99 protein-coding genes and 2 pseudogenes (1 of these 101 cut by a window edge) are annotated in these 112,392 nt (G+C 40.0%); 57 read left to right on the top strand and 44 right to left on the bottom strand.

Annotated features, from left to right (window positions below; translation table 11 throughout):
- Positions 1-38: 38 nt before the first annotated feature.
- Positions 39-1,139: a redox-regulated ATPase YchF gene (ychF, locus tag B4A24_RS07820; RefSeq protein WP_293944164.1), complete on the bottom strand. Its 1,101-nt coding sequence runs from the start codon at positions 1,137-1,139 to the stop codon at positions 39-41.
- 68 nt (positions 1,140-1,207) lie between these two features.
- Between ychF and B4A24_RS07815 the strand changes: the two genes are divergently transcribed.
- From B4A24_RS07815 to B4A24_RS07765, 11 genes are all read left to right on the top strand, one after another.
- Positions 1,208-1,552 (top strand): Rieske (2Fe-2S) protein, encoded by a 345-nt coding sequence (locus B4A24_RS07815; protein ID WP_293944162.1) that lies wholly within the window; start codon positions 1,208-1,210, stop codon positions 1,550-1,552.
- 80 nt (positions 1,553-1,632) lie between these two features.
- Positions 1,633-2,637: an NAD(P)H-dependent glycerol-3-phosphate dehydrogenase gene (locus B4A24_RS07810; protein WP_293944160.1), complete on the top strand. Its 1,005-nt coding sequence runs from the start codon at positions 1,633-1,635 to the stop codon at positions 2,635-2,637.
- 17 nt (positions 2,638-2,654) lie between these two features.
- The gene (gene hemF, locus B4A24_RS07805; RefSeq protein ID WP_293944158.1) at positions 2,655-3,551 is read left to right on the top strand and encodes an oxygen-dependent coproporphyrinogen oxidase; all 897 of its coding nucleotides are present in this window, start codon (positions 2,655-2,657) and stop codon (positions 3,549-3,551) included.
- A 19-nt stretch (positions 3,552-3,570) separates the two neighbouring features.
- Positions 3,571-4,830: a M16 family metallopeptidase gene (locus B4A24_RS07800; RefSeq protein ID WP_293944156.1), complete on the top strand. Its 1,260-nt coding sequence runs from the start codon at positions 3,571-3,573 to the stop codon at positions 4,828-4,830.
- Entirely contained in the window at positions 4,820-6,142 is a 1,323-nt protein-coding gene (locus B4A24_RS07795) for a M16 family metallopeptidase (RefSeq protein WP_293944154.1), read from the top strand. Before B4A24_RS07800 ends, B4A24_RS07795 begins: the two co-directional genes overlap by 11 nt.
- 71 nt (positions 6,143-6,213) lie before the next feature.
- Entirely contained in the window at positions 6,214-7,167 is a 954-nt protein-coding gene (locus B4A24_RS07790) for a 3'-5' exonuclease (protein ID WP_293944152.1), read from the top strand.
- A gap of 27 nt (positions 7,168-7,194) precedes the next feature.
- Positions 7,195-8,151 carry a thioredoxin-disulfide reductase gene (trxB, locus tag B4A24_RS07785; protein ID WP_293944150.1) on the top strand — a complete coding sequence of 319 codons (957 nt, stop codon included), beginning with the start codon at positions 7,195-7,197 and terminating at the stop codon, positions 8,149-8,151.
- A 490-nt stretch (positions 8,152-8,641) separates the two neighbouring features.
- A complete protein-coding gene (locus B4A24_RS07780; RefSeq protein ID WP_293944148.1) occupies positions 8,642-11,695 on the top strand; it encodes a SusC/RagA family TonB-linked outer membrane protein in 3,054 nt (1,017 codons plus the stop codon).
- Positions 11,696-11,710: 15 nt separating this feature from the next.
- Positions 11,711-13,180 carry a RagB/SusD family nutrient uptake outer membrane protein gene (locus B4A24_RS07775; protein WP_293944146.1) on the top strand — a complete coding sequence of 490 codons (1,470 nt, stop codon included), beginning with the start codon at positions 11,711-11,713 and terminating at the stop codon, positions 13,178-13,180.
- 61 nt (positions 13,181-13,241) lie between these two features.
- Positions 13,242-14,834 carry an arylsulfatase gene (locus tag B4A24_RS07770; protein ID WP_293944145.1) on the top strand — a complete coding sequence of 531 codons (1,593 nt, stop codon included), beginning with the start codon at positions 13,242-13,244 and terminating at the stop codon, positions 14,832-14,834.
- A 101-nt stretch (positions 14,835-14,935) separates the two neighbouring features.
- Positions 14,936-16,558 carry an arylsulfatase gene (locus tag B4A24_RS07765; protein WP_293944143.1) on the top strand — a complete coding sequence of 541 codons (1,623 nt, stop codon included), beginning with the start codon at positions 14,936-14,938 and terminating at the stop codon, positions 16,556-16,558.
- Between the two features lie 190 nt (positions 16,559-16,748).
- On the opposite strand, the gene rnhA is transcribed toward B4A24_RS07765, so the two are convergent.
- Positions 16,749-17,243, bottom strand: a complete 495-nt coding sequence (rnhA, locus tag B4A24_RS07760; RefSeq protein WP_293944141.1) for a ribonuclease HI — start codon at positions 17,241-17,243, stop codon at positions 16,749-16,751.
- A 210-nt stretch (positions 17,244-17,453) separates the two neighbouring features.
- Here rnhA and B4A24_RS07755 point away from each other — a divergent pair, with 210 nt between their 5' ends.
- From B4A24_RS07755 to B4A24_RS07740, 4 genes are all read left to right on the top strand, one after another.
- A complete protein-coding gene (locus B4A24_RS07755) occupies positions 17,454-19,289 on the top strand; it encodes an alpha-L-fucosidase (RefSeq protein ID WP_293944139.1) in 1,836 nt (611 codons plus the stop codon).
- A gap of 120 nt (positions 19,290-19,409) precedes the next feature.
- Positions 19,410-19,868, top strand: a complete 459-nt coding sequence (locus tag B4A24_RS07750; RefSeq protein ID WP_293944137.1) for a hypothetical protein — start codon at positions 19,410-19,412, stop codon at positions 19,866-19,868.
- A gap of 87 nt (positions 19,869-19,955) precedes the next feature.
- Positions 19,956-20,663 (top strand): Sir2 family NAD-dependent protein deacetylase, encoded by a 708-nt coding sequence (locus B4A24_RS07745; protein ID WP_293944135.1) that lies wholly within the window; start codon positions 19,956-19,958, stop codon positions 20,661-20,663.
- 88 nt (positions 20,664-20,751) lie between these two features.
- The gene (locus B4A24_RS07740; RefSeq protein WP_293944133.1) at positions 20,752-21,849 is read left to right on the top strand and encodes a DUF2891 domain-containing protein; all 1,098 of its coding nucleotides are present in this window, start codon (positions 20,752-20,754) and stop codon (positions 21,847-21,849) included.
- Positions 21,850-21,939: 90 nt separating this feature from the next.
- Here B4A24_RS07740 and B4A24_RS07735 read toward each other — a convergent pair whose 3' ends face one another.
- Complete coding sequence (locus tag B4A24_RS07735) at positions 21,940-22,290, bottom strand: winged helix-turn-helix transcriptional regulator (RefSeq protein ID WP_293944130.1); 351 nt, start codon at positions 22,288-22,290, stop codon at positions 21,940-21,942.
- A gap of 93 nt (positions 22,291-22,383) precedes the next feature.
- On the opposite strand from B4A24_RS07735, the gene B4A24_RS07730 reads away from it, so the two are divergent.
- Positions 22,384-22,755 (top strand): DoxX family protein, encoded by a 372-nt coding sequence (locus tag B4A24_RS07730; protein ID WP_293944128.1) that lies wholly within the window; start codon positions 22,384-22,386, stop codon positions 22,753-22,755.
- 343 nt (positions 22,756-23,098) lie between these two features.
- On the opposite strand, the gene B4A24_RS07725 is transcribed toward B4A24_RS07730, so the two are convergent.
- Positions 23,099-23,251, bottom strand: a complete 153-nt coding sequence (locus B4A24_RS07725) for a lmo0937 family membrane protein (protein ID WP_172393200.1) — start codon at positions 23,249-23,251, stop codon at positions 23,099-23,101.
- 196 nt (positions 23,252-23,447) lie between these two features.
- On the opposite strand from B4A24_RS07725, the gene B4A24_RS07720 reads away from it, so the two are divergent.
- Together B4A24_RS07720 and B4A24_RS07715 are read left to right on the top strand one after the other, a co-directional pair.
- Entirely contained in the window at positions 23,448-23,735 is a 288-nt protein-coding gene (locus B4A24_RS07720; RefSeq protein WP_293944124.1) for a hypothetical protein, read from the top strand.
- Positions 23,736-23,767: 32 nt separating this feature from the next.
- A complete protein-coding gene (locus B4A24_RS07715) occupies positions 23,768-24,262 on the top strand; it encodes a CinA family protein (RefSeq protein ID WP_293944122.1) in 495 nt (164 codons plus the stop codon).
- Positions 24,263-24,379: 117 nt separating this feature from the next.
- Here the strand turns inward: B4A24_RS07715 and B4A24_RS07710 are convergent, their stop codons facing one another.
- From B4A24_RS07710 to B4A24_RS07695, 4 genes are all read right to left on the bottom strand, one after another.
- Positions 24,380-25,561 carry a glycosyltransferase gene (locus B4A24_RS07710; RefSeq protein WP_293944120.1) on the bottom strand — a complete coding sequence of 394 codons (1,182 nt, stop codon included), beginning with the start codon at positions 25,559-25,561 and terminating at the stop codon, positions 24,380-24,382.
- 483 nt (positions 25,562-26,044) lie between these two features.
- Positions 26,045-26,410 carry a hypothetical protein gene (locus tag B4A24_RS07705; protein ID WP_293944118.1) on the bottom strand — a complete coding sequence of 122 codons (366 nt, stop codon included), beginning with the start codon at positions 26,408-26,410 and terminating at the stop codon, positions 26,045-26,047.
- A gap of 80 nt (positions 26,411-26,490) precedes the next feature.
- Complete coding sequence (locus B4A24_RS07700) at positions 26,491-28,068, bottom strand: Na+/H+ antiporter (protein WP_293944116.1); 1,578 nt, start codon at positions 28,066-28,068, stop codon at positions 26,491-26,493.
- Between the two features lie 437 nt (positions 28,069-28,505).
- Positions 28,506-29,327, bottom strand: coding sequence for an alpha/beta fold hydrolase (locus B4A24_RS07695; protein WP_293944114.1), 822 nt, complete (start codon positions 29,325-29,327; stop codon positions 28,506-28,508).
- Positions 29,328-30,000: 673 nt separating this feature from the next.
- On the opposite strand from B4A24_RS07695, the gene B4A24_RS07690 reads away from it, so the two are divergent.
- Positions 30,001-30,267: a hypothetical protein gene (locus B4A24_RS07690; RefSeq protein ID WP_293944112.1), complete on the top strand. Its 267-nt coding sequence runs from the start codon at positions 30,001-30,003 to the stop codon at positions 30,265-30,267.
- Positions 30,268-30,357: 90 nt separating this feature from the next.
- Complete coding sequence (locus B4A24_RS07685) at positions 30,358-30,843, top strand: NUDIX hydrolase (RefSeq protein WP_293944110.1); 486 nt, start codon at positions 30,358-30,360, stop codon at positions 30,841-30,843.
- A 301-nt stretch (positions 30,844-31,144) separates the two neighbouring features.
- Here B4A24_RS07685 and B4A24_RS07680 read toward each other — a convergent pair.
- The 4 genes and pseudogenes from B4A24_RS07680 to B4A24_RS07665 all read right to left on the bottom strand — a co-directional run.
- Positions 31,145-31,267 (bottom strand): annotated as a pseudogene (locus B4A24_RS07680) (DUF417 family protein); the annotation flags it as partial.
- A gap of 1,208 nt (positions 31,268-32,475) precedes the next feature.
- A complete protein-coding gene (locus B4A24_RS07675) occupies positions 32,476-33,159 on the bottom strand; it encodes an ATP-dependent Clp protease proteolytic subunit (protein ID WP_293944108.1) in 684 nt (227 codons plus the stop codon).
- Between the two features lie 11 nt (positions 33,160-33,170).
- Positions 33,171-33,443, bottom strand: a complete 273-nt coding sequence (locus B4A24_RS07670; protein ID WP_293944106.1) for a hypothetical protein — start codon at positions 33,441-33,443, stop codon at positions 33,171-33,173.
- Positions 33,424-33,957 (bottom strand): RNA polymerase sigma factor, encoded by a 534-nt coding sequence (locus B4A24_RS07665; protein WP_293944104.1) that lies wholly within the window; start codon positions 33,955-33,957, stop codon positions 33,424-33,426. Before B4A24_RS07665 ends, B4A24_RS07670 begins: the two co-directional genes overlap by 20 nt.
- A gap of 266 nt (positions 33,958-34,223) precedes the next feature.
- On the opposite strand from B4A24_RS07665, the gene B4A24_RS07660 reads away from it, so the two are divergent.
- Positions 34,224-34,853, top strand: coding sequence for a Pr6Pr family membrane protein (locus B4A24_RS07660; protein ID WP_349681728.1), 630 nt, complete (start codon positions 34,224-34,226; stop codon positions 34,851-34,853).
- Between the two features lie 263 nt (positions 34,854-35,116).
- On the opposite strand, the gene B4A24_RS07655 is transcribed toward B4A24_RS07660, so the two are convergent.
- Positions 35,117-35,479, bottom strand: a complete 363-nt coding sequence (locus B4A24_RS07655) for a response regulator (RefSeq protein ID WP_293944102.1) — start codon at positions 35,477-35,479, stop codon at positions 35,117-35,119.
- Between the two features lie 146 nt (positions 35,480-35,625).
- Here B4A24_RS07655 and B4A24_RS07650 point away from each other — a divergent pair, with 146 nt between their 5' ends.
- Positions 35,626-35,799 carry a hypothetical protein gene (locus tag B4A24_RS07650; protein WP_293944101.1) on the top strand — a complete coding sequence of 58 codons (174 nt, stop codon included), beginning with the start codon at positions 35,626-35,628 and terminating at the stop codon, positions 35,797-35,799.
- A gap of 29 nt (positions 35,800-35,828) precedes the next feature.
- Here B4A24_RS07650 and B4A24_RS07645 read toward each other — a convergent pair whose 3' ends face one another.
- Positions 35,829-36,563: a DNA-formamidopyrimidine glycosylase family protein gene (locus tag B4A24_RS07645; protein WP_293944099.1), complete on the bottom strand. Its 735-nt coding sequence runs from the start codon at positions 36,561-36,563 to the stop codon at positions 35,829-35,831.
- A 261-nt stretch (positions 36,564-36,824) separates the two neighbouring features.
- Between B4A24_RS07645 and B4A24_RS07640 the strand changes: the two genes are divergently transcribed.
- Positions 36,825-37,964, top strand: a complete 1,140-nt coding sequence (locus tag B4A24_RS07640; protein WP_293944097.1) for a cysteine desulfurase family protein — start codon at positions 36,825-36,827, stop codon at positions 37,962-37,964.
- Here B4A24_RS07640 and moaCB read toward each other — a convergent pair.
- Genes moaCB through B4A24_RS07600 form a run of 8 tightly spaced genes read right to left on the bottom strand, consistent with a single transcriptional unit; the run spans position 37,961 to position 45,774 of the window.
- Positions 37,961-39,307 carry a bifunctional molybdenum cofactor biosynthesis protein MoaC/MoaB gene (moaCB, locus tag B4A24_RS07635; RefSeq protein WP_293944096.1) on the bottom strand — a complete coding sequence of 449 codons (1,347 nt, stop codon included), beginning with the start codon at positions 39,305-39,307 and terminating at the stop codon, positions 37,961-37,963. The genes B4A24_RS07640 and moaCB overlap by 4 nt on opposite strands.
- A complete protein-coding gene (locus B4A24_RS07630) occupies positions 39,300-40,406 on the bottom strand; it encodes a HesA/MoeB/ThiF family protein (RefSeq protein WP_293944094.1) in 1,107 nt (368 codons plus the stop codon). The genes moaCB and B4A24_RS07630 overlap by 8 nt, the downstream gene beginning before the upstream one ends.
- 3 nt (positions 40,407-40,409) lie before the next feature.
- Positions 40,410-40,637: a MoaD/ThiS family protein gene (locus B4A24_RS07625; RefSeq protein ID WP_293944092.1), complete on the bottom strand. Its 228-nt coding sequence runs from the start codon at positions 40,635-40,637 to the stop codon at positions 40,410-40,412.
- Positions 40,634-41,140 carry a molybdopterin-binding protein gene (locus B4A24_RS07620; RefSeq protein ID WP_293944090.1) on the bottom strand — a complete coding sequence of 169 codons (507 nt, stop codon included), beginning with the start codon at positions 41,138-41,140 and terminating at the stop codon, positions 40,634-40,636. Before B4A24_RS07620 ends, B4A24_RS07625 begins: the two co-directional genes overlap by 4 nt.
- A gap of 9 nt (positions 41,141-41,149) precedes the next feature.
- Positions 41,150-41,884: a sulfite exporter TauE/SafE family protein gene (locus B4A24_RS07615; RefSeq protein ID WP_293944088.1), complete on the bottom strand. Its 735-nt coding sequence runs from the start codon at positions 41,882-41,884 to the stop codon at positions 41,150-41,152.
- Positions 41,885-41,890: 6 nt separating this feature from the next.
- On the bottom strand, positions 41,891-43,660 hold the full coding sequence (gene glp / locus B4A24_RS07610; RefSeq protein WP_293944086.1) for a gephyrin-like molybdotransferase Glp: 1,770 nt from the start codon (positions 43,658-43,660) through the stop codon (positions 41,891-41,893).
- Positions 43,657-44,637: a GTP 3',8-cyclase MoaA gene (gene moaA / locus B4A24_RS07605; RefSeq protein WP_293944084.1), complete on the bottom strand. Its 981-nt coding sequence runs from the start codon at positions 44,635-44,637 to the stop codon at positions 43,657-43,659. The genes glp and moaA overlap by 4 nt, the downstream gene beginning before the upstream one ends.
- Positions 44,638-44,643: 6 nt before the next feature.
- On the bottom strand, positions 44,644-45,774 hold the full coding sequence (locus B4A24_RS07600) for an XdhC family protein (protein ID WP_293944082.1): 1,131 nt from the start codon (positions 45,772-45,774) through the stop codon (positions 44,644-44,646).
- 281 nt (positions 45,775-46,055) lie between these two features.
- Here B4A24_RS07600 and B4A24_RS07595 point away from each other — a divergent pair, with 281 nt between their 5' ends.
- Together B4A24_RS07595 and B4A24_RS07590 are read left to right on the top strand one after the other, a co-directional pair.
- Positions 46,056-46,526 (top strand): (2Fe-2S)-binding protein, encoded by a 471-nt coding sequence (locus tag B4A24_RS07595; protein ID WP_293944080.1) that lies wholly within the window; start codon positions 46,056-46,058, stop codon positions 46,524-46,526.
- Between the two features lie 24 nt (positions 46,527-46,550).
- On the top strand, positions 46,551-48,842 hold the full coding sequence (locus B4A24_RS07590; RefSeq protein ID WP_293944079.1) for a xanthine dehydrogenase family protein molybdopterin-binding subunit: 2,292 nt from the start codon (positions 46,551-46,553) through the stop codon (positions 48,840-48,842).
- A 110-nt stretch (positions 48,843-48,952) separates the two neighbouring features.
- Here B4A24_RS07590 and B4A24_RS07585 read toward each other — a convergent pair whose 3' ends face one another.
- A complete protein-coding gene (locus B4A24_RS07585) occupies positions 48,953-49,603 on the bottom strand; it encodes an NTP transferase domain-containing protein (protein WP_293944077.1) in 651 nt (216 codons plus the stop codon).
- A 217-nt stretch (positions 49,604-49,820) separates the two neighbouring features.
- Between B4A24_RS07585 and B4A24_RS07580 the strand changes: the two genes are divergently transcribed.
- From B4A24_RS07580 to B4A24_RS07570, 3 genes are all read left to right on the top strand, one after another.
- Positions 49,821-50,675: a helix-turn-helix domain-containing protein gene (locus B4A24_RS07580; protein ID WP_293944075.1), complete on the top strand. Its 855-nt coding sequence runs from the start codon at positions 49,821-49,823 to the stop codon at positions 50,673-50,675.
- Positions 50,676-50,752: 77 nt separating this feature from the next.
- The gene (locus B4A24_RS07575) at positions 50,753-51,469 is read left to right on the top strand and encodes an FAD-binding oxidoreductase (RefSeq protein WP_293944073.1); all 717 of its coding nucleotides are present in this window, start codon (positions 50,753-50,755) and stop codon (positions 51,467-51,469) included.
- Positions 51,470-51,482: 13 nt separating this feature from the next.
- Positions 51,483-51,824 carry a hypothetical protein gene (locus tag B4A24_RS07570; RefSeq protein ID WP_293944071.1) on the top strand — a complete coding sequence of 114 codons (342 nt, stop codon included), beginning with the start codon at positions 51,483-51,485 and terminating at the stop codon, positions 51,822-51,824.
- A 52-nt stretch (positions 51,825-51,876) separates the two neighbouring features.
- On the opposite strand, the gene B4A24_RS07565 is transcribed toward B4A24_RS07570, so the two are convergent.
- Positions 51,877-52,173, bottom strand: a complete 297-nt coding sequence (locus tag B4A24_RS07565) for a hypothetical protein (RefSeq protein WP_293944069.1) — start codon at positions 52,171-52,173, stop codon at positions 51,877-51,879.
- A 388-nt stretch (positions 52,174-52,561) separates the two neighbouring features.
- Here B4A24_RS07565 and B4A24_RS07560 point away from each other — a divergent pair, with 388 nt between their 5' ends.
- The 7 genes from B4A24_RS07560 to B4A24_RS07530 are packed head-to-tail and all read left to right on the top strand — an operon-like array spanning position 52,562 to position 57,947.
- Positions 52,562-53,695, top strand: a complete 1,134-nt coding sequence (locus B4A24_RS07560; protein ID WP_293944067.1) for an NAD(P)/FAD-dependent oxidoreductase — start codon at positions 52,562-52,564, stop codon at positions 53,693-53,695.
- A complete protein-coding gene (locus tag B4A24_RS07555; protein WP_293944065.1) occupies positions 53,686-54,399 on the top strand; it encodes a methyltransferase domain-containing protein in 714 nt (237 codons plus the stop codon). Before B4A24_RS07560 ends, B4A24_RS07555 begins: the two co-directional genes overlap by 10 nt.
- Positions 54,396-55,448: a type III polyketide synthase gene (locus tag B4A24_RS07550; protein ID WP_293944063.1), complete on the top strand. Its 1,053-nt coding sequence runs from the start codon at positions 54,396-54,398 to the stop codon at positions 55,446-55,448. The genes B4A24_RS07555 and B4A24_RS07550 overlap by 4 nt, the downstream gene beginning before the upstream one ends.
- 17 nt (positions 55,449-55,465) lie before the next feature.
- On the top strand, positions 55,466-55,903 hold the full coding sequence (locus B4A24_RS07545) for a 3-hydroxyacyl-ACP dehydratase FabZ family protein (RefSeq protein ID WP_293944061.1): 438 nt from the start codon (positions 55,466-55,468) through the stop codon (positions 55,901-55,903).
- A complete protein-coding gene (locus B4A24_RS07540; RefSeq protein ID WP_293944059.1) occupies positions 55,900-57,171 on the top strand; it encodes a beta-ketoacyl-[acyl-carrier-protein] synthase family protein in 1,272 nt (423 codons plus the stop codon). Before B4A24_RS07545 ends, B4A24_RS07540 begins: the two co-directional genes overlap by 4 nt.
- A 3-nt stretch (positions 57,172-57,174) precedes the next feature.
- On the top strand, positions 57,175-57,429 hold the full coding sequence (locus B4A24_RS07535; protein WP_172393165.1) for an acyl carrier protein: 255 nt from the start codon (positions 57,175-57,177) through the stop codon (positions 57,427-57,429).
- Positions 57,426-57,947 (top strand): 4'-phosphopantetheinyl transferase family protein, encoded by a 522-nt coding sequence (locus B4A24_RS07530; protein ID WP_293944056.1) that lies wholly within the window; start codon positions 57,426-57,428, stop codon positions 57,945-57,947. Before B4A24_RS07535 ends, B4A24_RS07530 begins: the two co-directional genes overlap by 4 nt.
- A 243-nt stretch (positions 57,948-58,190) precedes the next feature.
- Here the strand turns inward: B4A24_RS07530 and B4A24_RS07525 are convergent, their stop codons facing one another.
- Positions 58,191-59,075: an alpha/beta fold hydrolase gene (locus B4A24_RS07525; protein ID WP_293944054.1), complete on the bottom strand. Its 885-nt coding sequence runs from the start codon at positions 59,073-59,075 to the stop codon at positions 58,191-58,193.
- 124 nt (positions 59,076-59,199) lie between these two features.
- On the opposite strand from B4A24_RS07525, the gene B4A24_RS07520 reads away from it, so the two are divergent.
- Positions 59,200-59,568: a MerR family transcriptional regulator gene (locus B4A24_RS07520; protein ID WP_293944052.1), complete on the top strand. Its 369-nt coding sequence runs from the start codon at positions 59,200-59,202 to the stop codon at positions 59,566-59,568.
- Positions 59,569-60,607: 1,039 nt separating this feature from the next.
- On the top strand, positions 60,608-62,836 hold the full coding sequence (locus B4A24_RS07515; RefSeq protein WP_293944050.1) for a glycosyltransferase: 2,229 nt from the start codon (positions 60,608-60,610) through the stop codon (positions 62,834-62,836).
- Between the two features lie 567 nt (positions 62,837-63,403).
- Here the strand turns inward: B4A24_RS07515 and B4A24_RS07510 are convergent.
- The 10 genes from B4A24_RS07510 to B4A24_RS07465 all read right to left on the bottom strand — a co-directional run bounded on the left by B4A24_RS07510 (position 63,404) and on the right by B4A24_RS07465 (position 82,231).
- On the bottom strand, positions 63,404-65,170 hold the full coding sequence (locus B4A24_RS07510) for a glycoside hydrolase family 2 protein (RefSeq protein ID WP_293944048.1): 1,767 nt from the start codon (positions 65,168-65,170) through the stop codon (positions 63,404-63,406).
- A gap of 85 nt (positions 65,171-65,255) precedes the next feature.
- Positions 65,256-66,890, bottom strand: coding sequence for an alpha-L-fucosidase (locus B4A24_RS07505; RefSeq protein ID WP_293944046.1), 1,635 nt, complete (start codon positions 66,888-66,890; stop codon positions 65,256-65,258).
- Positions 66,891-66,936: 46 nt separating this feature from the next.
- A complete protein-coding gene (locus tag B4A24_RS07500) occupies positions 66,937-68,886 on the bottom strand; it encodes a glycoside hydrolase family 97 protein (RefSeq protein ID WP_293944044.1) in 1,950 nt (649 codons plus the stop codon).
- Positions 68,887-68,920: 34 nt separating this feature from the next.
- Entirely contained in the window at positions 68,921-70,981 is a 2,061-nt protein-coding gene (locus tag B4A24_RS07495) for a beta-galactosidase (protein ID WP_293944042.1), read from the bottom strand.
- A gap of 114 nt (positions 70,982-71,095) precedes the next feature.
- Positions 71,096-72,307 (bottom strand): glycoside hydrolase family 5 protein, encoded by a 1,212-nt coding sequence (locus B4A24_RS07490; RefSeq protein WP_293944040.1) that lies wholly within the window; start codon positions 72,305-72,307, stop codon positions 71,096-71,098.
- A gap of 61 nt (positions 72,308-72,368) precedes the next feature.
- On the bottom strand, positions 72,369-74,282 hold the full coding sequence (locus B4A24_RS07485; RefSeq protein ID WP_293944038.1) for a sialate O-acetylesterase: 1,914 nt from the start codon (positions 74,280-74,282) through the stop codon (positions 72,369-72,371).
- Positions 74,283-74,285: 3 nt separating this feature from the next.
- A complete protein-coding gene (locus tag B4A24_RS07480) occupies positions 74,286-75,878 on the bottom strand; it encodes a glycoside hydrolase family 43 protein (protein WP_293944036.1) in 1,593 nt (530 codons plus the stop codon).
- A gap of 99 nt (positions 75,879-75,977) precedes the next feature.
- Entirely contained in the window at positions 75,978-77,432 is a 1,455-nt protein-coding gene (locus B4A24_RS07475) for a glycan-binding surface protein (protein ID WP_293944034.1), read from the bottom strand.
- Between the two features lie 6 nt (positions 77,433-77,438).
- Complete coding sequence (locus B4A24_RS07470; protein WP_293944032.1) at positions 77,439-79,031, bottom strand: RagB/SusD family nutrient uptake outer membrane protein; 1,593 nt, start codon at positions 79,029-79,031, stop codon at positions 77,439-77,441.
- A 17-nt stretch (positions 79,032-79,048) separates the two neighbouring features.
- Positions 79,049-82,231, bottom strand: coding sequence for a SusC/RagA family TonB-linked outer membrane protein (locus B4A24_RS07465; protein ID WP_293944030.1), 3,183 nt, complete (start codon positions 82,229-82,231; stop codon positions 79,049-79,051).
- A gap of 405 nt (positions 82,232-82,636) precedes the next feature.
- Here B4A24_RS07465 and B4A24_RS07460 point away from each other — a divergent pair, with 405 nt between their 5' ends.
- Positions 82,637-86,773: a hybrid sensor histidine kinase/response regulator transcription factor gene (locus tag B4A24_RS07460; RefSeq protein WP_293944029.1), complete on the top strand. Its 4,137-nt coding sequence runs from the start codon at positions 82,637-82,639 to the stop codon at positions 86,771-86,773.
- Between the two features lie 184 nt (positions 86,774-86,957).
- On the opposite strand, the gene B4A24_RS23875 is transcribed toward B4A24_RS07460, so the two are convergent.
- Entirely contained in the window at positions 86,958-87,194 is a 237-nt protein-coding gene (locus tag B4A24_RS23875) for a DUF2798 domain-containing protein (protein WP_414713231.1), read from the bottom strand.
- Positions 87,181-87,948 (bottom strand): nuclear transport factor 2 family protein, encoded by a 768-nt coding sequence (locus B4A24_RS07455; protein ID WP_293944028.1) that lies wholly within the window; start codon positions 87,946-87,948, stop codon positions 87,181-87,183. The genes B4A24_RS23875 and B4A24_RS07455 overlap by 14 nt, the downstream gene beginning before the upstream one ends.
- A 150-nt stretch (positions 87,949-88,098) precedes the next feature.
- On the opposite strand from B4A24_RS07455, the gene B4A24_RS07450 reads away from it, so the two are divergent.
- The 12 genes from B4A24_RS07450 to B4A24_RS07395 all read left to right on the top strand — a co-directional run bounded on the left by B4A24_RS07450 (position 88,099) and on the right by B4A24_RS07395 (position 98,207).
- On the top strand, positions 88,099-88,470 hold the full coding sequence (locus B4A24_RS07450) for a winged helix-turn-helix transcriptional regulator (RefSeq protein ID WP_293944026.1): 372 nt from the start codon (positions 88,099-88,101) through the stop codon (positions 88,468-88,470).
- A gap of 344 nt (positions 88,471-88,814) precedes the next feature.
- Complete coding sequence (locus B4A24_RS07445) at positions 88,815-89,492, top strand: CPBP family intramembrane glutamic endopeptidase (protein ID WP_293944025.1); 678 nt, start codon at positions 88,815-88,817, stop codon at positions 89,490-89,492.
- Between the two features lie 252 nt (positions 89,493-89,744).
- Entirely contained in the window at positions 89,745-90,332 is a 588-nt protein-coding gene (locus tag B4A24_RS07440; RefSeq protein WP_293944023.1) for a Crp/Fnr family transcriptional regulator, read from the top strand.
- A gap of 53 nt (positions 90,333-90,385) precedes the next feature.
- On the top strand, positions 90,386-91,069 hold the full coding sequence (locus B4A24_RS07435) for an MBL fold metallo-hydrolase (RefSeq protein WP_293944021.1): 684 nt from the start codon (positions 90,386-90,388) through the stop codon (positions 91,067-91,069).
- Between the two features lie 159 nt (positions 91,070-91,228).
- On the top strand, positions 91,229-91,909 hold the full coding sequence (locus B4A24_RS07430; protein WP_293944019.1) for a mutarotase: 681 nt from the start codon (positions 91,229-91,231) through the stop codon (positions 91,907-91,909).
- Between the two features lie 138 nt (positions 91,910-92,047).
- Complete coding sequence (locus B4A24_RS07425) at positions 92,048-93,040, top strand: hypothetical protein (RefSeq protein ID WP_293944017.1); 993 nt, start codon at positions 92,048-92,050, stop codon at positions 93,038-93,040.
- Positions 93,041-93,109: 69 nt separating this feature from the next.
- Complete coding sequence (locus B4A24_RS07420) at positions 93,110-93,700, top strand: TetR/AcrR family transcriptional regulator (RefSeq protein WP_293944015.1); 591 nt, start codon at positions 93,110-93,112, stop codon at positions 93,698-93,700.
- A 242-nt stretch (positions 93,701-93,942) separates the two neighbouring features.
- A complete protein-coding gene (locus B4A24_RS07415; RefSeq protein ID WP_293944013.1) occupies positions 93,943-94,407 on the top strand; it encodes a hypothetical protein in 465 nt (154 codons plus the stop codon).
- 123 nt (positions 94,408-94,530) lie between these two features.
- Positions 94,531-94,725 carry a DUF3817 domain-containing protein gene (locus tag B4A24_RS07410; RefSeq protein WP_349681727.1) on the top strand — a complete coding sequence of 65 codons (195 nt, stop codon included), beginning with the start codon at positions 94,531-94,533 and terminating at the stop codon, positions 94,723-94,725.
- A 401-nt stretch (positions 94,726-95,126) separates the two neighbouring features.
- Positions 95,127-96,065 carry an SPFH domain-containing protein gene (locus tag B4A24_RS07405; protein WP_293944011.1) on the top strand — a complete coding sequence of 313 codons (939 nt, stop codon included), beginning with the start codon at positions 95,127-95,129 and terminating at the stop codon, positions 96,063-96,065.
- A 296-nt stretch (positions 96,066-96,361) separates the two neighbouring features.
- Complete coding sequence (locus tag B4A24_RS07400) at positions 96,362-97,495, top strand: sensor histidine kinase (protein ID WP_293944009.1); 1,134 nt, start codon at positions 96,362-96,364, stop codon at positions 97,493-97,495.
- Positions 97,496-97,505: 10 nt separating this feature from the next.
- Positions 97,506-98,207 carry a LytR/AlgR family response regulator transcription factor gene (locus B4A24_RS07395; protein ID WP_293944007.1) on the top strand — a complete coding sequence of 234 codons (702 nt, stop codon included), beginning with the start codon at positions 97,506-97,508 and terminating at the stop codon, positions 98,205-98,207.
- On the opposite strand, the gene B4A24_RS07390 is transcribed toward B4A24_RS07395, so the two are convergent.
- The 3 genes from B4A24_RS07390 to B4A24_RS07380 form a co-directional block, all read right to left on the bottom strand.
- On the bottom strand, positions 98,204-101,287 hold the full coding sequence (locus B4A24_RS07390; RefSeq protein ID WP_293944006.1) for a lantibiotic dehydratase: 3,084 nt from the start codon (positions 101,285-101,287) through the stop codon (positions 98,204-98,206). The genes B4A24_RS07395 and B4A24_RS07390 overlap by 4 nt on opposite strands.
- A 7-nt stretch (positions 101,288-101,294) precedes the next feature.
- Positions 101,295-101,681 (bottom strand): hypothetical protein, encoded by a 387-nt coding sequence (locus tag B4A24_RS07385; RefSeq protein ID WP_293944004.1) that lies wholly within the window; start codon positions 101,679-101,681, stop codon positions 101,295-101,297.
- 65 nt (positions 101,682-101,746) lie between these two features.
- The gene (locus B4A24_RS07380) at positions 101,747-101,893 is read right to left on the bottom strand and encodes a hypothetical protein (protein ID WP_293944002.1); all 147 of its coding nucleotides are present in this window, start codon (positions 101,891-101,893) and stop codon (positions 101,747-101,749) included.
- 245 nt (positions 101,894-102,138) lie between these two features.
- On the opposite strand from B4A24_RS07380, the pseudogene B4A24_RS23870 reads away from it, so the two are divergent.
- Positions 102,139-102,283, top strand: a pseudogene (locus tag B4A24_RS23870) (penicillin binding protein transpeptidase domain-containing protein); the annotation flags it as partial.
- A gap of 299 nt (positions 102,284-102,582) precedes the next feature.
- Positions 102,583-103,986: a PLP-dependent aminotransferase family protein gene (locus B4A24_RS07375; RefSeq protein WP_293944000.1), complete on the top strand. Its 1,404-nt coding sequence runs from the start codon at positions 102,583-102,585 to the stop codon at positions 103,984-103,986.
- 163 nt (positions 103,987-104,149) lie between these two features.
- On the opposite strand, the gene B4A24_RS07370 is transcribed toward B4A24_RS07375, so the two are convergent.
- Positions 104,150-104,437: an Ada metal-binding domain-containing protein gene (locus B4A24_RS07370; RefSeq protein ID WP_293943998.1), complete on the bottom strand. Its 288-nt coding sequence runs from the start codon at positions 104,435-104,437 to the stop codon at positions 104,150-104,152.
- Between the two features lie 56 nt (positions 104,438-104,493).
- Positions 104,494-105,207: a 2OG-Fe(II) oxygenase gene (locus B4A24_RS07365; RefSeq protein ID WP_293943996.1), complete on the bottom strand. Its 714-nt coding sequence runs from the start codon at positions 105,205-105,207 to the stop codon at positions 104,494-104,496.
- Between the two features lie 472 nt (positions 105,208-105,679).
- On the opposite strand from B4A24_RS07365, the gene B4A24_RS07360 reads away from it, so the two are divergent.
- The 3 genes from B4A24_RS07360 (at position 105,680) to B4A24_RS07350 (ending at position 108,495) form a co-directional block, all read left to right on the top strand.
- The gene (locus tag B4A24_RS07360) at positions 105,680-106,669 is read left to right on the top strand and encodes a hypothetical protein (RefSeq protein WP_293943995.1); all 990 of its coding nucleotides are present in this window, start codon (positions 105,680-105,682) and stop codon (positions 106,667-106,669) included.
- A gap of 415 nt (positions 106,670-107,084) precedes the next feature.
- Positions 107,085-107,642, top strand: coding sequence for a dihydrofolate reductase family protein (locus B4A24_RS07355; RefSeq protein WP_293943994.1), 558 nt, complete (start codon positions 107,085-107,087; stop codon positions 107,640-107,642).
- A gap of 217 nt (positions 107,643-107,859) precedes the next feature.
- Positions 107,860-108,495: a hypothetical protein gene (locus B4A24_RS07350; protein WP_293943993.1), complete on the top strand. Its 636-nt coding sequence runs from the start codon at positions 107,860-107,862 to the stop codon at positions 108,493-108,495.
- A 486-nt stretch (positions 108,496-108,981) separates the two neighbouring features.
- Here B4A24_RS07350 and B4A24_RS07345 read toward each other — a convergent pair whose 3' ends face one another.
- Positions 108,982-109,329 carry a winged helix-turn-helix transcriptional regulator gene (locus tag B4A24_RS07345; protein ID WP_293943992.1) on the bottom strand — a complete coding sequence of 116 codons (348 nt, stop codon included), beginning with the start codon at positions 109,327-109,329 and terminating at the stop codon, positions 108,982-108,984.
- A 17-nt stretch (positions 109,330-109,346) separates the two neighbouring features.
- A complete protein-coding gene (locus tag B4A24_RS07340; RefSeq protein ID WP_293943991.1) occupies positions 109,347-110,369 on the bottom strand; it encodes an LLM class flavin-dependent oxidoreductase in 1,023 nt (340 codons plus the stop codon).
- Positions 110,370-110,583: 214 nt separating this feature from the next.
- Here B4A24_RS07340 and B4A24_RS07335 point away from each other — a divergent pair, with 214 nt between their 5' ends.
- Together B4A24_RS07335 and B4A24_RS07330 are read left to right on the top strand one after the other, a co-directional pair.
- Positions 110,584-111,564 (top strand): NAD(P)H-dependent flavin oxidoreductase, encoded by a 981-nt coding sequence (locus tag B4A24_RS07335; RefSeq protein ID WP_293943990.1) that lies wholly within the window; start codon positions 110,584-110,586, stop codon positions 111,562-111,564.
- Positions 111,565-111,653: 89 nt separating this feature from the next.
- Positions 111,654-112,392, top strand: the 5' portion of a protein-coding gene (locus tag B4A24_RS07330) for an LLM class flavin-dependent oxidoreductase (RefSeq protein ID WP_293943989.1). 392 nt of this gene lie beyond the right edge of the window; only the first 739 of its 1,131 coding nucleotides appear in the window; its start codon is at positions 111,654-111,656; the stop codon falls past the right edge of the window.

Raw genomic sequence — 112,392 nt, 5'->3', positions numbered from 1 at the left:
GCATCCTGCGTTTAGAATATTAACAATGTAATTAGTTATTATACATTAAAACGGAAATGCATAATGTCTCCATCCTGTACAATATAAGTTTTCCCTTCTACGGATAATTTCCCTGCCTCCTTTACCGCATTTTCTGATCCTAGATTAACAAAGTCATCGTACTTGATCACTTCAGCTCGGATAAATCCTTTTTCAAAATCGGTATGGATAACACCGGCAGCTTGTGGTGCAGTGAAGCCATTTTCGATCGTCCAGGCACGTACTTCTTGGACACCAGCTGTGAAATAGGTCGCTAAATTTAATAAAGAATATGCTGCCCTAATCAATTTATGGACGCCAGATTCTTCCAAACCTAGATCATCCAAAAACATTTTGCGCTCTTCGTAGCTCTCTAATTGCGCAATTTCAGATTCAATTTGGGCTGATATAATCAATACTTCAGCTTTTTCATCTTTTACTGCTTCCTTGACGCGTTCTACATAAGCATTACCTGTGTTAACGGATCCTTCGTCTACATTACATACGTAAAGTACTGGTTTTGCTGTTAATAAAGCTAGGTCTTGAATAAATTCAAAATCTTCAGCTTCGATAGGAGCTGTCCGTGCTGATTTGCCTGCTTCCAAATGTTCTTTGACTACAGATAGGATATCGAAAGTCCTTTTAGCATCTTTATCGCCGCCTGTTTTTGCCATTTTTTCGACTTTCTGAATACGTTTTACAACAGTGTCCAAATCCTTAAGTTGTAATTCTGTATCGATGATCTCTTTATCTCGGATTGGGTCTACTGAACCATCCACGTGGATGACATTACCATCATCAAAACATCTTAAGACGTGGATGATCGCATTTGTAGTACGAATATTTCCTAGAAACTGGTTGCCCAATCCTTCTCCTTTTGATGCTCCTTTCACCAATCCGGCAATATCTACGATTTCAATGGTATTCGGAACGATACGTTGCGGATTGACTAACTCAGCTAATTTATTAAGACGGGCATCCGGTACGGTAATTACCCCAACATTTGGTTCAATTGTACAAAATGGAAAGTTTGCTGCCTGCGCTTTCGCATTCGACAGACAGTTAAATAATGTTGATTTACCAACGTTTGGTAAACCTACGATACCGCATTGTAAAGCCATATATAGTGCAAATTTTTGAAATTGCACAAAGATAGAAAATTCACTGTAAATTTTAACTATCTTGTGCTATGCTTGAGTGGTACAAAATTGATGACGCACAATTTCTAAAGGATAAGGGGATAACAGAGCATAAGCTTGGTGGAAAGATCATTTGTCTCACTTGGTTTGAGGATCAATTGCACGCCTTTTCGAGTAAATGCCCTCATGCAGGTGCTCCATTAAAAAATGGTTGGTGTGAGCGTAACAAAGTGATCTGTGCATTCCATCGGCATGAATTTGATCTCGTGACAGGTAAAGGAAATCCTGGTCAACATAACTTTATCAATATTTATCCCGTTAAGCAAGAGGGATCTGCATATTATGTAGGTATTGAGAGGGGATTTTGGCGAAAATTTTTCGCTTCTAAAAAGTAACTAAAATATCATAACTCTTGATGCAATCGCATATCTAAGCAGTAAATAAGTATATTTGCTTTCGAAAACAAATTAAAAACATGCAGGGGAAAAAGATTGGTATAATAGGTAGCGGGAGCTGGGCGACGGCGATGATCAAGATGCTATGCGAAAATGACCAAGACAAACATATTTTTTGGTGGATTAGAAAAGAGGAAGATGCCGAATATATTCAAAAATTTAAACACAATCCAACTTATTTGAGTGGAGTTTCTGTGGATTTGAATATTACTTCCATTGATACAAATGCCAAAAATGTTGTTACTAATTCAGACATTGTTATTTTAAATACGCCAGCAGCCTACTTAAAAGACGCATTGAGGGGTGTCACCAAAGAAGATTTTAAAGATAAAATAGTGGTATCTGCCATTAAAGGGATTATTCCTAAAGATAATCTAATAATTGGCGAGTTTTTGGAACAGCATTATGATATTGACATCGAGCAGATTTGTGTGGTTGGAGGTCCCTGCCACGCCGAGGAAGTTGCATTGGGCAAGCTATCTTACCTGACATTTGGTTGCAAAAATTTGGAAAGTGCAGCTTTGGTAGCGTCTCTTTTATCTTCAAGGGTCATTAAAACGATCTTATCTGCAGATATTTTAGGTATTGAGTTTGGAGCTGTATTAAAAAATATTTATGCCTTGGCGGGTGGTATCTGTCATGGGCTGGGTTATGGCGATAACTTTCAGGCGGTGTTGGTTTCTAATGCTATTCGTGAAATGCGCCAGTTTGTAGCTAAAGTAGATGGTGATACATCCAGGGATGTTAATACCTCGGCTTATCTAGGGGACTTGTTGGTAACAGCATATTCGCAATTCAGCCGTAACCGAACATTTGGTAATATGATCGGTAAAGGATATAGTGTGCAGTCTGCACAACTCGAAATGAATATGGTGGCTGAGGGCTATTATGCATCGGCTTGTATTCAGGAATATGCAGAAAAGTATGCAGTCGAATTATCAATTTGTGATGCAGTATATCAAATTTTATATCAACATCAACCTGCATCCAAAATTATTCAGGCTTTGAGCGAAAAATTAACATAAACGTAGCGATAGAGTAGATGATAACAAGAGAAGCAATTGCTTTAGCTTATAAAGAAATTCAAGATGAAATATGCCAGGCCTTGGAGCGTTTGGATGGTTCGGCCCGATTTGAGGAAGAGCTATGGGAAAGGGATGGTGGTGGAGGTGGCCGAACCCGGATTATTCAAAACGGCAGTATATTGGAAAAGGGTGGTGTTAACTTTTCTGCCGTCCATGGCAAACTGCCTGAATCGATCAAAAAGGCATTCGGTGTGGATGAAGATGATTTTTTTGCCACTGGTGTTTCCATCGTTATTCATCCGAATAATCCTTGGGTACCGATCATCCATATGAATATCCGATATTTCGAATTAAATGAACAGATCCGTTGGTTTGGAGGGGGGATTGACCTCACGCCGCATTATGTTGATGCAGATGACGCTAATTTTTTTCATCGGCAATTAAAATCGGTATGCGATAAACATAATCCTACTTTTTACGATGAATTTAAAAAATGGGCCGATGATTATTTCTTTATTCGTCACCGCCAAGAAACGCGTGGAATAGGTGGAGTATTCTATGATAAGTTAAATACCGAGAAAACAGGAATGTCTATGGAAGAAATTTTTGCATTTTCCTGCGATTTAGGACGTAGTTTCGCACCAACTTATACGGTATTGGTTGATAAAAATAGAAATAAAACTTTCGATGATAAGCAGAAAAATTGGCAATTGATCCGCCGTGGACGCTACGTCGAATTTAATTTGGTATGGGATTCTGGTACCAAATTTGGATTGGAGACGAACGGACGCATAGAGTCTATATTAATGAGTTTACCATCCCAAGCCAATTGGGTATATGATCATCAACCTGAAGAAGGCTCCGAAGAAGCCAAAACCTTATCCTTATTGCGAAAAGGTATTAACTGGATTTAATAATCGAAAAAAGAATTAGATGGTTTCATACCAAAAATTTACGTTAGAAAATGGCTTGCGTGTCTTGGTACACGAGGATCATAACACAGCAATGGCCTGTGTAAATATATTGTATGATGTAGGTGCGCGAGATGAATCTCCAGAACAAACGGGTTTTGCCCATTTGTTCGAGCATTTGATGTTTGGTGGTAGCGTCAATATTCCAAACTTTGATACTGAATTGCAAAAAGTAGGCGGTGAAAACAATGCCTTTACCAGCAATGATATCACTAATTACTACATTACTTTGCCCTCTTCTAATTTAGAAACTGCACTTTGGTTAGAATCCGATCGAATGTTGAGCTTGGCTTTCTCGCCTCAGAGCCTTGAAGTACAGCGGAATGTGGTGAGTGAAGAATTTAAGCAGCGCTATCTCAATCAGCCCTATGGTGATGCTTGGCTTAAATTGCGACCTCTGGCTTATAAGGTACATCCGTATCGTTGGGCAACCATTGGAAAAGAGTTGAAACATATTGAGGATGCCACCATGGAGGACGTTAAAGCATTCTTTAAATTACATTATAATCCACGGAGTGCAATCATGGTGATTGCAGGAGATGTACATTATGAAGACGTTAAATCTATGGTCCAAAAATGGTTCGGTGATATTGATCCCGGTCAAAAATACATCCGCCAACTTCCACAGGAGCCCATACAGAAAGAATTGAGAAGGGAGACGATTTTTGCCCCTGTACCACTGGACGCCCTTTATATGACTTTCCATGGGCCTGCCCGATTGGAAGAAGGTTATTTTGCCATGGATCTGTTGTCGGATATTCTTTCTAGAGGATCTTCATCAAGGCTCTACCGCAGACTGGTGAAAGAAGAGCAACTGTTTAGTGAACTAAATGCCTATGTAATGGGCAGTATTGACAATAACTTGTTTGTAATTGAAGGTAAACCATCCGAGGGAATATCCTTGGAAGAAGCTGAAAATGCCGTATGGGCTGAACTTGATCTCCTAAAAAAAGAATTGGTGTCTAATGTCGAATTGGAAAAAGTTAAAAATAAAATGGAGTCAACAAATGTATTTGCAGAATTATCGATCTTGGATAAGGCAATGAATTTGGCTTTTCATGAGTTGCTTGGCGACGCCGATGGTATCAATACTGAAGTTTCGAAATATTTGGCTGTGACTGCTGAACAAGTGCAGCAGCAAGCACAGGCTATTTTTAGTCGTGAGAACGCATCAATATTAATGTATAAAGCACAAGAGGAGGAGATACGACATGTTGGATAGAACAAAGGCACCTGAATTTCGTGAAATTGGCAATATAACTTTAAAAGAGCCTGTTAGAAAACGATTCGCAAACGGCTTGCCAGTATATATATTTCACTCTCCTGAACAGGAACTTGTTCGTATCGAATGGATTTTTGAGAATAAATACCTGGATGCGCAAAGTGAAAATCCATTGCTAAATAGTGCATTAAGCGCTTTGCTCAAAGAGGGGACGATGACGATGTCAAGTGCAGAGATTGCCGACAAGGTAGATTTTTATGGCGCTTTTCTCGTACCTGAATACTCTTTTGATATTACTTCGCTCTCTTTATATACATTGAATAGACACAGTCAAGTACTTCTGCCTCTTGTTAAAGAGATTCTGACAGAAGCATCAATTCCGCAACAGGAGCTTGATACTTATCTTCGCAACAATAAACAAAAGTTTCAGGTGTCCGTTCAGAAAAACGACTACCTAGCGCGGCGGAAGTTCTACAATTTGGTCTTTGGAGAAAGCAATCGTTATGGGCGTACACCAAAATTGGAGGATTATGATGCGATCGATCGGGATCAATTAGTTGCGTTATATCAAAAAGAGATCGTGCCGAATAATTGTACCTTGATCGTTTCGGGGAATGTTTCTGACGATCTAATCAACGAGTTGGAGCAGATCTTTGGACTTGAATGGAGGAGTGAAACGACATGCGCTAATGTAGATCATCCTGTATTATTCCAAGATGCAGCTGGTCTGGCTTACGAAGAGAAAGAAAATGCATTGCAGTCGGCCATTCGCCTGGGCACTCAGACCATTTCGAGGACACATGCGGATTATCCTGCTCTACAATTTGTAAATACGCTACTAGGAGGATTTTTTGGTTCACGTTTGATGCGTAATATCCGCGAAGAAAAAGGGTATACCTACAGTATCGGTTCTGCAGTGGCTACCTTGAAACATACTGGCTTTTTAACGATTGCGACAGAAGTGGGGGTGGACGTAACTAATGCGACTTTGGTGGAGATAGAAAAGGAAATCAATCTCTTAAAGACTGCATTAGCTACGCATGAAGAAGTAGAGCTGGTGAAAACGTATATGGAAGGATCTATGTTAGGATCACTCGAGAGTATTTTTTCTCACGCTGATAAATTCAAAAGTGTGTTGTTGAATGATATGGGCTTGACGTATTATTCTTATTACATGGAGCAGATTAAAACGATGACGCCCGAAAAAGCTCGTGATATAGCAAATAAATATCTCGATTTCGACCAAATGGTAAAGGTTATTGTGGGCAAGTTCAATCAATTGAAACCAATTCATCAAACGGTTGTAAATTAAATTTTGTGAACTACAAAAATCAAATCCAACTTTGTATTTTTGGTTTTTGTTAAAAAAGCATACGATCCAACATGGAATTAAAATTAAAAAGACCATTGGTATTTTTCGATTTAGAGACGACAGGAGTTAATGTTGCGACCGATCGAATTGTAGAAGTATCATTTTTGAAAGTGATGCCCAGTGGTGAAGAAACAGTATATACGAAGAAAATTAATCCAGAAAGACCGATTCCTGCAGAATCAACGTTTTTCCATGGCATTCGTGACGAGGACATTAAAGATGCGCCAACATTTAAAGCAATTGCAGTAGAACTGGCCGCTTTTATTGGCGAGTCGGACTTGGCAGGATATAATTCAAATAAGTTTGACGTGCCCATGCTCATGGAAGAGTTTTTACGTGCAGGCGTAGATTTTTCTTTGGAAGGGCGTGCCTTTGTTGATGTACAGAACATCTTCCATCAAATGGAGCAGCGCACATTAAAGGCCGCGTATAAATTTTATTGCGACGAGAATCTTGAGAATGCACATACTGCTGAAGCGGACGTACGTGCTACTTATGAAGTTTTGAAAGCGCAATTGACAAAATATGAGGGATCTGCATTTGAGGATCGCCATGGTGTTATATCTTATCCTGTCGTCAACGACGTAGCTGCATTACATGAATTTACAAACTTAAGTAAGCCTGTGGATTTTGCGGGCCGCATTGTATATAACGAAGATGGCTTGGAAACTATTAATTTCGGCAAACACAAGGGAAAACCTATTGTGGAAGTATTTGAACAAGAGCCGAGTTATTACGCCTGGATGCAGAATGGAGATTTTCCACTATATACCAAAAAAGTACTGGAAAATATCTGGATAAGATATAAGAAAGAAAAAAGTGAGCAAAAAGCGAAAGCGGCACCCATCCATTCGGTAGAGGATAAAAAAACCGCTAAGAAGGAGTTCAATCAGCAAAAAGAAGAGGCACCTCAAAGTATCTCTCTGGATATGCTGAAAGGATTGCAAGATAAATTTAAAAAATAACTTTATTAATAGCTTAGAAAAAGGATTATGGAATTCAAACAAGAAGTGGAGCATGTACAATGTTTGATTATTGGTTCAGGCCCAGCGGGATATACTGCAGCAATTTATGCAGCTCGTGCGGATATGAAGCCAGTGGTTTATACAGGTATTGTACCGGGGGGGCAGTTAACACAAACAACAGAAGTGGACAATTTTCCGGGGTATCCAAAAGGGATTACAGGACCAGTTATGATGGAAGATCTACGGGAGCAAGCTGAACGCTTTGGTACTTCCGTACGCTTTGGGTATGTGACAAAAGTAGACTTTACAGGCGATGTACATCGCGTAGAAATAGACGGAACAGTACAAGTTACAGCAGACACGGTGATTATTGCTACAGGGGCAACAGCGAAGTGGTTGGGCTTGGAATCTGAACAAAAATATAACGGTTTTGGGGTATCAGCTTGTGCTGTATGTGATGGTTTTTTCTTTAAAAATCAAGAAGTTGCAATCGTAGGTGCCGGTGACACTGCCGCAGAGGAGGCAACTTATCTCGCAAAATTATGTTCGAAAGTACATATGTTGGTGCGTCGTGATGAATTCCGCGCTTCCAAAGCAATGGTGCACCGCGTAATGAACACGCCAAATATTGAAGTACATTATAACTCCGAAGCAAAAGAGGTATTAGGTGATGGTCAGGTCGTGACTGGAATCCGAGTGACCAACAACAAAGACCAGTCTGAAAAAGATCTGGAAGTAACGGGGTTCTTCGTGGCAATCGGTCATAAACCAAATACTGAATTATTTACAGGAGTATTGGATATGGATGAAACAGGGTATTTGATTACTAAGCCAGATAGTACGGCGACCAATATACCAGGGGTATTTGCCTGTGGAGATGTACAGGACAATATATTCCGTCAAGCAATTACTGCGGCCGGTACCGGTTGTATGGCAGCGCTTGAAGCAGAAAGATATCTTGCTGCCAAAGAAAGCGGAGAATAAAACGGCGAAAAATAGGGGATTCCGTATGGAGTGTTATCCCCGTCAGAATAAACGGATTAATGTATTTGTAGGAATAAGCTCGATTTAATATCGGGCTTATTTTTTTGCATAGGACTATCGTGTTGGATTGAATCATCTTGTAAAAATAAATAACCTTAAGAAGAGTATAAAAATAGTTTTCAAAAANNTTTTTGAAAACTATTTTTATATTTGTACTGTCGTTAACAATTGGCGTTGGCAACGAACATAAAATATAGACTACAAATTTTGAACAAGTATGAAAAACGACTATCTAATCGCTCCTGTAAGCAACCGAGAAACTACCCCAATTTTTAAATCCTTCCTTTTCATTTGTCGAATGCGAATGTGCCGTTGAGCACTTCCTTTTTTCTTGTTTATTCTTCATTAAGCAAGTAATTCGAGTTTTAAAAAACAAGCGTACCAATGGCGTTGGCACTTGTTTGCGTATTCACATTAAATAGAACTGACAATGAAAAATTTCAGCGTACTTTCGTATGCTATTTTAGTCGTGCTGTTGTTGCATGCCTTTGCGTCGGTACAGGCACAGCAGCCTCAACCGATCATCAACGCATCCCTAATAGGAACGGTAATAGATGCGACAACCAAAGAGCCCATTGAAGGAGTGACCATACAATTGGAAGCTGTGACACATAGTGTAAAAACAGATCGTAATGGTAAATTCCAATTTGTCACAGGGCAGAAACTTCCTTTTACCCTTATCTTAACCTTTGTTGGTTATCATAAGAAAAAGATCATCGTAAATACCTCACCAGCCGTTATTGAGCTATCTCCTTCGTCCGAAGATCTTGAAGAAGTCGTGGTGGTGGGGTACGGAACCCAAAAACGCCGTGATTTGACAGGAGCGGTGGCATCCTTGCCGGAAAATCTGCTCAAGCAGCCTGTGTCTTCTCTCGATCAGACCTTGAAAGGTGGGATTTCTGGTGTTCAGGTTACGCAAACTTCGGGGCAGCCCGGAGGGGGAGTGAGTGTCCGTATTCGGGGCGGTGCCTCCATACAAGGCGGAAATGAACCACTGTATGTCATTGATGGTTTCCCGGTCTATAATCAGACCGAAAGCACAGGCGTTGGGAGTGGAACTCCAGTGAATTCCCTAGCCAGTATTAGCCCCGCGGATATTGAAAGCATTGAGGTGCTGAAAGATGCGGCAGCGACAGCAATATATGGGTCGCGTGGGGCAAATGGTGTTATTCTTGTGACCACCAAAAAGGGAAAAGCTGGGCATGTACAGTTAAACTACGATGGTAGTATTGGAGCACAAAGTGTGCTCAAGAAAATTGACGTCCTGAATGCCCATGATTTTGCCATTCTTCGTAACGATGCATTGTATGATGCTAACCCCAGCTTGGGCCCCAATCAATATCGGAAACAAACAGAATTGAATCAATTAGGTGAGGGGACAAATTGGCAAAAAGAAGCCTTTCGAACTGGGAAAATACAAAACCACCAATTATCGCTGTCTGGAGGAGCTGAGAAGGTGCAGTATTTTCTGGGTGCAAATTATTTCGATCAGGAAGGCGTTATTATAAATACAGATTTCAGACGTTTGGGATTCCGTTCCAACATCAATGCAAATCCCTTCGATCGTTTGCAGGTAGGAGCCAATTTGTCCATTAATAAAACAAATGCCCAGATCGCTCCATCAGGTATCGTGAATGCACTGCTCATTATGCCGCCAACAGCAACAATATACGAACCGAATGGCGGCTATACGCTGCGCAACCCTTTTGAGAACATCTTCGCCAATCCCATTGCAACATTGAAAGAAACCACAAATACATCCAATGGTTTACGTGTTCTTGGTACCTCCTTTGCACAATATCGTATTTTAAAAGGGCTACAGGCGAAAGTGCTTCTTGGGGTTGATCTCAATAACCGCGATGACAAATTCTATCTTCCGTCCTATATCTATGAAGGTGCGGGATCTAAGGGGGAGGCAAGTTTGGGAAATTTAAATGGTACCTCCTGGTTGAATGAGAATACTTTAACCTATACCGGGGTTATCGGACAACATAATTTCAATGCGCTACTTGGTTTTACACAGCAGGAAAATAAAAATGAGGTGTTCAGTGCCGGTGCACAGCATTTCGTTACAGACGATTTGCTTTTCAATAATCTGCAGAGTGGATCTATCCTCACAAGACCTTCCTCGGATACCTATAATTGGGTGTTGCATTCCTATTTGGCGCGGGTCAATTATAATTATGCGAATAAATATTATGTTTCAGCGAGTGTACGTCGTGACGGCAGCTCCAGATTTGGCGCTGCCAATAAATGGGGAAATTTCCCTTCATTGGCATTCTCATGGCGTATAATAAACGAACCCTTTTTTAAACAGGTTTTCCCCGGTATTGATGATTTTAAAATACGCACTAGCTTCGGCACAACCGGGAATCAGGAGATAGGGCAATATCAATCACTTTCCACCTTGTATAGTTTAAATTACCTCTTTGGAAATAATGTAGTCACGGGCTTTGCCTCGCAACGGGTGCCGAATAAGAACTTGGGATGGGAGACCACCTTTCAATATGATGCCGGTTTTGACCTTTCACTTTTGAGAAATCGATTACAGTTTACCGTGGACTATTACTATAAAAAGACGAAAGACCTGTTGTTGAATGTGGAGATTCCCTGGACCTCAGGTTATGCCACTTCATTGCAAAATTTTGGCTCTGTTTCAAATAAAGGTTTAGAGTTAGGTCTGAAATCAAAAAATCTACAGGGAAATTTAAATTGGAATACAGATCTAAATATCTCTTTTAACCGAAATAAGGTATTAACCATCGGTGAAGGCGCTACATCTTATATCACAGGAAACTATATTATTAAAGTTGGAGAACCATTAGGGACCTTTTATGGAACTGTTATCGATGGTATTCTACAATCGAGCGAGGAGAATAGTAAGGGGGCGTTGACTGGCAATGCAAATCCTAAAGCCGGCGATCGCTTGTATAAGGACATCAATGGCGATGGCCAGTTTACCACTGCCAACGACCGGACCATCATCGGCAACGCGCAGCCTGATTTTATATTTGGTATCAGTAATACGCTTTCCTACAAAGGATTTGACCTATCTTTCCTTATTCAGGGAACAGTTGGCAACGACCTGCTGAATATCAACCGCCAAAACCTCGAGATGTTTACCGGTCAACAGAACGCATCAATTGAGGCGCTTAACCGCTGGACACCAGACAATCCAAGTCAGCTATATCCGAGAGCCAAGCTTGACCCTGCTCCGGTATTCTCGAATCAATTTGTTGAAAGCGGATCATTTGCGCGACTGAAGTCTCTGCAACTTGGTTATAGCTTTCCGAAAGAATGGTTGAAAAATGCACATATCACGAATTTGAACCTATACCTGGCTGCACAAAATTTATTGACATGGACTAGCTATCGAGGATTTGATCCTGAGGTAACCTCAGGTAGCAATGTCCAGATTGGTACGGATGCTGGGATTTATCCAGCTGCTAAGTCTGTTTCTGTCGGTATATCCTTAACCTTCTAATTTTTACAGATTCCAATGAAAAAAATATATTATTCTATTCCTCTATTGTCCGTTTTGTTAACAGGAATCTCCTGTTCAAAATTGACTGAGAAGCCCGAAAGTGCATTGGTTTCGGAGCAGTTTTACCTGAACCAGGGACAAGCAGTGGCTGCAGTAACAGGTACTTACCGTAAACTGTATGAGACGGGGCAATCGTTGTACAACAGCTTATTCCAGATCGGCGTGGAGATGGCAACAGATGACTATGAAGCCGGACCTCGGGCACGAAATGCCCATGTGCGCGCTATAAGCAATTTAACCCACGACGCCTCAAACGATCGGATGGAACAACTCTGGAAACAGAGCTATGATGCCATTAACGCGTCAAATCTAAATATCGTTAATATCGAAGCGATGACCCCAAATCAGATCGATGTCGCAGTGCAACAACGTCTGATCAACGAAGCCAAATTTCTGCGTGCACTACATTACTTCAATCTGGTGCGCTGGTTTGGTCCGGTTCCGCTCGTCTTAGGTCCTATACAAGGCTTATCAGCACAAGAATTGTACGTAGCAAAGGCTTCAGAAGATGAGGTATATGCACAAATTATAAACGATCTAAAAGCTGCCTCCAGCCTCCCGAATTATAAGAATTATGGCGACGCGGATAAAGGGCGTGCTACATCCGGCGCTGCTAAAAGCCTCCTGGCCAAGGTATACCTGACTCGGGCAGATTGGAACAATGCAAAACTGTTGGCTAAGGCTGTGATTGACAAAGAGGGATATGCACTTTTTCCGGATTTTTCAGACGTCTTCGATGTAGATAAAAAAAATGGTACTGAACATATTTTTTCAGCGCAGTTTAAAGGAAATAGTGGCTACCAAGGGAATTCATTGGCCAGTCGTTCCGCTCCAGCGGATATACCAGGTATCAATGGAGACTACGCCGATGCCCTTCATAGTGAAGGTGGTCTTTACAAGAGCTTTGCAGTGAATGATAAACGTCTTTCCGTAACGTTTACAACTGGTATGATATCGCCCACAGACGGGAAATACTATGCACTGGCCAAACCACAATTCAATAAGTATTATGACCAGACTGTAATCGGAAATCAGTCACAGTCTTCAAAGAATACACCCATCATACGATATGCTGAGGTGTTGCTGATTTTGGCTGAAGCCGAAAATGAGTTAAATGGTCCAACGCAGGAAGCACGTGACGCGATCAATACAGTGCGCATACGTGCTGGTGTTGAAAAGGTGTCCGATATGGAAAATAAAGATAGCTTTCGGGAGCTGGTATTTGAAGAACGAAGAAAGGAATTGGTCTACGAATACCAGCGGTGGTTTGACTTGGTACGTCGGGGGGCAAGCTATTACATCACAAAACTAAAAGCTGCAGGAAAAACAAATGCTGCAGCGCGACATGTTCATTTTCCGACTCCTCAACGAGAACTGAATTTGAATCCAAAATTGATTCAACATCCTGACTGGTTGGCTAAATAACTAATGGTATCACTATGAAGGAGCAATCTATTTTTATTTGTACTACAAAACATCACAAATTATGAAAACAACATGCATTCTTATCTCACTTTGTCTAAGTTGGATACTGAATAGGAGTATTGCACAGGACAAACGGCCAAATATTGTATTAATTCTGGTTGATGACTTGGGTTTTTCAGACATAGCGCCTTATGGCGGAACAGATTTTCATACCCCAAATCTTGTGGAGTTGGCAAAACAGGGTACACGTTTCCAGGAGTTTTATAACAATTCGATTTGTGCACCAACACGAGCAACATTATTGACAGGACAATATGCACATCGCGCCGGTATGGGGTATTTTAACGTTAATCTTGGGTTGCCCGCATATCAGGGCTTTTTAAACCATGAGTCGTTGACATTGGCCGAGGTACTGAAGGGAGCAGGCTATTCCACCATCATTTCTGGAAAATGGCATGTTGGCGACGATTACGATCAATGGCCTGCGCAACGAGGTTTTGAACGTTCCTTTAATTTTGTGGGTGGAGCTTCCAATTTTTATGAAATCAATGGACCTGAAAATCCTACCGTGCCTTTATACCGAAATAATAAACCTTTCTATTTACCACAAGGACGTTACCTCACGGACGAGATTACTGATCAGGCAATTGGCTTTCTGCGTGAACAAGAGCAGGATAAAAAACCGTTTTTTCTGTATCTCGCCTTTAACGCACCACATTGGCCTTTGCAGGCTCCGGAAGAAGAAACCCACAAATATCAGGGCGTATACCGGCAGGGCTGGGATAGCCTGCGTGTGAAACGTTATGAAAATGCCGTTCAAAGTGGAGTTTTTCCGAAAGGGCAGCCTATTTCGACAAAGGATTCAAGTGTACAGGAATGGAATAAGCTCACCTATGACGAACAGCAATATTGGCAACGTCGACAGCAGGTATTTGCTGCCATGGTCGATCGCGTCGACCAGAGTATCGGAAAAGTGCGGCAAACCTTGAAGGAACTGAAAAAAGACAAGAATACCATTATCATCTTTTTGTCCGATAATGGTGCACAAGGCGGTGATCGCAACCGCATATATACCTCGCGTAATACGGAGACTGTAGGGTTGCCGGGTTCCTATGATATGCAAAATAGCAATTGGTCGCAAACGGGAAATTCGCCCTTGCGGAGCTATAAAGATAATCCTTATGAAGGCGGTATCGCTGCGCCGTTTATTGTTTGGTTTCCAAAGGAAGTTAAAGGCAATGTCGTCAAGAAGGGGACTGGGCATTTGATTGATATCGCCCCGACATTATATGATTTCGCGCAAGCGAAATACCCGTCGGCACAAGGCGATTTAGCCATTAATCCTTTACCAGGTGTGAGTCTACGAGAGTTGTTGCAGACAGATAAAAGCGAGGTGAAGCGTCAAAATCCACTGTTTTGGGAACGAGCTGGCAATAAGGCTGTACGATACGGTAAATGGAAACTTGTGTCTTTACTTAAAGAGGGGAATAAACCACAGCTGTACAATATTGATGAGGACAGGGGAGAAAACAATAATATCGCAGATCAATACCCAGAAATTGTTGAAGATCTTGAAGCACGTTATAAGCTCTGGGCAAAAGAGAATGGAGTAGTGGACTATAAACTGCTGAAAATAAGTAATCAATTTCGTTAAGCATAAAAAGTAAGTTTATCAAGACCTTGATGGTGTATTCAAACCGAATGAAAAAGTTCATTTGTACCAGGAGACCAAATACTTATAAAAAATTTAAATAGATGAAAAAAATAACACTATGTATTGCCCTTATTTTTGGCTGTGCAAGTGCCCTCGTGGCGCAAAGCAACAAACCAAATATTATTTTGATTCTTGCCGATGATCTCGGATACTCCGATTTGGGCGCTTATGGATCGGAGATAGCAACACCTAATCTGGATCGTCTAGCCAGCGAAGGGATACGTTTAAAACAATTTTATAATAACTCCATCTGCGCACCAACACGCGCATCCCTAATTACAGGACAGTACCAACACAAAGCTGGAGTGGGCTATTTTTCCAATGATTTGGGCCTACCGGCTTACCAAGGTTATCTCAATGCTGAATCATTGACGATTGCCGAAGTTCTTCGCTCCAATGGCTACCTCACCGCGATATCAGGCAAGTGGCATGTGTCCGGTAAAGGCAAGAGCCTGCCTTGGGACCGTGGTTTTGATTTCGTTTTTCCAAAAGAAGAAAAGAATTCAGATTCAGGAGCCCCAATTTTTAAAGGAGCAACAGACGCTACAGGTTACCCCTTGGAAAGCTCTTTTTCTACAGAAGTGATCAATCGGGAGGCCGAAGGTTTTCTGGATCAAATCAAAGGTCAGGACAAACCGTTCTTTCTATATTTAGCACATACTGCACCGCATTGGCCTTTGGTTGCCCTGCCACAGGATATTGCAAAGTATAAGGGACATTATGATAAAGGTTGGGAGAGCATCCGCAGGGCGCGGTTTAAGCGCCAAAAAGAACTGGGGATAGTTGACAACACGACCACACTTTCCATTACCGACGAAGATATCTACGATTGGGAACGCCTGTCCTTTGATCAACGACAACAGTGGGCCAGAAAAATGGAAGTATTCGCTGCGATGGTCGATCGCCTGGATCAGACGATTGGTAAATTGCTGCAAAAACTCAAAGAAAATGGACAGTTAGACAACACATTAATTGTGTTTCTGTCAGATAATGGAGCACCAGCTGAGGACCTCGTTCGCTGGTTCCATGGCGCCCGATTAAACAGTGGGCCAGTGGGTACCGTGGGGTCGTTTGAATCACAAAGTAAAAATTGGTCCTACGCATCAAATACTCCGTTCAAGGCGTTTAAAGATTACACCTATGAGGGCGGGATCAATGCCCCATTTATCGCCTGGTTTCCCGGCAAGATCACCAAGGGTATCAAAAAGGGGACTGGGCATATCATCGACTTGGCGCCAACCTTTTATGAACTTGCTGGAGCCATTTACCCTAAGGAATATCAAGGACATCAGGCGAATAAACTTCCAGGCAAAAGCTTACTTCCGGTGCTGTTCAATCAACAGGATACCGTAACGCGCGACGAAGGTCTTTTTTGGGAGCGGGCCGGAAACCGTGCCGCACGGATAGGAAAGTGGAAGTTGGTGTCCACCTGGCCATCCTACAAGTGGGAACTATATGATCTGGAACAAGATCCTACCGAACGGAAAGATATTGCGGTACAGCATCACAATGTCGTATCGCGCCTATCCACCGCTTACTTTCGTTGGGCTAAGGATAATGGAGTGGTGGACTTTGGTGAATTAGAAAGCAAGGAGCCTAGCAATATGAAGGAGTTTCGGGAAAGTAAGGTACAGGAGATCGCCTCACCAGCATTTCTTTTTTAAGAAGCAAATCTTTATATCAATGAAATGGATTTGCTATAGATCGGATTGATTGGAGATAGACTGTTTCACTTTACATTATTTTATGAAAAAGGCACCAAGTTCCAATAATCTGGTGCCTTTTCGCTAATTTAAGTAATATTCAAAATTGTTTACGTCATTTCTAAACATCGACCGTTGAATTTGTATCTTCCTACTTGTTTTCTTCGACTTCAAATACCGTGTCGATTTTCCAATTGGCTTTATCTTTGGATGCGGCTACAGCCAAACGGTCGCAACGTTCGTTTAAGGGATGCCCAGCATGGCCTTTTACCCAAACCAATTTGACCTTATGTAGTTTATAAACATTCATCAAACGCATCCACAGATCTTTATTTTTTTTACCAGCAAAGCCCTTTTGGATCCACCCATGTACCCATTTTTTGTCAATTGCATCGATGATATATTTGGAGTCAGAGTATACTGTAACCGGTTGGTTTAAGTTTTTCAAAGCTTCGAGACCTACAATAACGGCCATCAGCTCCATACGGTTATTGGTCGTTTTTCTGTACCCCCCTGAAAATTCTTTTTCTATCAATTTACCTTTAAACGCCTCATTGTCGCCTGTATAAATAGTCCTTAAGATGGTTCCATAACCCCCTGGACCTGGATTTCCACTTGACGCCCCGTCTGTATATAATTCGATCATACCCTCCAAACTTAGATAAATTTGTGTTGAAATACAATTATAATTGCTCCTTGCTAGATCTATATCCTGACAATGTGATCGTAATGTTTAGAAGTTATTCGGTTTAGCAAGAGCGTCTTCGCTGTAATTTATCGCTTACACGATAAAATTCTGGTGATTTATATGTATTTTGCTGGCTTAAACTCGTTATGTAATCGATAATTTAGCTCTATGAAGTTTCAAAAGGTTTCTCTTTTTGTTCTTTTAGCGTCGGCGTGTTTCAACGTCAGCGCTCAGAACACTATTTCAGCACAAAAAATGGATTGGTTTGAAGACGCCAAGTTGGGGATTTTTATTCATTGGGGGATCTACTCTGTTAACGGGATCTCAGAATCATGGTCATTCTTCAATAATTATATTAACCATGATAATTATATCAAACAGCTTGATGGTTTTACGGCCAAAAATTATAAGCCAAAGGAGTGGGCTAAACTGATCAAACAAGCAGGAGCAAAGTATACTGTGATTACAACGAAACATCATGATGGGATTTCCTTGTGGAATACTCGGGCCGATAAAGCTATTACAAGCCTAAGAGATGCCGCTGCCAAACAGGATGTTATTACACCTTTTGTTCAGGCTATTCAGCAGGAGGGACTGCATACAGGTTTCTATTATTCCTTGCCGGATTGGAGCCATCCTTATTACGATGTATTTACACGTGCAAGAAAACGGTATGAACTTGTCAAAGAGCCTAATCGTTGGGACCACTATGTCGAATATTATCAAAAACAACTCAGCGAATTATCGCAGCAATATAAACCCGAATTGATCTGGTTTGATGGAGACTGGGAACATAGTGCAGAGGAGTGGAAATCCAAGGAAACGTTGTCGCTTTTGCGAAAATACAACCCGAACATTATTATTAATTCGCGCTTGAATCATCATGGCGATTATGAGACTCCTGAGCAGGGGATTCCAGTAACCCGGCCAGATACTAAATTCTGGGAGCTTTGTTATACCATGAATGACTCTTGGGGATATCAGCCATTTGACAAGAAATACAAATCGCCCAATATGATTATCCGTACTCTGGTGGATTGTATTTCCATGGGCGGAAATCTCCTCTTGGATATCGGCCCGAAAGCTGATGGCAGCATTCCAGAAGAGCAGATGAATATTTTGAAGCAGTTGGGAAGATGGACGAATAAAAACGCTTCTGCAATATATGGCACGAGAGCGGGTATTCCATTCGAAAATTACAACGGGAAGTCTGCTTTGTCAAAAGATGGAAAAACCCTCTATCTCTATGTATATGAACAAAAACCGCAATTGCAGTTAAAGGGTTTGCTGAATGGCGCTATTCAGGCGGTTTCTGTTGTTGGAGATGCCGGGTCTAAGGTAACTGCGGTATCGTTGGATGAAAAAGTCCAATTGGACCTGACAAAAGTTAACTTTGATCAGGACGTCACAGTACTGGCCTTGACATTCAAAGACAAGGTACAGTGGCAAGAACCCCAGGAGGAAGCTATTACATTACAAGCTGTACTCGACAACAAGCAAACTAATACCGCATTAAATCAGATTGCATTGACCCTTCATACTGGGAAAAATATTTTTGATCATTCTGGTTTGACGCTCGATGGTATGGAAGCAAAATTGCCTATTGGAAATTTGACGAATCCAACCGTTTTAGATTGGGTTAAAAATCATGCTGAGGCACTTTATGAAACAGGGAAGGGACTTCCGGAAGGACATTATGAAGGTTTAAGCGCGCTTTCAAAGGATCGTCAGACCCTTTATCTTTTTGTTGAAGGGACACCAACAGGACCTATTGCGCTTAAAGGAATAAAAAACGGTATCGCTCGTATTCGACTGGTGGGTGAAGGATCCATGATCAATCATGAAATTTTCAATAAACTTTACTGGAGCAGTATTCCGGGCATTGTTTATATTCAGGCTCCAAAGGAGCGTTTGGATAAAAATATGACTGTTATTGCGGTGTTATTGGATTCGCCTTTGGCATTGCACCGTGAGAAAGTTGGCGCGATTGAAAATAACCTCTAATTACTGCTGAACAAATTATTTGGGCCCGAGATGTTAGTATCTCGGGCTTTTTTATCCGATAAACAATAATTTTTGATGTCGCCGTTATGGCGTGAAATATTTTTATACTAAATTAGACAGATGAGCCTATTGCATACTTTTCTTGCATCCCTGTCTGCGGTCGCACTATGCGTTTGCTGTACTGCCGGAGATGGAAATAACATGGAACGACAACGTGCGGATTCGCTAGCGAATAAAGTGGTTGAGGGAAAAATAAATCTGGAATGGCTGGCCAAATCAGACGAATTTATGTATTTCAATGAGAAATACTTTCATGAACCGGCTGATTTGAAAACGATACCGAAGTTTGACAAGGTACAGATTCAAATTGTAACCTATCGTATTTATAAGCATGTCAAGTTGTCGGATAACCGTTATCATTTTGCTGTAAAACAGGCAAAAGATTTGCATATACCCAATAAGGCCTTTGTTTATTATCAGCGTTCCTTCGATGAGATGAATCGAAAGGCCGCCGCTAGCAAAGATTCTATTCGGCTGGAGCTTCCTGATAACTACGCTACCAAATTGATAAACGAGTAGTGAACTCGTCTCTTGTTTAAAAAGTTATCCTTTCGAAGCCAATAGATTCATCAGATTTATTTATTTTTAAGAGACTAAGCAAGCCACATGGAAAAGAAAAATATCGTTGTATTAACAGGAGCAGGGATTTCTGCCGAAAGTGGGATACCTACTTTTAGGGATGCAAATGGACTATGGGAGGGACATGATGTGATGGCTGTAGCCTCTATTGAAGGCTGGAAGAAAAATCCAACTCTTGTTCAGGAATTTTACAACCTTAGACGCAAGGTGGCGCTGGCTGCAAGGCCAAATGCAGCGCATCTCGCTTTATGTCAGTTGGAATTGGCCTATCAGGTTACGATCATCACACAAAATGTCGATTTGTTGCACGAGCAGGCTGGCTCTACAAAGATTATACATTTACATGGTCGGTTGGATCAATCGAAGTCATCCATTGACGATCGTTTGGTTTACCCGATAGAAGGCGATGAAATAAAGATGGGAGATCTCTGTGAAAAAGGAAGTCAACTGCGCCCGAATATCGTATGGTTTGGCGAAGCGGTTCCGGAGATTGAACGGGCAATGTCCTATGTTTCAAAAGCAGATATCCTTATTATTATAGGAACTTCCTTGCAGGTTTATCCGGCGGCCGGGCTGCGACAATTTGCGCCTAATTATTGCCGGTCTTTCTTAATCGATAAACAGATTCCGAATAGTACAACTTTAGGCCGAATACAATGTTTTGAAGAGGCAGCTACGACGGCTGTTCCAATTTTGGTAGCACAGTTACTTAAAGAAACTTCGGTTAACGAGTAATATAACAGTAGATTATGAACCTGATGCGTTAACAACTTGGGAATATAACAAAACTCTATCTTGAAAGATGGAATAAAAACTTAAAAATATGAAAAGAATAATAGGACTGATTTGTTGTTCAGCATTGGCTATTTCTTGCCACAATAACTCAGAGATCAAGGTGAATAATAGTACAAATAATGCACCCATACAATTGGATAGTACGCAGGCAAAGCACTTGCTTACACTACCATTGCATTGTATTGAAGTTGAATATCCGAACAAATTGGGACAAGTACTCGGAAGTGACAAGGATTTGAAGGGGCCGCGTACATTACATCCAATTTTTTACGGTTGTTTTGACTGGCATTCCTCAGTGCATGGTTATTGGTCAATCGTACGAATTTTAAAGCAATTTCCTGAGTTAGACAAGTCCGGCGTAATCCGGAAACAGCTGGACAGGAATATCACTGAAGAAAATGCAGCAACTGAATTAGCTTTCTTTCAGGATAAGAATAATAAAAACTTTGAACGCACCTATGGTTGGGCCTGGTTGTTACAATTGCAAAAAGAACTCTTAACTTGGAGAGATCCAGATGCGGAGCGTTGGGCAAAAATTCTCGATCCGATGGCAAAACATATCATGAAAGCCTATCAGGAATATTTACCAAAATTGGTTTATCCGATTCGAAGCGGTTATCATGATAATTCTGCTTTTGGCCTATCGCTGGCATTGGATTATGCGCGGGGGACAAATCACGTTGCTTTCGAAAAATCATTAATGACAAATGCTGTCAGGCTATACGATCACGACAAAAATTGTAATATCTCCTTTGAGCCTAGCGGAAGCGACTTCCTTTCACCTTGTCTTGAGGAAGCACTTTGCATGAGCACGGTTTTAAGACAGGATGAGTATCGAAAATGGCTGAAGGATTTTCTGCCTGATCTTTTCAATCCAGATTTTAACTTGGAACCCGGCATTGTGAAAGACCGCACAGACGGGCATCTGGTTCATTTGGATGGATTAAATTTTAGCCGGGCGACCTGTCTAAATGGTATTGCAAAGGCACTTCCTGAGCTAAATCATCTGCATGGTTTAGCCAATAAACATCTGAAATATTCATTGCCCAATATTACTTCTAAAGACGACTATATGGGGTCACATTGGTTGGGTACCTTTGCGCTGTATGCTCTTTCCAAAAATTAATGCCCACAGTCAAATGAAAGCTGTGAACCGAGATCTGGGGTAACAACAACAAAATAGAATCCCTGTGTAATCAAATGCAGGGACTCTATTTTACATATTTGTCTCACCCCATTCATCCATAAGGATTAAAATCTTTTCCAACGAACGCCCCAATGCTGTAAGTTCATATTCAACCTTAGGGGGTACCTGTTGATAAACAATCCGGTCGACAAGTCTATCCTGCTCAAGTTCTTTTAATTTAGCGATGAGCATACGCTCTGAAATACCGACGAGCCTTTTTCGTAGTTCACCATAACGTAGCCTACCTTCATGGAGGAGATACGTGAGAATATTTATTTTCCATCTCCCACCAATAGCAGATAATGTGAAAGCAATTCCACAATGATCTTTCCAATAGGTTTCGTTAATATGGTTGGTGGAGTTTTCTTTTCTCTTATTCATACTTACTTTTCTGTTCGTATCATACAATTTTGTGCGTACTGTTATTCATGCAATTTAATAAAGAAATTTGTAGCTCATCTCATAAAGTATAAAATGGAAACTATAAAATTTATCGTTCATTGGTTGAGTTATGCCTATTACCTGTATGTATTTGGATATGCCTCATTATTCAAAGTTTTTCAGAAACAGTCCATGATGCAAAGCATGGATTCTTTAGGTTTTAATAAAACCTGGACATTAGGCATCGGAGTATGCGAGTTGCTGGGTGTTTTACTTCTTCTGATTGGTTTGTACAAACCAGAATTCAAAACTGTAGGGATTTTACTTTTGTTTCCATTTGCAGTTGGTGCTTTTACGGCACATATGGCTCATGGAGAATATCATCATTTTTACAGTTCATTAATGATGTGTATTCTTAGCATTGTTTTGTTGGCAACAGACAAAAATTTTAAAATTATTATTTAATTGATATTTGGTTGCAAAAACCAGATATCAACTAAATAATTTACGTTACTTTTAAAGGTAATGCTTCACCGCTTCGTTTTACTTTGGTAAGCTAAATTGATTTAAAGGCAGCTCTCAGTTATAGCAATTAATAGCGTTCCTATGAAGCAAGTCCATAGAACAGTTTGGTGGATTGCTTAGATATCTATATTTAAGTCCTGTGATTTATGGCAAAAATTTTTATTGGAGACTGTAAATGAGTTTGATAAATCAGATGTGTGTACTAAAATAAGTATATCTAAAGGCCAGTCTTAGTCGTGACTAAGTCTGGCCTTTAGATTAAATAGTTAAGCTAGATCAATATTTAAGCTGATCCACGAATGACACGTAGCAACACAACGATAATTGCTATAACCAACAATGTGTGGATTATGTTGCCCGTCGCATACCCGCCGAAAAAACTGATTGCCCAAATAATCACTAAAATAACGGCAATAATGTATAATAAATTTCCCATAATATTGATATGTTTTTATAAGAACAACATCTGTTTAATGAATGTTTTATAAATAAATAAAACAAACGAACTGTAGCTGACTGCTGTTAAAGTGTTAAGGTTTCCGGTTAAGCTATAGTTTGCGGATGTATAATTGATAATAGTCTATTCTATGGCGAGGAAACCATTATAATAGTTAACCATAAAAATTGAGGTCATGGCAAAAGCTTATTTACAAATTACCTTAAAAATCAATAGCGCCAATAGGGGAGTAGCATCGGGTGTGTATGACAAATTTCAAGAACCATTTCTTGACCAGATAAAAGGCGCTACTTCAATTGAATTACTTGTGGGAGATGAATATATCCAATTGTTACATGGTTTTGATACCACTGATGATGCACACGCTTTTTTATCTACTGAGTTATACAATAATGATATGCTTGCTACGCTAAAATCATTAGTTGTGGATACACCCGATGTTAGGATATATACGGTTGTATAGATTAATTTACTCGATTAATAAATTTAAAAGCTATGATTAAAATGGAGTTTCCTAAGTCACTGCTAGAACAAATAAAAAGTTCGCTAGCCAATTCGCATGGCCGTGTTGCAGTCGCAGAAAGTGTGACTTCAGGTGTTATGCAGTTTGCTTGCTCGCAAATCAAAAATGCTACAAATGTATTTGCTGGAGGCATAACAGTATATACCCCTGACGAAAAAATTCGGTTATTAGGAGTTGATCCATTGGAGGCAAAGAGATGTGACTGTGTATCTCCATTAATAACTCAACAAATGGCGATCAGTGTATCTACTTTATTTCATACTGATTGGGGGATAGCAACAACGGGATATGCGACCGTAGTAAAAGAATCTAAGGGGAAGCTATTTGCTTTTTTTTCAATTGCGTATCAAAGCGATATACTACTTACAGAAAAAGTGGAATTAGAACCAACAACTATGCCTGAGGAAGCCCAATTTATTTACACGTCTAAAGCTCTTCAGGCATTTAATTCAATACTGAGTAAATGAAGGATAACGGTTGAATAATGGAGTTAGTTTATATGATGTTTTTGATCCGCTTAGCTGCTTTTTTCAAAGTGATAAAAAACGAAGAAAGTCTCTCTATTTTGAGCGACTTTCTTCGTTTTATGCTTCTTGTTTAAGATCAAACGTGCGGTAATTTTTGTATTGTACCAATGATCGTATTGGGGTCGATAGTGTTAATAAAAGGTCCAGATAGATTTTCGCAACCATTTTCCATGTGGTCTGTTCACCGTAGCTGCGTGCTTTGAAACGATGCCAAGCCAGCAGTCGTTGAGAGGTATATAATATTCTGATATTCTTACCCATGGTATCGACATCATTAAAAGGTGTCAGAATTCCGCGTTCATCCGCCAATAAATCCTTCGCATGCCAGTATGGTGTTGAAATAACAGCAGCACCGGCACCTACGGCAAAAGATAGCGTTCCACTACTGATTTGCTGTTCATGTTGGTAAGGTGATAAATAGATGTCGCATGCGGATAAGTATTCTTTTAATTGATCGTCATTTAAGAATTCATCAATAAAAACTATTTTATCCTGCAATTTTAACTGCTCTACTAAATTTTGTAATTCGAAACGATAAGATTCACCTTCATGTGCTAGAACATTTGGATGTGTTTTGCCTACGATCAGATATTTAAAATGTGGTAGATCGAGCCCCGCTAAGGAACGGATAGCGTATTCTAATCCTTTACTTCTACCAATTAAGCCAAAAGTCATCATCACAAAATTATCTTGAAGTCCGAGTCGATACTTTGCCAATCCCTGGTTATAGTCAAATTGCGGTACACCGTGTGGGATGACTTTAATTTTCTGAACGTCAATTGTAGGGAATAATTCTGTGAGCAATTCACTACCTTTTGGCGATAAGGATACAACTGCATGCGATTTCATAATAAGCAATTCCATGATTTCTTTTTGTCGTAATGAGGGAGATTGCAATATGGTATGAAATATCGTTAATAAAGGTATCGTTAAATGGTGGGTAAGCTGGTTGATAAATATTCCATCAGCACCGCCAAAAATACCATACTCATGCTGTACGATACAATAATCGTATTCTTCATTGATAATTTGAGCAGCTTGGATATAACTGTCCAATCTTTCTTTGTCGATAACAAAGCGTACCGTTGGATCGAATTGTTCGCTACTGAATTTAGATACAGCAATCACATCAATTACCGTATTTTGATCTGCGCTCATGCCTTGTCTAAGATCTTTAGTGAAAGTTGCTAATCCACACTCCTGAGGTGGATAAGTGCTTAAAATAACTATCCTTTTCATATTCTTAGCTCTTTTTAGCGTCGTCATTATCAGTATGGACCGGGATGTCCAAAATTGCCATTAACAATAGATAATATCCTTTTTCTAACCCCATTTTTTTTGCTTGTTGATCTATATTTTCCATATTAAGTATTATGATAAAGGTGGTACATTTGTTTCGTTTTATAAATCAAAAGCTATACCCAAAAGAGTACTTTTATTCTATATGCGTAGTTTTCAAATGCGTAATCCGTAGAGCGCACAGGGTAAACCGAAAAAAAACTCTTCGAATAGGTATTTTTCGCGGTATGAAGAATTTATCTCCTTTCCTAATGATAGTATATGTCAAAGCTATTTGTTTCTGATGGAAAAAACAATTCAAAAAAGGTAACGATCATTTGGCCAATAAACGCACATTTTTAGCTTAGATAACCACAAGTTTGGGTGTTATGGGTTTGGCATGTTACTCAATTGGCACTTCTTAAAACATTATTTTGAGGGCTTCTAGGGAGAATTTAAATTTTCTATAATTTTCGTGAGAACACCGGTCCAATATTTTTTTGCCATGTCTCTGTGTAACTCATTCCTGATTTGGTCAATATGTAAGGCAATAGTTGTTTTTTTTGTCCTTGAATTTGATAATACTCGCAGTTGAAGACTGGCAGCATCATCCCAGTCTCTCATTTTCCATTTGGTCCGGATGTGAGAATATTTTTTAAATGTGCTGAAGTCTGTCTGAACCTGATCTGCCCATATTTTAAATCCATTTTTGGAGAATAAGTAATCCCATACCTCTTCTAAAGGTAAATCTACCGTTCTCCTGATTCCATATTGCCAGCCAGCATCTTTTGTTAGACCAATCTTATCCATGATATTATACTTAAATAATTTACTAAAATGGTTATGTCTTTTTATAGTTTAAAATATTAAATTGAAGTTACAAAATAAGATTAACTTCTCATATTCATTCTTTCTTCCTGAAGATCGAGTAAACGTAGGTGTTTTCTAATAATTTCCTCGTCCAACAAAAGTTCTTCACGATTTTTATTGATAAGCCAGGTTCTTTGAGTCTCCAAAATGTCGATATAGATTTTTCGGTATTCAGCGTAATTAATGATGATTTCAGAACTAGTCAATTGATTTTCATATTTCTGTAACTGGTCCTTCAATGTAGGGAAACTGTCTACCTTATCCGCATAATCCTGGTGAATTTTGTCCACTGCCACTTGAGCAAGTTTGTTTTGAATTTCGTAATCGATTTCTTTTTCTGTTCGCACGAAATCTCTGTCTATCAATGGGAATTTTTTTAATAAAAAAGGAAGGGTAAGCCCCTGAACAAGCAATGTCAGAAGAATGGCGACAAATGTGATGAAAAGGATTAGATTTCTCTGTGGAAATGGAGTTCCATCAGCCAATGTTAAAGGGATTGAAAGCGCCGCAGCTAAAGAAACTACACCTCTCATTCCAGTCCATCCAATGATCATAGGAGTTCGCCAACCGGGGGACTGTGCATCAGCAACGGTGATGAAATTTCTCATAATTAATGTGGTGATTACTGCAGCATAGCCTGCGAAAATTCTTACAATAATTAGAACTGTTGTAACCGCAACACCATAACCGATCGCCGTATAAATATCAGTATCACCCAAACCATTGACAATTTCAGGTAAATCTAAACCGATAAGCATGAAAACCACCCCGTTGAGCAGAAAACAAAAACTTTCCCACACTGTTACGGTACGTATTCTAGATGCGCTACTTAAGAAATCGTGACTGCGATAGGAGAGAAACAATCCACCACTTACGACTGCTAAGACGCCAGAAGCATGAAGCTCTTCCGTGACCAAATACATGGAGAAGGGCGCAATGAAAGTCAATAATATATCTGTATTTGGATCGGTAGGTAAAATCTTGTGCATTTTAAGGAAAATATAGGCCATTGTAATTCCTATGCCTACGCCGCCTACACACATCCACACAAAGTTTCCTGCCGCTTCATACCATACAAATTGTCCGGTTGCTGCTGCAATCATTGCAAAACGAAAAATTATTAGGGAAGATGCGTCGTTCAACAAGCTCTCGCCTTCAAGAATGGAAGCCAATCTTTTCGGCACTTTTACAAATTTCAAAATTGCACCTGCACTTACTGCATCGGGAGGAGAAACAATTCCGCCCAATAAAAAACCTAAAGCCAAAGAAAATCCGGGGATGAAATAATTAGCGAAAATCGCAACTGATAATGCAGTAAAAAATACCACAACGAAAGCAAAACTAAAAATAATTCTGCGCCATCGCCAAAGTTCTTTCCATGAGGTAGACCAGGCCGCTTCATACAATAGAGGTGGCAGAAATATAATAAATATTAATTCAGGTTCTATTTTTATGGGTGGTACACCCGGAATAAAACTTATCAAAAGCCCGGCTAAGACAAGCAATACAGGGTATGCAACCTGAATTTTTTTGGCCAGCATGATGAGCATCGTGATCAATAGTACCAAAAATAGATAGAATGCGAAATTTTCTAACATGTACAAGTTTTAGATACATAAATATATATTAAATTTTTAAAAAGATTAATTGTCCACTTAAAAACTTAAACAAGAATCGAACGTTGTGAAATGATTAGGCCCACTTAGACCAACTTAATAAACAGCATAGGCTTCAGCGAATAGAACGTTCATGAAATTGCGTAAGAATTTAGCCTCGCCAACGAGAGCCATCAGTAAATTTCCCAAGAGGTATAATGCACTATGGTCAAATGAGACTTTGGCGAATGAGGTTTCGGAAATGCTATCTTATGTAGTTGAATACGATTTTTTTAGAGTTTAGGAGCAGACAAGTGAACCCAAATACATTGACTTGGGATCAATTTCTGCGTAGTACTAAGTGGAAAGCTGAAAAAATCTATTTTATCACAGCATTTGATAAAATAGATATAGATGCTGCGTTCATATACTTTTTCCTTTTAAAATGTTGGAGCGGTAGTTTTTAAATCAGAATTCAAAAAATCATCGATCATCGGTAGCAACCAATTCATTCGATACATCATACCAATATGGGTTGTGCCTGGGATAATAGCCAGACGAGATTTGGGCAGTCCATGTATATCTCCCATTTTTCCACCTCCCATTGCTCTAAATAATGCTAGAGCATGTTCGTATTGTATTCCATCAGAATCACCAATAGCCATAAAAATGGGTGCTTTTATTTTTTTCACCTCCTTAGACCAGTCGTACGGTTCAAGGTCAATGCTGATTACCTTTTTTACAAATTCTGGAAAATGTTTTGGATCATTGCCAAGACTGTCGTACTGTTTCTCTATTGGTGAACCTTTAAACATTTCGGCATCTATTGAAGAGTAGGACGCTTCAACATCTGGCCACCAACCGTCATGCGCATAACTACCTGACAGTACAATAAGTCTACGTACTTGTTTAGGATGGCGTATTGCTAGCTGAAAAGCTATGCCTCCTCCCATGCTATAGCCTAGTATGTCTGCACTATCTATTTTAAGATGTTTCAAAAGACCTGACACATCATCAGCCATTCCTTCATAGCTGAGTTTTCGCGCTGTATCTCTGGTACGGCCATGGCCTTGCATTTCCGCAACAATTACTTTTCGACCGCTAAACATAGGGATAATGTCTGACCAGTTCAATGGAATCGTCATATATGACCCATGAAGTAGTACGATTGGCTTACCTTTACCATATACTTCATAGTACATTTTCAATCCATTGAGATTCGCATACCCAGTTTCTGATGGTTTAATTGTTTTAGTAGTCACGATATCCTTTGGAGAGTCTGATTGATTTTTAATCTCTTGCTGGCAAGATAGGAATAAAGCAATGACTATTGCTATTATTAATCCTAATGAGTTCTTTGTTTTCATATTTATATCACTGTTAGATTGTTATGATCAAATGTATTTTTTTTCGACAGTGGGTCTAGGTTGGCTTTGCGACAATTTTAAGGGGTAAAAGCGACAAAAGAGTATCCTTAATGATCTGCATTAGTTTATGCAGCGATTGAAAGCCTTGATGTGTCTTCGGTGACTCAGAATAATGGGGTCTCAAGAAATTAAAATTTAAGTTTGTCAATAAGCGCCCAGATGGGTGTTCAGTTCTGAACATTCGCTGTCCGATCGCGACCAGTTTATGATTTCGGATATCTTTAGTATTCTGTTTACCAGGTGTATACTGTTTTGGCTAAAAAGTTGGCAGTTGACTTAACAGTGTTACGCGCATTTAAACATCGAAATTGCATGAAGATTATACCCGACGAGCGAAAATGTATATGATATTTTAGCTAAAGCTTAGCTGAAAGCAGGCCAAAAAGACAAGGCGAATCAGAATTATAAAAAGGGGCTCAAAATCAATCCTAGGAATGAAAAAGTAATTAAGACATTGGAGACACTATAAAAGGAACTGTAATAAGCCAATTTTTTCCTAATTTGCACCATGTCAATGCAAGCAAATACTTATCAATTATTTTCTGGCGGGATTCTGTCTATCTGGAAAAATCAAGGAGTATCCTATATTAAGGTTGAGGAACTATCTACTATAGAAGGGATCACTTTTTTTGAGCTCATACCAGATGCTGAACTTTTGGATGGCGGTGAGGTAGATACGCTTTATGCCATAGATTCTGAGGATGTGGATGATAAGTTATTATTCAGTAAAAATGTTAGGTTTGTCGTTCACAAGGTCTATTTAGAAGAAGATTAAGACAAATATTTGTGTAATATAAGAAATGGCATTCTGAAAATTGAAAATTAGTAATTATTGTAAAGCTTTGCTTATAATGCGCTTATTTAGATGACAAAAACGAGATTCAGTGCCGGAATATTATTGTATAAATTTCAGGGAACAGAAATTTCTTTTTTTCTGGTTCATCCTGGCGGTCCCTTCTTTGCAAAAAAAGACGAAGGATGGTGGACCGTACCCAAGGGGGAGGTGGAGGACAATGAAAGTGAACTGGAGGCAGCTAAGAGAGAGTTTCAGGAGGAAACTGGGTATTTGCCCAACGGAAGTTTTATACGATTAAATCCTGTTAAGCAAAAAGGCGGAAAAATTGTACAGTGCTGGGCTGTTGAGGGCGACATTGATCCAGACGGTCTTATCAGTAATAATTTTCAGATGGAATGGCCACCAAAATCGGGTAGGATACAGACATATCCGGAAATAGACAGTGGTGCCTGGTTTACGATGGAAGAGGCCAAGAGGAAAATCAATGTGCAGCAAATTTCTTTCCTTGCGCAAATAGCGGCTATTTTTGATGCAAGCACTGTAAATAAATCTTAGTATGATTGTAGATAAGCTTTATTTTTTTAAATCAATTTTTTTGACAGAGAGACCTCATTGTGTAGGTAGCGCTTCCGATTTTTTTCGAAGTTGATTTGGCGCTATGCCACATTGCTCCTTGAAGGTCGTGTAACCGGCTTGTTATGTCTATGTTTTGTATGATGAAACATTTCAGGAACAAGCGGATTGCTCTTGGATGGCGTGTAGTCAACCCGCAAGGCTTTCGATTAAACTTGACCTATAAATTTTAACTAAGCCATTATATAGTAAAAATTGTTTGTCACGTGTTTTACTGGCCCAGCTATCCTTTAACTGAGCTTTTTTCTTTCCGACAGTAGAGCATCACGCTATTGGAAGCAATAAGCAAGCCTGTTGCCAACATTATTATATCTTTTAACACTAAACGACCTGCTGCTGATAGGTAAGGAAATCCTAGGTGATTTTAATGGGCATTTCAACATGTCGAATAAATATTCTTTTAAAACGAATTGTAAGCAAAGGGCTTTCGAATATAAAATGGAGTTTAGTTTATATGAGGAAAAAACATAGATTTAAGTTGAATTTGTACTTTGGATATAAAGATTAAGAAATACGCATGAGTTGATAGATGATTTTATAAACTTCTCAATAGAAGAAAGAATGAAAAATATGCTCCTATGGCTATTTCTAGCTATTATACAGCATTACGGGGCGTTTTTTAAATTTATTAACGCTAAATCCTTGAAATAAGGGGTGAATATCCAAATCAGAAATCGGTATCGAATATATTTGGGGAAAGGAAAGATTTTGTTGAAAAAATAAAATACAGATTTAATGATAAAAACAGGAGAATTCGGCTAATAGGCTATGATCTGAGTTACCGTAAAAACACAGTCTTCATTACAAAATCGATCAATTTCATTACTGGAAAATACATTGTTAGCCGCAAAGAAAAAGGGAAGAAAAATGTTATTACAGATGGTTGGTCAGGGGAACTTGAAAATAATATCTATACCGAAGATTGGAATTTATCATTCTTGCGAGATAAGATTTTTTGGGTAGGAAACGAAATGGAACCGAGCTAAAATTAATGTGTTAAATAACAAAAGGTTGCGCATTTATACGTTATGAAAAAAACTATCTTTCAATTTTGGCGGCTCAATATGCTGATAAGTATAACCCTATCTGTTCTGTACAGAATTGTTATTAATAACCTGAACTCCGCTGATAATACCCTTTTTGAAAGGTTTATCAGTATATTGAGTATATTGATAAATTTGGGTCTATCAACGGTATACCTTGTTGTAATCGTTTTTAGTTCCTTATCATTTTTTCTCAATCAAATTGAAAAAATCAGGTATAATTATTTTTTGTCATTTTTGACATTTTCAGGGATACCCTTCTTCTGCGTTCTTGTTCTGGGAAGTGAGGTTTTGATCGACTATTATCGATATGATATCGTACTTCCGCCGCTAAGGCTGCTGCTGTTTTTTTCAATAGTTTATTTATTATGCACAGTTGTCGAATTTTTGGTATTCAGGAAAAAAGTAGAAAAGATATATAGTTGATGTTTTTTTAGCAAAACAAACCAACAATCGCTATTGATATCCTATTATCAATAGCGATTGTTTACTATCAGTAGCATATTGGCGCTTACGTCAATACTTCATCTATTATACCAAATTCTTTTGCCTCAGAAGCAACCATCCAGTGATCTCTGTCGCTGACATCATGCACTTTTTGATAAGGTTGTCCACTATGTTTGGCAATAATGTCATAAAGTTCTTTTTTTATTTTCAAAACTTGATTTGCAGTAATCTCTATATCCGAGGCTTGTCCTTGTACTCCACCCAAAGGTTGATGCAGCATAACTCGTGCATGTGCTAAGGCACTCCGTTTACCAGCAGCGCCGCCGCACAACAATATTGCGCCAAAGGAAAGGGCCATTCCAGTACAGATCGTTGCGACATCTGGACTAATTAGTTGCATGGTATCGTAAATGCCAAGTCCAGCATAAACTTCCCCGCCGGGAGAGTTAATATACATATGTATATCCTTTTTGGGATCAACGGATTGAAGGAATAATAACTGGGCCTGTACGATATTGGCGATATTGGGTTCTACAGGCGCTCCCATAAATATAATACGGTCAATCATTAATCGAGAAAATACATCCATCTGCGATACTCGAAGCTCGCGTTCCTCAGTAATGTATGGCGTCATTGCTAGGGGAGTGCTGTTGCGTTCAACGCAAGTAATGTAAGTCTCTACTCGATCTTTTGGGACATAGCAATGCCCGACCGCAAATTTGCGGAACTCATTTTTGTCAATATTCATGATATTTGGGATTATGGTTTTCTAAATAGCCGCCTTACTTTTTGGCTAAATCGTATATGTTTAGGTTGTGAAAATAATATTTGGTGTATTACTTCAATTTCCTTTTTCAATTGCTTTCGACCAAATTGTTTTATGACACAGTAAGCCTTTTGTTGCGCAATAACTTTACTGGCCAGGTCCTCGTCCAACAATAATTGAGCATCAAACAACAATGAGTCACCTGGATCAGTCTCCCCCATAAGATAGGTCTCTATCTGTTTGGTTTCATTCCATGAAGTCGTCATAAACCAAAGATTTTTCTCGAATGTTATCTCTTACTTTCTCCAAGCATTTATATTTCTGAACAGTGGCACTTCGTGTTCCCGAATAACCGAATTCATCTGCTATTTCTTGGAGCGACATTTGGTCATAGTAAAAGCCCTTTAATACCTCCATGCATTTACGTCCTGCAGTTTCCAAGAATCTCAGCAAGCGTCTACTGGAAGGCAATTCGTCAATCGTTAGGGCGATGTCCAAATCATCTAACGGTTGGATCTGACTGGTTTGACAGAAACGTTTTAACCATAGGTTCTTGGCCGTCCCAATCAGATAGCCAATATCATTTTTCAATACCATTGGATTTAAAATGGCTTTCTCATAATATACAACCAAAGCATCTTGAAATACATCCTTGGCTTCATCAAAGCTGCCACCCATGCGGCTTATATACTTTGCGACCGCGGGAAACGCACTTTTATATAAATTAATAAAAAGTGCCTGTCGCCCCGCTACTCGTTTTGATTTGCTAACACCGTGCATATAGTTACCTTTTATAACAATGTACCAATTATGGTTAAAGTATCACCTTATATTTGAAAAAATAATTTTTATATCATTAAAGAATCGCTTTTTATCACGCTCAAATGTGTAACTATCATGCATTTTTTTGCGATATAGTAATTTTCGTGACACGTTATAGTGTGCATCTTAACATTTTGAGATTTTGTACTATGGATAAGTTATGATATCAGTACTTAGATTTTGTTTAATAAATTCTCTATTTTTAAAGGGTATAAAAATAGATCATGATGTTGTCTCAGAAAAGCCTAGCAGCTTTCATAGCGCTATTAAGTTGGGGTGCAATTATTGCGCAATTTTTAATCAGTATTAATAATTCAACGATTTCGAATTTAGAGCTGATTATTCGTTTTTTTAGCTATTTTACCATTTTGACGAATTTAATGGTTGCAATTAGCTGTACCTCGATAGTACTGTTACCCAATAGTGCTATTGGACATTTTGCTGTTAAGCCAGTGACAGTCACAGCTGTGACACTATATATTCTTATTGTCGGACTGATCTACAATTTTGTTTTACGCTTCTTGTGGCAGCCTGCAGGGATAGTCAGGATTATTGATGAAATCCTGCATTTGATTATTCCCATATTGGTATTAATTTATTGGTGGCGCTCAATAAATAAACCTCTTATACAATGGTGTTCGATATTTAGTTGGTTGCTTTATCCCATCTTCTATTTCCTGTATACCTTGTGGCATGGAGCGTCTTCTGGATTTTATCCATACCCTTTTGTTGATGTCTCCGTATTGGGAATAAATCGTGTATTAACCAATAGCCTGAGCCTATCCTTAGTCTTTTTGCTTTTAGGATTACTTTTAATACTAGTAACTAGACTAATCGCTAAAAACCGGGGGTAATAATATAGTTAAAATAAGCTATGGCTGATAAATTTTTCTTAACCTGTCTTAACGCCGCTCTAAGCTATTCTTTTGTACCAATAAAAAATTTAAAGAAGTCTTAGGGTTATTATTTATACCCAGTGCATATACCTACTCCAATTATCTGGAAAGGAGTATAAACGACATATAAGATCGGCGGGATTAATATTATATAAAAAAGGTAACATAAACAGTTGTATGCTTTTATCCCCAGTTTATCCATAACTTATCAGATTTATATGTCAGGAGTTTTTCTTTACGACATCTACCATATGATCGAGATCAAAAGGCTTTTCGATAAAATCGTCTGCTTTGCATGCGTTCGCTTTTGTCGGCAAGTCAAAGGATGTGGAAGTTAATACCGCAGATATATCTTCGGTATCAGGATCCGATTTAAGTTCTTCGATAACCTTTGATCCTTTTTTTGTTCCTTTAATGTGCTCATCAACAATGACTAGATTAGGGTCAATTTCATCAATTTTTTCGATTGGTTCAGTGGTCAAAGATGAAGTCACATCATACCCTTCGTCTTCTAGAACTTCGTCCATTATATTTAGAATATCTTCGTTATCCTGAATAAGCACAATCTTTTTTTTCTTTCTCATTTTAAAAATTTATTCAAATATATGGAATTCGAAGGCTTGTTTAATGCTGTTTTTCTTATGTTTTCATTTGGCCGACCAACGATTTTGCCTGTTCGATTGTTATATATAAAAAGATCACTGAATTTATAAAATATTTAATGTACTGAATGATGAATATTAATTATGATGAACCTAAGGATATTACAAATGATGCTAAGGAAAAAGAGAAAGAATTGAAAAAGGAAGGAGGTGCTTTCGGAAACACACTCGAGACCCGGCCTTTATCGAAGGCCATAGTGAAAGAAGAGGAGAAGAAAAAATCTGATCAAGGTGATCGATAGCGGGGATACATAGATCGAAAATATTTTAGCTAGTAAAGTTTTTGATCTTTTAGGCAGTAAAAACATCTTCGTTTGGTTTTACCCAAATGGTTTCGAATTAGCCTTTCTCCGCATTTCGGACAGATCGATTTATTATGTACTAACCAATGTTTTTTTAATACAAACTCTCTTTTCCAGTGTAAAAAATCAAAACTGTAATTACGGGCTTCGACAATTAGTTTGTCTATCATTTTTGCAGGTAAATTTCTGATTAAACTTTCGGGCTGCACACGGATTCTGAAAAGCACCTCATTTTTAATAATATTGCCGACACCCGAAAAGATATTCTGATCCAGAAGTGCATCACAAATCATAAGATCTGGTAATGATTTCAATTTTTTCTTTGCTTTTTTTGGATTCCAGATAGGACTCATCACATCTGCTTCCCAATCGATTTCGGACAAGAAGGTTTTATCAACGATTTTAGCCGAGCAGGTGTAGAAAAAAATACGACCGGTTTCAAATTGTATCATGAGGCGTAGGCTTCTTTCTGTTTTGGTTTGTTGATCAATACTGTAAGAACCGAACATAAGTAAATGAATACGTACGGCCACTGTATCAAACAGCAAAAACAATTGTTTACCAAAGGTTTTGATATCGGATAATACTTCATTATTTAACCAATATTTATCGAATTTGGCATTTCCCGAAGCACCTATTACCTTTTCACCTACAAACTTTTGGAGATCTTCCTTTATCAATACTATTGAAGGGCCTTCGGGCATATCTTTAGATTAACTAAATTGTTATTAATATTTATCCTGACTATACGAAAAAAAGATCTGCATTTATTTGAGCCTTTACTGGTTATTTTCCCTTGGAGAAATAAAGTCTTATCGATTTTTGGTTAAGAACAATGCTCATAGTTCAAAAGTTTTAATATAATAACGTTGCTATTGACTTATGGGCGTGAGGTAGCCTTTTGTTAAGAATCAATGGGTATCCGCGAAATTATTGTGTAAATTAGATGATAATTATCTAAACGAATGGATTCAAATTTTATCTATCTTGATTATAATGCAACGACACCAGTAGATGAGCGGGTATTAGCTGAAATGCTTCCCTTTTTTTCAACTTATTATGCCAACCCAGCTGGGCTGCACCTGCTTAGCTTAACGATGCAGGATACTATCGAGCAAGCAACAGAAGAGATCGCAAGCGCATTTCGTGTCCCATCAAAAAATATTATTTACACTTCTGGCGCTACCGAAGGAATCAATTTAGCGATCAAGGGATTTCAGTTTTCTGTCAAGAAACATATTGTTAGTATTGTCACCGAGCATAAAGCCGTACTGGAGGCTTGCGTTTTTATGGAGCGGCTGGGATTTGAAGTCTCTTACCTTGAGGTGGATGAGGAGGGAATGCTGGATCTGAATGCATTGAAGGACATTATTCGCCAAGATACGGTGTTGGTTTGTGCCATGTTGGCGAATAATGAAACAGGTGTTATTTTGCCCATAAAAGAGATAAGCGAAATTGCCCATCAGCACAACGTGTTCGTCTTGTGTGATGCCACCCAGGCAGTCGGTAAAATGCGAATTGATCTCTGTGATCTTGCTGTTGATTTTCTTGTGTTTTCGGCACATAAATTTTATGGTCCGAAGGGCGTCGGAGGACTCTATATTTCCGATCGTGCAAAACAAGATATTTTCCCGCTGATGCATGGGGGTGGACAGCAGCGGGGATGGCGTGGCGGTACACTCAATACAGCAGGAATCATCGGTATGGCTGCAGCCCTTCGAATTGCCCTTGATGAACTCGAGTGGGATCAACAGCGGGTAACTCATCTTAGGGATACGCTTGAAACTGAACTACTTGATATTACTGGAGCATACCGAAATGGCCATAGTCCCCAACGGCTCTACAATACAACAAATATCTGTTTTCCCGGAGCGATTTCCGAACAGCTAATCATTCGGCTCAAGACGATTTCTGTATCTAGTGGTTCGGCCTGCTCGGCAGTAACTTCCCGCCCTTCACACGTACTTAAAGCCATGAGGCTTTCGGATCTGCATGCACTTTCTTCCATTCGATTTAGTCTAGGTAGATTTACCACCGAAGCGGAAATTGGCCAAACGCTGGAGCAGGTCAAACAGCAGGTCCGAAAGCTGAGAAATTTAGCCTAATGCCCCGTGTTTTCCCGAACTTGAAAAACATGAAGCACCTGTGGAAAAAGTGCCGCAATACTCTCTCGCACGCCATTTGGTGATCCTGGCAACGTGAGAATAAGCATATGGTCCGCAAACCCCGCAATGCCCCTGGATAGCATTGCCGTCTTGACACGTTGCTGGCCATATTGACGTGCTGTTTCCATAATACCGGGGATGTTCGTCGTAAGATAAGGAGCTACAGTATCGGGGGTAATATCTCGCTTCGAAAGCCCAGTTCCACCGGTAAAAATTAAAAGATCAATTCCTGTTCGCTGATAATATTCTAACCTTTCCGCTATGGCCTCGCGTTCATCTGCAACCACTGAATAGGCAATATCGCGCAATCCTTGCTGCTCGAGAAGTTCGAAAAGGAGCTTTCCCGAAATATCTTCCTTGTTGCTCTTGGCGACCGAATCACTACAAACTACGACGGCGGCTTTGAGCTGTTCGATCCAGGGAAGGGATTCATTACTCTTGCCACCTCGTTTTTCGAGCAGACGGATGCCTCGGATTTCTACTTGTTTGTCCACAGGCTTCAGCATATCGTAGATGACCAGTGCTGCGACCGAAGCTCCATGCATGGCTTCTACTTCGACCCCCGTTTTGTATATCGTATGTACCTCGACTTCAATATTGATCTCCAACCCGGAATGGGTATAACGAATTGCAGCATATTCTACCGGTAGAGGATGGCAATCGGGGATCATATCGCCTGTCTTTTTTATCGCTAACAGTGCCGAAGCACGTGCAAATTCAAATATATCGCCTTTAGGAATCTGCCGTTGCTCGATAAGCTTGATGGTATGTTCGGATGATACCTTTATCGTTGCTAGCGCAATAGCTTTCCTTAAGGTGGTACTTTTGTATGTAATATCGACCATGTTATCTATTAGTTTTCCATTGATGAGTATTGTCTTCAAATAGTTCTTTACCCCAGATTGGCATTTCTTTTTNNGTTCAACAAGCTCATCACAGGCACCAATAGCTGCCCGACGATGCGCTGAAGAGGTAAATACAAAGAAGCAGATTTCACCTACCTGTACCAGGCCCTCGCTGTGGCACACGTGCATACAGGTGACGGGATAGTTATCAAAGATTGCTTTGCGGATCTCAGCCATTTTTAGCACCGCAAGTTCGCTGTTGATACTATACTCAATAGCTTGAACTGATTTACCTCTGACTTGGTCAGCACGGATCTGTCCAAGAAAGACACTGTGGGCACCGATATCGGATTTACTACCGTGCTCTGCAATTACATCTGCAATCAATGACGGAGGAATGGGGCCTTGTATAAATATATCGTTTTTTTGTTTAGTCATCTAAATAGTTTTTTAAAGCGATCATGCCGCCCTCCAGATGAAATACCTGTTGGCTGCTGCCTCGCTGGTCGTAGAAATATTGTGCGGCCATTAGGCTGCGTTTGCCGCTCTGACAGATAAAAACAATGCGCCTGCGGTCGATTTTTTCCAATTGCGTCGGCAATGTCCCTAGGGGAATGGAGAGATGGGGTACCTGGAGCCGGGGCGTTTCATTGAACTCTCTTACATCTACAAGCAAGACGTCGGTGGCCTCCCAGGTGGTTATCAGTTCAGCTATCGTTATACCCTGTATCTGACTACGCACTGAAGCACAATACTGAATATAATCGAAATCTTTCAATGCATTTAAGCTCCGTGGATAGGAGCTTTCATCGAAACTTGTTTGTGGTATATTAAAAGTAAATATGCCGTTATCAAGTAGGTTGATTGTCATTAGCTTATTGCTTAAAATGGTTCCTATACCTGTCAATAATTTAATAGCTTCTGTGGCTTGATGAATTCCGATCATCCCAGGTAGCACCCCCAAAACTCCTGCAGCATTACAATCGGGCGATTCCATAGGATCGGGGGGGATCGGGAATAAATGTCTGTAGGTGGTCTTGATACCTTGTGTATCGGCTACATTGAAAACTGCTAGCTGACCTTCATATTGGTAAATGGCGCCAAAAACTAAAGGTTTGTCCAAGAGGTAGCAAGCATCGCACAGCAGGTAGCGTGTAGCGAAATTATCAGTACAGTCCAAAATTACATCATAGGGTTGGAGCCGTTCAGCTGCATTAGCAGGGCATAATTGCTCTACCCAAAAAGCAATGTCAATATCGGGGTTTTGCAGTATCAATTTACGGGCTGCGACCTCAGCTTTGGCATGGCCAATGTCTGTTGTATCGTAGAGTACCTGCCGGTGTAGATTGTTCAGCTCCACAAGATCATCATCAATAATACCGATGTGCCCAATGCCGGCTGCAGCTAGGTACTGGAGTACCGGACAACCTAGGCCGCCGGCCCCTACAACAAGGAGGCGTGCTGCCTGCAGCTTCTGTTGACCTGCCTCGCCAAAACCTAGTAAGGAAAGCTGTCTCTCGTAACGTTCATTCTGCATTACTTATCCTCCTGAATAGGGCGGCATCAAAGCCACAACATCATTTTCCCGTAAGTCTACCGGTGTGTTGATTATTGTGTTGTTAACAGCAACTAACAGTTTGCGATGGGCAAGGTCTGGATGTTGGCGGGATAGGGTAGTGAGCAGCTCAGCGGTGTCACCCGCTGTGACATAAAACTCCCTTTCGAGGATTTCTGTTAATGCACCAAATGTCTTCACTTGTATTCTCATTTTTCGATACGTTTAATGTGGATATAATGCAAGCCTTTTACATAACGTCTGCCTGTGGCGACATCCGCGGTGGAAAGCAGTGCATAGGGGCCCTTTTCTTTGCCTAGGCTGGCGCGTTCAATATTGGTTACCAGCAGGGCATGATCACCGACATTGGTGTTGAATAGCTCGTTCCACGAAAATACAACTCTATAACCGTCAGTAGCCTCGCAAACTACATAGTATTCGCTGAGTGCTTTTGGGGACTCAGCAGGAAAGGTGATGTTTTTCAACAGGTCCTTTAGCAGACCACCCTGGATATTTTTGAGGGTGGACCGATAAGCACCCGTATGGTTATAAATCCGCGCGCTATCGAGCGAGTGTGTTGGAAGTTGTCTGATCTGTTCCAAAGTTATGTTGGTTTCCTGCTTTCCAAAGACAGTAACGCCAATATTAGCTGGTTGCTGCCCGTAGAGAGGAAAATACAAAATAGATAGTATCAAGAAGACAAACGTTATACGCATACCTTTATTTTAAGCTGTTGTAAATAATAATTTATATGCCGCTACCAAAAGCACGGTGGCAAGCACATATTTTAAAACATCTTGTTTTAATATTTTTGATCCTAGATAAGCCCCCAATAGGCCACCTGAGAACGCGACGGCAATGTAGCCCCACATGTGCACATTAAATGAAATACCCTTTGTAAGCATCCCCCCCAGTCCCGACAATGAATTTACGAAAATAAATGAAGCGCTGATGGCTGCAGTTTGTTTTTGATCAGTCCATTTGAGTAAGATCAAAAAGGGCGACAGGATAATTCCGCCACCGATTCCAATCATGCCGGACAACAGACCAACAACAGCACCAATCACAAGTGCCCCTAATGTATTAAATGATTTGAGCTCATCCGCTGATGGACTCCTAAAAAAGAAAAAGCGAAAGATCGGGAAGAGCAGCAATAGACCCAGTAATCGTTTGTAAAGATGATCCTCAAGGGTGATCATGCCACCAATAAATGCCATTGGCACAGATGCAGCAGCCACCATCAAAAACAAATTGCGTTTAAAATAATTACCTCTGTAATATTGGATAAATGAGGTTAACGAAACAAAAAGATTAAGCACGAGTGCTGTAGGTTTCATCTCCTGGGGTGCAATACCATAAAGCGCCATCAAAGCTAGATAACCACTGGCGCCACCATGTCCCACAGCGGCGTACAGGAATGCGAGAATAAACAGAAAGAAATAGAAGAGTTCAAACTGCATGGCTCGCTAAGTTAAAAGATGTATAAAAACTTCGTCGCCCACTGCACAGCCTTCGGCATCCTCTTCTAGGATCAATAGGCAATTAGCCTGTGCATAGGAGTGGAGTCTATAAGACTCCTGTGCATGGAGAGGTTCGACCGCATGCCCATCATAGTGCGCTTTCAGAAAGTGGGTTAGACCAGCTTTTTTGCTGTATGCATGGGTAGTATGTGTTTTGATGCGGCGGTTGCGGTCGGGAAGCTGCATGATCTGTTCCAAGGCCGGCTTAACATATAGATAAAAGCAGGTCAGTGCTGAGGAAGGATTGCCTGGCAGTCCAAAAACTATTTTTTGTTCCCGCGTACCAAAAAATAGGGGTTTGCCCGGTTTCTGTCGGATGCGATGGAAACGTTGCTTTACACCACAGCCCTTTGCAACGTCCACTACATAATCGTAGTCGCCTACACTTACACCACCAACTAAAAGTACAATATCGGCTGTTTTCAATGCCTCTTGCAATGCGTGTTTGAGTTGCTGTTTGTCGTCCAACACATGCTGGCATTCGGCACTAGATATTCCCATTTGTTGCAAGGCAGCCTTCAGCTGATAAGAATTGGATTCATAAACTTCGCCATATCCAATCCTGCCCCCCGTCGCTCTCAGTTCGTCACCGGTGAGGATAATATGGATTTTGGGTGGAGCGTATACCGTCACCTCAGTACAGCCGATGTTGGCTAGATAACCGATAGCAGCAGGTGTGAGGCTGGTTCCAGGGAGCATTGCGACAGCCCCAGCGCCGATTTCAGCCCCCTCTGGGCGGACATTATCCCCCAGTTTTAGTGCCTCGTCTTTTATGCGGATCGTGTTTATTTTACTTACATCTACTTTTTCCTGCATCACGACGGTGTCGGCACCCAACGGTAGTGGTGCGCCTGTATAGATGCGCATGGCCTGTCCGCTGTGTAATGACCTAGGAGTTGTAGTGCCGGCGGGTATCTTGTCTACAACAGGAAGGTCCTGTCCGCTATCGGCATAACGGATGGCATAACCGTCCATGGAAGACTGCGCAAAGCCCGGAATGGCTTGTGAAGCGATTACAGTACGGGATAGCGTATGTCCAAGTGCATCTTGAATGGCTACTCGCTGTTCCTGCGAGGCAGGGATATAATGATGAATAATATCTTTCGCCTGTTGAACACTGATAAATTGATGCGGCAGATTGAAGTAGTCCTCTTGGGTATCCACATCGTATTTTGCGGGTTCATAAAGGAGTATTGCCCGATCATCAGGGTATTGCTCAGCAAGTTTCTTCGCGCCCTTTTGGCCTTCAAGCTGCATCAGCCTATCGAAGTATTTTTTTTCAAAAAGAACCGGTGCACCCCATGTTCCTGCAAAGCCCGTAGCGACAATACCTTTCCCGCTGCTATCGGCAACTTGAAGAAGCTGTTGAAAGACGTGTTGATCCACAAAGGGTTGATCGCATAAGCTGATAATGCAACGGTCCAGAAGCGGCTGGTTTTCCAACATATCCTTCAATCCAACAATAACGGAGCTCGATAAACCAGTCGCCCAGCGCGGATTGATCACGATGCTCACGTTACTATGCTGTAAGGTTGAATGGATTGGATCGGGGTAGGCGCCGATAACTACCGTGACAATGACATCCGGAACCGCCAAGGCCTCCCTGCTGATGCGTTTCAAGAGAGATTCACCTTCAAATTCGAGCAATTGCTTGGGAAGCCCAAGCCGTGAAGAATTGCCCGCTGCTAATATAATTATACCTGTATGTTTTGTCATCCACCAATTGTAATCATGCTCCGATTTTTCAGAAAATCGGTGTCTATATGTTCAAAATTTGTCGCTAATTGCCCACCCAGCTCTTTTGATTTGGAACGTATATTTTCCTGGATCAATGGCAGTACTTCACCACCGGCCCGCAAAACTGTCAATAGATCTGTCTCATCAGCGGAAAATAAACAATTTTTAAGTTTACCGTCAGCGGTGAGTCTTATGCGGTTGCAGCCGGCACAGAAGGGGGCCGTCATCGTACTGATAATTGCGATACGCCCAGCATGGCCGGCAATTGAAAATGCTTTGGCCGTATCATGAGGGCCTGCTGTAATAGATTCTGTTGTATAAACAGTATGTATTTTATTTAGTATATCGACCTGAGTATATACTTGGTTGCTGGTCCATTTGTTTCCGCTAAATGGCATAAATTCGATAAATCGTATTTCAAGAGGATTGGCTTTGGTTAGAGCTACAAAGTCAAGGATCTCGTCCTCGTTGATCCCTTTCATCACCACCATGTTAATCTTAGTGCGGATGCCATGCTGCAGGAGAAGATCAATATTGGCACGCACGCGTTCGAAGTAATCCCTCCGGGTAATCTTAAAAAAACGCTCCGATCGTAAAGTATCCAGACTGATGTTGATGCTTTTGAACTGCGCTGCCATTAATTGAGGCAACATATCGTCAATACGTATGCCATTGCTGGTCATATGCAGTTCGACTGGTAGTTGAGCTAAACGTTCGATAATGGCCGGAGCATCCTTGCGCACCAGAGGTTCACCACCAGTCAGACGGATCTTGCTAATGCCCTGCATTACAAATAGCTGGGCCAATTGCTCAATCTCGTCGACTTGCATCAGACGGTTATGTGGAGTGAAACTATATTCTTCCTCCGGCATACAATAGAAGCAACGTAGATTGCAGTTATCGGTAAGCGATATCCGTAAATAGTTGTGTACACGTCCAAATGTATCCTTGAGCATAGCGTTTTAAAGTATTAAGGGATTTTCAGTATGTATTTTTGTCGCCAGAAATTTGAGCGAACCTCCACGACGATTACTTAGTACAGCCTTGATTTCAGCGACAATAGCGATTGCGATTTCTTCGGAAGTTTCAGCACCAATATCAAGCCCCACAGGGCCATGAATAATTTCTTTCTGCGTTTCAGTAAGTTCGAGTCCTGCTTGTTTCAGATCCTCAAACATCCGAAGTAGTTTAGTCTTTGGCCCCAACGAACCAATGTAGCCGGTAGGCGTATGAATTAAGTTTTTTAGGAGCGTTAGGTCATAGTGATAATTATGTGTCATCAGTACAATAGCCGTACACGGATCGATGTTTATTTTTTGAAGCACCTCATCTGCCGCAGATAGGATGAGCTGATCAGCCTTGGGGAATCGTGCTGCTGTCACATGGCTTGCCCGCCCCTCAACGACGATGACTTCCCAGCCCAACAGCTTAGCTGTATTCACAAGAGGCTGGACGTCATTGCCCGCTCCAGCAATGATTAGCTGTATGTTTGGGGCGAGGTATTCAATAAAAGCCTCGCAGTGTTTTCCGTCTAGCTGGACCGCCGTAAGCACAGATTGCCGTTTTGCGGTGGCGAGCACAATATGATCGGCTAGCTTCGATAATAAAGGGTCGGATGTAGATTTTTTATCTCCATAGCTATTGATTACAAGGATACTTCCGCGTTGTTCACTTAGTCTCTGTGTTGAAAAACAGGTGATCAACAGTACCTCAGCACGCTGCTTTAATACGCATTCCAACAATGCAATGGGATGGTTGGCCTGTTGCAAATCAACGTATTCAAAAAGAATATGGATAATCCCATTGCATCCGAGCTGTACACCAATTGCTGACCCCTCCTCAGTATTTGTATCGTAACTGACAAGTCTATTTTTGCGCTGGTGTATCGCCAATAGGGCCTTTTTCAACGCATCACCTTCGAGACAACCGCCGCTGATTGCACCTGTCATGTGTCCATCTTCGGTTACCAACATACGGGCGCCAGGTCTGCGGTAGGAGGAGCCCTCGACCTTGACCACTGTCGCGAGGGCCATCGAACGGTTTTCGGAAGCGGCTACACCTGCAGCTATCAAAATGTCTCTTATCTCTTTCATGCAATTACGGGCAATGCTATAATCATTAAATTGGACAGTGCTTTTATTACAATACCGTTTACCAAATTTAACGATTTACATGGTAAAAAACACGAAAACTGTAATAATGGCAAAAACATCCATAAAATCTACAATTAATTGATTAATTTAAATAAGAATTTTGCTGCTGAATGTGCTGAATGCGAATACATAAGTGAAAACTTGTCTTATTATTACGGCAGAAACAAAATCAATTCAATTGATTAAATGCTTCTTGTAGAAGCAAGAAAAAAATTACGATTATGGCAAAATATTCAATTTTGGTAAACGGTAAAAAGCATGATGTTGATGTCATGGAGGATATGCCTTTGCTGTGGGTGCTCCGCGATATTATTGGTCTGAAGGGGACCAAATTTGGCTGTGGGAAAGCCCTGTGCGGCGCGTGCACAGTGCACCTCAATGATACCGCAATCCGATCCTGTTCATTTCCAATTTCAGCAATAGGAGATGGTAAAGTGACCACGATAGAAGGTCTTTCTGAAACCGGGGATCACCCTGTTCAGGAAGCCTGGGAGAAATTTGTGGTCCCTCAATGTGGCTATTGCCAGACAGGGCAGATTATGAACGCAGCTGCGCTGTTGAAAAAAAATGCCAAACCTTCAGAACAGGAAATCGAACAGGCCATGCAAGGCAATTTATGTCGTTGTGGAACATATAATCGAATTAAAGCTGCCATCTTGGAAGCTGCCGGTACGCCGGTTACAACCGGGTAGGGCTTCACTTAAAGCAGAGATAGCATGAATATATTAACTCCTTTTCAAAAAAGAAAGACCGCAAGGGTCGATTCGGAGATTTTTAGTGTTTCCAGACGTGACTTTTTAAAAACCAGTGGCCTGCTTACCGGTGGACTGATACTCGGCGTTAGTTTTTTTAGCTGTGACAATAAAGGTAAGAAGTTGGCAACTTTGGCCCCCAATGTTTATCTAAGCATAGCTTCAGATGGCAAAGTAACAATTGTTGCCCATCGATCAGAGATGGGACAGGGGATTCGAACCTCGCTGCCGCTGATCATAGCTGATGAAATGGGGGCCGATTGGAATAAGGTCGAGATTATACAAGCCGAAGGAGATGAAAAGAAATATGGAAATCAAAATACTGATGGTTCATTCTCGGTACGGATGTTCTATCAGCCCATGCGGGAGGCTGGAGCCATTGCTAGGTTATTGCTCCTGCGTGCTGCCGCCAAAGAATGGCAGGTCGACGTAACTAAGTTAGATACCCAAAATGGACAGGTTATCCAACTTGGATCAAGCAAGAAGAAAGATTTTGGAGATCTGGTGCAAACGGCATTGTCCCTGCCAGTTCCAAAAGTTTCCGAGATCGAGCTGAAGGACAGGCAGCACTTCAATATGATTGGGAAAGAAACTCCGATTATTGATTTGCACGATATTGTAACAGGCAAAGCAGTTTTCGGGATCGATGCTATTGTCGAAGGAATGAAAATCGCCGTGATCAAGCGCTGTCCTGTTGTTGGAGGGAGTGTAAAGTCGGTCAACGATCGTAAAGCACTTGCTGTACCTGGTGTAGTCAAAGTGATTACAATCAAAGGTGCTGGCCTACCAGCAACTCTGTCAAGACCACTCAGTGGTGTGGCCGTGATTGCTGAAAATACTTGGGCAGCGATCAAAGCACGCGATCTATTAGAGGTGGAATGGGAATTGGGTGCGAATGCGAGCTACAACTCTGCCATGCAGATTGAAGAGCTCAAGCAGGTGGTTGGGCAGGAGGGAACGCTTCGGCGTAAGCGAGGCGATTTCAATGCCGCCAAGGCGAATGCAAAAAAAGTGATTGAACATACCTATATAGCACCCTATCTGGCGCATGCAACCATTGAACCACCCTGCGCGCTGGCTATCGTGACAAACGGAAGCTGTGAAATATGGGCATGCACACAGAATCCTCAGGGCGCACGTGATGCTGTGGCCAAGGAGCTGGGAGTTGCCGCGGAAAAGGTAAAAATGAATGTTACACTGCTTGGAGGAGGATTCGGACGAAAGTCTAAACCTGACTTTATACTCGAGGCGGCTATTCTTGCCAAGGAATCCGGTCTGCCTATTAAAGTACAATGGACACGGGAAGATGATATCCGTCACGATTACTATCATGCAATGAGCGTGCAACGCATTGTGGCGACCATCGATAGCCAAAATAAATTGAGCGGATGGGCACATCATATTGCCAATCCATCCATCTCTGCGACGGAAGACCAAGCCGTTGTACAACCCAGTGATGGTGAATTGATGTTGGGCGCTTCGGATTTCCCGTATAACGTGCCAGCTATCAATATTGTAACACATGATGCAAAGGCACATCTGCGGATCGGTTGGTTGAGATCGGTTCGCAATATTCCGCAAGTATTTGCCGCAGCAACCATGCTGGACGAAATTGCAGAAGCAAGAGGTCTGGACGCTGTAGCCAATGCATTGGAATTGCTTGGAGAAGATCGCCATATTACTTTCGAACAAGAGTTAATCAAGACAACCTATCCCAACTATGGTGAAAAGATCGAAGACTATCCCTGGGAAACCAATCGAATGAAAAAAGTGATTGAACGGGTCGCTAAAGAATCGGGTTGGGGGAAAAGTATGCCTGCAGGTAGCGCACTTGGCTTTGCTGCACATAAAAGCTTTCTGACCTATGTCGCTTGTGTAGTGGAAGTAAAAGTTAGTCAGGATAAAAAAATTAGTATCCCCAATGTCTACTATGCAGTTGACTGTGGGTTGGCGGTCAATGTGGACCGGATCAAATCGCAGTTTGAGGGAGGGGCACAATTTTCTGCCAGCTTTGCGCTAAAAAGCACGATTACGGTAAAGAATGGGGAGGTAGAGCAGAGTAACTTTGACGGCTATCAGATTATCCGGATGCCTGATTCACCTAAACAGATACATGTGTATATCCTAGATAGTGATGCGAAGCCTACGGGCGTAGGCGAGCCTCCAGTACCACCGTTTACGCCAGCGCTCTGCAATGCAATTTATGCTGCTACTGGAAAACGGATCTATACACTTCCAATTGATCTGACTGTTTAGGAAATCAATGTTCTTTAAGATTGCGAATAAACGATATACGAGAGCCTAGTTGTACAGGCTCTCGCTATTTACTGACAAGAAAGTAGATCAATGCCCTAAAGCGGAGTACCTCAGCGACCCTGATATTTGTTGGCTATAATCGCTTTTGCATACTTGGCCTCTTCGTGTGTATTGACATTTGTGAGAATATTTGCCTCTTGAGGACCAATTAGCGAGACCTGTTGTTGAATTAATGCCTGGCGCGGAGATAACTTATTTTGTGCGATCAGCTGTTTGAGAATCGAGTAGCCCTTTGGCTCCCATATCGTACATAGTGGTTCTGGAAGGCCATTTAGCGGATTTGTAAATGCCGTTGCTATTTTTTTTGAATCGCGTCTTTGGATCAGAAAATCGATAGCCGCGCTGTCAATGAGAGGCATATCACAAGCGAGTACCAGCCAAGCTCGATTGGGCTCCAAATCAAATGCTGTCAATATACCTCCTAAAGGGCCTATATTTGCATAGACATCGGGCAGAAACTTATAAATCGGATCTCCTTCGAATTTGTTGCTCATCTCTACCTCCTGTTCGGCACGACAGGAAATATAGACGCTTTTACAATAAGCTTTCAGCAGGTCGACCAAATAATAACACTGTTCTTTGCCGTACCATTGGATCTTTTCTTTTGGGATACCCATCCTTTGGCTTTTCCCCCCAACAAGTACTAGGCCATTTAATAGTGGGTATATATTTTCATTCGGAACCATTGTATTTGTTATCAATAAATCTATTTTAATGAAGTTACGTAATTTAACTGGATCAGAAAAATAAGGTGTCTAGGGTCAGAAATGATTGCTTCTACCTATATTTGTCGTTGCCAGCAATGCGTTATTTGCTAATAATGAAAAACGATATTGTAAGTCATTTTGTTAAGCAAATTTTAATACTTTTAACAAGTTTGAAATACGGGAAAATTTATACCCGTTAAAAACTAAGAGAATGCAGTACAAAAAAAATATTCCGGTTCGAACTTTGCCCAAGGAATTTGGCAATGGCATTGCTGTTTCCAAAGTTTCACCCGAATCGTTTTGGGAAGATGAAGAAACTATGCAGGCGCATCGGCATGATTATCATTTTTTTGTTCTACAGAAAAATGGAGTCACACTTACTGAAATAGATTTTGAACAATACCTCGTTGATAAGCCTACTATCTTTTATCAATCACCCAATCAAGTGCATAAAGCACTGAAGGTAGAGAACATAGAAATGTTTATGCTTATTATTAGTAGTGAAAACATTCATTCCGATTATTTAAATGTGTTGCAAAGTATCACACCTTTAAAACCTTTAGCGATTGATTCAAAAGATCTTGATGTTATTGAAAGGACCTATAATCTGTGTATTGATTTTTATAAAAGAACTCCCGACAAATTGTATTTTTCCCTACTAAAAGATAGCACTAATGCTTTGGTAGCTTTACTTATTTCTTTGTATCTAAAATACACCAAAACTCCAGCGCTACTCTCCAGATTTGAACGTATTAATAAAGCCTTCTTCCTGTTGTTAGAACGAAAATTTCATATATTGAAACGTCCTTCGGAGTATGCTGCCCAATTTAATATTTCGGTTTCCTACCTCAATGAGTGCGTTAGAAATGCGACAGGTTTTTCAGTTTCATATCATATACAGCAGCGTATCGTTTTGGAAGCTAAGCGGTTGCTTTATCACTCCGATATGTCAGTTAAAGAGATTGCTTTTCAATTGGGTTATGAAGACTATCCTTATTTTTCTCGGTTGTTTACTAAGGCATGTGGCATGAGTGCGAAATTGTTTCGTTTAAAAAACCGCGATTAGTCCAATTACTACAACTATTTATTCTTTTTTGTGTTAAAACCGATGGCTTTCTTTGTTTCGATAAAAAACGTAAGATTATGCCAAGCGCTCCAAAATGGGTTTTTGATACCCTGAATTTCTTCATATCTCAAATTCCTGGCATACATGTATGTCAAACAGAATATCTGTCAAGATCCGTAAAACGGATTAGTTTACAAGGAAATTTTGAAAAATTTCAATTTCCTATTGGTGCTTTTTTTGACATACGAGTCTCTGAGACCGATGCCAGAAGATATACAGTTGCCGAAATAAATAATGAGAAAAACAGACTAAAACTGATTGTATATATACATGGTAATGGATGTGGTAGCGATTTTATGAATAGACTGAAACCAGGTGATCGTATAAAGTTAAACAAGCCACGAACGGAACAAAAGTATTATGACAAATCGGTAGAGAAAATAGTGTTTTTTGGAGATGAAACTTCACTTGCCTTAGCGAGTTCTTTTCTGCCAATTATGCAAAATCAAAAGAAACAGTATCGGTTTCTTTTTGAATTGGATGCAGAAAATAACCATATCCCAGAGTTGTTGGGGTTGGATAACAGTATTGTGTTTCCAAAATTAGATTTGTTTGAAAATGCGGATAGGATTAAGGATCTAACCATTTTTAAAAATGAGGACTGGTTAGATGCCTACTTTGTTCTCACTGGAAATGTGAAGACTGTACAAAACTTTAGAAAAATCATAAAAACGCAAATTAATGGCCGAATTAAGCATCATGGCTATTGGCTTCAAGGAAAAAAAGGACTTTAATTAAAAAACAAATATGCATTATTTAATAATAGAAAATGAGCAGGTAGAGGAATTGACGTATAACGTCGTAGGTTTTTTGTGGGACAATGGGAATGAAGTTTCAATACAGAAACGATATACAAATAGCGACAAATATTTACTTGAAGCAGATTGTGTCGTTTCTTTGGAAAACAAGTGCTTTTCAATGGATAATTTAGCAAAATCAAAATTGTTTCTACGCTTTTGTAGTGATGGCGTTTACTCCAATGTTATTCCATCTCCGTATAGAATATTCGAATATAAGGTTTTGAATAAGCATACGTTGGCGGCGTTTTTTTCTTGGTGCAAAAAGTTGAATCTTTTTAAGGGTAAATAGCTTTATTATAGATGTAATTTAGATAAATAAATCAAATAACAATTTGTGCAATTCACAGTGAATGGGACTTCGATTGTATATTTTCCATGATATTCCAGGAGTCATTTTCCTGGTCATATATAAGACGCCACATTTTTTCGGGGACCTTTATACCATTCGCTGTAACATATTCGCCAAGTCGTATAATTACTTCCGAAGACAGTACTTTAGCAATCTCAGCATAAGCTTTTACACCACCGTAGAATTCTGCGATTGCAGGTGTTGCTTCTTGGCCAATTTCGGGTTTGAATAAAAATTTTGCTGAACATCCGACATACACCTTACTGTCCTTAAAGATTATTCCATTCATATTTTTATAGTTAAAGAACCAGGTGGTTCTATAAAACCATCGACCAGGTCTGTACCTAAAGGGTTATCGACCAAACATTATGAGATATTTTAAACGATCTGGCTTCGAAATTGTTTTCTCCCGTCTGTAATCTGAAAATACGATGACAATAAAGGGTCAGTGGGGCAAGTGTAACCTGATAACTTGTAAGTAAGTCAAACTATTTAACGATGACAGATGTTATCAAAGAAGATTTTCATAAGCAGGTTTATCTAAAGTTGGGCCACACGATGTTACTTGCTTGTTTATTTTTTATGCTAATCTCATCCACGTTTATTGAGCGTCCAGGTACGAATCGAAGCATAACGTGGGCAATTGAATGTGATTTTTTGGAGCTAATTTAGGATAGATGAAAACAGTGCTTGATGTGATTATTATTGGTGGCGGTCTTGCCGGACTTACAAGCGCACTACATCTGATGAAACAGGGCTTGCAAGTCACTTTAATCGAAAAGCATAGTTATCCTCGTCATAAAGTTTGCGGTGAGTATTTATCCAACGAGATTTTGCCCTATTTTAGCTGGCTTAATGTAGATATCTCTGAGTTGTACCCGTCTTATATACAGTATCTTAATGTTACAACGCAACATGGGCGATCAGTAGATGTGAAGCTGCCTTTAGGCGGTATCGGGATAAGCCGCTACAGATTGGATAATTTTTTATACCAGAAGGTGAAAGCACAAGGTTGCAAGATATTAAATGCAATTGTCTCGCGCATAAATTTTAATGATGATACATTTACCGTTTTCGTTCAAGATCAGGCTTTGGAAGCAAAATTTGTTTTAGGGGCCTTCGGTAAACGTGCTAATCTTGATCAGATTTTGTCTCGTGGTTTTATTAAAAAGACGTCTACATGGATGGCTGTCAAGGCCCATTATTCTGGCGAGTTTCCAGATGACCAAATCTCCCTGCATAGTTTTAGCGCTGGATATTGCGGTATTTCCAAAGTTGAAGAAAACAAAATAAATCTCTGTTACCTGACAGATATTAAGACCTTTAAAAAGTATAAAAACATAGCTGACTACCAAAAGTACGTCCTTTCCAAAAATACTCATCTAAAATATTTCTTCGAGCAGAATGTGTTGTTGTTCGACAAACCAGTAACCATTAGCCAAATTTCGTTCGATAGAAAGTCCATTGTAGAAGATCATATACTTATGATCGGGGATACAGCCGGTCTTATCCACCCCTTATGCGGGAATGGGATGGCTATGGCGATCCAGAGTGCAAGAATAGCTTCAGAACTTATTTTGGACTATTTTATTGGCAAAATTACATCACGTAAGCGATTGGAAATAGATTATGCCAAGGAATGGGAACAAAACTTTGGGCGCCGTCTGTTGTTTGGTAGAATTTTGGCCTATGTGCTACGGCATGAGTTCGGTGCCAATGTTTTAATAAAGATTGCCGCTACTTTTCCGGCGACACTGAAATGGATAATTAAACAAACGCATGGAAGCGCGAAGACATTAAAATGGGAATAAACACTAGATTTAGAACTGAGCGCGTTGAAATCATGGACGATTTTTCGCTTGAGGGAGAGGAACTTCAGATGACATTAAATAGGCTATCCAACATCAATAAGTTCTTGGGTGGCTATAACATCACATTGGATGGCGTAAAGAAATTGTTATCGAAAACTGATATTTCCAAAACAGTGACAGTTCTAGATATCGGCTGTGGAGGAGGGGATATGTTGCGTATGTTGAGTGATTTTGGTGCTAAAAATAATATTGATTTTAAAATGCTTGGAATAGATGCGAATTATTTTACTATCACCTATGCTCAAGGTTTATCAAAAGGATACCCCAATATATCGTATAGCTGCAAGGACGTATTGGGAGAGGATTTTTCAACTAGACAATTTGATATTGTATTATGTACTCTTACCTTACATCATTTTGGCAACGAGCAAATTATTGATTTGATCGGGCGTCTTTCCAATATGTGTAAGCTTGGCATCATTGTCAATGATTTACAACGAAGTAAAATTGCATATCGACTATTTCAAACCATTTGTGTTGTTTGTGGGTTAAATAGAATGACCAGGGAAGATGGGCTTGTATCCATACTTCGGGGCTTTAAAAAATGTGAGTTGGAGCAATTCGCTAAGAAACTGCATTTAAAAAATTATTGCATCCAATGGAAATGGGCTTTTCGCTACCAGTGGATAATTTCTGATATATGAGCGTTAAGATAATAACTGTTGCAAAGCAACTACCTAAATATTCTTGTACTACTGCTGAAATTCTTCCGTTATTGGAAAGGTGGCTTCAAGGGCAGGAAATACGTTTCATAAAAAAAGTAAAGAAGCTATTTGAAGGTGCCACCATAGACAGGAGGTATGCCATTATGGAGCCGAAAGACATTTTCACAGCCACATCCTTTGAAGAAAAAAACGATATTTATTGCCGTGAAGCGACGATTTTGGCTGAATTAGCACTTCGCAAAGCATTAGCCAATGCTGGTTGGGGGCCACAGTCGCTGGATTATATCATTACTGTAAGCTGCACAGGGATCATGATACCCTCATTAGATGCTTACCTCATCAATAAGCTAAGATTACGACAGGACATTGTTAGGCTGCCTGTCACTGAGATGGGCTGTGTTGCTGGAGTTTCTGGTGTTATTTATGCCAAAAATTTTTTGCAAGCTAATATCGGCAAACGAGCCGCAGTAATAGCTGTCGAAGCACCCTCTGCCACCTTTCAATTAGCAGATCTTTCAATGTCCAATATGGTAAGTGCTGCTATTTTTGGTGATGGCTCCGCCTGCTGTCTACTTTCATCGCATGAAGCAGACGCAGGGCCGGCGATTCTTGACCAACGGATGTATCATTTTTATGATGCCGAAGATATTATGGGCTTCAAACTTACCAATAGTGGGATGCAGATGATATTGGATGTTGATGTACCTAATGTAATTGCATCACATTTCGATGCAGTTATACATCCATTTTTAGCAAGTAATAACCTAGGAGTGCAAGACATAAAATATATGATTTTTCACCCTGGTGGTAAAAAGATCATAGCAACGATAGAGAAGATTTTTGCAGTATATGGTAAAGACATCTCTGATACTAAAGCTGTGCTATCACAATATGGAAATATGTCAAGTGCTACAGTACTCTATGTGCTTGAACACATCATGGAGCGCGCTCCTCAAGCTGGTGAGTTGGGATTAATGTTAAGTTTTGGCCCCGGGTTTACGGCACAGAGTGTCTTATTGCAGTGGTGATTTAATAGAAAAGAGTGATGGACTTAAATGATATTATTGCAAAATTGCCCTACAGAAATCCATTTTTATTTGTGGACGAGTTGCTCTATGTGGATGATAATAGTATTATCGGTAACTATACGTTCAGTGAAAATCTCGATTTTTTTAGGGGACATTTTTATGGTAATCCCGTTACTCCCGGGGTAATTTTAACCGAAACGATGGCTCAGATAGGCCTGGCCTGCTTCGGCGTCTATTTGCTAGGTAGCGAGGCCAGTACCGAAACAGTCATGGCGTTGACATCAACGGAAATCCAATTTTTAAAAACGGTGTACCCCAAAGAAAAGGTTACTGTAATTTCTAACAAAATATACTTCAGATTCGGTAAACTGAAATGCGCAGTTACGATGAAAAACGAAGCTGGGCAGGAGGTTTGTAAAGGAATGTTAGCAGGTATGATAATCGACAGAATATGAGTAGAGTAGTTGTCACAGGGATTGGGGTAGTTGCCCCAAATGGAGTGGGGATACCTGCCTTTACACATGCCATAAGAAATGGAGTTTCAGGTATCAGACATGATCCATTTTTGGAGCGGCTCCAGTTCACCTGCCAAATTGCAGGGATGCCGGTCATAGAGGAAGATTTGAAAAAACAATATTTTAGCGAACTTGAACTTCGGGGCTTCAATAGTACTGGTATATTGTACGGTGTCATTGCGGGTATGGAGGCTTGGACAAATGCAGGCCTACCTATTGCTGCAAATTCTGCACCCGATTGGGATAGTGGAACGGTATTCGGATCTGGCACTTCAGGCATTGACAAGTTACGCGAGAGCATTTATAAAATAGATGATTTGCAAACCCGTAGACTTGGCAGCACGGTAGTCGCTCAGACTATGAACAGTGGAGTCAGCGCTTATTTGGGGGGGAAATTAGGATTAGGAAATCAAGTCACTAGCAACTCATCGGCCTGTGCTACAGGCTCGGAAGCTATCCTTATGGCTTATGACCGTATCCGTTCCGGACGGGCCAAAAGGATGCTTGCTGGAGCCACTGGAGATAGCGGGCCATATATCTGGGCCGGTTTTGATGCATTACGCGTTTGTAGCTCTCAGTTTAATAGTCGACCACATGAGGGTTCACGTCCAATGAGTGCAACAGCTGGGGGATTTGTTCCCGGTAGTGGCGCTGGCGCATTGGTATTAGAAGACTTAGAAGGAGCCTTAGCGCGGAGGGCAACTATATACGCGGAGTTGTTGGGAGGGCATGTGAATTCGGGAGGGCAGCGGGGCAACGGTAGTATGACCGCCCCGAATAGTGACGCGGTGCAGCGATGTATTGTGGGAGCACTTGAAAATGCAGGTATTTCTGCCGTGGACGTTGATGCCATCAATGGTCACCTAACAGCAACTGCTAAAGATGCCTTGGAGATAGAAAACTGGATTAAAGCCCTGGGGTGTAGAGGCAAAAATTTTCCTTATATTAACTCACTTAAAGGCATGACCGGACATTGTCTGAGCGCAGCCGGTAGTGTAGAAAGTGTGGCTGCCGTATTACAGTTGTATCATGGATTTTTATTTGGGAATAGGAATTGTGATGATTTACACCCTGACATTGCAAAACAGATAGATCACGCACGAGTGCCTTTGAAAGCAATTGACTATGCACCAAATATCATTGCCAAAGCCAGTTTTGGTTTTGGAGATGTGAATGTCTGTTTAATATTTAAAAAATTTGACAACTAACATATGAATAGGGAAGAACTTATCGGTGTATTAAAGCTCATTATAGAGCCATATACAACAAATAACGAATCTTTTGGAAATCTAAATGAGGAAACGGATTTTATCAATGATCTCCAAATCAATTCAGCCAATTTGGTTGACATTGTACTGGATATTGAAGAAAAATTCGATATTGTCATTGATAATGCTGATATGGAACGTATGCTCAATGTAAGAGCTGCAGTTGAAATTATTGAATTCAAGCTTAGCGAACAATGATTGGCAATGATGTGATCGATCTTGTGCAGTCCCGAAAAGAGAGCAATTGGAGAAGGCCAGGATTAATTCCAAAACTTTTCGATGTGAATGAACAGCTGCTGATAGCGAATAGCGAAGATCCTGAGATTGCCATATGGGTGTTATGGAGCATGAAGGAAGCCGCTTATAAAATATGGCATCGATACACCCGGGTTAGGAAATATATCCCCAAAAAATTGGTATGCTCTTTGGCAACGCAATGCAACAATAGCGCAGCAGGCGAAGTGACTTGTGGCCGACGAACCTTTTATACCACAACGCAGCTATCACAGGGTATTATCCATACGGTAGCAGTAGACAATCTAGGTAATCTTAATCATGTTGCTGAGATTGAAAGGGATAGGATTTTTAAAGATTATTATGGTATTCCATATATTATAATTGAAGGGCAACAAGATGTATCGCCAGCATCTGTAAGTAACCATGGGCGTATCGAAAAAGCAGTTGCTATTTTAAAACCTAATTTACATTTTTTTTGAGTTGCTAAAAACAACCGCTTTGATCATGGTTAGACAACAATTTTATTTCGTGTAAATTTTTAACTTAATCCTCTAAATTGGTTTACACCCAAAATGGTCAAGTCGCTCAAGATAATTGAAATGGTACTATAAATTTAGGAGTTATGCCATAATGTTTGTAAAATTAAGATAGAAGTAAAAAAAATAATAAATAGAATATTTTCTCTTAAAACTTGTGGTACTTTAGTTTCATTTACTACAGGTTTAATTAGCTAAAAAATCCCTAATCAATAGGCCAACCTCGTTAGGTTTTTCAGCAAGTAAAAAATGACCGCAATTTTCGATTTTCTCAAGCTGTAAATTCGTTGAGGCACTAGGTAAGGCATTCCGAAGTAAATCGTACCCGCTAGCTCCAATTGCCAGTATAGGTATATTTAATTTTTTATAGGTTGTAAAATCAGCAATATCTTGAGGAAAAGCCTGATACCAGGAATTCGAACAACGAATAGCATCTCTATTATTGTAAACATCGATATAAATTGCTCTATCAAAGCTACTTACACTTTCTTTATTGACCAAGAGATGATCAAATAACCAAGAAATGACTATTGACATGCGCCCCTCAAGAAGCTGTTCAGGTAATTCCTTTACTTGGTTGAATGATAACCACCATGGGTAAAGATAATTAGCATCTAATATGGGTAACATAGGAAGTTGATACATACTGGGGTCCGGATGTGGAGTGTCTAATAGAACTAACTTGATAGTTGTTGTTGGGTAATTGCAGGCATAGCTAAAAGCAACATGGGCCCCGATATCATGTCCACCAATATATACTTTCTCAAAACCCAAATACCGCACAAGTTCGCTAATGTCTTTTGCCATATTCTTTTTGTCGTAACCAGACTCTGGTTTTCCTGAACTTCCCATACCCCGTATTTCAACAACAATTACTTGGTAATACTCAGATAATAACGGCATGACATGATGATAGGCCCACCATGTTTCGGGATAACCAGGGATTAATATCAGTGGATCGCCTTGACCACCAATAACGTAATGTATTTTTACGCCGTTTACTTTCGTGTAATGGTTCGTAAAGCCGGGTAATAATTTAATGAGTTCTTTGTCTGAATAGGATGAATCCATAATATGTGAATAATTTAAGCTACCATTGAATTTTCATTGACTAAATTAGCTTGTATTTTCTTAACTTACAAGTATGTAGTACACTGTATACTTGTAATTTTTTTTATAAAATATTGATAATCAGATGAAATTAATTAGTCAAATAGCAAGGGAAACTGGCATACCGATAGGGACTATTCGTTTCTATGAAAAGAGCGGACTTATAGCAGGCACAACAAAAAAGGAAGTAACATCCAATAATTATGTTTATTATGACCAGGAAGTCATCGAAAAACTGAGGTTTATTCAGATGGCAAAAGCGGTAGGCTTTACCTTGGCTGAAATTAAAGAAGTTATTGATGCATGGTATAAGAAGCAATTTAATAAGTCTGCGAAAATAGAAGTACTCAATCTGAGGTTGGAGCAGATTGATACTAAGATGAAGGAACTTAAAGCAATGAAAAAACAGATAGCACTTTGTAAATACAATATTGAAAATGACTTAAGTCGTTAAGTTTATGGTACGCTCATCTTAGCCAATTTTTATTTAGATCCGCCCTAAGACTTCCACAAATTTGTATAATAAAATTGTGCCGACATCTCTATTTGAGCCAAACATAGTGAATGATTTGAATATTTAAACAACGAAGGTAATTACCACATCACTAGCAATTCAGTAAAATGTTATTAAAGAGTTTTCTTTTTTTATTAGGTTTTTCTAATATGTTTGCCTACATGACCACATTTATGTAAGTTTAGGTTCGATAGATGATAAAATGTTTGTTAAGCGATGATTGAAGGGAATAAAGTATATGCATTGCTTTGATTCCTTTGCCTTGATAGCCTATTATTCATTACAAATAAAAAAGTAACTTATTTATAAGCCTTTCCAATGAAACAGAATGAATTAATAATCAATTTCCTTAATGAAACAAGGAGGCGTAGTATTCTCCTGTGGAAAGTGCTTCCCGAGGGTTTTTATGACTGGGGAGTGGTTCGGAAAATTTCCTTGGTAACTATTTATTGCGTAGTGCATATCATGAATCAGTACATGCTGGGCAGTTTATAAGTTATCTTCGAGAAATAGGAGTGGAAAGACCCTTTATCTGGGATTAATTCATGATCATGAAACGAGCATTCAATCTATTTTTAAGACTTAAATAGTATTTTGTAAATTCATATCGATGAGTAAAATACTCAAAAAATTCAACCAGGTATTTTGTAATAATTTGTAAACAAGTATAAGCGAAAAATGGCCTATTATTTTTGTGCGAAAAATAATAAGATGACGTACCTAAGGATCAGAACTAAAGCTGTGAATTATTTTCAAAATCCGATAAACATGCTTTTATAATAAAATTCATTACATCATGGAGGTTAGTTAGGAAAAGAATTAGAGTATTGTACTTAAGTGACTCTATGTATGGATTAAACATTTTATATTTCGTGTTTTTTAAATTTAAATGTGTATATTTATAGAACCTCCCTACGTGCAGCACCTTGTTAAGGATACAAGACGATAGTATGCAAGGACTTCACATAAATATTCAACAATGATTTCGACATCGAAAAGGGGAATAGCATTCCTTTCGACTTTTCCACCACGCGCCTGCGGTATTGCTACATATACAACAGATTTGATAAAAGCCATTTCAAGTAAATTCCAAGGTTCATACCATCTTATTCCTATCCCAATTGAAGAGTCTAAAAGTTATAATGACTATGATTCCGCTCTGCTAGGTATATTGGATATGGCCGATCCGCTTTCATTTGATGCTATATTCGAAAACATCCAACTATATAAACATATCGATTTGATCTGTATCGAACATGAGTTCGGCTTATTCTCAGCACAGGAAGCGAAATTCAGGTCGTTCCTTTCAGAACTTTATGAAGCACAAATCGCAGTTGTAATTACTTTTCATACGGTATTACCATCTCCAGAGAAAATCCTATTTGACCAAGTTTCTGCTATTGCGGATTATTGTTCACAGATCATCGTAATGACTCAAAGCTCTGCTGAAATCCTTATTAATGCTTACCAGATCTCTCCGAATAAAATAACAGTGATCGCACATGGTACGCATTTAGCCCCAGCAACAGATAAACGTGCGATTTTAGAACGTTATAATCTACTGGATAAGAAGATTCTAAGTACGTTTGGCTTATTGGGGCCAAGTAAGAGTATCGAAACAACACTTTATGCACTTCCTGCTATTATCGAGCAGAATTCCAATGTGATGTTTCTTATTTTAGGACAGACACATCCTACGTTGTTGCTGCGAGAAGGGGAAACCTATAGAAATCAACTACAGGAAATAATAGATCATCAAGGAATCTCCGATCATGTCAGATTTGTTAATGAATTTCTCCCAATTGAAGCTTTGCTGGATTTTCTATCTATTACCGATATTTATTTATTTACATCAAAAGACCCTTTTCAGGCGGTTAGCGGTACATTTTCCTATGCCCTGAGTTCAGGCTGTCCCATTGTTTCAACACCGATTCCCCACGTCAGGGAAGTTTTGAAGGAAGATATGGGAACAATGATCGATTTTGAGGCATCTGATCAGCTCGCAAATGCTGTCAGTCAAATTTTGGATGATGCCCCAAGGCTAAAGAAAATTCGTCATGTGAATCTCCAAAAAATGGTTAAAACTTCTTGGCAAAACGTCGCTATAGCACACGTTAATCTATTCGAACTTCTCATTGACGATAAAAGAGAGACGATATATTCAATCCCGCCTCTCAATCTAGACCATATCTTTCGTATGTCAGCGGAGAGAGCATTTACTCAATTTGCAGATATAAGCATGCCAGACGTGGCCAGCGGTTACGCCCTGGATGATAATGCGAGAGCGCTTATCGCTATATTGCATCACTATAAATTATACGAGTCTTTGGAAGACCTCGATCTGATACAGAAATTTTTAAATTTTATAGACTATTGTATGCAAGACGATGGCACATTTTTGAATTATGTAGACAGTTATGGTAATTTTACCATACAAAATGAGCAGGAAAATCTTGAGGACGCAAATGGAAGGGCTATATGGGCATTGGGTGAAGTGGCTGGTTTAGCCAATCTTTTACCAGAACAAATAGTTGAACTTGCCCGGGTGCTTTTGAATAGGGCTTCCAAGCATGCTTTAGTTTATTATTCAACCAGATCAATGGCTTTTACGATAAAAGGATTAAGTTTTATGAAAGGTGAGAAGTATAAAGCTATCATTGAGGTTTTGGCTAATCGTCTGGTTGCCATGTTTGAGTACGAAAGTACTGCAGATTGGCAATGGTATGAATCCTATATGACCTATGGCAACAGTGTAATTCCGGAAGCATTATTAGCGGCCTATGAGTCAACTGCAAATAACAGATATAGAGACATTGCCTATCAATCCTTCGATTTTTTGTTAAGTAGAATTATAGTTAATGATGAGATCCATGTTATTTCCAATAAAGGATGGGCACAACGCGACCAGCCACGAGCCGAATCCAAAGGGGGAGAACAGCCTATCGATGTTGCCTATACGATTATTGCTCTTGATAGATTTTATAGGCATACCAAAGATGAGCATTATAGGAGGACCATAAGAATTGCATTCGAGTGGTTCTTGGGACGCAACCACCTACAACAAATAGTATATAACCCAGTTACGGGGGGATGTTTCGATGGTTTGGAAGAGCGGGCGATAAATATTAATCAAGGAGCAGAATCTACTATAAGTTATCTATTGGCAAGGCTTAAGATGGAAGCCTATTTACCTGAAAACATAGGTTGATGGAGTTATTAGAGAAAGAGCTTTGCCTATATAATCGCAGTTATTAATTAGAACTGGTACAAAAGCTGGTGTATAAATATGTTGTAATAGCAACCAAGAGGTCGCATTTCTTTTAGCGAAACTGATGACGGTAATTCCTTTAAAATTTGCTGTATCTCATAAAGCATTCCGTTCTCTTGGTTAGTAAGGCGCTTATACGAACCGTGTATAATTTTAGTAACCCCTGAGATTGAAATGGCCTTTAGGTAGGTTTTCGCAATTCTCTTTTGATGTGTATAGACGTCAATAGTTTTATCGAAATAATTTGTAGGTGCTTCCATATACCTCCATATACTTATTGCAGTAAACTTTATAAATCCGCTAATCCTTGTCTCCATCTTGCAAGGCAATAATGGTATTGCGCTTTTTGGAAGGCGGTTTTAAATGTTTTATACAGAATAAGAGTTGTAGGCTCTTATACTGTAGGATATTCAGTGAGCGGTTAACCTCAGATAACATTTTGTCACATATAGATCTTCCTGATGAATCAAAATCAGGAAGATCTTTAAAATATTCAATTTAACGATTCTAATTGTTTTTGAATTGATCTGCTACAATGTACCAAGCCTTCTTTTTTTCTCCCCGATCGGATAACAATCCTTTTCTGTTCCAACCCTTTTGATAAATGGGATTGGCTCGCCCCGGAGAACGGAAATCTACCAGGAGCCATGGTGTTGCTCCACGTAGGAAAGGTATGTTGTTGAACATTTTAAATTGGCGCATATAAATAGCAGCCAGGTAATCTTCACTCCAGCTGCTTGCCCGATTCGGATCGATATTGTTTCCGAAAACTGCTTCACCGCCAAATTCCGAAAAGATCAGCGGTTTATTGAATTTGGATATCCACTCGACTTCTTTATCGGGTTCGGGCCATGGTTTATACCAGCCGAGGTATTGATTGATCGCCATGACGTCCATCAAACTATTGAGTTTATCTTCAATATAGGCCTTGTTGCCCTCAAAGCGCATATTATTGAACGCTGAGGTCACGAGACGGGTATTATCCAACGATTTTGCCAGGTAATACAGTGCTGTGAGCGAACTGTCTCTCGGCGGCGAGGAGTAGGTTTCATTCGAGAGGCTCCATATGATGGTTGCCGCCCGGTTTTTATCCCGGGCAATCATCTCTTTGAGCATGAAGTTCATTTTTTCTTTCATTCTCGCATTTGCAAAGTCTATTCCCTGGTAAATGGGCAGCTCTTCCCAAACCATCAGGCCCATTTTCTCTGCCATTTTTACCATCTTTTCATGATGCGGATAGTGTACCAGGCGCACATAATTACAGCCTAAATCCTTGGCCCAGTCCAAAAGCATTTGATAATCGCTTTCGCTATAGGCACGGGAGCGACGCTGCGGAACTTCTTCATGAATATTAATCCCTTTTAGAAAGATTGATTTGCCATTCAATAGAATATGTGTCCCATCGACTTTGATGGTTCGAAATCCAATTTGTTCCTTTATGTGATCCGTTTCGGCAGAGACACGCACTTCATATAATTTCGGATTTTCCGGTGTCCACAAAGTCTTCTTCCGAAAAGGAAATTTGAGTATGGCTCTTCCTTCTTTATCTGTTCTGGTTTTAAACCGGACATGCAGTTCCGGAATGTTTATCTCTATATCTTGTTCCTTTGTAGGGCCATCAATGGAGACGTATCCGTTAATGATATTTTCATCATGCTGTGCCAGTTGAATAAAGTAATCCTTGATATAGGTTTTTGGTGTCTGTATGAGGTCGACATCACGCGTTATCCCACCATAATTGAACCAGTCGAAGCCAAGTCCAGGTATACCGTCCTTCATGCGCTGATTATTTACTTTCACAATAAGACTATTTTCCCCGCCTTTTAGTAGGTCTGTGACTTCAAATTGGAAAGGTGTAAAACCTCCTTCATGTTCGCCAATTTTGCTGCCATTCAAATAAACTTCTGCCTTATAGTTTACTGCGGCGAAATGGAGGAAAAATCGGCTATCCTCAGCTTTTTGTGCGTTAAATGTGCGTTTGTACCAGATGCTGCTTTCATAATAGTTGAGCTCAGGAAGTTGGGAGTTGAAATCCCCGGGCACATAAAGCTGAGGACCACCTTCAAATGCGGATTCGACAAAGTCGACGTTTTTTAAAGGCTTGCGGTCTTTATAATAGGCAGCCCAATCTCCAGACCCGGCATCGAAGGGATCTATAATCACATTCCATAAACCATTTAAGCTGCTGCTTTGCCGCCCTTCGATATGGATCATTGCGGATTGAGCAAACAATAGGAGCGGGAATAACTGTAATAATGCTAATATAATTTTCATGTTGCGCATAGTTTTAATTTTCTAATTTCTTGGCCGATGTCCGGAGAAAGCCTTGCTGTTTTATTTTTTAGTCCGAATAAACGGTTTAATTAATCTTCAAAACCAGCGAAATTTGGTTTGGTTTCTCTGCCGGCAAGTTAACGGAAAGTGCCTCTTCATTTTGATGGAATACCAGTTTTTTCTTATGACCCAATAGTGATACGGTTTTAACGGTCACTGGAGGAACTGTTTTATTTTTCTTTCCCAAAGACTTTATCAAAATTCTTCCATCGGTTGGCCAAGCCATGATATGGGCATAAATGGCCTCTCCTTTCTGCACAAAACGGATATCTTCTGCCGTATAGGCATTGTCTTTGTCTTCATTGAATCCAGCCGCATTCAAAGGACTTTTTTCCGCTGTACTTGGGCCTTCACCATATATTTTCCAGGGGCGGGTATCAAAGATTCCTTCTTTATTGATTTGCATCCAGTCGCCTATTTCATGCAGAATTTTCTCTTCTTTTTCGTCTATGCTGCCATCTCCCTTGATCGGAACGTTAAGCAGGAGGTTGCCATTTTTGCTGACAATATCAATAAGCATATGGACAACTTTTTTACTGGACTTGTAAGTGTTGTTTTCGTAGTCAGCTTTATTATAGTGCCAGCTACCCAGACAGGTACATGTCTGCCAGGCTTTTTCTTGAACCTGATCGGGCACGCCACGCTCGACATCCCATACCAAGCACTCTTTTTGTTGTTCGGATAAAATTTTCCCGAACAGCACTGCATCGACCTTTCCCTTGTTTTTCTTGGCGTTACTGTTATAAAAATGGGCTGCAATATCGAGCCCAACATTACTGATCGGCCAGAGGGGGAGTGTCGTATCATCAAAATAGAGCAGGTCGGGTTGATAGGTGTCGAGCATGTCGACTGTTCGTTGATAGAAATTATCGATATACTCCTGCGTCGGTATGGAGGCTCCATTATGCCAATCCCACTGCGCCCATAATGATTTCACATCCTCGCTTCCTTTGCTGAGGGGGTGATTTTGACGATAGAGTTCTTGGGGATCATAGCCTTCCCACCATTTACCTTTTCCATCTTCTTTCGTTATGTTGCCATCATAGGGAACGCCTTTGAGCGGGCCTGATTGATCTGCTCGTTGGGCTGTTTCATACCATGTCCATGCATGGGAGGAATGGATGCTTACGCCGAAGGGAAGGTTGTTTTTTTTCGCGGCCTTTGACCATGCGGCGAGGATATCACGTTTGGGCCCCATATTGACCGAATTCCATTTTTGATATTTGCTATCCCACAGATCGAAGTTGTCGTGATGGTTTCCCATCGCAAAGAAATATTGTGCCCCGACCTTTTTGTACAATGCGACAAGTCTTTCAGGATCCCATTTTTCGGCTTTCCAGGTATGGATAACATCTTTAAATCCTGCCACAGAAGGATGACCATAATTTTTTAGATGCGAATTATATTGCCAGCTGCCTTCATCATACATGCCACGGGCGTACCAATCGCCCTGTTCGGGCTGACATTGAGGTCCCCAGTGTGCCCAGATTCCGAATTTGGCATTGCGAAACCATTCAGGCGCTTCATATTGCGCCAGGGATTCCCAAGTTGGCTGAAATTTGTCCGAAGAGGTTGATTCTTTTTTTTGTTGGGCGGACGCATTTAAAGTTGTTCCGAGGACTGTAAAAAGTAATAGTGTTTTAAAAATATTCTTGTTCATCGTATGCTGTATTTTTATGTTGAATAGTATGTTTAACCTGTTGATGTTACTGTGGTTTGATAACTGCGGCATAGCCACCACCGCTGACCATTGGTATTTTTATTGACATTCCGGCTTCGAATACCAGTGTTTTTTTATCGAGTTTTGAAGGTGTTGTTGCGGCATCTTTTGCATCCTGCCAATATTCCAGCACATATTTTCCTGTAGGCAGGAAATTGGTTGGTACCGTAATGCTGCGGGCTATGTTGTTGGTCATGGCACCGATAAACCAGTTTGTTCCCGAACGTTTGGCCATCACGATAAATTCCCCGGGATAACCGTCTATGAAACGGGTATCATCCCATACTGTGGGTACGATCTGCAAAAAATCACTTCCAGGTTGGCCTAATACATGCTTCGGGTGATCGCAGAACACGGTCAGGGGACTTTCGTATAGTACAAATTTGGCGAGTTCGGCACAGCGGGTATTCATCATCATGGTCGGTGATTGCTTCTTAAACTGGGCTGGGGTCACATTGAGAAAACCACCTGGCGTATAATCCATCGGTCCTGCCAGCATGCGCGTAAAAGGCAAAGTAACGTTATGCGTAGGGATGATGCGGTCAGAAAATTTGGCGTACTCTTCACCCAGCACACCTTCACGTGTGATCATATTGGGGTAGGTACGTTCGATGCCATCGGGTTTGTAGGCACCATGGAAGTTGACCATCAGTCGGTGCTCGGCTGCTTTTTTGATCACTTTATGGTACCAGTTTACCATCTCCTGATCGTCGCGGTCCATAAAGTCTATTTTTACACCGGCGATTCCCCAGCGCTCATACAGGGCAAAGGCTTCTTCGAAAGCGTTGTTGCGGTTGGCATCGGTGCTGTACAGCCACAGCCAGAGGCGTACATTTTTCTGACGGGCATAGTCAAGTATTTCGGGCATATTGATTTGGGGGGCGGGTTTGGTAATATCGGCTTGAGCTTGGTTGAACGGCCCGTACCACTGCCAGTCGATCAGCATATAAGGCCATCCCTGTGCAGCAGCAAAATCTATATATTCTTTGATAACGGCCGTCTCCATTTTCACTTCGCCACTCCACCAGTGGTCCCATGCGCAAAGTCCCGGTTTTATCCATTTTGTGTCTTCGATTGCGCAAGGTGGGTTGAGCGACTGAACAATTTCGGATTCGATAAATCGTCCGGGGTTATCGCCTATTATCACCACACGCCAGGGAGTTTTTATTTTGTCTGCAAAACGGGCTTTGATACCGTCTTCTTTTTCGCCCGGCAAAGGGGAAAGTTTGGTGGTGAGCAGTGCCTGCCCTTTAGCATCAGCGGAGCTGCTACCGATATAAAATCCGGGATAATTGTCTATGTTCGCTTCGGTGATGGCCAGATAGTTTTCCTTGTCTACTTCGATCAATAAAGGAAGTCCGATCAGGGTCTGATCGCTGAATCCGGCCAAGGGAACTTTATTGAATTCGCTTTCCTGGCTAGAGGTATAACGGGGCTTATATGTTGCTGCCCAAGCGTGAGCCTGATCAGCGACTGAAAACCCGGTCATCTCGCGGCTGATGGCTCTGTTGCCTATTTTCGGACTGCTGTACAATTGATAGCGAAAGGCTATTCCATTGTTATACGCCCGAAAGAAGAGATCCATCCGCCGTTTCTCGCCTTCCTTTTCGATCAGGGCAAGATGAGTTTCGTTCCACTGCATGTCGATATGGGCGTATTTATTCTTCACGACCGGTGTCCAAGAATCGTGCTGACTGCTGTTTTGAGGAGCACTTAGTAGGGTAAAGCCTTTGTGCATGGCAGGTTCATCTTGTAGTTCAAAGCCCATTGGCGAAGGGTGTATCACTTGTTTGTCCCTGTAGGATACGGAGTAGGAGAGTTCATCAGATAGGTCAATGTCCAAACAAATTTTTCCATCAGGCGATTTTAAGGTGTACGTCTGCGCCGAAAGGCCAGACGATATTGCGAGAAATAGAATGATAATAAATGCTCTCATGATAATTAGTGAATATGTTGATAAGGGTAGTGAATTATTTTTCTTCCATGATGGACAGGTCCCAGGGGCCCAATAGGATCTGTTGGCCTGCTTGCGCCACATTGCCCGAAATAAGTTCTTTCGCTGGAGCACCTGTATATGTAATCTGTTTTGGTTCGGCACTGTAATTAAATAGATAATGTATCGTCTTGCCCCATTTGTTCGTTCCCGAACGCTGAATGATTGGGAATGTGTAGCTATCGACGGCGGTAACCTTCGCTGTCCTAGCAGTTTCTCGGATGATTGCATTGAGCAATTCCTGTGAAGGGTAGGTTCCGATATAGGTTAGCTTTCCTTTGCCATATGTATTTTCTGTGATCACGGGCCACTTTCCAAAGAAGGGGTGTTCGGCATAGGCCAAGGGTTTGGCCGTCTCGGTTACCAAAAATTCGTACCAGTCGCCTATTTGGTTCTTGTTGGTCAATTGAAAACGATTATCTTTCAGCTGCATATCGCCGATTGTGGAAAACTCTTGATAGTTGAATCCACAGGCTTTCCGCAATGGTCCGGGCGCAGCCGTCGCCCTAACGGCCGAGTGCTCGTTGCAATAGCCGCTTTTGTGCATCATGACGACATGGCCGCCATCTTTTACAAATTTATCAATCGCATGGAGCAGCCCATTCGTAGCGACATAAAGTGGAGGGATAACCAACATGGCATAGCTGCTAAAATCGGAAATTTTATCGCATGGGATAATATCGGCTTCGATATTTTGATAGTAGAGCGATTTGTGGACCATGTCGATGGGGTAATTGTTTTTATAGGTATACGGCATAAAGTTCAGTGCGTGGTATGAATCGTGGCTATACAAGATTGCTACTTTATTTTTCTTTTTCAAGTTGATAATATGATCACCGATTCTTGCGAGCTCTTCTGCTGTAGTTTTAAACTCATGGTATATTCGATTCGGCTGCAGATCGTGTCCCAATACACCGCGCCAATAGGTTTCCTGACCATAATGTAGGGTAGACCAATGCCAGTACTCCACCATATTGGCACCTGAGGCATAATGGGCGTATACGTTTTGCCGCAACTGTCTGTCGTAGGGAGGATACTGTGTGCGGGCGTCCCAACCTATGCCCTGGGCGTTGGTTTCCATAACGATGTAATTATTTTTGCCGACAGTGCGCACAAAATCACCCGCGTAAGCTATGCGCTGGCCATCTTGTTTATCCTGTACGTCATGGTAAATATTGATGGCAGGATATTGCATCTGGCGGAAACTTTCTACCTGATCTATATTGTGAAAATCAGGCATGAAGCAATGGGTTACAAACTGGTCTTTGCGTCTATATTCATTGACAATGTCGCATTGCCAGTTGAGAAAGTCAGCGACCTGTTTGCGATTGTACCGCTCCCATTCGTTTTTATAGGAGGGATTGGTGACACCATCGCGGGTATAGAATTCTTCCCAAGTGCGAATATTCATTCCCCAGTAGTTCATTCCCCATGCTTTGTTGAGTGAATCGAGGTTGTTGTTAAAGCGGTCCTTAATGTAATTGCGGAATCCGATAAAATAGTCAGCGTTGTTTACGTCACGTGCTTCTGTTTCGTTGTCTACCTGATAGCCAATGATCCCGGGATGTTTGGCATATCTTTCCATTAGCTTACGGATGATACGCTCACTGTAATATTTAAAAGTGGGATTGGTAAAATCTATATTCTGCCTGATTCCATAATAGGCTTTATTGCCGCGCTGATATTCGGCCAATACCTCGGGATGTGTGTGGGCAAGCCATGCTGGAATGGAATAAGTCGGAGTTCCAAGTATCATTTTAATACCGGCCTGATGCATTTTGTCGATGATGCGGTCCATCCATTCAAATTCAAATACGCCTTCCTGTGGTTCAAATAGACCCCAGGCAGATTCGCCTATACGGATGACATTGAGCCCTGCATTTTTCATCAGACGGATATCTTCCTCCAGGCGCTCGCCCGGCATGTACTCGTGATAGTAGGCCGCACCGTAAAGGGGGCGGTCGAATTTGTACTGTGCCTCCAGGGGCAGGACTGCGAAGAACATTAGGCAGAGGAGAAAAATGTTTTTTGGTGTCATGGGTTTTGGTACTCGTTATGTTAAAGGTTAGAGACGTACACTGTACGTCTCTATGGGGCTATCTATTCAAAAGTTCCTTGTTGTATGCGATCCATAAGTTGCGATTGGCAAACTTTACTTTTTATTGCGCGGATATTTAGTAGGTATTGCTTTCATCTGTTCCAGAAAGACTGGATCTTTAAATGTACTGGTTGTCCGATCATATTGCCCGGCGCCCTGAACATCCCAGAACATCGGACACATACCACGTGAATAAATGGCTTCAGTAACTGAAACATTAAATAGCCTGACTACTTCCTGCGTTCTATTCTGTGAGGAGCAGGCATACTCGCCAACAATGACGGGCATTCCTTTGTCGACACAATTTTTCTTTAGCAAATCCATATTGTCGTTGAGTTCTTTAAATTCCTGCGGTGTACCCCAAGAAGGGACGCCAACGCCCCATCCCGCGTCTTCGCCGTTGCCCAATATGGCAAACAAAGGCGGCGTGTAGTAATGTACGGTCAATGCGAGATGTTTTGCCGGATCGTTTGGAATTTTGGTCAGTGGGTCGAAGGCATACTCCAGACCGGTATTGTAAATTTCGACCAGAAGATGGCGTTTCGCATTGTTGCCACCTGATTTCCTGACGATGTCGACAAAAAGCTGGTTCAGCTCATTGACATAGCCGAATGCTTTTGCTTTTTCTGCCTGTCCTCCCTTCCAGGGCGTCCATATCTCATCATAACCGATTTCATTCATGGGTTCAAATAGGAGGTGATCACCATATTTCCCAAAGCGGTTACAGAGTTGCTCCCAGATAGAAGTAAATTTCTTCTTGGCTTCATTGTCTGTTGGGACTTTTTTGACCCATTCGTTCTCATGGTGTACATTGATAATGGCCACCATGCCGCAGTCAAGTGTCCAATTTAAGATCGATTCGACTCTATTTAGCAGATCCGGATGGATTCTGTAATTTTCCTCGTTTATCATCATATTGCTCCAGGTGACTGGAATGCGCAGTGAAGAGTAACCGGCTTTGGCATACCCTTCAATCATCTCTTTTGTAATGAGCGGGCTGCCCCAAGCCGTTTCATAATTGGAGATACTGCTTGGATTGATCCAGCTGCCTGTCGCATCCAAGGCATTGCCGAGGTTGATCCCTAAACCCATTTCATCAACCAATTGGCTGGTGCTGAAATTTTCACGGATTGCGAATTTACTGTAAGCAGGTTTTGGTTCCTCTTTCTTTTCCGGTATGGGCTGTTCTGGAATAGCCTTAATTTCCTTATTGGAGCATGCCGGAAGCATCAACAGCATGATGATGTAACTTAATAGTGTTTTCATTGTACTAATTTTTATTTGTGTTTTTTGATCAAATGAAGTAACTCATGGTTATCGCGTTTGATTACTCATTGGCAAAGGGCACGGCTGGTAAGCCTTCCTTATTGAATAAATTGACATCTGGATTATCACTCCATGCATAGCGGACAAATTCAGGATTTAAAACCTGATCGGCATAGACAATTAGTTTATTGCCTTCTATATGCGCTTTGGCCCATACAAATTTTTTATCTGCTCCAGCGATGGCAAAACCTTCTACATAACCGTATTTGTTGTTAACCAGGAGTCCTCCTCCGGTAGCGTCAAAAGATATAATCAGTTTATTGCCTTCCTTTACCATAGATTTGAACGTTGGCCCCGAATAGACCAGCTCTTTTTTGCCATAATCCTTGGCCAATGCAATTAAAGCGAGCCTTCGACCGACTTCCTGCTTGTTGCGCGGATGGATATCATCTGCTTCACCAATATCGGTGATCACAGCCTGACCAGTATGTGGAAGACGGAGGGTTCGGGTCTGTGCATCTCTCAGCTTTGCCCAGTCGCTATCTTCAGGGGTTTTATCTTTGGCCATATAATTGGCCAATTGCACCCAATAGAAAGGGAAATCAGTTTTCCATTGTGATCGCCAATCCTGTATTAGATTGGGGAAGAGGGTACGGTAATCGTAAGCCCGGCCGGCATTATTTTCGCCCTGATACCAGATGACGCCCCGAATGGTATAAGGGATCATGGGATTGATCATGGCGTTAAAGAGCAAGGACGGAAACATATTTGGCGAAACTTCTTTATAGCCGTACTGCTTGGTTGTGACGGCCTCTTTATAATTCCATTCGCCATCAAGGGGGAATTTCTCGCCTCCAACTTCGAGATATAGCTGGGCAGAGTTTCCGTAAAATCCACCGCCGCCACCGGTATCCATAATTTTTACGGTAATTATATTTTCACCATCTTTTAAAGCAGTTTCTGGGATATTGTAGCTCCTAGGAATGGTATATCCTTTTGTTTCCCCCACTTTTACGCCGTTGATCCAACAGACATCATCGTCATCAATGGTCCCAAGATGGATAGATGCCGACTTGCTGCCGCTACCCTTTGGAAGATGGATACTGCGTTTGAACCAAACAATGCCGTCGATATTATCCAATTTGGGGTCCCATAATTGTGGGACATTCATTTTCCCCCATGTTGGTAAGTCCGAATTGCTTTCGTACCATTTTTCGGCTATCCCCGGATCGTTCGCTAAAGCTTGTTGATAGGCCTGTTTCTTCAATTCGTTTTCGCTCATAAAACCCTTTAGATCGCCTGTGAGGGCTTGTTTGTAGGGTTCGTTGAAATGTGTGGGCAGTTTATTAAAGCTGTTTCCACTGGTCCAGGTTTCGACACCGGTACCACCCCAGGAAGAATTGATTATGCCGACGGGTATACCCAGTTCCTGATAGAGCTTAAGGGCAAAGAAGTATCCTACAGCTGAAAAATCGCCCACGGTGGCAGGTGAGCATATTTCCCATTTCCCGTTAAGATCTTGTTTGGGCACATCGCTCATATTCTTTTCTACATTGAATGACCGAATGTTCGGATAATTTGCCCGGCTGATTTCGCTGGCGGCATTATTGGAGTTTTTTACGATCCATTCCATGTTGGATTGACCGGAAGCAAGCCATACCTCACCGACCAAGATATTTTTTAAAAGGATCTGTTCCTTCTGGCCTTTTATTTCCAAACGATAGGGTCCTCCGTGTGAAGTAGGGGCTAAGGTGAGGTTCCATTGACCATTTTTATCGGCTTTTGCCTTGAGGTTTTGCTGCATAAACTGGACATGGACCGTTTCATTTTTTTCGGCCCATCCCCATAGTTTTATGGGACTGTCCCGCTGTAGGATCATGTTGTCGCCAAATATAGCGGGAAGCCTAAGCTCGGCTTTTGATAGAAACGCATGTAAGAAAAAAGCAATGAAAATTGGGAGATGTTTTAGATTCATATTTTATTGTGTTTTATAGTCGAACCAGTCAAAAAATACTTTTGCATTACTCGGAACACCATTGGAGGTGCTGTAAAGCCCTATCATTACGCCGGTAAAACCGCCAGCAACTTCGGTTGCAAGATAGCGCGTGTCCAGTTTCCCGATTTCGCTGTAATTTTCACTGTCGGGATTTGCTACCGAAAAGATATACTGTTGTGGAGTTCCTTCTATTTTTAATTTTTGTTGATTGCCCTGCACTATCTTTTCGGAAGCGATGTAGCTCAGTGATCCTACTTTTACGCGTAATTGAATGATATTCTTTCCTTTTTGTTTTTTGATCAATAGATCATAATGATGGTTGTTGTTTTGGATTAATGTTATTCCAGCTTCTTCGTTGTCCTTTGAAGATTCAAGTTGCAGGAATGTGCTAGCCGTAAAATTGTGTTCCGTTTGTCTTCTGAGGATAGCTGAGATCGGTTTGGCATCGTTCAGCGTATTTGGAGTAGCCTTTATCCTGAGCCATCCCCTTTTTTCGGATAGGGAATAATTGTCCCGTACCGGATTTCTTAAATATTGCCATTCAAGGCCAAGTTGTTCTGTATCAAAATCGCTTCGGGTAGCGGGTTTGCTGAATGGCTTGAGCGGCAAAGTAGTTGTTTTCATATCCAGGCTGATTGTTCCATTGCCATTGACCTGTGGCCATCCCCCCTGAGGCCAGTCCACAGGAGCAAGAAATGTTTCGCGACCTAGAATATGGTAATAGCTGTAGGGTTGTGTAACTCTGAAACCAAGGCAAACCAACCACCAGCTACCATCTTTGGCCTGTACTAAATCTGCATGCCCCACACCTTGAATAGGATTTGCCTGACCAATTCTATTGGCATGGGTCAGTATGGGATTGAGTGGGCTGGATTCGTATGGGCCTAAGATATTTTTGCTTCTGCCAATTGTGGCACTGTGCATATATTCTGTACCACCTTCACCCAAAAGGAGGTAATAGAATCCATCTTTTTTATAAATATGCGGAGCTTCTGGAAAACGGCCACCGATACCGCCCCAGACCAAGTGCTCGGGGCCAATAACCTTTCCGGTTTTGATATCAATCTCCGTCACCCGAATCCCTTCATTTCCCTGCGTGACAAAATAGGTTTTACCGTCCTCGTCCCAAAATATATCGGGATCGATGCTCTCGATGGCCACGTGGATTGGATCACTCCATGGACCGCTGGGATCTGTCGCCGTGCAATAGAAATTCCCGCCTGATGATACATTGGTGCAGATCACATAGAAAAGTCCATCGTGATAGCGGATCGAGGGCGCATACAAACCTCCCGAAGCAGATGCATTTTCCAAAGGAAGTTGTGCGTCACGGGTGAGACAGTGACCTATCTGCTCCCAGTTGACAAGATCCTTACTGTGATAAATCGGGAGGCCCGGAAAATATTCAAAGGACGAAGTGACTAGGTAATAGTCATCGTCTACACGACAGATACTTGGATCCGGATTGAACCCCCTGATAATCGGATTTGAAAAGCCAGTTTGTGCAATGACATAATGAAAGGCAATGGAAAATAGGGCGGAGATAATGACGTAAATTGACTTTTTAAATTTCATGTGTGTGTTTGTGAAAGATGATTTGCTATTAAAGGCCGACATTGACGATTGCTCGTATATCCGGCCTAATATTAAAGTGCTTATTTGTCGTATATGGATTTAATTTTTGCTTGTGTCTATAATTCTAAAATTGTCGAAATAGATGTCTACCTTGGCATTGGCATTGTCCGCTTTATTTTTCGTGAAAATACCCAGTTCGGCGTTTGCAATGGCGGCAAAGCTTCCATAGTCGGTGACCGCCGTGAATCTATTGAGTAAGATGTCGCAGGTCATCCATTTTCCAATGCTTGTTTTGTTGGTATTTCTGTCGCGTGGCACATAGTCTGATACCATTTTATCCCAGTTTCCATTGAGCTGTATGTCAAATGTTGCTGTTGAAAGCGGTTCATTTAAATAGCATTCAAAGCGCAGTACCAGATTACTCGTAGCTGTGCTTGCCGGGATTGCATTTACGGTTGGATAGACACCTTTGTTGGAGAGGTTTCCCCACCAATATTGCCAAGCTCCTGGTGTGCCAAAAATGCGGTAAGCGGTTCCAGTGGTAAAAAAAGGTGACTTGGAGCCGTCTGCAATTATAGGCATATTGTTGTCTCCCCAATCATAGTTTCCTATTTTATCCCAATCTAAAACGAGGTTTTGAATTAGATAGAATGGTAGGGGAGACGTAGATTGTCCACCTGCGGCATAAATTGTAATTGTACCGGATTTGGTAGGGGCTTTGGGGAGTCGATAATAGATGGTATCTTGACTTTTTGCTACCATGAGATCTTCACCTTGAACATCAAATTCTCCATTGATATTTAGTTTGGTCACGTTGATGAAGTTGGCACCGGTAATAAACGCCTGATCGCCAATGATAGGCATATCGGTGCTCCATGATTTTATTATTGGTGGCGAAACATTGGTTGTGAAGGCTATGCTGACCGAATCTGTTATGCAGTATACTGCCAGACGACCATCTTGAATACCTGATGGGATCTTTAATTCGATTTTATCATAGTCCTTGCCAACTTCATATTCGGTAGCTGATATGCTACCGCCAGTTGCGGTTTCGAATGCTATTTTTTTAACTTCATAAAAGTTTAAGCCGTATACACTGAGCTTTTCACCAGCTTTGGCTGGATAATTTAATTCGATACGGCTGATCTGTGGTGCGGGCGAATAGATATGGAAATTGAATCTCGCTTCACCGTGGCTCGTCTCTATCCGAATCTCATTGGGGAGATCCGGATTGGTGCCAGTCAGTAGCAAGTCGGCAGGAATGGAAATAATAGCACTTGTTGACGTGCAGTAATTTGCATTAAATCCGATCTGTTGGTCATTAATATAAATTTTTTGTATACCATCGAGATTTTTTCCGATAACAGCAACCATTGTGCCCGGAAATGCGCCTGTAAAGGTGCTATCTGCTTTTTCAGGATCTGTCAATCGCACGTGGGTTATCTCTGGAGTCATTGTCAGATCATTGTTGCGACTACAAGATATTGTAGACAGTAGAATGATTGACATCAATACCGTAAAAATAAAACGATTGTTATCGTATATTGCTTTCATAATTCTTTACTGATTATTAAATGGATAAGCTTGTGGCTCTTCTTTTAGCCTTGGATTTTGGATAAGATCATTCTCAGGATAAGGAAAGAAGATGTTGTTTGCTGTCACGACGACGGGTACTGCAGGTGCTGTGGGCTCTTCAAAAATAAGATTCCCGTCTTCATCCTTGGTAATGGAGGCTGTCGACCAGCCCCGTTGCTGATCATTAAAATATTTCAGCATTTTTTCGGGCTTGTAGCAATACCAGCTGACCATATCGTACCAGTTGGTATACTCCATGGCAAATTCAACGCGTCGTTCTTTGATGATGTCATCCAATGTAATGGAGGTTTTTCTCCCGATTTTGGCCCGATCCCTTACTTTGTTAAAGTAGCTTAATGCTTCACCACCGTTGAGTGTCGCATTATTTCCCAGACTAGCTTCAGCATAGGTGAGGTATACATCTGCCAATCGTAAAATGTAGGTGTTGAGTGGTGAACTCATGGACTGTACAAAGCCGTCATTATCATCATTTGGTCCGCCGATTACCCCTTTTTTTATGGATGCTCCTGCATTAGGATAAGAATAACCGCCTTTATCAATGGCAATATAAGGATAGAAGGAATGCTGGGTAAAATAGGTGGCATTTCTCCGGAGCGTATCCGCGCGTTCGTATTGTTTGAGTATGTCGATCGTTCCGTTCAGTCCGCCGCCCCAAACATTGACACCACCCGTTACATCGGATGAAAATGCCAGATCAGCTAAGAGCGTATTGCAGACGCCCCAGTCGCCAAGTGGTACCCATTGCATGGCGATAAGCGATTCGGGATTATTATTATGTTTGTATTTGAACAGATCTTCATATTTAGGATACAGTTCCAGTCCACTATTTACACAGACATCCTGTGCGTATTCTTTTGCTTTGGCCAGATCGGCTTCATTTCGAGTGCCGCCGGTTTTCCAACCCGCGCGGGAAAGGTATACCTTGGCGAGCATACCTTTGGCACCCCAGCTTGTTGCGCGGCCTTTATCTGCTTTATCCGGAAGGTTTTGAACGGCAAAGCTGAGATCATCGATGATAAAGCGAAAAATATCTTCTTCCCGATGCCTTGGCTGCATAGGGTCTTTGATCACGGCATCATTGTTTTCGATCAATATAACAGGCCCCCAAGTGCGCAAGAGATAAAAATATGCGATACCGCGCATAAGGCGAGCTTCTGCGATAGCGACGTTTTTCTGTTTCTCAGTAACATTGACCGCCTTGTTTTTGACGGCGTCAATGATGGCATTCGACATCGTTACAACGCCATAAAATGATTTCCACGAGTCTGAAAGTCCATCATCCAGTGATGTTACCGTGAATAAAGTATAAGATGGATTCATGTAAGGATTATATCCATCGTTTGCTCTCAAACTTCCGATGGCTACAGCCGGTCGTTTATTATAGTCAAACCAAGCCCGATTATAGAGTGGGGCTGTCGCTGCTTTTAGTGCTTCGGGAGAGGTATAGAAGGTCGCGTCCACATAGGCCCCTTCAGGTTCTCGTTCAAGAAAGCTCTTATTACAGGAATGTAGAACAACAATAGCCATCAATGTGGCTACAAAGAATAGCTTTTTCATAATTCAAGTATTTAATATTAAAACATGAAGTTTAAACCGAAAGTATAGATGCGTTGTGATGGATACCTTGCATAGTCTATTCCCCTTAATAAGACATTTTGATTGTAGGATCCTATTTCCGGATCATAGCCCGTATATTTTGTCCAAGTGAAAAGATTTTGAATATTCACGTATAACCTTAGGTTTTCAATTTGATATTTTTTTAAGAAGTTTTGTGAGAAAGTATACCCCAGAGAGATATTTTTCAAGCGCAGATAGGAACCATCTTCGATAAATCTATTGCTCATTCGGCTATTATCATTTGCATCACTGACCGTTATACGTTGAATGCTCGCATCAGGATTAGAAACTCGTACATTTGAAATATCCTGGTCTGAACCAGCTGGGTCTATAGTTTCGATGAGGGCAATTCCTGTTGTTTCTTTGAGCATACCCGAATTATTCATTGGATTTGTAAAATCTTTGCGCAGTTGATTATATATTTTATTCCCATACACTGCGTTAAGAAAAATATTCAAGTCAAATCCCTTGTAGGAAAAGTAATTGTTCAGCCCTACGATGAACTTAGGATCCGGATTGCCTATAAAATCCCGGTCTTGCTCATCTATTTTACCGTCTTTGTTTTTGTCTTCGAAGATAAAATCTCCGACCCAAATTCCGTTTACCCCGATGCTTTTATCTTTTGGGAGAGCAATAGGGACTTTATTGCCATCCTGATCCAACACCACATTATTTTGATTATCCTTCAGATAAAAATCACTTTCATTATGAAACATGCCAATAACATTATATCCATAGAATTGGCCGACAGGATTTCCTACCTTCGTAAACGTGAATGTTTCTGCACCTATTTTTCCTTGAATAGCCGCAGCATCTGTATATAAGTGTGTCACACGGTTTCTATTCATGGAGAATGTCAAACCAGATTTCCAGAAAAGGCCGCTTTTATTGATGTTTATAGTGTTTAATGTTAATTCAACTCCTTTGTTAGTCATCGAACCAGCATTTACCCATGGGGCTGAGATTAAACCACTGATATAGTCGGGCAATACTGCCTGCATCAAAAGATTATCGATTTTCTTTAAGTAAATTTCGGTCGTAAGTTCGATTCTATTTTTAAATAAGCTCAGGTCAAGACCTATATTGTAGGCATTGGTTTTTTCCCATTTCAGGTCAGGATTGGCAAAATTGCTAGGGTAGAACCCCGTTCCCCAAATGGAGGCTGCCGAGGCCATTGTCACGCCATATGCATATGAACCCGCCGACTGATTTCCGACAAGGCCCCAACCCAGCCGTAGTTTTAAATTTTCAATTGCAGGATTTTCCTTTAAGAAAGATTCATTTTTAATCTTCCAAGCTGCAGCAAGAGAAGGAAATGTCCCCCAACGATTGTTGACTCCAAATTTGTCCGATCCGTCCCTGCGAAAGGTTGCAGTCAGTAAATAGCGGTCGTCAAATCCATAATTGAGGCGACCGAAATAAGACTCGATAGCTCCGGCGCTTCTTGAGCTTCCGTTTTTGGCCGTTTTTGAATCTCCGGCATCCAATTCATGGACAGAGTTTAAGAAGTAATTTGTACGACTCCCAGATAATGATTCCCATCTATTTTCCTGTGCCTCATGCCCAACCATAATGGAGAGGTTGTGTTTTTCAACGTATTTATTGTAGGTGAGGTACGACTTTAGGTTAGTAAAGGAACCGTTACTGGCGAATCTTGCTCCTGCCGATTGCTGTTTAAAATTTCCATAATCATAGGCCGGGGTGAATTGATAAGAATTGGAGTAATTATAATTACCATTACCTTCAATTCGGAGCACTAGATCTTTGATGGGAGAAATATCCGTATAGGCATTTATACTGATTTGTGTACCTTTTGCATAGTTTTCGCGTGTAAGCGCTTCTTCTAAAGGGTTTGCGAAATAAGTGCCATACATATTTTCCTGTTGTGTCCCCCAGGAACCGTCTGGATTTTTTGAAGGCACTTCTGGTAGCTGTCTGATAGCCAAAGAAATTATTCCACCATTGTCGATGGTGTTCATATTTTTTGTTTTCGCTGTATAGGCATTGATTCCGACTGTTAACCAATTGTTGATTTTCGAATCAAAGTTCATCCTTAGGGAGTAGCGTTCAAAACTTGAGCCTTGTGCGATGCCCTGTTGATCAAGATATCCGCCAGCAATCGCAAATTTATTTTGCTCGGTTCCACCAGAAATGTTCAATTGATGGTTATGCATCAATGAAGTTCGAAAGATTTCCTTTTGCCAATTTGTACCTTCACCCAATAGAGATGGATCTTTAAATTCCTCCCTATCACCGAACCCTATGACTTTACTTCGAAGATTTTGATAGACCGCGTATTCACGGAGATTGAGGACGTCTAACATATTTGGCAGTTGTTGGAAACCTACATATCCTTCGTACCCCAATTTAGTTTTTCCGGCTTGGCCACGCTTTGTAGATATTAAGACAACGCCATTTGCTGCCCTTGTCCCATATATTGCAGCAGCTGAAGCATCTTTTAATATTTCCATAGATACGATATCCGATGGATTTATTGACGAGAGTGCACTAGAATTATCTCGTGTATTACCATCTATTGGTATCCCATCTATAACATACAGGGGTTCATTTCCACTGAACGAATTGGTACCGCGAATGCTAACCGAAATTCCCCCACCTGGTGCTCCGGAATTTTGCGTCACGGAAACACCTGCTGCACGTCCTTGCAATGCTTGGTCCAATGACGTGCTTATCGACTTGCTTATGTCATCGGCTGTTACAGAAACGACAGACCCAGTGAGGTCACTTCGTTTCATTTTTCCATATCCGACCACAATAGCCTCATCCATTGCACTTATACGCTCTGTCAATTGTATATTTACCTGACTTCCGGTTACTTTTACTTCTTGTGTGTTGAATCCCAGATGCACGAAGACAAGGATAGCACCATTAGTGGCGGCAATGGTATATTTGCCGTTCTCATCAGAATAAGTTGCTGTTTTTGTTCCTTTTAATTTTACTGACACATTACTCAATGCCGCTCCGGTGGAGCTATTGGTGATCAGTCCTGAAATGTTAATTTTTGTTGTCTGTGCCAGCGAGGTATTCCAAAAAGAGAAGAGGAAAACCGTTAACATTACATACACCCAATCCCTAAGTTTGGGCCAAAAAAACTTTTGTGATCCGTTTTTCGATTTCATGGTTAATTTAAGTTTATAATTTATTATTGGTTATTTTCCCGAGAAGGGGATGGTTAAAATTAGGAACAAGGATTTGTATTGATAGGGATAGAATGTTGCGGATAAGAGGGTGAAATGTTAAGAATCATCAGTTAAGTAAGTTTTTCTTTCAAAAGATGTTTAGGCATGTAAAGAGCTATATCCAATTCAATAAAGAAGTCTTTTGCTCTTGCATCGGGTAGCAGCATTTTTCGCAATAAATTGAGCCATGTTATGGATTTTTTGGACTCAATATGGCTAAAGATAAGCTCATATATATAACGGATGGTGCCTAAATGTTTCAGTCTAGGGTATAAAATTATTCCATATAGTGTAATACGTTGATAAAATCAGTATTTTAACACTCAGTTCTTGAAACAATAACCAATGAAGCGACTATTCTTTATATTTTTATTTTTTTTGGCTATAGCCAGCTACGGGCAAGAATTTAATTTTGCACATTTAGATACACGTAATGGAATTGCTGGAAACGAGGTTGTCGCTATATATAAAGATTGTAGAGGTTTTGTTTGGTTTACAACAAATACCGGTCTAAACAGATATGACGGTGAGCGAATAAAGGTCTTTAACCGAAGTAGCGATGCGATTTTAGGGACCCATTATGATGCGATGAAAAAAATTGTTGAAGATGATAAAGGAAACCTATGGATGTTGGGCAATAAATATGTCATGTTTGACTGGCGTAAAGAAGTTTTTGTCAACAATACGGATTCAATTCTTGAACAAATGGGTTTACCATCAAATCCAATTTCAATTCAGGTAGATCAATTTAAAAACTTTATTGTCGCCTATTCACAAAAAGGTGTATTTAAATACCAACCTAAAACAAAGAAATTGACTGCCTTTAAGCCGTTAAACGATCCAATGACCATATTCCCTTCTGAGATTGTGGAGATCGCCATAAAAGGCGAATATGTGTGGATACTCCATAAAGAAGGAGTGTTGGAGCGTTTAAATATCCGCACGGGAAAAGTCGATTTACGGAAAAATTATTTGAAGAGTACACCGATCAATTCGCTAATTCCAAAGAGCATCTTTATAGATTCCGATAATATGGTCTGGATATATCCGGGGCTCAATAATAAGGGCACAATTTGCTATAATGAAAAAAACGATGAATGGAAGCAGTTCGATATTGACAGCAAACCGGCTCTCTCCAATTCTTTTGTCCGCGGAATCATATCGGATCATAAGGGATTGGTATGGATTGCAACCGATCATGGCGGCATTAATATCGTTGACAAAGAAAAGAACACGGTCAGGGTAGTGCAGCACGAGGAGTACAATAATTTTTCACTTGGTCAAAATTCTATTGTAAGTTTGTATTGCGATCCTCATGGAGTCGTTTGGGCAGGAACTTATAAAAACGGTGTTTCTTATTATCATCCGGATATGTTTAAGTTTCCAAGTACACGGATAGTAAGCAGTTCTTATAGTAGGGCTGATATTTTTGATTGCAGCAGTATCATTAAGGACAAAGACGATAATCTTTGGTTAGGGACCAATGGCAAAGGACTTATTAAATTTAATGAGCACACCGGAGAAATCCAATTTTTTAAAAATAAACGTGGCGATGTTACAAGCCTATCTTCAGATATAGTGACTAGTCTTTTTGAAGACAACACAAAAAAAATATGGGTAGGTACTTTTATGGGTGGTTTGAACGTTTATGACGACCAAAAGTTTAAGCGGTTTAATGTTGAGGAGAAAAATAAAAATAGCCTGTCCAATTTCAGTGTATATGGTTTAACGGAAGATTCGAATCATAATTTATGGATTGCGACGCTAGGGGGAGGAATAGATCGACTAGATCCTAGCCGCACTGTATTCAGTAACTTTAATAGAGAAAATAGTAAGTTACGTTCCAATTTCATGCTTTCAGCATTCCAGGGAGCAGATGGAACGGTTAGCTTTAGTTCGGATATCGGTGTGTATAAAATCGGTCCTGATCAGACAATATCACCCTATTTTTCAAATACAAATTTTCAAGATAAAGCTTCCGGCGTACCCGTTTATCAGGTTATGAAAGATTCCAAGGGGCGTACTTGGCTGGCTACCAAAAGAGGTGTAAAAATCTTTGACAGTAAAAACGGAAGCTGTACAACATTGACAATTGCAGACGGATTATCAAGTGATGATGTACGTTCATTAGCGGAGGACTCGGATGGAAATATATGGGCGGGTACAAGCTATGGACTCAACCGAATACAATACATTCCCAATGAAGGAAGAAAACATAAGACTATAGTTTCAGCCTTCGATTTAAGCGACGGGCTGACAGGAATGGTTTTTAATCCCAATGCGGTATATACGGATAAAACGGGTAAAATATATATGGGAACCACCGAAGGCTACGTGAGTTTTTATCCAAGAAAAATTCCTGTCAACAAAAGTATTCCGCGCGCACGATTTACCGAATTGTTGTTGTCTAATGAACTGATGAATCCGGGTGATAAAAGAAACGATCACATGGTACTTCCCCGTTCGATTGTCGATCTTGACCAGATCGTCCTGAAATACAATGAGACAAACTTCACAATTCGCTTTTCAGCATTCAATTTTATACATCCCGAAAAAAATAGATACAGATATAAATTGGAAGGGATTGACAAAGAATGGATAGAAACGTCACGTAGCACCGGATTTGCTTCCTATTCCAATCTTAATCCAGGTCATTATGTGCTCAAGGTTTATGCTGGCAATGAGGATAATGTCTGGTCACCGACCCCCATTGAGATGCATATTATTGTCAATCCACCTTTTTGGTTATCCTGGTGGGCTATCGTTATTTATATCATCGCTTTTGTATGGTTGGTTCGGTTATTTATTAAACATCGTTTAAAACGAAAACAAGACCAGCTTGACCAAAATGCACGTATGTTGGAAGCACATAAGCTGCATGAAATTGACCAGTTAAAATTAAAGTTTTTCACCAATATCAGTCATGAGTTTAAGACACCGTTGTCGCTGATCATCAGTCCACTCGAAATGCTACTGAAAGACTCCAGTTATCCTGAACAGCAGACGGTACTGGGAGTGATGTACAAAAACGCGCAGAAACTGTTGACTATGGTCAACGATATCTTGGATTTTAGAAAACTCGATCAAGATAAAGCGAGGCTAAATATCTCATCGGGTAATATGGTCGAATTTGTCAAAGAGATCAGCACGTCATTTCTGTCTATTGCAGCTGAAAAATCAATTAAGTTAACATTTACGACCAATCATCAATATATTGATACGACGTTTGATAAAGATAAAATGTACATGGTGTTATCAAATTTGATCTCCAATGCCTTTAAGTATACAAAAAATAAAGGGCATGTTGATGTCAGGATTGATATATCCGAGATGGTAATTGATCATCAAATTGACAAGAAGCTCAGTATCACCGTTTCTGATACCGGAATAGGAATAGCAAAGGAAGATTTGGATCATATTTTTGATCGTTTCTTTCGAATTGATTCCAATGATACGCATGGTATAGCAGGGACAGGAGTTGGACTTCATATTGTAAGTGAATTTGTTAAGATGCATGCCGGCACAATTGAGGTCGACAGCGAACTAGGCAAAGGGACAATCTTTACGGTCCATCTACCGATGCCGAAAGAAAGCTATAGTACAAACAAACAAGACGTCATCTATTCGGGTAATGAAATTGAGAAATATGAAGAAAATAACGTCGAAAAGGATAAGGAAATGATCACAGAAGCAGACCGCGACGTTTATACACTGCTAATTATTGATGATAACGAAGATTTTCGTTTATTTCTAAAGGATCTTTTTAACCGTGATTACAGAATTTTGTCTGCTAGAGATGGGCAATATGGTTATGACCTTGCTGTTGAGCATATTCCGGATATTGTTCTTTGTGATGTCATGATGCCTAATGTTGATGGTTATGAATTTTGTCGAAAAATTAAGCAAGATATACGGACATCTCATATACCTGTTATTTTACTTACTGCAAAATGCTCAGATGAAAATCAATATCAGGGCATGGAGGCCGGAGCTGATGCTTATATTTCAAAACCCTTTAATATAGATATTCTCCGCGTTACGCTTAACAACATTGCTAGGAGGCAGAAACAACTCCAGGAAAAATTCAGATCAAGAGCCGATATTTCAACAACTAAACCCCAGATTGTTTCGATGGATCAGAAGTTTATGCAGAAAGCTATAACGATAGTTGAGACTAATCTGGAAAGAACTGACTTTTTGGTCGAAGATCTATGTCGGGAGATGGCTATGAGTAGAGTTAATTTTTATAAAAAGATACTTGCTTTGACAAATAAAACACCGTCCGAATTTATCCGCTTTATAAGACTTAAGAGAGCTGCCGAGCTTCTTGAAAAAAGTCAGATGTATGTTGGTGAAGTGGCATTTTTGGTCGGATTCAATGAGCCCAAATATTTTAGAAAATATTTTAAAGAAGAATTTGGTGTCACGCCCAATGAGTATAAAAAGACGGTCACAAACGTTACACATCAATCCGATAGCTAAGTTGAGATCTGATAGAGTAAATGTACTCTTTCAGGTATCAGAAGGAATCTCACCGAAAGTACTGAGTTCTGAACTGAGCCTGTTAGAATCTCATCAGCTTGTCCAAAAAATATAGAATATACACCCTGGCAAGAAGTAGTGTTCCCAAAAGACAAAATTTTGGGAACACCACATTTTTATAAATCTACTTTTTATCCAAAATCTTACTTGTTATTTTATTGGCAAGTGGCAATAGGAGTAATACGCAAGAATAAACAATAGGCAACGAAAATGACCATGATCTTAAGAGTTCACCAATTCTATTTTCAAACGGAGTATCTTCAGTAAAACTTGATAAAACTGACATCACAAAAGTTGTAGGCAGAACTACTAAAAAGGTACTCAGTATTTTATGAAGTCTAACTTTCTTAGAATTTTCCATTATCATTTTTTCGCTTTCCCGGTTCAGGTATGAGTTCAATGACGTCCCAGTGTTCTACAATTTTATCTTTCTCAATTCTATAGAGATCATAGAAGGCAACATGTTCTCTTTTGAAAGAACCCTCACTTATTACCAGGACAAAATTGCCCTCTCCGAGTACTTTATGTATTTTATGATAAATTTGAGGTTGTCCTTCCCTTTTCCATTGCTCCATCGTATTTAAAAACTCCTTTACTCCATCTCCCATTTCTGGATTATGTTGAATTAATTCATCTTCCTCAAAATAATTAGAGGCTAAATCTACTTGGCCGTTGAGAAGAACGTCTTGAACAAACTGCTGTGCAATGGATTTGTTAGTCTCAGTTTTATGATGATCTTTCGCTTTGGTCTTTCCGTCGGTCATTGTTCTGCCGCTTTTATTCAAGTTTTTTGAATTGAATTGAAGATTATCCCAATGTTCAACACTTATTCCATTTTCAAAACGATGTATATCGAAAGCAACCGTAGGTTCAAAGAGAAAATAGTCTACATGAACAAAACCATAATCTCCATCTTGAAATTTGCGGACTACATTTGTGTAAACTTTATCCATCGGCATTTGCTCATGTAAATCTAAAATTGATTTTAAGCCCGTTGCCACATTTGGATTATGTTGTTTATAAGAAGTAGGGCTGAGTAATCCGATCTCTGCCAAGCTTTCAGTTTCAATGCTATTTTGTATAGCTTCAGCTTTATCTCTATTCGATAATTCCATTTTTTTTATTTTAATGATTAACTGTGATCAAAGGTACTGACCTTCTATGCCGCAAAAAATATGGGTAAAAATTTTACAATAGTGAAAATATTGTCCCTATACCGCTTTATGTGAAATATGCTTAGATTTGGTTAGTAAAAGAAATTGACAATGTACGAGAAAAAAATACCAAAAGATTTTAGCTGTGGCATCAGTATTACACTTGAGATTATGGGAGGGAAGTGGAAGCCCTGTTTGATTGATTCTATCAATAAAGGAATGCGTAGACCCAGCGAGTTAGCGAAACATCATCCAAATGCAAGCAAACGGGTTTTGAGCTTACAACTAAAGGAGTTAGAAGCGTATGGCGTTATAAGAAAAGTAATTCATCCTGTACTTCCTCCTAAAGTAGAATATTTTTTAACTGAAGTAGGTGAATCTCTTTTACCACTTGTCGATATGATGGAAAATTGGGGTAGTGAATTTATGGGTGAATTCAACAATAAACAAGAGAATATACACGTAGGCGTTACCAAAATGTAGTTTATATTTGTTGTCCGAATGAGTGGATGGACCAGGATCTGTAGCGGTAATATTATCAATCAGAATGATTTTTGCACTTTACTTATGGATATTTTAGATTATCAGAAGTGGATGACAGGAGGCTAGACTCAAGCGGCCTGGTAATTTCAAAAATTCTAACAAATCGTCTAATTATCTTGATGTTTAATCGTAAGTTTATTTAAAAAACGTATTCATAGAAAAATAGCAAAAAGGATGATTGTATATTGATTACCTACGTTAATACTTATATAATATTCAACTGTAAATTTAATTGCCGGATACTTGAATTATATTTGACACTTTGGAAATAAAACTTCTGACCTATGATTGGCATTATTATCATATTGTTCTTATCGTGGCTTTTGTTATGGTTGATCGAAAAAAAACAGCTTACAGTTTTAGGATTAGCACTAACAAAAAAAAGGCTAAAAGATTTCATCATCGGACTTGTGATTGCCAGTCTGGTTTGTGCTATTTATCATATCATAAACGTTTATCCAGCAAATAATTTTTGGATTTACAGTCAAGAGATATCCACTTACATGCTTTTTAATAGTATCTGGTGGATTATAAAATCAGTCCTGTTTGAGGAATTTATTTTTCGCGGAGCACTGTTGTTTATTGCAATAAATAGATTTAGCGCAAAATGGGCATGTATATTATCAGCAATTGCCTTTGGTGTTTATCATTGGTTTTCGTATGGTTCTTTTGGAAACCCGATACAAATGATTATTGTTCTACTTATGACTGGTAGCTTTGGATGGGTTCTCGCATATGCTTTTATGAAGACACGGTCTATTTATTTACCTATAGCAATCCATTTAGGTTGGAATCTTGCGAATATCTTAGTATTTTCAAATGGACCCCTTGGCCCACAATTAATGATTAAAGCAAATGATAATCATCTCGAAGGATTAACATCTTTATTTACATTTCTTTTTCAGATTTTTGCATTACCATTATTGATATACTTGTATGTAAAAAGGTTTACCAAAGGTTGAAGTAGGTGACCAAGATTTCATAACTATTGATCAAGTAAAATTCTTACTTTGCTAAAGCACCCGATCGTTGTTTATAAAGCGGAAACAAGGCAGAGGTTACTAAGAACTTCTGATATAGCTATAGTGAACTAAAAAAGGTAGCAGATGCGGCTTTCTTTGATACACAATAATTGTTAAATTTGGATGTTGAATTTGGTATGCACCCCATAGACGACTAAAACGAAAATAAAAAGAAGACTAAAAGATTGGGAAATGACCGATGTATTTGAAAATTACCTGTTCTCAATAGGAGGATTATCAGCTGAGGAAATCCACTTTTCCGCACAATTTTTCAAACCGATTTACTTAAAAAAAGGTGATTTTTTTATTCATGAGGATGAATCCTGCCGCCATATTGGATTTGTCGCTAGTGGTGCCGTAAAAGCATATGCTAAAGACAAAGAAGGAAAGGAAAATATAACCTGCTTCAAGTTTGAAAATGAATTTGTCAGCTCGTTTTCGGAATTTGTAATGCAGATAAAATCCAGAAGGAGTATCAGGGCTATTGAAGACAGCATAATCTATAGAATAAGCTATCCGGATTATCGGTATCTGCTTGATCAGGTGACCACTTGGAATGGAGTTATAAAATTGGTGGTGGAGCAGGAATATTATCAAAAAGAACGTTATTTACTGAATTATAATAATAAATCAGCTGTGGATAAATACCGTTATGTCCTTTCTAACGAACCGATGCTCGTTCAGCGCATAGCAATGCAGGATTTGGCATCGTATCTGGGCGTCACACAACGATCGCTTACACGCGTGAAGGGACAAATACATAGACCCAACGTATTATAGGACAAATGTCCTTATGCAGTTCTGATGAGCGATGTAAATTTGTAAAAAAAAACATGTTACGTCAAATTGCTCCCGAAGTGTTCCACATTTCATTAATGCCGCGAAACAGTATTAACTGCTATATTATCGAAGGTGTATTGGTAGACTCCGGAATAAGGAGTTCGTATACTATTGTAAAGAATGCTCTCCAAAAAAACGCTGTTCATCAACATATACTGACGCATGCACACGCAGATCATCAGGGTTGTAGCGATCAGATATGTGCTGAGTTCGCGATACCCTTACTCTGTCACCCCAACGAAGTTTTTAGGACTGAAACAGGTATGGTAACCAATGATTATCCAACTCCGCAACACTGGATAGCAAAGCTTCAACAAAAGTATTGGGCAGGTCAAGGACATAAAGTCGACCGAACAATCGTTGAAAACGATAGGATCGGAAACTTTCGCGTAATAGAGACACCGGGGCATTCGGCAGGTCATATTTCTTTATTCCGTGAACGCGATGGTGTACTTATAATCGGAGATGTAGCGATAAATATGAACCTGCTTACAACTGCAACAGGTTTGCGGCTTCCGCCAAATATATTCACTTCAGATCAACACCGCAATATCAAATCGCTACAGAAATTAGCAAAACTGAACCCCGCCATCATCTGTTTTGGTCATGGACCGATCATGCGAAATACTGATCGCAAGTTTGAGCAATTCGTGGCTAAATGCAGCGGGTTTATTTAAATCGTAACTTAGTGCTTTAAATGTGTATTTGTAATTTTGCCTAATGTCAATGCATGTCAGCCTTATATAATTTACATTTTTATGCTCAGGAGTCTTTGGTTACTAAAGCCAAAGACCTAAATTTACGAGACTTAACAGCAGGTATTTTGTGAAAATATTATGGAACTGACACAACTTTATGACAGTCTGTTCAATCAGTCTATTCGACAGATTAGCAGGGGAGAGATTCAAATTGATCGGAAGATAGAAGATAATGGAGACAAGCGCCGTGGTCTGACCTTATTGATAAGACCCAGCGATGAGATTAAAGTACTTGTAAGGGCGTTTCAGGACGAAATGCTAAATATTGAGGGAGAGCAGTATTATCAGCCAATTTCTGATCTGCACATTACAGCACTTTCGATAATCTCTTGTTATGAAGGTTTCGATCTAGGTCAGGTTCATATTCCTGATTATGAATATATTATTTCGCAAAGCCTAAAAGAAATTCCCAGGACCAAACTGAAGTTTAACGGGATAACAGCGTCTCGGGAGGCCGTGATGATACAGGGTTTTCCGATGGGCGACGGCCTTGAAATGCTGCGCGACCGTTTAAGAAATAATTTCAAATCCGCAAGTCTGCAACAGAGTATGGATTCGAGGTATAGACTGACTACTGCACATATGACTTCAGTACGTTTTCGGAAGGAACTGCAGTCTCCTTCTAAATTTGCTAATTTATTGCAAGATTACAGAAAGACCGAATTTGGTGAAATGAGAATAGAATCGCTTGAATTGGTATACAATGATTGGTATCAGAACAGCAATATCGTCAAAACACTTCATTGTTTTACTGTATAAATTTCAGTTCTGAAATAATTTGACAGACAAATATTGTAGCAACTGATAGAATAGTAATAAACAAAATTGACATTTAAAACATACTAATTGGTATGTTTTATTTTACATTTGCGCTATTCTTTTAATTGAGTCAGAATAATGAAAAAAGCCTATATCATATTGCTGGGTATCATCTTCATACCGGCGCTTTTGGTCGTACTGAATGATAATGGTATAAATTCAAGCATTGAAGATAATCTTGAATTCCAGCAGAAGCTTTCCCAGTACAGATTATTTCAGGGTAAAATGGCCGATCTTACTCCAATTGCGGAGGCTGAGTTACTCACTATTTCATCGACTCTATTTACTGATTATGCCGAAAAACAACGCTTCGTTGTTCTTCCCAAGGAAAAAAAAATGGTGGCGCGTGGAAATGCGCTGCTCGATTTTCCAGACGGCACTATATTGGCCAAAACTTTTTTCTATCCCAGAAGCGTGGGTGAGGGGAGAAAACTGATTTTGGAAACGAGGCTGTTAATTAAAAACAAGTCGCAGTGGAATGCGGCTACCTATAAATGGAACGATTCGCAGGACGAAGCTTACCTGCTTACAGCCGGCACTACTGTTCCGGTTACTTTTTGGGATGAAAAGGGCAGCCGCAGGAAGACCGCTTATAAAATTCCATCCAGGGTAGATTGCATCGCATGCCATAGGCAGGGCAGCAGTGTATTTCCAATCGGTCCTAAACTTAGAAATCTCAATATTGAGGTAAAACGAGAGGCGAAGTCTGTGAACCAGCTAGCGTACCTCAGGCAGAGGGGCAAGCTTGAGATTGCATCGTTTTCAGGAATTGACCGAATGCCAGATTACCGCACTCTTTTAGAGCCGCTGGAGCGGAGGGCTCGGGCTTACCTTGATATCAATTGTGCCCATTGCCACAGTCCCGGCGGTATAGGCGGGATCACCCAACTCGACTTAAGGTATGAAACTCCCATGAATGAGACTGGGATCCTGCTCAAGCAGGGGAAAATTGCCGGAAGGATCAGCATTTCTGGAGAACTGCACATGCCTAAGATAGGGACGACGGTTCCTCATGATGAAGGGATCCGGCTGATTTTGGATTATATCCGGCAGCTCGATGATAAGAAATAAAAATTAAGAGCAGAAAATTCCTAATTATCGGTATATTTCACACTACAGTATAGATATAGTATATTTATTATGAAAAAGGCAGAGACAACGCGGCTAATGATCCTGCGAAAGGCATTCGAACTAATTTATGCAAAGGGATACCGAAACACTAGTGTAGACGAGATAATCGCTACCACACAGGTGACTAAGGGCGCATTCTATTACCATTTCAAATCCAAAGACGCGATGGGCCTAGCCATTATAAACGAAATATTGAAGCCGACGTTAAACGGAAGCATTATCGCGCCATTAAAGTCTGGAAGTGATCCTGTGGAAAGCATTTATGGCATGATCCATTATTTATTGCTTGAAGATAAATTCCTAAGAGTCGAATATGGATGTCCTGCAGCGAATTTTACACAGGAAATGACTCCTTGGGATAGTAAGTTCAGAAAAGTTCTCGAGGAGCTTACCGATGAATGGGTGAAAGTCATGGTATCGGCCCTTGAAAGAGGGAAGGAACGCGGGTTAGTTCGTACTGATGTAGAACCCCAACAAGTAACACTTTTTATTATTTCTGGTTACTGGGGTATCAGAAATTTCGGAAAACTTGCAAATAGCAAAACAGTCTATTTACCCTATCTGAAAGAACTTAAGAACTATCTGGGGAGCCTGAAATAATTCTAACCTGCCATCATACTTCAACAGGTTGTGAGCAGCAACGAGAAAATCATTTATCGGGTAAATTATAATCTTCCCTAGCAGTAGTCACAGCAGCAAATAGATTTTTTACATTTAAAACATACTAAATGGTATGTTTTAAATGTGTCTTTGAAATTAGGAAATAAGTTACGCAAGTTTGGATGATAGCGATCCCAGAAAATCATTCTTAGAAACAAAACATAATAAAACAAATAAACACAATGCACTCCACATTATTACTTGTACACTCATGGAGCCGATGGCTTGTACTGGGCTTTTTACTTTACGCAATCTACCGTGCCTCAATAGGTTATTTCAAAAACGTACTGTTTACAAAAGCTGATGATAGCGTTAGGCACTGGACAGCAACCGTAGCGCATATCCAGCTGATGCTCGGAATCATACTGTTTACCAATAGCCCCGTTGCCAAAGGCTACTGGGTATCCGGACGGGCATTACTACAGGATTTCGATACGACCTTTTTCGGGTTGATCCACAGTATAATGATGTTAACCTCGGTTGTGATACTGACAATCGGCTCGGCTTTGGCGAAGCGTACGACTGCCGATCGCGATAAGTTCAGGATCATGTTTCTGTGGTTTTCTGTCGCGTTGCTTATCATTTTTATTGCCATACCATGGCCATTTTCACCGTTTTCAAACAGACCTTACTTAAGAACATTCTAAACATGAAACACTATTTTATCACTTCCGTCGGCAGGCTAAGATTGCTTGCTTTTATAGAGGGCATTTCACTGCTCGTGCTTGTATTGGTAGCGGTACCAATACAAGCATTTCTTTGACAACCCTGTGCTGGTAAAGGCTATCGGTCCAGTGCACGGTGCATTGTTTTTGCTTTTTATATTTAATACACTGCACGTTGGCGTGGAAGAGGGCTGGAAATTCAGGGCAACGACTTGGAAGGTTCTTCTAGCATGTATTGTTCCATTCGGTACGTTTTACATAGACTATAGCATTCTTCGCAGGATAGATCCAAGGGGCTGAATCGCTAATTGAATTTTTTAATAGTCTGTTTTATTGTGAGAAAATAATTTCGGATAGACGATACAAGTCCTTGATGATTAGGTAAACAGAGGAGGTACTGCTATTCCGATTGCCAAGTTGCTTGCTTTTATAAACAGATTTTTCTAGATTTCGAAGTTAAAAGCTGCGAGTAGTTTGAAATATTTGCCGGTGAAATTTCTGTGAAAGTAGATATTTGTTTCACCGACATTGTATTCGCCAGAATTAGCAGATTTATAAAATATATCATTTACAGATGGGTTCAATTTCAGCATATTGTTGAGGAAATTTTATAGCTGTTTACTGAAAAAATAAATGGAATTGATATAGGAATGACAATCTAAAGACGTAGATTTGTTTCTCATCAATAATAAACTTAAGATATGATATATTTAGGAATTCTGGTCGTTTTCGGACTTATTACATTATTCGCATCTTTTTATACGGTAAAACAAGAATCAGCAGCTGTGGTAGAAAGATTAGGTAAATTTTTGAAAGTAAGCCATGCCGGTCTGCATTTAAAAATTCCGTTTTTGGATCAAATCTCTAAACGTCTGAATCTTAGAATAAAGCAATTGGATGTCATCATCGATACCAAAACGTTGGATAATGTTTTCGTAAAGATGAAAGTTTCTGTTCAGTATCAAGTGGTCAGAGAAAATGTAAAAGACGCTTATTATCGTTTGGAAAATCCTGAAAATCAGATCACGTCTTATGTTTTTGATGTTGTTCGTGCTGAAGTTCCAAAAACAAAATTAGATGATGTTTTTGTAAGAAAAGACGATATTGCAAATGCTGTGAAAAGTGAATTGCAGGAAGCTATGCAAAGTTATGGCTACAATATCATCAAAGCCTTAGTGACAGATATCGATCCTGATGAACAGGTAAAACACGCCATGAATAGAATCAATGCTGCAGAACGAGAAAAAACTGCCGCAGAATACGAATCTGAAGCTCAAAGAATACGAATTGTTGCTGTTGCAAAAGCCGAAGCGGAATCTAAAAAGCTTCAGGGACAAGGGATCGCCGACCAAAGAAGAGAGATTGCAAGAGGATTGGAGGAATCTGTAAAAATGCTGAATGCCGCCAATATCAACGCTCAGGAAGCTTCTGCTTTGATCGTGGTAACTCAACATTATGACACGTTGAATTCTATTGGGGCCAATACCAGAAGCAATTTGGTATTGCTTCCCAATTCACCAACAGCCGCAAGCTCTATGCTGAATGATTTGGTAGTTTCAATGGCAGCAACACAAAAAATTGATGAATACAATAAAGCTCAATCGCCCGAAATTCCCAAAAATGGAGGTCCTCAGGAATAGTTTGCTAATTATGAGTGCTACAGTTGCGCATTTGAGATTAATATTTAGATTTCCATACTCTTGCCCTATGATTTAAAGGGAACTTTAGTATGTAACAATTGGTCTTGCATACTCCATTTTAGTAGACGCAGCGTGACAATCATGTCAACTCATTTTGAAGGATAAGCGACTGTGTATTATCTTTTTTTTACTCAGTACTGTTTGGAAATACATTTTTTTTATTGAATTGATCTGTTTACAGTCTACAGAACTTGAACTATATCTTTATATTTAGGGCAGATCTAACTGGGGAGAACATGATATCGGTAACTGAATTCTTTCAGAATTATAATCCTGCGAAGCGCGTTGTTTTTCATTTGTGCTTCTGGTTTGTCGTTTTAGGTATGCAGTTTATTGGATACCAGCGTATCGATCCCGATAATTCCTGGTTACTTTTTTGTAAAGACATCTTTTCACTTTTATCTATATTTTATGTCACCGCTTATATTATAATACCTCGCTGGTTTATCCAAGGCAAGTTTTTGCTATGTCTGCTATGGTTGGTTATTATTTATGCATGGTGGTCCGTACTGACTTATTGCAGTGCACTATTGACGGTTAACTTTCTATCCCCGGATGAGCGGTTGAAGGGTTATTTACTCTTTATGATCGATAAAGGAATCCTCGGTGCATTCCGAATTTCATCCATTACCGACTATCTATTGGATTTTATTTTTCTGGTTGCATTTCCTTTGACTGTTAAGATTGTACAATCCTTTATGAGTGTCAGAAATATGAAAGTCAACCTGGAACTCAAGAATGCCGAGCTTGAGCTCAATAATGTGCAGCTCGAACTGGCTTTTCTCAAACATCAGATCAATCCCCATTTTCTGCTAAATACACTTTATAGCATCTATGTTCTGGTATCGGATAAGGATGATCGGGGCGAGCAGAGTATGATGCGCCTCAGTGGTATGATGGTATATCTATTACACGAAAGCAACCAGCCACAGATAGAATTATCCAGAGAGTTTCAGTTGATCCGGGATTATATAGAGTTGGAAAGGCTCCGGTATAATGAATCACTACAAATCAACCTTAATCTTGAAACAGATGATGAATATTGTACGCTCGTACCGTTGATATTTTTTCCATTCGTGGAAAATGCCTTCAAACATGGCCCTCGTACCAGTGCATCTAATGCGTGGGTGACCATCGACATATCTGTGAGAGATAATATTTTGCATATGCATGTCTCAAATGCATACCGGGAATTACCCAAACCCCAAAATTATGTTGGTGGACTTGGTATACAAAACGTTCGTAAGCGGCTGGAGCTTTATTACCCTGATCGGCATACCTTCAAGACCTCTTCAGATACTGGAATTTACTGTGCCGAACTTATTGTCGAGCTGTTGGAAAAAGAGGGTAAAAATCAGTATAACAAATAATTAAACCATTATGTACAGCATAAAAACTATTCTTATAGAGGACGAACCGATAGCTAGAATGCGCCTCGAGAAGTTAGTCAAAAAGATCGGTATCATTGAAATTGTGGGTGTTTATGAAAATCCAACATTAGCTATTGAACTATTGAAACAGAGTAAGATTGACCTTATTCTGTCTGATATCGATATGCCTGAGATGAATGGAGTAGCCTTCTTGAAAGGGCTTTCCCATCCACCTTTTGTGATCTTTATCACCGCTCATTATGAGTATGCTGTTGATGGCTTTGAACTGGAAGTCATTGATTATATCTTAAAACCCTTGCTGACCGAGGAACGGCTAGTGAAAGCCATAGAAAAAGTGCAGAAGGCAATTATGTTTTCACGAGGAGGTCAAGGAGAGAGCAAGTCAATTAAGGTTAAAGATCGTAACAAGACTATATTCATTGACCCAAATGATATCTATTACTTAAAGGCTTGGGGCGATTATATTCAGATCTATTCGGTCGAGGGAATGCAGACACTCCTTAGTACTATGAAGGAGATGGAGACGGCATTGCCTTGGGATATGTTTGCCAGGATGCACCGTTCTTACATTGTTAACCTGAAGTATATAAAAGGGGTAGAGGCGAGCAAAGTTATACTCAAAGACGGTACCGAACTATCCATCGGATTGCAATATCGAAACCAGTTATTTACCCGAATGGGCCTTAGTTAAACATTGATAGCTTTATGCCGAGGTAGTCCATATTTACCGATCCGCATCCGATAGAAATTCATCATAAAGTGGTAAATAGCAAGCTCATATAGGCGTTGGTCGCTCATAAACAATCTGTTCACAAACATGTGAATATAACTCGACAACAAGGATTCAGCTGCTTGTGAATAGACCAAGTCAGGTTCTTTCGACTTTATTAACGTGAATATTTCACTTTGGACCTGATTCATTTCCACATGGTCGGAAAGGGGGAGACTTTGCAAGACCAGTTCATCAAACCAGTGTTTTCGCAGCTTAAATTTTTGATTCAGCTGTATTCGCATCTGCCTTTCGTTGCCAAACTCATTTTGGTATAAGCCGTACATATTTTTGCAGAAATCCCGCCTTTCTGCCCATGTTAACCCAGCATTTTCAAAAATACAATCCATATAATCAAAAGCGAGTTTCCACCGATCATTGATTTTTGTGGATTCCTGTATTTTTTGGACAACCAGCTCACTTTCGTGATAGAATAGCTCCTCACTTTTTTCCATACAAAGTGGAGTATATCGTTCGACCTCACGGACGTAGGTATCAAACGAGACTTCAGCGATCTGTTCGTTTTCTAGGAGATTGCTTAGATTAGCGCTCAGACAAGATACTACGTGATGAAAGGCCTGTTGGTCAAAGAGCTCTACACGGAGCCTGATGTGTGGCCTAGGGTTATTATAGCGAATAAAAAACCACTTTTTCGCTATCTTTTCCTTTTTGAGCGTCGCAATTATTGCCGGAATATAATCGCTTAAAAGATGGTCAGCCATGCTGTGACCGCAAAAGATTTTTGCGTACACCCAGTTGCTTCCTAGGGGGAAGTTCCGTCTGAGATCAGTCACAGCAGGAGGAGTACATTCTTTTTGTGACATTCCAGCTGAATAAAAAGGAATAATCAGTTCATTTGCATATGAATGCCCAGTAATGTCCTTTACCGGAGATTTAAAATGGTCAAGGATGTTTTCTGTCAAGATGACCTCCTTCTTGGCCAGTTGTTCGAATAGCATTTCGATGCACAGGATATTATCCAGATTGAGTAATAATTCATTGTCGCCATTAGTCAGCACTACCTTGACCGGTATCATATGTTTTTGTCTGATATCAGCGATGAGCGATCTTTTTCCCAGGATTGTTTCAGGAATTTCTGTTATTTTGGAAAGTCGCCACTGTTCACGGCACAAAATGATATTTTTATAGCTGACTCGTGGCAGTCGAGGTTGATCTTTTAATATACCCCAGCTCCAACCAATATCCAAGCGATGATTCTGAAACTGAAAATCAGCTAAAAACTTGTATAAGTTCATACCATCGGAAAAATTATGAGCCGAGGTGAGCCGTGGCTCAATGATCTGTTTGAATGTTTTAGACCACAGATATAATTTTCCAGCTTTCGCAAATATGTACAGATCATTGATGCCGACCTGCTTTTGAACAGCGCCAGGCGTCACTGCCAAGCATATCGTTAACGTTCGGATTTCAGGTCGTTGAAGGATGTTGCCCAAACGGGCATCGGGTAAATAAGCTATTTCCGCCAATTGTGTCCTACCAAAGTGCTCTTGTTCTTTCGCTGCAGATTTATATAGGGCATCCGATAGTTTAGGATCCAAATAAGCAAATCTTGAAAGAAGATTGCCAGAAGAAGAGCCTCCGATGTTTCCGAGATTAAAGAGCATTTCCTCCGCAGATTCCCTATACAATAGATTTCCAAACGCATAGAAAGACTTAGGAATAAGCTGATCCTCTGTTGTTTCGATACCCAGCATATCCTCGTCGGTTATAATTATCTCCGAGAAATGGTTCATTGCGCTTGCGTGAAATTTTTCATTGACCAATTTCTGATACCGATGTGGTTTGTCTGGCCCAGCTATTCCGTTTGTATTGTTTAGATCAGACAGTACCTCATCCATCATCCGGTACGTATTTTTGTTGCTGCCATAACCTATACCGGCATCCACGTCGAGCGCATGCAATAGCGAAACCATACGATCACCAAATCGTTCTTGAAATGCAGTGCTGAATCGTTCAAAATCTGCCATAGGCTCAGGGTTATTCATTGCCAATAAATTTTGGAGCTGCTTTTCCAGCATGTTGATCACGGAATGCGGAATCTGATTTTTAGCCATTCCGAGCAATAAGTCAGCCTGGATAAGTTTATTAGAATTCAAGTGTGAAAAATGCGTTCTAAGATATTCCGTTACTAAGATGTTGGTTTGTTGTAATTGCGTATTCTCCTGCAGTGCTTTAGCGACCGACAGCATCGTGGGTAAATATCTATTTTTTGTATCCACCTTACGTAGGACTGGTATGAGCTGGTCAACATAAACCTCGCCAATTACACCGAGCTTCAATTCCGAAGATATTAGGCCCAACTGCAACAGTTTGTCAGTATATTGCGAAGCCTGTTCCTCAGTAGCACCACGCTGTTCTAGTAAACTATGGAGCATTTTATAACTAACCTTACCATGACTTTGATCAAATAAGGCCAATATCCGCTCCAACACTGGGGTCGAGCGCACCTGTTTTAATGTATTTTTAACATCTGTTTGCTGATAATATTTATACCAATTGCCCTGCTGATAAATTGTAGGATTGCTATAATACGTTAGTTCTTTTGCGATATCTCGATCTTCTGAGATCAGTTCAGCAATTTCGATTAAACTTCCGGTATCTAGTCGAAGCGTTGCACGGTCTGTTTGGTCTCTGGTCAGCGCCAGTTCTGAGCCATTATCCTCGCTTATACGGCCTAATGAAACGCCTGCAAATAGGCCAAAGGGTGTACTGCGAGTCGCCATTCGGACGGTATATTTAAAGAGCGTGCTAATAATTTTAATGTGTGTTTCGTTATTCTGACCCAACCATTTTTCTACTTCATTCAGAAAATTAGGACTAGCCAGATAGATTGCATCTCGCAGACGGCGCTCTTGATAGATATGACGTAGTTCAGATGCAATGGCGTCAAAATCCGACAGCTCCATAAGTTTGGTGATTTTCTCTAGATTTAATAGGGGGGAACGGAGCAGGAAATAATCTTCACTAGTGAGCGCGGTCATGGGTAAATCAATGCATGTTGAACATTTCACCGATACATTTCCGAAACATCTCGGGCGATATCGGTTTTTGGAGCGCATAGTGGCTACGCTCTTTCACAAATGTGGGATAGTCCCTTTTACAGATCGCAGAGGTGATTACCAAAAATGGTATATCAGCGATATGCTCCTCTAAATTCTCTATTATTCCGCCACTGACGACCAAGTCCAAGAAAAGTATATCCGTATTTCGTAGATCAGGTGCAAAACGGGTTGGATCTTCGATATCCCTAATTGTGCCCTTGATCGATAAACTCGGAAACATTCGAATATATTCAATTATTTTCTTTATTGCTAAAGGCTCATCTTCGATAATAAGACATTTAAGGTTGGGAGGCATATAAGTAGTCTGTAACATTAGATCAGGGATTAAAAAATGTTGTGAGAGTGCCTACCAGTTCACTCCCACAAAGCACCCTACTATTAAATTATTCTAGATGACGTGATGGTTCTGATAGTTGCCGGTACTTCATCTCCATCAACGGTTGTAAACGAAGCCAGTTCTACAATACCTATGGTCTGTACATCCAGGGCAAAATCTTCGGATGTAAAATTTTCAATATAGTCCATAACTTTATGTTTATCTGATACAAATGTGTTTTTTACCAGTTAGAAGAGAAAATTATATCGATAGAATTGAAAATAGGTCCGACGAACGTTGATCCCTGTCCGACAAAAATATACATACCTGTGGTTAAGCCCATACAACACTTAGACCATACTAGGCTATTCAACCGAATAAAACCGAACTTACTGCTTTTCAGCTTTCAGTACGTGGAGGTGAGCTACATTGCAAGTTTTTGGGTGATAGTGTTAAAGTCATCAATATGCTTATTGCTTTAGAAAGTGGAATCATCAAAGGCGAGAACGAGATTGTCAAATGGCCAGGGATGACCGATACAGTAAAATACGGACAACCGGCCAAGTATCTATCATGATATAACGGTAAAGGAAACATTTTTCTATAATAGTTGTACCTCATGTTTTCGAAAATGCGGAGTATGCTTTGATTATCCTAGTTTATATCAGCCTTAATGCTGCAGATATTATTTTTAACAGCAATTATAGGGGCGTGACCACCGTTTACTGAGATATGATCAATTAATAAAGATCGTAGTTCTATACGAAGATCGATAAATAAGATACTGGAAGGCGACGGAGGTCTTATTATAATTTAATGTCATCTCATTGCTTTTCTCAAAATTAGAAATGTTAATTTTACAATACAGGTACAGGTGCAGTAAAAATAACCATGACAGATGAGAGCATATAAATTCGAGATATTTACTACGATGATTGAAAAAAATATTAGGGAAGGGATTTTTAAACCTGGGCATAAATTACCTTCAGTGCGTGAAATAAAGAAACTGTATAAAGTAAGTATCAGTACTGTTCAAGACGGCTATCAGCACTTGATGATTCGGGGGATGGTAGAAAGCATTCCAAAATCGGGTTATTATGTCAACAACAGGACTGAATTAGAGCTTGAGACTACATCCACCAAGCACCGTCCAATTGTCAGGGATGCAGTTTTCAAAAATAATCTTGCGTTGACAACTTCATTGAGGAAGGGAAGCAAAGTGTCTGAGTTTAACGTAGCTGCTCCTGGTGATTTGTTGATGCCGCAAAAAATGTTGTTACGTACTATGCAACAGGTGATTAGAGAACAAGGGGTTGGACTATTACGGTATTATTCTTCGAATGGTTTACATTCGCTAAAAGATAATATTGTTAAACGGTCTGCCATTTTTAAAACAATCATAAATCCGGAAGAATTGTTAGTTACCGACGGTGCTTTACAGGCATTATATATAGCTTTGGCGGCAGTGTGTAATTCGGGAGATGTTATTGCAGTCGAAAGTCCATGCGTGTTTTCAGTGTTAGAGGTTATACGCGTTTTAAAACTAAAAGTAATAGAAATACCTACCGATCCGAAGAATGGATTTGACATCGATTTCTTTGGAAAAGCATGTCAAAACAATACAGTCAAGGCGGTCATTGTAACGCCAAATTTCCATAACCCGACAGGATTAATATTGACCGACGACCAAAAGATAATGTTATTGGCTATTGCGCAACAACACGATGTAGCTATTATTGAAAATGATATTTATGGAGACCTCTGTTTTCAAGGAAATCGGCCTACTAACATCAAAAAATTTGATGATAGCGGCCTAGTGTTAACCTATTCATCCTATTCAAAAACCTTGGCACCCGGTATCAGGCTTGGATGGCTTAGTGCCGGCAAGTTTATGCAACGTGCCGAACAAATAAAATTTGCTTTAGGAAGTACCGTATCCCCACTTTACCAGGAGGTGATTAATCGCTTATTGAGTAGCAGTTCTTATGACCGGCATATAAGGAAATTTAGGATGCAGCTTGCAAAAAACGCTTATTTCGCCATTAACTTAATAGCGACACATTTTCCCGAAAATACACGTATAACGACACCAGCAGGTGGATATAGTATTTGGGTAAAAATGCCAGACGAGACCGATATGGATTACTTTTATGAGCAGTGTGAAAAGATCGGAGTTCGGTTTACTCCTGGATATACTTTTTCTTTTTCCAACACTTTTAACAAATATTTCAGGATAGTGATTGCCGATGCCTTTTCTCCAAACCGAATTAAAGCGATCAGACTTTTAGGACAAGGCATTTAAATAGTACCTACCAAGTGCTCTACGATGTTATAGGCAAAATGCTTTAACATTTTTATACAAATTTTTCACGAAGTATCTAGATTAGTAATTAGTACAGCTAACCAATACCACTTATAATACATTTATAGCGCTGATTATGAATTCTTTACATTTAATGTTGGAATTAAATTTCACTTTCAGAATTATTTACCATTGGACGATACTTCCATTGCTTATATTTTTCGTTTAAGCAATGACCACAAGGCCTGTACCCGTTTCGCAATGCTTCGGCTTCATTTTTAAAGAAAACCCTGTTCTCTACTTTCATCCTTTTGCCCGATGTACAATTAAGCAAGCCATATATTTTCAACTTCCTATAACCGCCAAGTGTAATAACGCCATTGCGTATTAAAAGGCTAAGGGCTTTCCGCCTATCTCCAATGGTCTTCCCTAAATCGATATGTCTAATCATACTACTTCATTTAGTTACTGATATTGATTTTTCAAATACTGTTATTACTGCCTTATTTAAGATTTCGCATCGTGAAAGATAATCCCAAGGCTATGTCTGTGACCATTATGGAGTGGACTAACGCCATGTTTCATGTTTACCCTATAATACCCCTTTGTTCCCTTCACAGGTCGGAAATTGGTTGTGAAGATCACCATATCGCCACGATCTGGTTTTAATACATTTGCTTTTGATTGTGCACGAGGGATTTGTTCGGTAATGACAAATTCGCCGCCCGTGTAATCCTTATCAATCTGGTCAAGCATAAAAACCATCTGCATCGGGAAAAAGATTTCACCATACAAGTCTTGATGGAGTGTATTGAAGCCACCTTTACCATATTTTAAAATGAGAACAGTCGGCTTTTCCTGTCCCTGTTTCCAGCAAAGTCTTTTCATGGCTATATGTGTATTGGGAAACTGTTTGTCGATATTCAGCTCCTGCATCCACAAGTTGGCAACGGGTGCTATTTTGGCGTACACTTTTTCTCGCATGGTGGTAATCAACTGAGGAAATGGGTACTGAAAGTATTTATACTCGCCCTCGCCAAAACGATAGCGTTCCATATGGATTGTTTTGCGATAGGTGTCGTCTGCTTGGTATTCAGCTATCAATGTATTGCATTCCGTCATATTCAGTATATTCCGTACAATAACAAAACCTTTATCGTGCAACTCTGTCGTGATTGTCTGCCAATCTTGAGCGTCTAACCTTGTTTCTATATTCTCCATAATGTTATTTTAAATATAAAATTAGCGCTATGATGTGGTTCAGAAAATCCGAAATTTGCGGTTTTTATTAAATTAAGCACTTCCTGACCGTATGTTATTAGTGTAAAAACGAAAACGTCAGGAAGAGCTAGAACAATATTAAAACAAGTGTATTCTTTTAGCATTTGCCATAACTCATTCGGCATCGACAATTGCAACGCTATAAAGCAAGCTTACTGCAGACTTCTTCCACACGAGTAGATGGCTTGGGCTGTTTGATGGCAAAAGCGATCTGTACATTTTCTATTTTAACTGCTTCAGCTTTTTGGGAGAGCTCACACGGATATTAAATTATTGCTAGCAAATATTAGTATTTGCAATAAGTTGGGAAACATATATTGATATTTGTGTTGTGTGAATGGAATACCGTCCGGAATCATCTTTTTGTGAAGAATATTGCCTTTTGACGGTTTCAATTTTTTATTAGTTATTTATGGATAAAATTAATGTTGTTTGTTTTACTATTTTATTTTTGTTTTTTTTCCAGAACGGTGAAGCTCAAACACAAAATAAGGCAGTAGGTACAGAAGTACATTCAACCGATAGGGGATCAATGTGCTTTAACAGGAATGAAACTGATTGCATAACACTACCATTTGGATATTTAGATATTTCGAAGCGATGGAGTGTTGACTCCATTTTATCTGCCATACAGGACAAAAGTAAATTGAAAGAACTCAATGCATTAAATTTTGAAAAAGTAATCAAAAAAGATTTGATAGTACTTTCTGAAGAATATGATGTTTTTCTGCCATTCAGTGAGCATGTAAATGAGAAATACGACAGCATTAAAATCTCATCTAATTTTCTTTGCTATGGATCGCATTCATTATACTTTGTAGCTGTCTATAATTCTGTTCGTTATGCAGATCCGTTTATTGAAAAAATGTATTTAATTTCGACGAAGGATAGTAAGCTTATCGATATGAAGAGAATATATCTTCATTATGAAGGAGAAATGGGTTTTGCACACTATACCTTGTTTAACATTGCTGAAAATCATATAATTTCTATTCAAGATTATGATTTTATTGAAAATCCGCTGACATTACAACCTTTACATAGATATCAAATCCTACCCTCTGGGAAATTTTCCAGATATTATGATAATGACGGCTTCTATAAAAATGATACAGAGCAAGGGATGGTAAAAAATCGCAAGAGGGAGGGGAAATGGATAGAATGCAAATCAAATGGTTATATTGATTTACAACGATATCCTGAATTTACGGATCCTTATACTTATTTGGAAGCAGAGTATAAAAATGGTTTACCCGTTGGAAAATGGAAGTTTTATAAATTACTGCAAAAATATGATGAAGAAACAGGAGAACCTATATTAAATACAGGGAAAAAAGGACGACTAATTTATACCGAAATATATAGAGAGGGAATGTTACTAAAACGGGAATTTCGGTTCTAAAAACTTTAACATGAAATTGCAAATTGAACTATGTCACCGATCCCCTTTTTATATTTTTAAGGCATTCATAAGCTCCTTTCGCTCGGTTTGGTAATCTTTCGTGCCTCACGCTGCATCAGCTGTATGCACTCTTCCTTATTGAAGCGTTTTTTAGGTTCTTTTTTGTTTGAATTAAATGATGCGTCGCGTGATAGGTCATGAGGTAAAAAAAGTTTCAGTAGTAACCAACGTTTCGTTTTTAATAATATTCGTTTTCACGTAAAAATACCCGAATACAGCAAATCCTGTGCTATTCGCCAGGAATATGAATTATAACTTAATTAATCTTTACGCTATCCTATTTCTTAGCTTATGAAAAGCTTATTAAGCATCTAAAGTTTTAACTTTAACGCATAGATAACATGATTCGAAAGATATGAGAAAAGTAATTGCAGCATTCAATATGACACTTGACGGGTTCTGCGATCATACAGCAGGTATTCCTGATGAAGAAATACATCGTCATTATACGGGTTTGTTAAACAATGCAGATGTCATTGTATACGGTAGGATTACTTATCAGCTTATGGAATATTGGCGGCCTTTTGTGCAAACTCCTTCAGGTGAGAAATCAATGGACGAGTTTGCATTGGCTATTGATAAAATTCAAAAAGTCGTTTTTTCAAATAGCCTGAAAAGTATAAACTGGGAGCGTGCAAAATTAGCCGATGGAGAACTCAAAGATGAAATAATAAAGTTGAAAAAGCAGTCAGGTGGTGATATTTTAGTAGGGAGCCGCAGTTTAATTATACAGCTGATGAATCTTAATCTGATCGACGAATTTCAATTATGTATTTATCCTGTTGTTGTCGGACAAGGGCTTCCACTATTTGAAAATATAGATGATAGAATAATCTTTAAACTATTAAAAACAAAGACTTTTGCAGGTGGCTCGGTACTGTTATACTACCAACCGACCAGTGTGATTGATTAAAACGAGGAAGAAGTGCATGTATGGTGATATAACCTATATTTTACAAGTCATTAGTAAATTATTTATCAGATCTATAGATATAGCAAAATTCTGATGTCCTTTCCAAACTTTAAAAACCAATGACCGTAATTGCTATGAGTTATTGGGTATAAAAAATACTATCTTGCTGGAGTAATATTAGTTAGTGGATTCAAATCGCAGATCAAAACAAAATAGGATGAAAAGAATTAATAAAGATTTTTACCTCTATTTTATATTCATTTTAATTTCAGCCCCAATGAGTTTATTCGCCCAAAGTATTAAAAATAATTATACTTATCTGGTTAGAGAAGAAAATGGGGACTTAAATCATGATGGTAAAATGGATAAAATAATTGTAAAAATGGATACTGTGGATGAATCAAGGCCGTTAAGACTGCAAATTTTCCTATCTAAACCCAATGGGGAGCTAAAGTTGGCGGTATCCTCAGATAAAATCATCGAACCACAGTATCCTGCTGAAAATCACGGCAAATTTAATGGTTATCAAATTCCGAATTTCTTTATAGAAGGAGGAATTTTAAAAATGTGGAGCGAAATTAAAGGGGGGAATATTACTTACCACTTTAAATATAACAATAGCCATTTTGAATTGATTTACCTCGATAAACTCACATACGATGGAACTAAGGGCTATATTGATGAAAATACAATATTCACAGAAACTAAGTTTGACCTAATTACGGGGATCAGAACTGAATCCGATGAAAAATTAGGCTCAGCTGAAGCGCAGAAGGTAAGAAAAAAAAGAGTTTTAATAAGACCTTTACCTAAGATAGAGGATTTCAAATTTTCTGATAAAGATCTATATTAATTGTGGTCCATCGAATATGAAGTTTGAAACATTGTTTGATACTAGGGAAAGCAGGAAACCTCGGGAGTATTCTAATAAGCCTTTGCATTATGAAAGAAATTAAAGATCATAATAATACGGTAAATGTGATCCCTGGAGCGATATTTTCGGTGTTCTTTGTGTTTTTGTTTAGCTCCTGCACTTTTCCATATTCCCAAAATATTTAGCGCAAAATGGTAATCTTTACAAGGTCTCTAAAGTTGGGCTAAGGGAAATGTACGTTTTTGATAATTTCCTGCAGGAAATACCAAGTCGACGGCTAGTCTGGTGGAGAGTTCAGAATACAATAAACAATGTCTATGGAGTTTTATCGAGCCAAATTATTATAAAAAGGATAGTTTACAATATCTCTATAAAACCTCGTTAGAAATAGGATAACAAACCTTGGATCGACCGATTTTTATGTACACTTGGTAAGACAGTGCCACCCTCTTAAAACTAGATAATCTATTTTTCGAAAATATACTTTTTATGATTAATTCCCCATTCTTTTAATGCATAAATGATAGGAGTAAGTGTATCTGCATACGGCTCCAGTTTATAAATAATCTTAACTGGATACTCATCAATAATGATTCTTTTAATGAGTTTATGCTGTTCCAAATCCTTCAGTTCTTTTGCTAAAACTTTCGGTGTGATCCCTTCAATACTTTCCTGGATATCCGTAAAACGCTCATTCCCAACACCAACAGAAATGATAATTGCCAGTTTCCATTTGCCATTAATCACCTCCAGTGCATCTTTAACAGGTTTCACGGTATTAAGACACTCGTTGTAAGCTTTCTTTTTTGCCATATTCAAGTTGACTTTAATTAAACTGTGGAAGCATTTTCGTCATTCAGTTCATCCATTAGTTCAGCAAAAAGCTGCGTTGACTTTATTCTGTCTTCCAGTGCAAAGATATTGGAAACCATGATTAATTCATCAACCTGAGTTTTTTGAATAAAATTATCAACCTGCCTTTTTACGGTTTCCTTGCTTCCTACAAAAGAATATTTCAACATTTGATTTAAACTTGGATGTTCTAAAACCTCTACTAAATCTTCTGTCATTTCTGTCGGAGGCTGAAGTGGTCTTGAATTTCCAGTCAGGACTCCAAAAAACATTCTGATTAGTGAGGTAAATGATCGCTCTGCTTCTTCATCAGTATCGGCAACGATGATATTAACTCCGGCAATCGTGTAAGGTGTATCCAAAACTTCAGAAGGCCGAAACTCTTTCCTATAAATTTCTAAGGCTGAATATAGATGAGTGGAAGCAAAATGGCTCGCAAAAGCATAAGGTAGACCTTTTGCGGCAGCCAAATGGGCGCTGTCTGTGCTCGAACCTAAAATGTAAATAGGAATATCTACACCTTCTGCAATCGGAACCCTGACTTTCGAAGTTTTATTTTCAACCGAAAAGTAGTGCTCAATTTTCTTTACCTCTGCAGGAAACGAATGTGCCGCTTTCATAAAATCTGACCGGATGGCCTGTGCGGTAGGCATATCGGTTCCCGGAGCTCTTCCCAATCCTAAATCTATTCTATTTGGATAGAGCTGGGCTAAAGTTCCAAACTGCTCAGCAATGACGAGTGGAGAATGGTTAGGAAGCATAATCCCGCCCGACCCGACTCTAATTCTCTCAGTATTCTCGGCTACATAACCTATTAGGATCGATGTTGCACTGCTACCTACCGATTCCGAATTGTGATGCTCTGCAAACCAATACCTTGTATAATTATTTTCTTCCGCCACCTTTGCTAGTACAAGTGAGTAGTTTAACGTTTGTTTAAAACTGCTCCCTTCCGACACTACGGCAAGTTCTAAAATTGAATATAATGTCTTTTTCCTCATAATACACTTTCTGCTAGCATTTTCATTATAAAACAAAATGCGATGCAAAGTTACTAAATTACTTTACAAAAGAAAGTGATTATCATTAGGATAGCTAAATTTAATAATGTAGATGAATTTAAATTACGCTTTCCTTTAGGAAAGTACTATAGAAAAGAAAGTGATTTTGACGTAGCTTTGTATCGTAAAATGAATTCAAGTTGACAGCTGAAATATGGAAATAAATAGAAAAAATAGGGTAACAGAAATCTTAGGAATCAAATATCCAGTCATTCAAGGAGCAATGTCGTGGGTGACCAATGCCGAATTTGTTGCAGCAGTAAGCAATGCTGGAGGACTAGGAATGTTAGGCCCACATGCAGGACAAAAAACAAACCCAACTTCATTTGAGGAAATTACAGACCGGCTAAGAAAGGAAATACAAAAAGTGAAACTTTTGACTGATAAACCTTTCGCAGTTCCAGTTGTAATTTCTAACGATTTAAGTAACATTGATAAAATAGCAGATCTACTAATTGACGAAGATGTTAAAGTGGTTTTGGTGAACGGCATCGAAAACTATGATTTTGAGCCCATGGTTAAAAGGTTTAAAGACAATAATATCAAAACAGTTTACCGTGCACTAAATCCAAACATTGAGAATGCTAAATATGCTGAAAGTATTGGGGTAGATATACTAGTAGCAACCGGATTCGATGAGGGAGGGACAGTTCCTGATAAAATAATTGGCACATTCTCAATTGTACCGATGATTGCTGATGCTGTCAATATTCCAGTCATGGCTGCCGGAGGTATTGCAGATATCCGAAGCGTCCGTGCTGCATTAGCGCTAGGAGCGGAGGGAGTATTTGCTGGAACAGTTTTCATTGCCACAGAGGAGAACCCTGCTGCTGAAAATATCAAGCAACTTATTGTTGATCACACAGCAAGTGATCTTTTGATATTCAGAACCAATCCTGCCTATTACAGATCTATACCAACGCCGTACAGCCAAGAACTTTTAGCAATGGATGAACGAGGTAGGTCCCGTGATGAAATTGCCAATAAAATGTATGGCGAGCAGGGTTTAAAGGTCGGAATGCTAGATGGTGATATTACCAAAGGGTATATTACTGTAGGAAATGGCATTTCTTATATAAAGAAAATTCGTCCTGTAGAAGAGGTAATAAAAGACTTAATGCATGATTTCAATTAAGATATCTCAATATGACTTTTTAAAAAACTAATTTTTAGGTTACGGTTGATAAAATAGAATTAAGGAAGTTCTTAGATAAAAGATTAGAGATGATTGAGAAAAGGAAGAAACTAAAATTAGGTGCTGTATTGGACGGTTTGGGGTGGAATCATATGGCATGGCAGCATCCAGATATACCTTCAGATGCTAGCGAGAACCTTAAGTATTACATTAAACAGGCACAACTAGCAGAGTCAGCTAAGTTCGATACGTTGTTTTTGGTGGATGTCAGTCATGTCGGCCCTGGAAATATCCCCCATTATCTGAGTATGTTTGAAGGTGTCAGTATTATGTCCGCACTCAGCATGGTAACTAAAAATATTGGTCTATCCGCTACAATTGCATCCTCTTATGGAGACCCTTACAGTGCAGCAAGACAGATCTTATCTTTGGATAAAATAAGTAAAGGACGCGCTTCACTCAACGCAATTACTTCAAACCCTGGGGGCATGGTCAATTTTAGTCGTCGACATTTGGGCAAGTCTGACCAGTATCCTATGAACAAAGAATTTATTGAAATAGTCCTTGGATTATGGGATACTTACGAAGACGATGCATTTATCCGTGATAAGGAAAGGGGAATCTTTTTGAATCATCATAAAATGCATAATATCAACTATCGTGGAGATTATTTTTCCGTTGAAGGGCCTTTGAATATCAGTCGTTCGATCCAGGGTAGGCCAGTCCTTTACACCGCGGGAACTTCAGAAAACTTTATGGAAATTGCGACCAGCTATACAGACGGCGTTTTCACACACGGGTATGACTGGGTAGATACGACTGCTTTGG

It is taken from the genome of Sphingobacterium sp. UBA7249, from assembly GCF_002472835.1.
In the GTDB taxonomy this organism is placed as follows: domain Bacteria; phylum Bacteroidota; class Bacteroidia; order Sphingobacteriales; family Sphingobacteriaceae; genus Sphingobacterium; species Sphingobacterium prati.
The sequence above is the reverse complement of the archived record's forward strand: the minus strand, read 5'-3'. Positions and strand labels throughout refer to the sequence as shown.

Coding starts and splice junctions, on each gene's coding strand:
- ychF (WP_293944164.1), bottom strand. CDS start 1,139: ATGGCTTTACAATGCGGTATCGTAGGTTTACCAAACGTTGGTAAATCA.
- B4A24_RS07815 (WP_293944162.1), top strand. CDS start 1,208: ATGCTTGAGTGGTACAAAATTGATGACGCACAATTTCTAAAGGATAAG.
- B4A24_RS07810 (WP_293944160.1), top strand. CDS start 1,633: ATGCAGGGGAAAAAGATTGGTATAATAGGTAGCGGGAGCTGGGCGACG.
- hemF (WP_293944158.1), top strand. CDS start 2,655: ATGATAACAAGAGAAGCAATTGCTTTAGCTTATAAAGAAATTCAAGAT.
- B4A24_RS07800 (WP_293944156.1), top strand. CDS start 3,571: ATGGTTTCATACCAAAAATTTACGTTAGAAAATGGCTTGCGTGTCTTG.
- B4A24_RS07795 (WP_293944154.1), top strand. CDS start 4,820: ATGTTGGATAGAACAAAGGCACCTGAATTTCGTGAAATTGGCAATATA.
- B4A24_RS07790 (WP_293944152.1), top strand. CDS start 6,214: ATGGAATTAAAATTAAAAAGACCATTGGTATTTTTCGATTTAGAGACG.
- trxB (WP_293944150.1), top strand. CDS start 7,195: ATGGAATTCAAACAAGAAGTGGAGCATGTACAATGTTTGATTATTGGT.
- B4A24_RS07780 (WP_293944148.1), top strand. CDS start 8,642: ATGAAAAATTTCAGCGTACTTTCGTATGCTATTTTAGTCGTGCTGTTG.
- B4A24_RS07775 (WP_293944146.1), top strand. CDS start 11,711: ATGAAAAAAATATATTATTCTATTCCTCTATTGTCCGTTTTGTTAACA.
- B4A24_RS07770 (WP_293944145.1), top strand. CDS start 13,242: ATGAAAACAACATGCATTCTTATCTCACTTTGTCTAAGTTGGATACTG.
- B4A24_RS07765 (WP_293944143.1), top strand. CDS start 14,936: ATGAAAAAAATAACACTATGTATTGCCCTTATTTTTGGCTGTGCAAGT.
- rnhA (WP_293944141.1), bottom strand. CDS start 17,243: ATGATCGAATTATATACAGACGGGGCGTCAAGTGGAAATCCAGGTCCA.
- B4A24_RS07755 (WP_293944139.1), top strand. CDS start 17,454: ATGAAGTTTCAAAAGGTTTCTCTTTTTGTTCTTTTAGCGTCGGCGTGT.
- B4A24_RS07750 (WP_293944137.1), top strand. CDS start 19,410: ATGAGCCTATTGCATACTTTTCTTGCATCCCTGTCTGCGGTCGCACTA.
- B4A24_RS07745 (WP_293944135.1), top strand. CDS start 19,956: ATGGAAAAGAAAAATATCGTTGTATTAACAGGAGCAGGGATTTCTGCC.
- B4A24_RS07740 (WP_293944133.1), top strand. CDS start 20,752: ATGAAAAGAATAATAGGACTGATTTGTTGTTCAGCATTGGCTATTTCT.
- B4A24_RS07735 (WP_293944130.1), bottom strand. CDS start 22,290: ATGAATAAGAGAAAAGAAAACTCCACCAACCATATTAACGAAACCTAT.
- B4A24_RS07730 (WP_293944128.1), top strand. CDS start 22,384: ATGGAAACTATAAAATTTATCGTTCATTGGTTGAGTTATGCCTATTAC.
- B4A24_RS07725 (WP_172393200.1), bottom strand. CDS start 23,251: ATGGGAAATTTATTATACATTATTGCCGTTATTTTAGTGATTATTTGG.
- B4A24_RS07720 (WP_293944124.1), top strand. CDS start 23,448: ATGGCAAAAGCTTATTTACAAATTACCTTAAAAATCAATAGCGCCAAT.
- B4A24_RS07715 (WP_293944122.1), top strand. CDS start 23,768: ATGATTAAAATGGAGTTTCCTAAGTCACTGCTAGAACAAATAAAAAGT.
- B4A24_RS07710 (WP_293944120.1), bottom strand. CDS start 25,561: ATGAAAAGGATAGTTATTTTAAGCACTTATCCACCTCAGGAGTGTGGA.
- B4A24_RS07705 (WP_293944118.1), bottom strand. CDS start 26,410: ATGGATAAGATTGGTCTAACAAAAGATGCTGGCTGGCAATATGGAATC.
- B4A24_RS07700 (WP_293944116.1), bottom strand. CDS start 28,068: ATGTTAGAAAATTTCGCATTCTATCTATTTTTGGTACTATTGATCACG.
- B4A24_RS07690 (WP_293944112.1), top strand. CDS start 30,001: ATGTCAATGCAAGCAAATACTTATCAATTATTTTCTGGCGGGATTCTG.
- B4A24_RS07685 (WP_293944110.1), top strand. CDS start 30,358: ATGACAAAAACGAGATTCAGTGCCGGAATATTATTGTATAAATTTCAG.
- B4A24_RS07675 (WP_293944108.1), bottom strand. CDS start 33,159: ATGAATATTGACAAAAATGAGTTCCGCAAATTTGCGGTCGGGCATTGC.
- B4A24_RS07670 (WP_293944106.1), bottom strand. CDS start 33,443: ATGACGACTTCATGGAATGAAACCAAACAGATAGAGACCTATCTTATG.
- B4A24_RS07665 (WP_293944104.1), bottom strand. CDS start 33,957: ATGCACGGTGTTAGCAAATCAAAACGAGTAGCGGGGCGACAGGCACTT.
- B4A24_RS07660 (WP_349681728.1), top strand. CDS start 34,224: ATGATGTTGTCTCAGAAAAGCCTAGCAGCTTTCATAGCGCTATTAAGT.
- B4A24_RS07655 (WP_293944102.1), bottom strand. CDS start 35,479: ATGAGAAAGAAAAAAAAGATTGTGCTTATTCAGGATAACGAAGATATT.
- B4A24_RS07650 (WP_293944101.1), top strand. CDS start 35,626: ATGATGAATATTAATTATGATGAACCTAAGGATATTACAAATGATGCT.
- B4A24_RS07645 (WP_293944099.1), bottom strand. CDS start 36,563: ATGCCCGAAGGCCCTTCAATAGTATTGATAAAGGAAGATCTCCAAAAG.
- B4A24_RS07640 (WP_293944097.1), top strand. CDS start 36,825: ATGGATTCAAATTTTATCTATCTTGATTATAATGCAACGACACCAGTA.
- B4A24_RS07630 (WP_293944094.1), bottom strand. CDS start 40,406: ATGCAGAATGAACGTTACGAGAGACAGCTTTCCTTACTAGGTTTTGGC.
- B4A24_RS07625 (WP_293944092.1), bottom strand. CDS start 40,637: ATGAGAATACAAGTGAAGACATTTGGTGCATTAACAGAAATCCTCGAA.
- B4A24_RS07620 (WP_293944090.1), bottom strand. CDS start 41,140: ATGCGTATAACGTTTGTCTTCTTGATACTATCTATTTTGTATTTTCCT.
- B4A24_RS07615 (WP_293944088.1), bottom strand. CDS start 41,884: ATGCAGTTTGAACTCTTCTATTTCTTTCTGTTTATTCTCGCATTCCTG.
- glp (WP_293944086.1), bottom strand. CDS start 43,660: ATGACAAAACATACAGGTATAATTATATTAGCAGCGGGCAATTCTTCA.
- moaA (WP_293944084.1), bottom strand. CDS start 44,637: ATGCTCAAGGATACATTTGGACGTGTACACAACTATTTACGGATATCG.
- B4A24_RS07600 (WP_293944082.1), bottom strand. CDS start 45,774: ATGAAAGAGATAAGAGACATTTTGATAGCTGCAGGTGTAGCCGCTTCC.
- B4A24_RS07595 (WP_293944080.1), top strand. CDS start 46,056: ATGGCAAAATATTCAATTTTGGTAAACGGTAAAAAGCATGATGTTGAT.
- B4A24_RS07590 (WP_293944079.1), top strand. CDS start 46,551: ATGAATATATTAACTCCTTTTCAAAAAAGAAAGACCGCAAGGGTCGAT.
- B4A24_RS07580 (WP_293944075.1), top strand. CDS start 49,821: ATGCAGTACAAAAAAAATATTCCGGTTCGAACTTTGCCCAAGGAATTT.
- B4A24_RS07575 (WP_293944073.1), top strand. CDS start 50,753: ATGCCAAGCGCTCCAAAATGGGTTTTTGATACCCTGAATTTCTTCATA.
- B4A24_RS07570 (WP_293944071.1), top strand. CDS start 51,483: ATGCATTATTTAATAATAGAAAATGAGCAGGTAGAGGAATTGACGTAT.
- B4A24_RS07565 (WP_293944069.1), bottom strand. CDS start 52,173: ATGAATGGAATAATCTTTAAGGACAGTAAGGTGTATGTCGGATGTTCA.
- B4A24_RS07560 (WP_293944067.1), top strand. CDS start 52,562: ATGAAAACAGTGCTTGATGTGATTATTATTGGTGGCGGTCTTGCCGGA.
- B4A24_RS07555 (WP_293944065.1), top strand. CDS start 53,686: ATGGGAATAAACACTAGATTTAGAACTGAGCGCGTTGAAATCATGGAC.
- B4A24_RS07550 (WP_293944063.1), top strand. CDS start 54,396: ATGAGCGTTAAGATAATAACTGTTGCAAAGCAACTACCTAAATATTCT.
- B4A24_RS07545 (WP_293944061.1), top strand. CDS start 55,466: ATGGACTTAAATGATATTATTGCAAAATTGCCCTACAGAAATCCATTT.
- B4A24_RS07540 (WP_293944059.1), top strand. CDS start 55,900: ATGAGTAGAGTAGTTGTCACAGGGATTGGGGTAGTTGCCCCAAATGGA.
- B4A24_RS07535 (WP_172393165.1), top strand. CDS start 57,175: ATGAATAGGGAAGAACTTATCGGTGTATTAAAGCTCATTATAGAGCCA.
- B4A24_RS07530 (WP_293944056.1), top strand. CDS start 57,426: ATGATTGGCAATGATGTGATCGATCTTGTGCAGTCCCGAAAAGAGAGC.
- B4A24_RS07525 (WP_293944054.1), bottom strand. CDS start 59,075: ATGGATTCATCCTATTCAGACAAAGAACTCATTAAATTATTACCCGGC.
- B4A24_RS07520 (WP_293944052.1), top strand. CDS start 59,200: ATGAAATTAATTAGTCAAATAGCAAGGGAAACTGGCATACCGATAGGG.
- B4A24_RS07515 (WP_293944050.1), top strand. CDS start 60,608: ATGATTTCGACATCGAAAAGGGGAATAGCATTCCTTTCGACTTTTCCA.
- B4A24_RS07510 (WP_293944048.1), bottom strand. CDS start 65,170: ATGAAAATTATATTAGCATTATTACAGTTATTCCCGCTCCTATTGTTT.
- B4A24_RS07505 (WP_293944046.1), bottom strand. CDS start 66,890: ATGAACAAGAATATTTTTAAAACACTATTACTTTTTACAGTCCTCGGA.
- B4A24_RS07500 (WP_293944044.1), bottom strand. CDS start 68,886: ATGAGAGCATTTATTATCATTCTATTTCTCGCAATATCGTCTGGCCTT.
- B4A24_RS07495 (WP_293944042.1), bottom strand. CDS start 70,981: ATGACACCAAAAAACATTTTTCTCCTCTGCCTAATGTTCTTCGCAGTC.
- B4A24_RS07490 (WP_293944040.1), bottom strand. CDS start 72,307: ATGAAAACACTATTAAGTTACATCATCATGCTGTTGATGCTTCCGGCA.
- B4A24_RS07485 (WP_293944038.1), bottom strand. CDS start 74,282: ATGAATCTAAAACATCTCCCAATTTTCATTGCTTTTTTCTTACATGCG.
- B4A24_RS07480 (WP_293944036.1), bottom strand. CDS start 75,878: ATGAAATTTAAAAAGTCAATTTACGTCATTATCTCCGCCCTATTTTCC.
- B4A24_RS07475 (WP_293944034.1), bottom strand. CDS start 77,432: ATGAAAGCAATATACGATAACAATCGTTTTATTTTTACGGTATTGATG.
- B4A24_RS07470 (WP_293944032.1), bottom strand. CDS start 79,031: ATGAAAAAGCTATTCTTTGTAGCCACATTGATGGCTATTGTTGTTCTA.
- B4A24_RS07465 (WP_293944030.1), bottom strand. CDS start 82,231: ATGAAATCGAAAAACGGATCACAAAAGTTTTTTTGGCCCAAACTTAGG.
- B4A24_RS07460 (WP_293944029.1), top strand. CDS start 82,637: ATGAAGCGACTATTCTTTATATTTTTATTTTTTTTGGCTATAGCCAGC.
- B4A24_RS23875 (WP_414713231.1), bottom strand. CDS start 87,194: ATGGAAAATTCTAAGAAAGTTAGACTTCATAAAATACTGAGTACCTTT.
- B4A24_RS07455 (WP_293944028.1), bottom strand. CDS start 87,948: ATGGAATTATCGAATAGAGATAAAGCTGAAGCTATACAAAATAGCATT.
- B4A24_RS07450 (WP_293944026.1), top strand. CDS start 88,099: ATGTACGAGAAAAAAATACCAAAAGATTTTAGCTGTGGCATCAGTATT.
- B4A24_RS07445 (WP_293944025.1), top strand. CDS start 88,815: ATGATTGGCATTATTATCATATTGTTCTTATCGTGGCTTTTGTTATGG.
- B4A24_RS07440 (WP_293944023.1), top strand. CDS start 89,745: ATGACCGATGTATTTGAAAATTACCTGTTCTCAATAGGAGGATTATCA.
- B4A24_RS07435 (WP_293944021.1), top strand. CDS start 90,386: ATGTTACGTCAAATTGCTCCCGAAGTGTTCCACATTTCATTAATGCCG.
- B4A24_RS07430 (WP_293944019.1), top strand. CDS start 91,229: ATGGAACTGACACAACTTTATGACAGTCTGTTCAATCAGTCTATTCGA.
- B4A24_RS07425 (WP_293944017.1), top strand. CDS start 92,048: ATGAAAAAAGCCTATATCATATTGCTGGGTATCATCTTCATACCGGCG.
- B4A24_RS07420 (WP_293944015.1), top strand. CDS start 93,110: ATGAAAAAGGCAGAGACAACGCGGCTAATGATCCTGCGAAAGGCATTC.
- B4A24_RS07415 (WP_293944013.1), top strand. CDS start 93,943: ATGCACTCCACATTATTACTTGTACACTCATGGAGCCGATGGCTTGTA.
- B4A24_RS07405 (WP_293944011.1), top strand. CDS start 95,127: ATGATATATTTAGGAATTCTGGTCGTTTTCGGACTTATTACATTATTC.
- B4A24_RS07400 (WP_293944009.1), top strand. CDS start 96,362: ATGATATCGGTAACTGAATTCTTTCAGAATTATAATCCTGCGAAGCGC.
- B4A24_RS07395 (WP_293944007.1), top strand. CDS start 97,506: ATGTACAGCATAAAAACTATTCTTATAGAGGACGAACCGATAGCTAGA.
- B4A24_RS07390 (WP_293944006.1), bottom strand. CDS start 101,287: ATGACCGCGCTCACTAGTGAAGATTATTTCCTGCTCCGTTCCCCCCTA.
- B4A24_RS07385 (WP_293944004.1), bottom strand. CDS start 101,681: ATGTTACAGACTACTTATATGCCTCCCAACCTTAAATGTCTTATTATC.
- B4A24_RS07380 (WP_293944002.1), bottom strand. CDS start 101,893: ATGGACTATATTGAAAATTTTACATCCGAAGATTTTGCCCTGGATGTA.
- B4A24_RS07375 (WP_293944000.1), top strand. CDS start 102,583: ATGAGAGCATATAAATTCGAGATATTTACTACGATGATTGAAAAAAAT.
- B4A24_RS07370 (WP_293943998.1), bottom strand. CDS start 104,437: ATGATTAGACATATCGATTTAGGGAAGACCATTGGAGATAGGCGGAAA.
- B4A24_RS07365 (WP_293943996.1), bottom strand. CDS start 105,207: ATGGAGAATATAGAAACAAGGTTAGACGCTCAAGATTGGCAGACAATC.
- B4A24_RS07360 (WP_293943995.1), top strand. CDS start 105,680: ATGGATAAAATTAATGTTGTTTGTTTTACTATTTTATTTTTGTTTTTT.
- B4A24_RS07355 (WP_293943994.1), top strand. CDS start 107,085: ATGAGAAAAGTAATTGCAGCATTCAATATGACACTTGACGGGTTCTGC.
- B4A24_RS07350 (WP_293943993.1), top strand. CDS start 107,860: ATGAAAAGAATTAATAAAGATTTTTACCTCTATTTTATATTCATTTTA.
- B4A24_RS07345 (WP_293943992.1), bottom strand. CDS start 109,329: ATGGCAAAAAAGAAAGCTTACAACGAGTGTCTTAATACCGTGAAACCT.
- B4A24_RS07340 (WP_293943991.1), bottom strand. CDS start 110,369: ATGAGGAAAAAGACATTATATTCAATTTTAGAACTTGCCGTAGTGTCG.
- B4A24_RS07335 (WP_293943990.1), top strand. CDS start 110,584: ATGGAAATAAATAGAAAAAATAGGGTAACAGAAATCTTAGGAATCAAA.